This window comes from Streptomyces sclerotialus (genome assembly GCF_040907265.1).
Taxonomy (GTDB): Bacteria; Actinomycetota; Actinomycetes; order Streptomycetales; family Streptomycetaceae; genus Streptomyces; species Streptomyces sclerotialus.
In genome coordinates this window covers 1838685-1954027 of sequence record NZ_JBFOHP010000002.1, presented here as the reverse complement: position 1 = coordinate 1954027, position 115343 = coordinate 1838685, and the positions used below count along the sequence as shown (strand labels likewise).

General features: G+C 72.0%; 98 protein-coding genes, 1 tRNA gene and 3 pseudogenes (2 of these 102 cut by a window edge). 66 read left to right on the top strand and 36 right to left on the bottom strand.

What is annotated here, in order from left to right; translation table 11 throughout:
• Together AAC944_RS08735 and AAC944_RS08730 are read right to left on the bottom strand one after the other, a co-directional pair.
• A protein-coding gene (locus AAC944_RS08735) for an HAD family hydrolase (RefSeq protein ID WP_030622839.1) crosses the window boundary here: on the bottom strand, nt 1-62 show its 5' portion. 643 nt of this gene lie to the left of the window's left edge; only the first 62 of its 705 coding nucleotides appear in the window; the start codon lies at nt 60-62; the stop codon falls past the left edge of the window.
• Nucleotides 63-253: 191 nt separating this feature from the next.
• A tRNA-Leu gene (locus tag AAC944_RS08730) sits at nt 254-338 on the bottom strand.
• 295 nt (nt 339-633) lie between these two features.
• Between AAC944_RS08730 and AAC944_RS08725 the strand changes: the two genes are divergently transcribed.
• The 3 genes from AAC944_RS08725 (at nt 634) to AAC944_RS08715 (ending at nt 3538) form a co-directional block, all read left to right on the top strand.
• A complete protein-coding gene (locus tag AAC944_RS08725) occupies nt 634-1980 on the top strand; it encodes a M20/M25/M40 family metallo-hydrolase (RefSeq protein ID WP_030622838.1) in 1347 nt (448 codons plus the stop codon).
• A 215-nt stretch (nt 1981-2195) separates the two neighbouring features.
• Nucleotides 2196-2429 (top strand): chaplin ChpH, encoded by a 234-nt coding sequence (chpH, locus tag AAC944_RS08720; RefSeq protein ID WP_030622837.1) that lies wholly within the window; start codon nt 2196-2198, stop codon nt 2427-2429.
• A gap of 170 nt (nt 2430-2599) precedes the next feature.
• The gene (locus tag AAC944_RS08715; protein ID WP_030622836.1) at nt 2600-3538 is read left to right on the top strand and encodes a chaplin family protein; all 939 of its coding nucleotides are present in this window, start codon (nt 2600-2602) and stop codon (nt 3536-3538) included.
• A 334-nt stretch (nt 3539-3872) separates the two neighbouring features.
• Here AAC944_RS08715 and AAC944_RS08710 read toward each other — a convergent pair whose 3' ends face one another.
• Nucleotides 3873-4061 (bottom strand): DUF5703 family protein, encoded by a 189-nt coding sequence (locus tag AAC944_RS08710; RefSeq protein ID WP_030252120.1) that lies wholly within the window; start codon nt 4059-4061, stop codon nt 3873-3875.
• A 47-nt stretch (nt 4062-4108) separates the two neighbouring features.
• On the opposite strand from AAC944_RS08710, the gene AAC944_RS08705 reads away from it, so the two are divergent.
• Nucleotides 4109-5029 (top strand): hypothetical protein, encoded by a 921-nt coding sequence (locus tag AAC944_RS08705; protein ID WP_368397034.1) that lies wholly within the window; start codon nt 4109-4111, stop codon nt 5027-5029.
• Between the two features lie 133 nt (nt 5030-5162).
• Here AAC944_RS08705 and AAC944_RS08700 read toward each other — a convergent pair whose 3' ends face one another.
• Together AAC944_RS08700 and AAC944_RS08695 are read right to left on the bottom strand one after the other, a co-directional pair.
• The gene (locus AAC944_RS08700) at nt 5163-7496 is read right to left on the bottom strand and encodes a helix-hairpin-helix domain-containing protein (protein ID WP_368397032.1); all 2334 of its coding nucleotides are present in this window, start codon (nt 7494-7496) and stop codon (nt 5163-5165) included.
• 764 nt (nt 7497-8260) lie between these two features.
• A complete protein-coding gene (locus AAC944_RS08695; RefSeq protein ID WP_030622833.1) occupies nt 8261-9244 on the bottom strand; it encodes an aldo/keto reductase in 984 nt (327 codons plus the stop codon).
• A 256-nt stretch (nt 9245-9500) separates the two neighbouring features.
• On the opposite strand from AAC944_RS08695, the gene AAC944_RS08690 reads away from it, so the two are divergent.
• Complete coding sequence (locus AAC944_RS08690; RefSeq protein WP_030622832.1) at nt 9501-10556, top strand: LLM class F420-dependent oxidoreductase; 1056 nt, start codon at nt 9501-9503, stop codon at nt 10554-10556.
• A 275-nt stretch (nt 10557-10831) separates the two neighbouring features.
• On the top strand, nt 10832-11620 hold the full coding sequence (locus AAC944_RS08685; protein ID WP_030622831.1) for a hypothetical protein: 789 nt from the start codon (nt 10832-10834) through the stop codon (nt 11618-11620).
• A gap of 13 nt (nt 11621-11633) precedes the next feature.
• On the opposite strand, the gene corA is transcribed toward AAC944_RS08685, so the two are convergent.
• Nucleotides 11634-12644, bottom strand: a complete 1011-nt coding sequence (gene corA / locus AAC944_RS08680) for a magnesium/cobalt transporter CorA (protein ID WP_030622830.1) — start codon at nt 12642-12644, stop codon at nt 11634-11636.
• Between the two features lie 79 nt (nt 12645-12723).
• On the opposite strand from corA, the gene AAC944_RS08675 reads away from it, so the two are divergent.
• From AAC944_RS08675 to mshC, 4 genes are all read left to right on the top strand, one after another.
• Complete coding sequence (locus AAC944_RS08675; protein WP_030622829.1) at nt 12724-13422, top strand: histidine phosphatase family protein; 699 nt, start codon at nt 12724-12726, stop codon at nt 13420-13422.
• A 104-nt stretch (nt 13423-13526) separates the two neighbouring features.
• A complete protein-coding gene (locus AAC944_RS08670; protein ID WP_078888921.1) occupies nt 13527-14117 on the top strand; it encodes a DUF3090 domain-containing protein in 591 nt (196 codons plus the stop codon).
• Entirely contained in the window at nt 14081-14917 is an 837-nt protein-coding gene (locus tag AAC944_RS08665; protein ID WP_030622827.1) for an SCO1664 family protein, read from the top strand. The genes AAC944_RS08670 and AAC944_RS08665 overlap by 37 nt, the downstream gene beginning before the upstream one ends.
• Before the next feature lie 110 nt (nt 14918-15027).
• Nucleotides 15028-16257: a cysteine--1-D-myo-inosityl 2-amino-2-deoxy-alpha-D-glucopyranoside ligase gene (gene mshC / locus AAC944_RS08660; RefSeq protein ID WP_030622825.1), complete on the top strand. Its 1230-nt coding sequence runs from the start codon at nt 15028-15030 to the stop codon at nt 16255-16257.
• Nucleotides 16258-16372: 115 nt separating this feature from the next.
• Here the strand turns inward: mshC and AAC944_RS08655 are convergent, their stop codons facing one another.
• From AAC944_RS08655 to AAC944_RS08620, 8 genes are all read right to left on the bottom strand, one after another.
• Nucleotides 16373-16942: a hypothetical protein gene (locus AAC944_RS08655; RefSeq protein ID WP_030622822.1), complete on the bottom strand. Its 570-nt coding sequence runs from the start codon at nt 16940-16942 to the stop codon at nt 16373-16375.
• Between the two features lie 53 nt (nt 16943-16995).
• Nucleotides 16996-18741, bottom strand: a complete 1746-nt coding sequence (locus tag AAC944_RS08650; protein ID WP_030622820.1) for a S8 family peptidase — start codon at nt 18739-18741, stop codon at nt 16996-16998.
• Nucleotides 18742-19106: 365 nt separating this feature from the next.
• A complete protein-coding gene (locus AAC944_RS08645; RefSeq protein WP_078888920.1) occupies nt 19107-20288 on the bottom strand; it encodes a PAC2 family protein in 1182 nt (393 codons plus the stop codon).
• A gap of 355 nt (nt 20289-20643) precedes the next feature.
• Nucleotides 20644-21315, bottom strand: coding sequence for a FadR/GntR family transcriptional regulator (locus AAC944_RS08640; RefSeq protein ID WP_030622816.1), 672 nt, complete (start codon nt 21313-21315; stop codon nt 20644-20646).
• A 165-nt stretch (nt 21316-21480) separates the two neighbouring features.
• Nucleotides 21481-23094, bottom strand: coding sequence for a glycerol-3-phosphate dehydrogenase/oxidase (locus AAC944_RS08635; RefSeq protein WP_030622815.1), 1614 nt, complete (start codon nt 23092-23094; stop codon nt 21481-21483).
• 4 nt (nt 23095-23098) lie between these two features.
• Complete coding sequence (gene glpK / locus AAC944_RS08630; RefSeq protein WP_030622813.1) at nt 23099-24625, bottom strand: glycerol kinase GlpK; 1527 nt, start codon at nt 24623-24625, stop codon at nt 23099-23101.
• Nucleotides 24626-24682: 57 nt separating this feature from the next.
• Entirely contained in the window at nt 24683-25471 is a 789-nt protein-coding gene (locus AAC944_RS08625; RefSeq protein WP_030622811.1) for an MIP/aquaporin family protein, read from the bottom strand.
• Nucleotides 25472-25708: 237 nt separating this feature from the next.
• Nucleotides 25709-26473, bottom strand: coding sequence for an IclR family transcriptional regulator (locus AAC944_RS08620; RefSeq protein ID WP_030622809.1), 765 nt, complete (start codon nt 26471-26473; stop codon nt 25709-25711).
• A gap of 296 nt (nt 26474-26769) precedes the next feature.
• Between AAC944_RS08620 and metH the strand changes: the two genes are divergently transcribed.
• The 4 genes from metH to AAC944_RS08600 all read left to right on the top strand — a co-directional run bounded on the left by metH (nt 26770) and on the right by AAC944_RS08600 (nt 34858).
• Nucleotides 26770-30279, top strand: coding sequence for a methionine synthase (metH, locus tag AAC944_RS08615; RefSeq protein WP_368397027.1), 3510 nt, complete (start codon nt 26770-26772; stop codon nt 30277-30279).
• Between the two features lie 177 nt (nt 30280-30456).
• Complete coding sequence (locus AAC944_RS08610; protein ID WP_030616487.1) at nt 30457-31158, top strand: HAD family hydrolase; 702 nt, start codon at nt 30457-30459, stop codon at nt 31156-31158.
• 375 nt (nt 31159-31533) lie between these two features.
• A complete protein-coding gene (locus tag AAC944_RS08605) occupies nt 31534-33141 on the top strand; it encodes an ABC transporter substrate-binding protein (protein WP_030616484.1) in 1608 nt (535 codons plus the stop codon).
• 130 nt (nt 33142-33271) lie between these two features.
• The gene (locus AAC944_RS08600; protein WP_030616482.1) at nt 33272-34858 is read left to right on the top strand and encodes an ABC transporter substrate-binding protein; all 1587 of its coding nucleotides are present in this window, start codon (nt 33272-33274) and stop codon (nt 34856-34858) included.
• 90 nt (nt 34859-34948) lie between these two features.
• Here the strand turns inward: AAC944_RS08600 and AAC944_RS08595 are convergent, their stop codons facing one another.
• The 3 genes from AAC944_RS08595 to AAC944_RS08585 form a co-directional block, all read right to left on the bottom strand.
• Entirely contained in the window at nt 34949-35620 is a 672-nt protein-coding gene (locus AAC944_RS08595; protein ID WP_030616478.1) for a response regulator, read from the bottom strand.
• Nucleotides 35617-36570 carry a RecB family exonuclease gene (locus AAC944_RS08590; protein ID WP_051871876.1) on the bottom strand — a complete coding sequence of 318 codons (954 nt, stop codon included), beginning with the start codon at nt 36568-36570 and terminating at the stop codon, nt 35617-35619. Before AAC944_RS08590 ends, AAC944_RS08595 begins: the two co-directional genes overlap by 4 nt.
• Before the next feature lie 100 nt (nt 36571-36670).
• Nucleotides 36671-37096 (bottom strand): pentapeptide repeat-containing protein, encoded by a 426-nt coding sequence (locus AAC944_RS08585; protein ID WP_368397254.1) that lies wholly within the window; start codon nt 37094-37096, stop codon nt 36671-36673.
• On the opposite strand from AAC944_RS08585, the pseudogene AAC944_RS08580 reads away from it, so the two are divergent.
• The 3 genes and pseudogenes from AAC944_RS08580 to AAC944_RS08570 all read left to right on the top strand — a co-directional run.
• Nucleotides 37083-38231 (top strand): annotated as a pseudogene (locus AAC944_RS08580) (site-2 protease family protein); the annotation flags it as partial. The gene AAC944_RS08585 and the pseudogene AAC944_RS08580 overlap by 14 nt on opposite strands.
• Nucleotides 38232-38402: 171 nt before the next feature.
• On the top strand, nt 38403-39401 hold the full coding sequence (locus AAC944_RS08575; RefSeq protein ID WP_368397026.1) for a tRNA (adenine-N1)-methyltransferase: 999 nt from the start codon (nt 38403-38405) through the stop codon (nt 39399-39401).
• A gap of 242 nt (nt 39402-39643) precedes the next feature.
• The gene (locus AAC944_RS08570) at nt 39644-40249 is read left to right on the top strand and encodes a hypothetical protein (protein ID WP_030616466.1); all 606 of its coding nucleotides are present in this window, start codon (nt 39644-39646) and stop codon (nt 40247-40249) included.
• A 32-nt stretch (nt 40250-40281) separates the two neighbouring features.
• Here AAC944_RS08570 and AAC944_RS08565 read toward each other — a convergent pair whose 3' ends face one another.
• The gene (locus AAC944_RS08565) at nt 40282-40575 is read right to left on the bottom strand and encodes a ferredoxin (protein WP_030616463.1); all 294 of its coding nucleotides are present in this window, start codon (nt 40573-40575) and stop codon (nt 40282-40284) included.
• A gap of 252 nt (nt 40576-40827) precedes the next feature.
• Here AAC944_RS08565 and arc point away from each other — a divergent pair, with 252 nt between their 5' ends.
• The 6 genes from arc to prcA all read left to right on the top strand — a co-directional run bounded on the left by arc (nt 40828) and on the right by prcA (nt 47102).
• On the top strand, nt 40828-42594 hold the full coding sequence (gene arc / locus AAC944_RS08560; RefSeq protein WP_030616460.1) for a proteasome ATPase: 1767 nt from the start codon (nt 40828-40830) through the stop codon (nt 42592-42594).
• 273 nt (nt 42595-42867) lie between these two features.
• Nucleotides 42868-44379, top strand: coding sequence for a depupylase/deamidase Dop (dop, locus tag AAC944_RS08555; RefSeq protein WP_368397025.1), 1512 nt, complete (start codon nt 42868-42870; stop codon nt 44377-44379).
• A 216-nt stretch (nt 44380-44595) separates the two neighbouring features.
• Nucleotides 44596-44814, top strand: coding sequence for a ubiquitin-like protein Pup (locus AAC944_RS08550; protein ID WP_030616454.1), 219 nt, complete (start codon nt 44596-44598; stop codon nt 44812-44814).
• 185 nt (nt 44815-44999) lie between these two features.
• On the top strand, nt 45000-45449 hold the full coding sequence (locus AAC944_RS08545; protein ID WP_368397023.1) for an endonuclease VII domain-containing protein: 450 nt from the start codon (nt 45000-45002) through the stop codon (nt 45447-45449).
• Complete coding sequence (prcB, locus tag AAC944_RS08540) at nt 45401-46246, top strand: proteasome subunit beta (RefSeq protein WP_030616447.1); 846 nt, start codon at nt 45401-45403, stop codon at nt 46244-46246. The genes AAC944_RS08545 and prcB overlap by 49 nt, the downstream gene beginning before the upstream one ends.
• 76 nt (nt 46247-46322) lie before the next feature.
• Nucleotides 46323-47102: a proteasome subunit alpha gene (gene prcA, locus AAC944_RS08535; RefSeq protein ID WP_030616443.1), complete on the top strand. Its 780-nt coding sequence runs from the start codon at nt 46323-46325 to the stop codon at nt 47100-47102.
• Nucleotides 47103-47207: 105 nt separating this feature from the next.
• Here the strand turns inward: prcA and AAC944_RS08530 are convergent, their stop codons facing one another.
• Nucleotides 47208-48203 carry a LacI family DNA-binding transcriptional regulator gene (locus AAC944_RS08530; RefSeq protein ID WP_037772431.1) on the bottom strand — a complete coding sequence of 332 codons (996 nt, stop codon included), beginning with the start codon at nt 48201-48203 and terminating at the stop codon, nt 47208-47210.
• A 348-nt stretch (nt 48204-48551) separates the two neighbouring features.
• On the opposite strand from AAC944_RS08530, the gene AAC944_RS08525 reads away from it, so the two are divergent.
• The 11 genes from AAC944_RS08525 (at nt 48552) to AAC944_RS08475 (ending at nt 60112) form a co-directional block, all read left to right on the top strand.
• Entirely contained in the window at nt 48552-49811 is a 1260-nt protein-coding gene (locus tag AAC944_RS08525; RefSeq protein ID WP_030616436.1) for an MFS transporter, read from the top strand.
• 9 nt (nt 49812-49820) lie between these two features.
• Nucleotides 49821-51182 carry a Pup--protein ligase gene (pafA, locus tag AAC944_RS08520; protein WP_030616433.1) on the top strand — a complete coding sequence of 454 codons (1362 nt, stop codon included), beginning with the start codon at nt 49821-49823 and terminating at the stop codon, nt 51180-51182.
• Nucleotides 51183-51341: 159 nt separating this feature from the next.
• Nucleotides 51342-52310, top strand: a complete 969-nt coding sequence (locus AAC944_RS08515) for an FKBP-type peptidyl-prolyl cis-trans isomerase (protein WP_030616430.1) — start codon at nt 51342-51344, stop codon at nt 52308-52310.
• An 87-nt stretch (nt 52311-52397) separates the two neighbouring features.
• Nucleotides 52398-52772 carry an FKBP-type peptidyl-prolyl cis-trans isomerase gene (locus tag AAC944_RS08510; RefSeq protein ID WP_030616427.1) on the top strand — a complete coding sequence of 125 codons (375 nt, stop codon included), beginning with the start codon at nt 52398-52400 and terminating at the stop codon, nt 52770-52772.
• Nucleotides 52773-52988: 216 nt separating this feature from the next.
• Nucleotides 52989-53987 carry a helix-turn-helix transcriptional regulator gene (locus tag AAC944_RS08505; protein WP_030616424.1) on the top strand — a complete coding sequence of 333 codons (999 nt, stop codon included), beginning with the start codon at nt 52989-52991 and terminating at the stop codon, nt 53985-53987.
• A gap of 17 nt (nt 53988-54004) precedes the next feature.
• A complete protein-coding gene (locus tag AAC944_RS08500; RefSeq protein WP_030616421.1) occupies nt 54005-54955 on the top strand; it encodes a helix-turn-helix transcriptional regulator in 951 nt (316 codons plus the stop codon).
• Between the two features lie 57 nt (nt 54956-55012).
• Complete coding sequence (locus AAC944_RS08495; protein WP_030616419.1) at nt 55013-55255, top strand: hypothetical protein; 243 nt, start codon at nt 55013-55015, stop codon at nt 55253-55255.
• Nucleotides 55256-55408: 153 nt separating this feature from the next.
• Entirely contained in the window at nt 55409-55627 is a 219-nt protein-coding gene (locus AAC944_RS08490; protein WP_030616415.1) for a Sec-independent protein translocase family protein, read from the top strand.
• 197 nt (nt 55628-55824) lie between these two features.
• Nucleotides 55825-56118 (top strand): Sec-independent protein translocase subunit TatA, encoded by a 294-nt coding sequence (gene tatA / locus AAC944_RS08485; protein ID WP_030252003.1) that lies wholly within the window; start codon nt 55825-55827, stop codon nt 56116-56118.
• 62 nt (nt 56119-56180) lie between these two features.
• Complete coding sequence (gene tatC, locus AAC944_RS08480) at nt 56181-57152, top strand: twin-arginine translocase subunit TatC (protein ID WP_030616412.1); 972 nt, start codon at nt 56181-56183, stop codon at nt 57150-57152.
• A 137-nt stretch (nt 57153-57289) separates the two neighbouring features.
• A complete protein-coding gene (locus tag AAC944_RS08475) occupies nt 57290-60112 on the top strand; it encodes a DEAD/DEAH box helicase (protein ID WP_030616409.1) in 2823 nt (940 codons plus the stop codon).
• Between the two features lie 48 nt (nt 60113-60160).
• Here the strand turns inward: AAC944_RS08475 and AAC944_RS08470 are convergent, their stop codons facing one another.
• Nucleotides 60161-60634: an ABA4-like family protein gene (locus AAC944_RS08470; RefSeq protein ID WP_030616406.1), complete on the bottom strand. Its 474-nt coding sequence runs from the start codon at nt 60632-60634 to the stop codon at nt 60161-60163.
• On the bottom strand, nt 60631-61554 hold the full coding sequence (locus AAC944_RS08465) for a hypothetical protein (RefSeq protein WP_030616403.1): 924 nt from the start codon (nt 61552-61554) through the stop codon (nt 60631-60633). The genes AAC944_RS08470 and AAC944_RS08465 overlap by 4 nt, the downstream gene beginning before the upstream one ends.
• 206 nt (nt 61555-61760) lie before the next feature.
• On the opposite strand from AAC944_RS08465, the gene AAC944_RS08460 reads away from it, so the two are divergent.
• Entirely contained in the window at nt 61761-62396 is a 636-nt protein-coding gene (locus AAC944_RS08460; protein WP_030616401.1) for a MerR family transcriptional regulator, read from the top strand.
• A 130-nt stretch (nt 62397-62526) separates the two neighbouring features.
• Here the strand turns inward: AAC944_RS08460 and AAC944_RS08455 are convergent, their stop codons facing one another.
• Both AAC944_RS08455 and AAC944_RS08450 read right to left on the bottom strand, forming a co-directional pair.
• Nucleotides 62527-63402, bottom strand: coding sequence for a siderophore-interacting protein (locus AAC944_RS08455; RefSeq protein ID WP_030616400.1), 876 nt, complete (start codon nt 63400-63402; stop codon nt 62527-62529).
• A gap of 113 nt (nt 63403-63515) precedes the next feature.
• The gene (locus AAC944_RS08450; RefSeq protein ID WP_030616399.1) at nt 63516-64430 is read right to left on the bottom strand and encodes a 5'-3' exonuclease; all 915 of its coding nucleotides are present in this window, start codon (nt 64428-64430) and stop codon (nt 63516-63518) included.
• 344 nt (nt 64431-64774) lie between these two features.
• Between AAC944_RS08450 and AAC944_RS08445 the strand changes: the two are divergent.
• The 3 genes and pseudogenes from AAC944_RS08445 to AAC944_RS08435 all read left to right on the top strand — a co-directional run.
• Nucleotides 64775-65843 (top strand): annotated as a pseudogene (locus AAC944_RS08445) (quaternary amine ABC transporter ATP-binding protein); the annotation flags it as partial.
• A gap of 324 nt (nt 65844-66167) precedes the next feature.
• The gene (locus AAC944_RS08440; RefSeq protein WP_030616393.1) at nt 66168-68771 is read left to right on the top strand and encodes an ABC transporter permease/substrate binding protein; all 2604 of its coding nucleotides are present in this window, start codon (nt 66168-66170) and stop codon (nt 68769-68771) included.
• Nucleotides 68772-68865: 94 nt separating this feature from the next.
• Nucleotides 68866-69609 (top strand): helical backbone metal receptor, encoded by a 744-nt coding sequence (locus tag AAC944_RS08435; protein ID WP_030616390.1) that lies wholly within the window; start codon nt 68866-68868, stop codon nt 69607-69609.
• A gap of 76 nt (nt 69610-69685) precedes the next feature.
• Here AAC944_RS08435 and AAC944_RS08430 read toward each other — a convergent pair whose 3' ends face one another.
• Nucleotides 69686-70924, bottom strand: coding sequence for a TDT family transporter (locus AAC944_RS08430; RefSeq protein WP_078888627.1), 1239 nt, complete (start codon nt 70922-70924; stop codon nt 69686-69688).
• A 70-nt stretch (nt 70925-70994) separates the two neighbouring features.
• On the opposite strand from AAC944_RS08430, the gene AAC944_RS08425 reads away from it, so the two are divergent.
• Nucleotides 70995-71978: a LysR family transcriptional regulator gene (locus AAC944_RS08425; protein WP_078888626.1), complete on the top strand. Its 984-nt coding sequence runs from the start codon at nt 70995-70997 to the stop codon at nt 71976-71978.
• A 165-nt stretch (nt 71979-72143) separates the two neighbouring features.
• Here AAC944_RS08425 and AAC944_RS08420 read toward each other — a convergent pair whose 3' ends face one another.
• From AAC944_RS08420 to AAC944_RS08410, 3 genes are read right to left on the bottom strand one after another with little or no spacing between them, the layout of a single operon-like run.
• A complete protein-coding gene (locus tag AAC944_RS08420; protein ID WP_030616381.1) occupies nt 72144-72776 on the bottom strand; it encodes an HAD family hydrolase in 633 nt (210 codons plus the stop codon).
• Nucleotides 72777-72802: 26 nt separating this feature from the next.
• On the bottom strand, nt 72803-74131 hold the full coding sequence (locus tag AAC944_RS08415) for a uracil-xanthine permease family protein (RefSeq protein WP_368397020.1): 1329 nt from the start codon (nt 74129-74131) through the stop codon (nt 72803-72805).
• A gap of 3 nt (nt 74132-74134) precedes the next feature.
• On the bottom strand, nt 74135-75268 hold the full coding sequence (locus tag AAC944_RS08410; RefSeq protein WP_030616374.1) for an arylsulfotransferase family protein: 1134 nt from the start codon (nt 75266-75268) through the stop codon (nt 74135-74137).
• A gap of 112 nt (nt 75269-75380) precedes the next feature.
• Here AAC944_RS08410 and AAC944_RS08405 point away from each other — a divergent pair, with 112 nt between their 5' ends.
• Complete coding sequence (locus tag AAC944_RS08405; protein ID WP_030616371.1) at nt 75381-75935, top strand: helix-turn-helix domain-containing protein; 555 nt, start codon at nt 75381-75383, stop codon at nt 75933-75935.
• A 32-nt stretch (nt 75936-75967) separates the two neighbouring features.
• On the opposite strand, the gene AAC944_RS08400 is transcribed toward AAC944_RS08405, so the two are convergent.
• The 3 genes from AAC944_RS08400 to AAC944_RS08390 all read right to left on the bottom strand — a co-directional run bounded on the left by AAC944_RS08400 (nt 75968) and on the right by AAC944_RS08390 (nt 79080).
• A complete protein-coding gene (locus AAC944_RS08400; RefSeq protein ID WP_030616369.1) occupies nt 75968-76678 on the bottom strand; it encodes a gamma-glutamyl-gamma-aminobutyrate hydrolase family protein in 711 nt (236 codons plus the stop codon).
• 41 nt (nt 76679-76719) lie between these two features.
• Nucleotides 76720-78192: an ethanolamine permease gene (gene eat / locus AAC944_RS08395; protein WP_030616365.1), complete on the bottom strand. Its 1473-nt coding sequence runs from the start codon at nt 78190-78192 to the stop codon at nt 76720-76722.
• A 150-nt stretch (nt 78193-78342) separates the two neighbouring features.
• Nucleotides 78343-79080: a FadR/GntR family transcriptional regulator gene (locus AAC944_RS08390; RefSeq protein ID WP_030616362.1), complete on the bottom strand. Its 738-nt coding sequence runs from the start codon at nt 79078-79080 to the stop codon at nt 78343-78345.
• Nucleotides 79081-79153: 73 nt separating this feature from the next.
• Between AAC944_RS08390 and AAC944_RS08385 the strand changes: the two genes are divergently transcribed.
• The 5 genes from AAC944_RS08385 (at nt 79154) to AAC944_RS08365 (ending at nt 85118) form a co-directional block, all read left to right on the top strand.
• On the top strand, nt 79154-80521 hold the full coding sequence (locus AAC944_RS08385; RefSeq protein WP_030616359.1) for a glutamine synthetase family protein: 1368 nt from the start codon (nt 79154-79156) through the stop codon (nt 80519-80521).
• 11 nt (nt 80522-80532) lie between these two features.
• The gene (locus tag AAC944_RS08380) at nt 80533-81900 is read left to right on the top strand and encodes an aldehyde dehydrogenase family protein (RefSeq protein ID WP_030616357.1); all 1368 of its coding nucleotides are present in this window, start codon (nt 80533-80535) and stop codon (nt 81898-81900) included.
• Nucleotide 81901: 1 nt separating this feature from the next.
• Entirely contained in the window at nt 81902-82696 is a 795-nt protein-coding gene (locus AAC944_RS08375) for a 3-oxoacyl-ACP reductase (protein ID WP_030616354.1), read from the top strand.
• 108 nt (nt 82697-82804) lie between these two features.
• Entirely contained in the window at nt 82805-84106 is a 1302-nt protein-coding gene (locus tag AAC944_RS08370) for an HAD family hydrolase (protein WP_030616351.1), read from the top strand.
• A gap of 28 nt (nt 84107-84134) precedes the next feature.
• A complete protein-coding gene (locus AAC944_RS08365; RefSeq protein ID WP_030616348.1) occupies nt 84135-85118 on the top strand; it encodes a DUF2510 domain-containing protein in 984 nt (327 codons plus the stop codon).
• A gap of 39 nt (nt 85119-85157) precedes the next feature.
• On the opposite strand, the gene AAC944_RS08360 is transcribed toward AAC944_RS08365, so the two are convergent.
• Nucleotides 85158-86372 carry an amino acid deaminase/aldolase gene (locus tag AAC944_RS08360; protein ID WP_030616345.1) on the bottom strand — a complete coding sequence of 405 codons (1215 nt, stop codon included), beginning with the start codon at nt 86370-86372 and terminating at the stop codon, nt 85158-85160.
• Between the two features lie 228 nt (nt 86373-86600).
• Here AAC944_RS08360 and AAC944_RS08355 point away from each other — a divergent pair, with 228 nt between their 5' ends.
• The 4 genes from AAC944_RS08355 to AAC944_RS08340 all read left to right on the top strand — a co-directional run bounded on the left by AAC944_RS08355 (nt 86601) and on the right by AAC944_RS08340 (nt 90824).
• Nucleotides 86601-87776 (top strand): hypothetical protein, encoded by a 1176-nt coding sequence (locus AAC944_RS08355; RefSeq protein WP_196943042.1) that lies wholly within the window; start codon nt 86601-86603, stop codon nt 87774-87776.
• Nucleotides 87773-88918 carry a type VII secretion-associated serine protease mycosin gene (gene mycP, locus AAC944_RS08350; protein ID WP_030616338.1) on the top strand — a complete coding sequence of 382 codons (1146 nt, stop codon included), beginning with the start codon at nt 87773-87775 and terminating at the stop codon, nt 88916-88918. Before AAC944_RS08355 ends, mycP begins: the two co-directional genes overlap by 4 nt.
• A gap of 179 nt (nt 88919-89097) precedes the next feature.
• Complete coding sequence (locus AAC944_RS08345; RefSeq protein ID WP_030616335.1) at nt 89098-89832, top strand: SseB family protein; 735 nt, start codon at nt 89098-89100, stop codon at nt 89830-89832.
• A gap of 245 nt (nt 89833-90077) precedes the next feature.
• On the top strand, nt 90078-90824 hold the full coding sequence (locus AAC944_RS08340; RefSeq protein WP_030616333.1) for an MIP family channel protein: 747 nt from the start codon (nt 90078-90080) through the stop codon (nt 90822-90824).
• A 141-nt stretch (nt 90825-90965) separates the two neighbouring features.
• Here the strand turns inward: AAC944_RS08340 and AAC944_RS08335 are convergent, their stop codons facing one another.
• Entirely contained in the window at nt 90966-91355 is a 390-nt protein-coding gene (locus AAC944_RS08335; RefSeq protein ID WP_030616329.1) for a DUF1844 domain-containing protein, read from the bottom strand.
• Nucleotides 91356-91783: 428 nt separating this feature from the next.
• Here AAC944_RS08335 and infC point away from each other — a divergent pair.
• The 11 genes and pseudogenes from infC to AAC944_RS08280 all read left to right on the top strand — a co-directional run bounded on the left by infC (nt 91784) and on the right by AAC944_RS08280 (nt 105501).
• Nucleotides 91784-92423 (top strand): annotated as a pseudogene (gene infC, locus AAC944_RS08330) (translation initiation factor IF-3).
• Between the two features lie 124 nt (nt 92424-92547).
• Nucleotides 92548-92742, top strand: a complete 195-nt coding sequence (gene rpmI / locus AAC944_RS08325) for a 50S ribosomal protein L35 (protein WP_030616321.1) — start codon at nt 92548-92550, stop codon at nt 92740-92742.
• Nucleotides 92743-92843: 101 nt separating this feature from the next.
• On the top strand, nt 92844-93227 hold the full coding sequence (rplT, locus tag AAC944_RS08320) for a 50S ribosomal protein L20 (RefSeq protein ID WP_030616318.1): 384 nt from the start codon (nt 92844-92846) through the stop codon (nt 93225-93227).
• 127 nt (nt 93228-93354) lie between these two features.
• Nucleotides 93355-94209 (top strand): TrmH family RNA methyltransferase, encoded by an 855-nt coding sequence (locus tag AAC944_RS08315; protein ID WP_030616315.1) that lies wholly within the window; start codon nt 93355-93357, stop codon nt 94207-94209.
• A 45-nt stretch (nt 94210-94254) separates the two neighbouring features.
• Nucleotides 94255-95415, top strand: coding sequence for a sensor histidine kinase (locus AAC944_RS08310; protein ID WP_030616313.1), 1161 nt, complete (start codon nt 94255-94257; stop codon nt 95413-95415).
• A gap of 140 nt (nt 95416-95555) precedes the next feature.
• Complete coding sequence (pheS, locus tag AAC944_RS08305) at nt 95556-96680, top strand: phenylalanine--tRNA ligase subunit alpha (protein WP_030616310.1); 1125 nt, start codon at nt 95556-95558, stop codon at nt 96678-96680.
• The gene (gene pheT, locus AAC944_RS08300; protein WP_030616305.1) at nt 96680-99187 is read left to right on the top strand and encodes a phenylalanine--tRNA ligase subunit beta; all 2508 of its coding nucleotides are present in this window, start codon (nt 96680-96682) and stop codon (nt 99185-99187) included. The genes pheS and pheT overlap by 1 nt, the downstream gene beginning before the upstream one ends.
• 205 nt (nt 99188-99392) lie before the next feature.
• A complete protein-coding gene (locus AAC944_RS08295; protein WP_078888624.1) occupies nt 99393-100664 on the top strand; it encodes a PP2C family protein-serine/threonine phosphatase in 1272 nt (423 codons plus the stop codon).
• Between the two features lie 12 nt (nt 100665-100676).
• Nucleotides 100677-103454, top strand: a complete 2778-nt coding sequence (locus tag AAC944_RS08290; protein ID WP_196943040.1) for a type 1 periplasmic-binding domain-containing protein — start codon at nt 100677-100679, stop codon at nt 103452-103454.
• 128 nt (nt 103455-103582) lie between these two features.
• The gene (locus AAC944_RS08285) at nt 103583-104920 is read left to right on the top strand and encodes an NsdA family TPR-like regulatory protein (RefSeq protein ID WP_030616298.1); all 1338 of its coding nucleotides are present in this window, start codon (nt 103583-103585) and stop codon (nt 104918-104920) included.
• A gap of 50 nt (nt 104921-104970) precedes the next feature.
• On the top strand, nt 104971-105501 hold the full coding sequence (locus AAC944_RS08280; RefSeq protein WP_030616295.1) for an NUDIX hydrolase: 531 nt from the start codon (nt 104971-104973) through the stop codon (nt 105499-105501).
• Between the two features lie 114 nt (nt 105502-105615).
• On the opposite strand, the gene AAC944_RS08275 is transcribed toward AAC944_RS08280, so the two are convergent.
• Together AAC944_RS08275 and AAC944_RS08270 are read right to left on the bottom strand one after the other, a co-directional pair.
• Complete coding sequence (locus AAC944_RS08275; RefSeq protein ID WP_030616292.1) at nt 105616-105873, bottom strand: hypothetical protein; 258 nt, start codon at nt 105871-105873, stop codon at nt 105616-105618.
• A gap of 457 nt (nt 105874-106330) precedes the next feature.
• On the bottom strand, nt 106331-107188 hold the full coding sequence (locus AAC944_RS08270) for a 3-hydroxybutyryl-CoA dehydrogenase (protein WP_030616289.1): 858 nt from the start codon (nt 107186-107188) through the stop codon (nt 106331-106333).
• A 205-nt stretch (nt 107189-107393) separates the two neighbouring features.
• Here AAC944_RS08270 and AAC944_RS08265 point away from each other — a divergent pair, with 205 nt between their 5' ends.
• The 4 genes from AAC944_RS08265 (at nt 107394) to AAC944_RS08250 (ending at nt 110237) form a co-directional block, all read left to right on the top strand.
• Entirely contained in the window at nt 107394-108647 is a 1254-nt protein-coding gene (locus AAC944_RS08265; protein ID WP_490368282.1) for a glycoside hydrolase family 10-like protein, read from the top strand.
• A 182-nt stretch (nt 108648-108829) separates the two neighbouring features.
• Nucleotides 108830-109027 (top strand): DUF1918 domain-containing protein, encoded by a 198-nt coding sequence (locus AAC944_RS08260; RefSeq protein ID WP_030616285.1) that lies wholly within the window; start codon nt 108830-108832, stop codon nt 109025-109027.
• A 72-nt stretch (nt 109028-109099) separates the two neighbouring features.
• Nucleotides 109100-109615: a GNAT family N-acetyltransferase gene (locus tag AAC944_RS08255; RefSeq protein WP_051871870.1), complete on the top strand. Its 516-nt coding sequence runs from the start codon at nt 109100-109102 to the stop codon at nt 109613-109615.
• 52 nt (nt 109616-109667) lie between these two features.
• Nucleotides 109668-110237: a histidine phosphatase family protein gene (locus tag AAC944_RS08250; RefSeq protein ID WP_030616278.1), complete on the top strand. Its 570-nt coding sequence runs from the start codon at nt 109668-109670 to the stop codon at nt 110235-110237.
• A 170-nt stretch (nt 110238-110407) separates the two neighbouring features.
• Here the strand turns inward: AAC944_RS08250 and AAC944_RS08245 are convergent, their stop codons facing one another.
• Nucleotides 110408-111367, bottom strand: coding sequence for a D-2-hydroxyacid dehydrogenase family protein (locus AAC944_RS08245; RefSeq protein ID WP_030616275.1), 960 nt, complete (start codon nt 111365-111367; stop codon nt 110408-110410).
• A gap of 258 nt (nt 111368-111625) precedes the next feature.
• On the opposite strand from AAC944_RS08245, the gene AAC944_RS08240 reads away from it, so the two are divergent.
• Together AAC944_RS08240 and AAC944_RS08235 are read left to right on the top strand one after the other, a co-directional pair.
• A complete protein-coding gene (locus AAC944_RS08240; protein WP_030616272.1) occupies nt 111626-112849 on the top strand; it encodes a beta-ketoacyl-[acyl-carrier-protein] synthase family protein in 1224 nt (407 codons plus the stop codon).
• A gap of 246 nt (nt 112850-113095) precedes the next feature.
• The gene (locus AAC944_RS08235; protein WP_030616270.1) at nt 113096-114379 is read left to right on the top strand and encodes a GNAT family N-acetyltransferase; all 1284 of its coding nucleotides are present in this window, start codon (nt 113096-113098) and stop codon (nt 114377-114379) included.
• Nucleotides 114380-114436: 57 nt separating this feature from the next.
• Here the strand turns inward: AAC944_RS08235 and AAC944_RS08230 are convergent, their stop codons facing one another.
• A protein-coding gene (locus tag AAC944_RS08230) for a TIGR03564 family F420-dependent LLM class oxidoreductase (protein ID WP_030616268.1) crosses the window boundary here: on the bottom strand, nt 114437-115343 show its 3' portion. The gene runs 17 nt beyond the window's last position; 907 of the gene's 924 nt are visible here — the last part of the coding sequence; its start codon lies off the right edge, out of view; the stop codon is at nt 114437-114439.

Sequence of the window (115343 nt, the reverse complement as noted above, 5' to 3'; positions counted from 1 at the left end):
ACGTTGTTCTCCCAGAGCGTGTCATCCGCGTCGAAGATCAGAACGTTTTCCGTGCCGCTCAAGGCAGTGCCTCCCGTGCCGTACGCGTCCGCCGCTCGTCCGCCCGCGCAGGGTAGTGAGTGGTCCGGGGCGGACGCACGCGGATATCAGCGGACCGCCGGCCGGGCGAGGGGCGCACACGACCGAGGGCCGGGTGAAGAGCACACATGACCGAGGGCCGGTCGGGATTCCCGACCGGCCCTCAGCTCCGCTGTGTCCGAGGGGGGACTTGAACCCCCACGCCCGATAAAGGGCACTAGCACCTCAAGCTAGCGCGTCTGCCATTCCGCCACCCGGACAAGGTGTCTGTCGGGCGGGCCGTCTGCGCCCTTCCGACGTGGAAAACCATAGCAAACATTTGGGGGTGGTCGATCACGCGCTCGGCCGGACCGCCCCCGGCGGGCGGCGCGGCCGGGTTCCGGACCGGTGCGCGGCCACCGCCGGGCCGGTACTCCGGCGCACGGCTGTGACCAGCGTGTGTCGGGAGTATGGCGGCCTTGGGCGCGGGCCGGGGGAGAGGGAGGATGGACCGGACCCCGCCGCGGTGACCGCACGCACCGATGCGAGCCGCGGCCGTGCACATGAGGAGGCAGCGTGAGCGAGTCGAAGCCCGCAGCGGGCAGGGCGGAGCCGGTACCGGCAGTCACCGGCGAGGACGAGGTCGTCGACCTGTGCCGCGACCTGATCCGGATCGACACGAGCAACTACGGCGACCACTCGGGCCCGGGGGAACGGGCCGCCGCCGAGTACGTCGCCGAGAAGCTGGCCGAGGTCGGCCTGGAGCCACAGATCCTCGAATCCCACAAGGGACGGGCCTCCACGGTCGCCAGGATCGCGGGCGAGGACCCCTCGCGCCCCGCGCTGCTGATCCACGGCCACACCGACGTCGTACCGGCCAACGCCGCCGACTGGACGCACCACCCCTTCTCCGGCGAGATCGCCGACGGGTGCGTCTGGGGCCGCGGCGCCGTCGACATGAAGGACATGGACGCGATGACGCTGGCGGTCGTCCGCGACCGGCTGCGTTCCGGACGCAAGCCGCCGCGCGACATCGTGCTGGCGTTCCTGGCGGACGAGGAGGCGGGCGGCGTGTACGGGGCGCGCTACCTCGTCGACAAGCACCCGCACCTCTTCGAGGGCGTGACCGAGGCCATCGGTGAGGTCGGCGGCTTCTCCTTCACCGTGAACGAGAACCTGCGGCTCTACCTCGTCGAGACGGCCCAGAAGGGCATGCACTGGATGCGGCTGACCGTGGACGGCACGGCCGGGCACGGCTCCATGACCAACAACGACAACGCGATCACCGAGCTGTGCGAGGCGGTCGGACGGCTGGGCCGGCACAAGTTCCCGGTACGGGTGACCAAGACCGTACGGTCCTTCCTCGACGAGCTGTCGGACGCTCTGGGGACCGAGCTGGACCCCGAGAACATGGACGAGACGCTCGCCAAGCTCGGCGGCATCGCGAAGATCATCGGCGCGACGCTGCAGAACACCGCGGCGCCGACCCAGCTGGGCGCCGGCTACAAGGTCAACGTCATCCCCGGCCAGGCCACGGCGCACGTCGACGGCCGCTTCCTGCCCGGCCTGGAGGAGGAGTTCCTGGCGGACCTGGACCGGATCCTCGGGCCGCGGGTCAAGCGCGAGGACGTGCACGCGGACAAGGCGGTGGAGACCGACTTCGACGGCGCGCTGGTGGACGCCATGCAGTCCGCGCTGAAGGCCGAGGACCCGATCGCGCGCGCCGTGCCGTACATGCTCTCCGGCGGTACGGACGCCAAGTCCTTCGACGACCTGGGCATCCGCTGCTTCGGCTTCGCGCCGCTGAAGCTGCCGCCGGAGCTGGACTTCGCGGGCATGTTCCACGGCGTGGACGAGCGCGTCCCCGTGGACGGTCTCAAGTTCGGCACGCGGGTCCTGGACCGGTTCATCGAGCAGAGCTGAGGAACCGAGCGGAGGTGAGGACCGAGCAGAGCTGAGGAGGTGGGTGTACGGGGGCTGACGCCGGGTCCACCACAAGCGTCAAGCGGGGTCAGTCTTTCGTGAGCACTTAACTGAAAAGAGTGAATGCAACCATAGGCTCGTAGCTTCAATACTCCACCCTCGTTACAAGGAATGCGGCCCGAAGTTTGCGGCCGCATTGCCTACGAGGAGGAACAATGATCAAGAAGGTCGTCGCTGCTGCGGCTGCTGCTGGTGGTCTCGTGCTCGCCGGTGCGGGTCTGGCCGTTGCCGACTCGGGCGCGCAGGGTGCTGCCGTCCACTCGCCGGGTGTCCTCTCCGGCAACGTCGTTCAGGTGCCGGTGCACGTTCCGGTGAACGCCTGCGGCAACACGATCTCCGTGATCGGGCTGCTGAACCCCGCTTTCGGCAACAACTGCGTCAACAAGTGACGTTGAGCATCACCCCCAGGGGGAGTGATCCCGGTCGGCTCCGCAGCGCGTGCCATGCGCTCCGGGGCCGACCGGCGTTCGGCGGACGGACACCCACGACCGTCCGCCGCGGGGGACGGGAACCCACGCTCCGCCCCCCTTCGGAAAGCGAAAAGGGGAAGGGACGACCTATGCGTAAGGTCGCGAGAAAAAGCCTGATCACCGTCGTGGCCGCGGGCGGCGCACTCGCCGTTTCAGGGGGTTACGCGCACGCGGATTCGGGCACGAGCGGCGCGGCCGCTCATTCACCGGGGGTGCTGTCGGGAAATGCGGTCCAGGTTCCGGTGGACGTTCCGGTCAACGTCTGCGGCAACACCGTGAACGTCGCCGGCCTCCTCAACCCGGCGGCGGGAAACAGCTGCGGGAACGGCTCCGGCGGCGGACAGCACGGCGGCCACGGCTCGGGCCCCGCCGCCGAGGCCGAGGGGGGCACGCACGACTCCCCGGGCGTCGGCTCGGGCAACAGCGTCCAGGTGTCCGTGAACGTACCGGTCAACATCTGCGGCAACAGCGTGACCGTCATCGGCGGGCTCAACCCCGTCACGGGCAACGACTGCGGCAACGACGCACCCACGAAGCCGCCGTCCGGCCCGGAGAAGCCGGAACATCCGGAACAGCCGGAACAGCCGGAACAGCCGGGGCCGTCCCAGCCGCCGGACGATGGCACCCAGCCGCCGGGTGACGACCACCAGCCGCCCGGTGACGACACACCGCCCCCGCCGCAGGAGCCGGACCATCCCGGGCAGCCGGAGAACCCTGACCAGCCGGAGAACCCTGACCAGCCGGGGAATCCTGACCAGCCGGGGGACCCTGGGCAACCGGGGGAGCCCGGAGAGCCGGCGTACCCGGGCGGTGGCGAAGGCCGGGACACCCACCCGCAGACGCCGCCGCGCTCACACCAGGAGATCGTCACCACGCCCGCCACCCACCCCCGGCCCGCCGGACGCCGGCAGCTGGCGGAGACGGGCCAGGGCCCGGCCGGCGCACTGCTCCCCACCGGCGCGGCGCTGCTCGGCGCGGGCGTGATCCTGTACCGCAAGGCCCGGACGACGGGCGGAGTGCGGGGCTAGGAGAGGGGCGAGGCCGGGAAGGGGAGCGGCGCTTCCGTGCCGCGTGTGCCGTAAGGCCACGAGGCTGGCGAGGACCGTCATCCGTGCTGCCGCCGCGGGCCCGCAAGGGGCGCTTACGGCGATTATCAGCCGCCGCGCGTGCGGAACTGGCCTTTTTCGGCGGGACGGCAGACGGATCGTTCGCTCGCTGCTCAACCCCTCGGAGTGGAGCGAATCGGGAGGAACTCCCACACCGTCGGGTGATGCCCCGCCGCCGGAGAATCGGGGGCGGGGCAGATTCCGGCGCCCGCCCGGCACGGCGGCGGGGCGTCACACGAGCCGGTACGGGCCCATGTCACCAGGTCGCGCGAATCTGGCGGATGATCCGGCGGCGCAGCCGCACCTTGCGGCTGCCGTCGGGATTGAGGCGGAGGCGGTCCAACTCCCAGTGTCCGTACTCGGCGTGGTCGGTCAGCAGGCGTGTGGCGGCCTTACGGGAGACTCCCCGCGGCACATACACATCGCAGAATTCATATTCCGGCATCGCATCTATTGTGCGGGACCGGCCCGGGTACGGATAGCGTCTGCACTATGTCTGATGCTGCGCAGCCCTCCGCTGCCGAGGTACGTGCCGCCGCCGAGGCGGTCAAAGCCGCGCTGGACCGTCACCTCGACGCGGTCGAACGCCGCTCGGGTGAGGACGATGCCGCCGTCTACGCCGCGTTCGATGAACTGGCCGCGGCGGCCGAGGCGTACGACGAGCTGCTCTACGACACCTACGACGAGGTCACGCCCTTCGAGATCCCCGGCAGCGACGGGCTGCCCGCGTACGCGGGGCCCGAGGAGCCGAGCGCGCTCAGCGTGCTGATCCGCCGGGACTACACCGTCGTGGAACCGCAGCGGCTGCTGTCGCAGGCGCAGCGCATCGCCGACCTCGACCCCGGCTCGGCCACGGAGCCGGGTGCCGCGCAGAGCCCGTCGAGGCCGGGCGGGAACACGGCGTCCGCCGTCGTCGGCAGCAGCGTGCACGCGGCGCTCGGTGTGCTCTTCGGGGAGTACGAGCCGGACGAGATCGCCTCCCGGCACAAGGAGTTCGGCCTGGAGGAGGGCGATTCCACGCTGTGGGTCGCGGCGGCGGAGGAACCCCCGGAGCCGGGCGAGTGGCTCGCGGCCCCCTTCGAACAGGCCGACCCGCAGCGCGTCGTCTGCCGCTTCGACGTCAGCTCGGTCTTCGACGAGGAACTGGGCTTCGAGGACGACGACTCCGACGAGGACATTCCCGACGGGGACGAACCTGATGAGGGCGAACTCGACGCGGACGAACCCGATGGGGGCGAACTCGACGCGGACGAACCCGATGGGGGCGAACTCGACGCGGACGAACCCGACGCGGACGTCTCCGGCACCGGAGCGGCAGCCGGTGGTGGCCGCGGCGGAGACGGCGGAGGCCGCCCGGCCAACGGCTACCGAGGCGGCGATTCCGCACTGAGGCCGGTGGACCGGGAACGCTGAACCGGGCTTTCGGACGGGGCGCTGAGGCCGGGCAGCCGGAGCGATCGGGAGCGCCGGCCCCTGGCACCGCCGGGGTCGTGTGCCGGGCTGGTGGTGGGCCGCCTGCCGGACGGCAGGCGACCCACCACCGTGGTCACGCCGGGGCCGTCTCCCACTGGGTGTGCTGGAGCTGGAGCAGGGTGCGCAGCCGGGTGGTGCGTTCCTTGGCGGGGATCTCGGCCACCGCGCGGGGGAGTGCCTGGTCCGCGCCCTGGACCACGGACAGGTGCCGCTCGCCGCGCCCGAAGGCGGTGTAGACCCAGGAGCGGGTCAGCCCGGGCGCCGCGTCACCCGGCACCACCACCACGGCCGCAGGCCAGCGCATGCCCGCTGCCTGGTGCGCGGTGAGCGCCCAGCCGTGGCGCAGCGCCCCGCCCGCCACCTGGTCGCGGGGTACGACCACGGGAGCGCCGCCGCAGTCCAGCCGCAGGCCCTCCGCGTCCGCGCCGGTGACCTGGCCAGGAACCGTACGGCCGGGGGCGGGGCTGTACGCCACGCGGTCACCGGGATCGAAGCCGCCGAACCGGCCGGGGCCGGGGTTGAGGCGCTCCTTGAGCGCCGCGTTGAGCGCCCGGGTGCCCGCGGCGCCGCCGTGTCCCACCGTGATGACCTGGGTCTCCGCCGTCGGCACGCCGATCGCGCGCGGTACGGAGTCGGCGACCAGCTGGACCGTACGGTGCACCGCCTCGCCGGCGTCCCGCACCGGGACGATCACGACCTCCTTCTCCGGCGCCTCGACCTGGGTCAGCTCACCGATGCCGATGCCGGAGACCAGCTCGCCGATGGGCCCGAAGTCGGGCGTACGGGAGGCGACCTGCGGGCAGCAGCGGGCGGCGAGCAGGTCCGCGAAGAGGCGGCCCGGGCCGGCGGACCACAGCACACCGGGGTCGCCGCTCAGGACGAGACGGGTGCCGTCGGCCAGCGACTCGATGAGCAGGGCCGCGGTCTCCAGGTCGAGCTGCGGCGCGTCCAGGACGACGAGCAGGTCCAGGGCGAGCGAGCCGTCCGCGTCCCGGCCGGGACCCTCGCGGCCGGCGAGCAGCCCGCCGAGCGTGACGGCGGCGGGGCCGGGCCGGGCGTCGGCCGCTGTGGAGGCGGTCGCGGACGCGGGGACGCCGGAGGCCGCGTAGTGGGCCGTGGCTTCCGTGACGAGGTCGGCGAGCCGGCGGCGGCCGTCCGCGGTGTGGGTGGCGCCGACGGCCCGCAGGCCCAGCGCGCGGGCCGCGGCGATCAGTGCGGCGGGCTCGGCGCGGGCGGCTTCGCCGCCGGTGTGCGCGACCAGGCCGCTGTGCGTGGCGGCCCGGATGAGGGCCCCGGCGGACGACGACGGCGCGACGGCCGCGGCGGCCTCCCAGCGGGCGGCCGACACCCGTACGGGGCGCGGCGCGACGTCCTCGGCGGACACCGCGTCCGCGGGCGAGCCGTGGAAGGTGCCCGCGGTCGCGGGGGAGTCCGCACCCGGCCCCGGCTCCGCCGACGCGTCGGGCTCCTCCGATGCGTCCGGCTCCGCCGACGCACCTGCTGGGGCGTCAGCACCGGTGGACTCCTCGGTACCGGCTGATTCGGCGTCGGCTGACTCCTCGGTACCGGCGGGCCCGTCGGCGTCGGCTGACTCGTCGGCGTCGGGTGCCGTGCCGGTACCGACCTCTGAGGCCGCGTCGGCGGACGTGTCCGCACCGGCCCCGGCGCCCGCGCCGGCTCCCGTGTCCGTACCGGTCTCCGCATCCGTACCGGCACCCGTGTCCCCGCCGGTCGGTGCGTCCGGGGCGGGGCGCTGGGGCTGTGGGGCCGCTTCCGCGGGGGCTTCGGCCGATGCGTCGGCCGTCGCGTCCTCGTCCGTCTCCGGGACCGGTTCGAAGGTGTTGAGCAGGCGGGAGAGGCCGTCCGCGACGCTCTCCTCGGCCATGGCGAAGCGGTCGAGGCCGAAGAGCAGCCGGACGGGCTGCTCCTCGTCGTCCTCGGCGCCCGCCGGGCGCGGCGGCGCCGACGGGTCGTCCAGGGCGTCCTGGAAGACCAGCACCTCGCCCTCGGCGATCGCCGTCTGCAGGGCCTCGTCCGGGTCCGGGACGGCCCGCGCGGCCAGCGCGGAGCGCAGGGCGCCCGCCTCCAGGGCGGAGTGCCCCGCCAGCGCGGCCTGCTCCAGGAGCCAGCCGATCAGGGCCTGGGCGCGGCGTTCGTCGCCGGGGCCGCACTCGGGGCCGAGCAGGGCGCGGGCGAAGGTGTCGGCCTGCTCGGGCTTCACGCCCGCCACGGCCAGGAGCCGCCACGGGTCCTCGCGGAGCGTCGCGCCGGCCTGCTCGCCGAGCGCTCGTACGGCCTTCTCGGCCAGCGCCTCAGGGGCGCCGCCCGCGGCGAGCACCTGGCGTACGCCATCGGTACCGGGCGCGATCGGCCCACTCGGCGCCTGCCGCGCCGGGCCCCCTGGCACACCGGCCCCCTGCGGCCCGCCACCGGGCCCGTGCGCGCTGGCGCCACCGGGCCCGTGCGCGCCACCGGGGCCGCCCGGTCCTGCCGGCCCACCGCCCGGACCCGCTGTTCCCGGGCCTCCCGGGCCTCCCGGACCACCGGGGCCGCTCACTCCAGGCCCGCCCGCTCCCGGACCGGCGTCCGGCCCAGCGGCGTATCCGGAGGGCGCCGGCCCGCCGTGCGTACCGAAACCGCCTCCTGGCGCGGCACCGGGCGCCCCCGCCCGGCCTCCGCCGGAACCCTGGCCACCTTGGTCACCCGGGCCACCCCCGGCCCCTTGGCCACCGGGGTCGTACCCACCGTGACCGCCCGAGCCACCAGGACCACCCGCGCCCGCCGGGCCCCCGGCCGCCGGAGAGCCGGAACCAGAGCCGGAACCCGGGCCCCCCGGAGCCGGCCTCCGCTGCCCGCCCGGGCCCGCCTGCGAGCCCGGCCCCGTCGGCGACGCCGGGCCCGGACCGCGCTGGGGCTCGTTGAAGAACGAGGCCGCGGAGCGTTCGCCGCTCTCGACGGCCCGCACCGCGGCGGCCAGCGCGGCTGCCGTCGCCTTGCCGCCGCCCGCACCCGAGCCCGCGGCGCCGGTCACCGCGCCGCTCGCCGTGCCGCCGTCCGCCGCGCCACCGGCGGCCCCGCCGCCGGTGTCCGGGCGCGGGGCGTCGTCGCCCGCCGGAGCCGGAGGCTCCTGGGCCTCGGCAGGGGCGGGGACGCCGGTGGGCTGGTCGGTGTTCACAGGGTGCTCCAGTCGTGGTCGGGATAGCGGTGCACGGGCGCGGAGACGTCGTCCAGTGCACGCCGGATCTCGTCAGGAAGACTAAGGGTCTCCACTGACAATGCCGCCCTGAGCTGCTGCGCAGTACGCGCGCCGACGAGCGGCGCGGTCACGCCCGGACGGTCGCGGAGCCAGCACAGGGCGACCTGGAGCGGGGTCACGGCGAGGCCGTCCGCCGCCGTGGCGACCGCGTCGACGATCCGGCCGGCCGCGTCGTCGAGATACGGCGCGACGAAGGGCGCCAAGTGCTCGGACGCGCCGCGTGAGTCGGGCGGCGTGGCGTGCCGGTACTTGCCCGTGAGGACGCCGCGGCCGAGCGGGGAGGAGGGCAGCAGGCCCAGGCCGAGGTCGAGCGCGGCGGGCAGCACCTCGCGCTCGACGCCGCGCTGGAGGAGGGAGTACTCCAGCTGCGCGCTCGCCAGCCGGGTGCGCACGGCCGGCGCCGCCAGCTGCCAGGTCGCGGCCTTGGCGAGCTGCCAGCCGGAGAAGTTCGCGACGCCGACGTAGCGGGCCCGGCCGCTGCTGACGGCGGTGTCCAGGGCCTGGAGGGTCTCCTCCAGCGGGGTGTGCGGGTCGAAGGCGTGGACCTGCCAGAGGTCGACGTAGTCGGTGCCGAGGCGCTGCAGGGAGTCGTCGAGCGCGGCGAGGAGATGGCGGCGGGAGCCGTCGACCCTGCGGTCCGGCTCCAGGACGCTGCCGGCCTTGGTCGCGATGACCAGGTCACGGCGGGGCACCATGCCCTCCACGATCCGGCCCAGGAGGTATTCGGCGCCGCCGTCGGCGTAGACGTCGGCGGTGTCCACGAGGGTGCCGCCCGCCTCCCAGAACGTCTTGAGCTGGTCGGCGGCGTCACGGTCGTCCGTATCGCGCGCCCAGGTCAGCGTGCCCAGACCGAGACGGGACACGCGCAGGCCGGTGCGGCCGAGGTGCCTTTGCTCCATGGGCCCTGAGGTTACTGGCCCGTCCCGGAGTTGCGGGGACCTGTGGACAACCCACCGCGCGGTGGCGGCCGGTGCATGTCTTACGCCTGGTGGGGGCCGCGCGTTACAGTCCCCGGGCAGCACCATTACTGATGAGTAATGGATGGGCGATGCGATGAGCGGCGCGATGCGTCGTGCCATGGATCCGACGCTCTTGTAGCGCGGACGGCGAACATCGAACATGACGTGATCGTCAACGATGAGTGAGGGGAGCCGCATGAAGCTCGGGATCAACCTCGGTTACTGGGGTGCCGGCATGGACGGGGACAACCTCGCCGTCGCGCAGGAGGCCGACCGCCTCGGGTACGCGGTCTGCTGGGCGGCGGAGGCGTACGGTTCCGACGGGCCGACCGTGCTGTCCTGGGTGGCCGCGCAGACGCAGCGGATCGACGTCGGCTCCGCGATCTTCCAGATCCCGGCCCGTACGCCCGCCATGACGGCGATGACCGCCGCCACTCTGGACTCCCTGTCCGACGGCCGGTTCCGGCTGGGGCTGGGCGTCTCGGGGCCGCAGGTCTCCGAGGGCTGGTACGGCGTGAAGTTCGACAAGCCGCTGGCGCGGACCCGGGAGTACGTCGAGATCGTACGGAAGGCGATGTCGCGCGAGCGGCTGACCTACGAGGGCGAGCACTGGACGCTGCCGCTGCCCGACGGCCCGGGCAAGCCGATCAAGCTCACGGTGCACCCCAAGCGCGAGCGCATCCCGCTCTACATCGCCGCGATCGGGCCGAAGAACCTGGAACAGACGGGTGAGATCGCCGACGGCGCCCTGCTGATCTTCCCCGCCGCCGAGCACCTCCAGGACACGGCGATCTCGCACCTGCGCGCGGGCCGGGAGAAGGCCGGGCTGACGATGGAGGGCTTCGACGTCTGCCCGACGCTGCCGATCGCCGTCGGCGAGGACAAGGACGTGCCCGCGCTCGCCGACGCCTTCCGCCCGTACACCGCGCTCTACGTGGGCGGCATGGGCAGCCGCAAGCAGAACTTCTACAACCAGCTCGCGCGGCGGATGGGCTACGAGCAGGCGGCGGCCGAGATCCAGGAGAAGTACCTGGCGAAGGAGAAGGACGCGGCGGCCGCCGCCGTCCCGCACGAGCTCATCGACTCCACCGCCCTGCTCGGCTCGGTGGAGCGGATCGCGGACCGCATGCAGGCCTATGCCGCGGCCGGTGTGACGACGCTGACGCTGTCGCCCGCCGGCTTCACGCTGGAGGAGCGGATCGCCGCGCTGCGGGCGGGCACCGAGGCGCTGGAGCGGGCCGGGCTGGCCTGAGAGAGCGGCCCGACACAGGAGAGGACGGCCCTGGGACGGGGGGACGGCCCCAGGGCCGGACGACTGCGGCCGTGGTGGGGGCTCGGGGGTCTTCCCCGCCACGGCCGTCACACAGCACAACGCGCCGACGGCCGGGGTGGTTACGCCCCGCATATGTGCCCACGGTCCATCGTTCGGAGGAGTTCGCCGGGCTCCGTGTTGCCGTGGACACCACACCGCACTTGACTTTTCCTTTGCGGGTGTCCTGTTCGAGGTGGAGTCATGGAGGTCCGTCGATGCTCACGGCGAAGAGTCTCTTCCAAGAAATCCTGGACCACGACGAGTCCTTCCGGCTGTTCTGTTCCATCGCCGCGAGCGGCGAGACCCAGGGCGGCTGGGAGAACGGGCGGATCGCCGCGCTGGTCCCCGAGAGCCAGCGGGCCATGGCCCGCAAGATCGCACGGCACGGCGCGGACGAGGAGAAGCACGGCCGGATCTTCAACGCCCTGCTGCGGCGGCGCGGGCTCCAGGCCGTCGCGGTTCCCGCGGCCGCCGACTACACCATGCTCCTGGAGCGGCGCGGCATCGGGCTCGCGCACGAGAAACTCCAGCGTGACGAGCCGCTGACGGAGACGGACATCGTCACGTACCTGGCGCACAGCCGGATCACCGAGGAACGGGCCGCCGCGCAGATGGCGCTGCTCGTGAAGCACTTCGGCGACCATCCGGAGGTCGGCAAGGCGGTCCGGATGATCGCCAGGGACGAGGACAACCACCTCGCGTACTGCCACGAGGAACTGCTGCGGCTGGCCGGCGACGGGCACGCCGAGGAGATCCGGCGGATCCTGCGGGAGAGCGTGCAGGCCGAGATCGCCGTCTACCGTGACGTCAGCCTCGCGGTGATGGAGCGGATGGGCCACATCCTGCGCTGGCCCCGCGCGAAGCGCGCCGCGCTCGAGGCCGGCATCCACGCCGTGTACGCCTACGAGCGGGCGTACGGCCGGCGGCGCATGATCACTCTGCGGATGCCCGAGCGGCGGGACGCGCTGAGCGGCCCGGCCGCGGCGTCACCGGAGTTCGCCTGACGGGCCCGGGGCCCTACAGCCAGCCCCGTCGCTTGAAGAGCCGGTAGAGCCACAGTTCGAGCACCGCCATGACCAGCAGGCACGCCGGGTAGCCGAAGGTCCACTCCAGCTCGGGCATGTGCGCGAAGTTCATGCCGTAGATGCCCGCGATCATGGTCGGTACGGCGGCCAGCGCGGCCCACGCGGAGATCTTGCGCATGTCGTCGTTCTGCCGCACGCCCATCTGCGCCAGGTGGGCCGAGAGGATGTCCGACAGCAGCCGGTCCATGCCCTCCACGGACTCGTTGGCCCGCGTGAGGTGGTCGTCGACGTCACGGAAGAACGGCCGCGCCTCGTCGTGCACAAACGGTACGCCCGGGTTCTGCAGCCGCGCCATCGGCTCGGTCAGCGGCCCCGTGGCGCGCCGGAACTCCAGCACCTCGCGCTTGAAGGCGTAGATCGTCTGCGCGGTGTTCCGGCTGCTCCGGCCGCCCCTGCCGTCCGAGCCCACCGGAGCGAAGACGTCGGCCTCCAACTCCTCCAGGTCCAGCTGGAGTTCCGCGGCCACGTCGATGTAGTGGTCGACCACCGCGTCGCTGACCGCGTACAGGACCGCCGTCGGGCCCTTCTCCAGGACGTCGGGCTCGTGTTCCAGGCGCTGCCGGACGGCCGCCAGGGGGCTGCCCTCGCCGTGCCGCACCGTGACGACGAAGGAGTCGCCTATGAAGAGCATCAGCTCGCCCGTGCTGACGCTGCCCTCCTCGTCGTCGTACACGATCGGTTTCAGGACCATGAACAGAGAGTCGTCGTACACCTCCAGCTTCGGCCGCTGATGGGCCTTGAGCGCGTCCTCCACGGCCAGCGGATGGAGCCCGAACTCCTCGCTGACCTGCTCGAACTCCTCCTCGGTCGGCTCGTGCATGCCGAGCCACAGAAAGGAGTGCCCCTCCGCGCGGGCTTCGTCGAGCGCGGTGGAGTATCCCGCCGGCTTCTCGATCCGCCGGCCGTTCCGGTAGATGGCACAATCCACGATCACAAGGGGCATTCTCACTGCTGGAGCCGGTGTCTAAACGTCGGCGGGGCAGCCCGTCCTCCGCTTGCGGGGAGAACGTAGGCTGGCTGCCATGCCCACGCTGATCCTCGTACGGCACGGCCGCTCCACGGCCAACAACTCCGGCGTCCTCGCGGGCCGCACGCCCGGCGTCGCGCTGGACGAGCGCGGCGTCGCGCAGGCCGCTGCGCTGCCCGGCCGGCTCGCCGGCGTGCCGCTCGCCGCCGCGGTGTCCAGCCCCCTCCAGCGCTGCCGGGAGACGCTGGCCCCGCTGCTGGCGGCCCGCCCGGAACTGCCGCTGCACACCGAGGACGGCATCAACGAGTGCGACTACGGCGACTGGTCGGGGCGCAAGCTCGCCGAGCTGACCGACGAGCCGCTGATGTCCACCGTCCAGCAGCATCCCTCCGCCGCCGGTTTTCCCGGCGGCGAGACCATGCGCACCATGCAGAACCGCGCCGTCGACGCGGTCCGCGCCTGGAACGCGCGCATCGAGGAGGCGCACGGCCCCGAGGCGGTGTACCTGATGTGTTCGCACGGGGACATCATCAAGTCCCTCGTCGCGGACGCTCTCGGCATGCATCTGGACCTCTTCCAGCGGGTGTCCGTCGAGCCGTGCTCGGTGACGGCCGTGCGCTACACCCCGCACCGCCCGTACCTGATCCGGCTCGGCGACACCGGGGACCTCGGCTCGCTGGCCCCCAAGGAGGACGGCTCGGACACCGCCGCGGAGCGCGACGCGGCGATCGGCGGTGGCGCGGGAGCATCGTGATCAGCGGGCGCAGTAGGGTGGTGCGACGGCGCTGCCCGCCACGCCACCTGTGATCCCCTTTCCGTGACCACAGATCCCCGCAGTCGAGCAATCGGAGCAGGACCTTGTCCCGTCAGGTGTTCTTCTACGACGCGCCGGACCGCTTCGTGGCCGGTACGGTCGGGCTGCCTGGCCGCCGCAGCTTCTTCCTCCAGGCCACAGCGGCCGGCCGCACCACCAGCGTCGCCCTGGAGAAGACCCAGGTCGCCGCACTCGCCGAGCGTATGGACGAGTTGCTGGACGAGGTGGTGCGCCGCAGCGGCGGCAACGCCCCGGTGCCGGCCGTCGCCCCGTCGGAGATCTCCGACACGGCGCCGCTGGAGAGCCCGGTGGAGGAGGAGTTCCGCGTCGGCACCATGGCGCTGGCCTGGGACGGCGACGAGGAACGCATGATCGTCGAGGCCCAGGCGCTGGTCGAGCTGGACGCCGACGACGAGGAGGACCTCGCCGAGGCCGAGGAGCGGCTGCTCCAGGACGACGAGAACGGCCCCCCGATGCTCCGCGTCCGGCTCACCGGCACCATGGCCCGCGCCTTCGCCAAGCGCGCCCTGGAAGTCGTCAACGCGGGCCGGCCGCCGTGCCCGCTGTGCAGCCTGCCGCTCGACCCGGAGGGACACGTATGTCCGCGCCAGAACGGATACCGGCGGGACGCCTGACGCCCGCCGAGCTCGAGAAGCACCTCGAGCACGGCGAGCTCACGGTCCTCGGCCGGGTCCGCGAGGCGTCCAACGCCGTCCTGTACTGCTCGATCACGTACCAGGACCGGACCGGCCACTGCGTGTACAAGCCGATCGCGGGGGAGCGCCCGCTGTGGGACTTCCCCGACGGCACGCTCGCCCAGCGCGAGGTCGCCGCGTACGAGATCTCCCGCGCCACGGGCTGGGACCTCATCCCGCCCACGGTGCTGCGTGACGGCCCGTACGGGCGCGGCATGGTCCAGGAGTGGATCGAGGCGTCCGGCGAGGGCGACAGCCCCGAGCTGCTGGCCCTGGTCGACGACGAGGAACCGGGGCCCGGCTGGAAGGCGGTCGGCCTCGCGCAGGTCGACGAGGAGCGGACGGCGCTCCTCGTGCACGCCGACGACCCGCGGCTGCGCCGGCTCGCCGTCCTGGACGCGGTGATCAACAACGGTGACCGCAAGGGTGGTCACCTGCTGCCCACCGCCGACGGCCGCTGCTACGCGATCGACCACGGTGTGACCTTCCACGTGGCGGACCGGCTGCGCACCCTCCTGTGGGGGTGGGCGGGCGAGCCGCTGACCGAGGAGGCCGTCGCGGTGCTGGAGCGGCTGGCCGCGGAGACCGCGGACGGGGAGCCGCTCGCCGCCCGACTGGCCGAATGCCTCACCGGGGACGAGATCGCGGCGCTGCGGGAGCGGATCGCCGGAATGCTGCGCGCGGGCGTGCATCCGCAGCCCAGCGGCGAATGGCCGCCCATTCCCTGGCCGCCGCTGTGACCTGTGCGGCCCGGCCATGCACGGCCGGGCCGAAGACGCAAGAGTGCCTATCAGGCCAAGACCCACACTCCGGTTCGTATCCGGAACCTGCGTCCGGTTACGCTCGTGGCATGCATGCATGGCCCGCTTCTGAGGTCCCCGCCCTGCCCGGCCAGGGCCGCGACCTGAGGATCCACGACACCGCGACCGGCGGACGGGTGACCCTCGCCCCCGGTCCCGTCGCCCGTATCTACGTCTGCGGCATCACGCCGTACGACGCGACCCACATGGGGCACGCGGCGACCTACAACGCGTTCGACCTCGTTCAGCGCGTGTGGCTCGACACGAAGCGGCAGGTCCACTACGTGCAGAACGTCACCGATGTCGACGACCCGCTGCTGGAGCGGGCCGTGGCCACCGGCGACGACTGGACCGCGCTCGCCGAGCGTGAGACCGCCCTCTTCCGCGAGGACATGACCGCCCTGCGGATGCTCCCCCCGAAGGACTACGTCGGCGCCGTCGAGGCCATACCGCGCATCGTGCCGATGGTGGAGCGGCTCCGTGACGCCGGTGCCGCGTACGAGCTCGACGGTGACGTCTACTTCTCCGTCGAGGCCGACCCGCACTTCGGCGAGGTCTCGAACCTCGACGCCGAGGCGATGCGGCTGCTCTCCGCCGAGCGCGGCGGCGACCCGGAGCGCCAGGGCAAGAAGAACCCCCTGGACCCGATGCTGTGGATGGCGGCCCGCGACGGCGAGCCCAGCTGGGACGGTGCCTCGCTCGGCCGGGGCCGCCCCGGCTGGCACATCGAGTGCGTGGCCATCGCCCTGGAGCACCTGGGCATGGGCTTCGACGTCCAGGGCGGCGGGTCCGACCTGGCCTTCCCGCACCACGAGATGGGCGCCTCGCACGCCCAGGCGCTGACCGGCGAGCACCCGTTCGCCAAGGCGTACGTGCACGCCGGGATGGTCGCCCTGGACGGCGAGAAGATGTCCAAGTCCAAGGGCAACCTCGTCTTCGTCTCCAAGGTGCGGCAGGCCGGCACCGACCCGGCCGCGATCCGGCTCGCGCTGCTGGCCCACCACTACCGCGCCGACTGGGAGTGGACCGACCAGGTGCTGCAGGACGCCGTCGACCGGCTCGCCCGCTGGCGCGCCGCGGTCTCCCGGCCCGACGGCCCGCCCGCCGAGGCGCTCCTGGAGGAGCTGCGCGAGGCGCTCGCCGACGACCTGGACTCGCCGGCCGCGCTCGCCGCCGTCGACCGCTGGGCCGAGCGGCAGCAGGCCGCGGGCGGCACCGACGAGGGCGCGCCCGGCCTGGTGTCCCGGGCCGTGGACGCGCTGCTCGGCGTGGCGCTGTGATCCGCTGACCGGACATACGTAACGGGGCGCTTCCTCCGAGGAGGAAGCGCCCCGCTAGTTTCTGGAGCCTGGGTCACCGGTCAGCCGGTGACCCGGTGTGCGCCCGGTCCGCCGGTCAGAACTTGCGGATCTGGATGCTGCGCAGGATGTGCGGGCTCTGCTGCTCCCAGACACCGATGACCTGGAAGCCGCTGCGGAACGCCTCGGAGACCTGGTCGAAGGTGGTGTCGTTGGGGTTGTTGAGCACGCGGATCTGGTTCTCGATGCGCAGGAAGATCGCGCGGGGGTGACCCGGGATCGGCTGCGGAACGGCGACGAAGCCGTTCGCCTGGCCGGCCCGCAGCTGCTGCTGCTGGACCTGCTGCACGACCTGCTGCACCGCCTGCTGCGTGACCTGCTGCAGGTGCTGCAGGACCTGGTGCTCCTGCTGTTCCTGCTGGCCCAGCTGGCCGCCCTGCTGCCCGAACTGCTGCAGCAGCTGCTGGAAGGGCTGCTGCTGGCCGAGCTGCTGGAGCTGCTCGAACATGCCGCCCTGCTGCTGCGGCTGCATCTGCCCGAACGGCTGCTGGCCGTACTGCTGCTGGCCGTAGGGCTGCTGGCCGTACTGCTGACCCATGCCCTGCTGGCCGAACGGGGAGGTGCTGGGCTGGCCGAGCTGGGTGAGGGGCTGCATCTGAGTGGTCATTGCTACCTTTCCCTGACTTGTTGGTGTGCTTCAGCCGGTGACGACCAGCTCGTTCAGCCTGTGATGACCAGGCCGACGACCTCGTCGTCGGAGTACCACACACGTACGTCGGGCCGTCCCCCCGCGAAGGCGGAGTGCACCGCCTGGCGCACTTCGGGCGCCGGCCGGTTCAGGTTCCGCCACGCGCCGGCCACGAAGAGCCGGAGCCGCGGGGGGAGTTCTCGGGGGTACGGAAGCAACTCGTCCCAGTACCGCTCGGCCTGGCCGGAGCCGACCGAGGTGGGCACCAGGTGCGTCACTGCCGCCCTGATGTCGGGCCGGTTGCCGATCCGCTGGGAGGCCGGCCGGCCCGGTGCGTCCTGCTGCGGTGACCCGGTGTTCCGCAGCACGTCACGTGCCTGCTCGGGACCCATCGGCTCCAGACCCGCGGCCTTGAGCATGCCCTGCAGCGACGCCAGCGCGCCGACCACGACAGGGGACGCCGATGAGGTGCCCGAGAAGCTGTCCGTGTACCAGGCGATCTCCTCGGTACCGCCCTGCAGGTCGCCGGGCCGGTCCCAGAAACCGCCGGTCGTGGTGACCTCGCGGCCCCAGCCCTGGGCGTCCAGCCGGGTGCCGTAGTTGGAGAACCCCAGCCGCGAGCGGTCCGGGCCGTGGTCACGGCCGTGGGTACCGGGCGGCGGGGCGCCCGCGCCGACGAGGATCGCGCCGGACGCCTGGTTGGAGGGGTTGAAGGGGTTGCGCCACCACTGCGGGAAGCGGTCGGGGCGGCGCTCGTACAGCGCGTCGTCCAGGCTCTCCGCGCCGTTGCCGGCCGCCTCCACCACGACGACGCCCTTCGCGGTCGCCCAGCGGATCGCGGCGAAGTCGTCCGGCCACCACTCCAGCGCGATGTAGCCGCGCTGGTCGTCACGGTGCTCGTAGTCGAACCGCGGGCCCGGCCGGTGGAGTTCGATCAGCAGGATGTCACCGCGCGACAGCCGCTCGGCCGCCGCGAGGATCGCCGCCGCCGAACCGATGCCCTGGATGGAGGCCGCGGCGGTCACCGCGCCGGGTGCGATGCCCACCACGCCCTTGTCGTTGCGGTCGCCCCCGATGACACCGAGGACGGCCGTGCCGTGGTTGCGCCAGGCCAGGTCCTGGAACGGTGTGCCGACCACGATGCCGGCGAGCCGCTCCGCCAGGTCCTCGTGGCCCAGCTGCCAGGCGCCCTCGACGTCGATGATGGTGACGCCCTCGCCGTCGCCGCCCTGCCGCTGCCAGGCCCATACGGCGTTCACGCCCTCGGGTGCGGCACCGAGATGGCCCTGACGGCCCGTGAAGTCGGGCGTCGCCGGCGCGCCTTCCTTGCGGCCCTGGTCCTCCTCGGGGCCGCGGGCGGCCGACGAGGCGGGCACGGCACCCGGCTTGAGGTACGCCGTCTCGATCTCCGGGAGGGCGGAGAGCCGGGCGGTCAGCTCCACGGCCCGCTGGTCGCCGCCCCGTACCCGGTAGAAGAGCGTGAGGTCCGGGAGGGTGCCGGTGCCCGCAGTGGGCTCCTGCGGCATGGCCGCCCGTATCCGGTCCTCGTTGCCGAACAGCGGCTCCAGGGTGAGCTGCTGGTCACTGAGGAACATCTCCAGGGCGGAGATGTCGGCTCCTGAGGCCGACCGTACGCCGTCCGCGCCGGCGCGGAGCCTGGGCTCGGCCCGCGCGACGACGATCAGCTCCGGTTCGGCTCCTTGGTAGGTGAATCCCGCTCCGTCGGGTCCGGGGCCCGCCATGCCGGGGCCCGTACCGGGAGGTGCCTGGTCGGTCATCGCTGGGACCGCTCCCTTCGGGTGCTGCTCCGTGCCCTGCGCTCCGTGCCTGTGCTCCGGGCGCACCGCGGCTGCAACAGCGGTGTGTACCGGATGTTGCGGCGCGGTGTCGCCGGGGCTCCGGGGCGTCACCCTGCTACCTCCGCCCGCCCCCGTCCAGCCCGGGGACCCCCCCCTACGTTTGGGATCCGGCCGAAGTGGGAACCGTGGGCAAATCGGCCAGAAAGCGATGACACCCCGTCAAGCGGTCAAACACTACCGAGACGTACGCGGGGTGCTGGGGCGGAAGTGCCCGCGGACCGCCCGCAAGGCGACAGGAACGGCGAAGCGGGGCGGTGCAAACGCACCGCCCCGCTCCGTTTCGGTCAGTCCTCCGAGGAATCGGTGTCCGGGGAGTCCGGCGGGTCCGCCGGTGCCGCCGGATCCGCGTCCCCGGACGCCTTCGGAGACGGGTCCCCGGACGCCTTGGAGGCCTCCGTCCCGCCGGCCGTCCCGCCCGCGCCGCCGTCCGGCGCATCCCCCTGCTCGCGTTCCTGCCTGTCCTGCTTCGCGGGGCCGTCCTCCGCGCCACGGGCCGGCTTCTGACCGCCCCCGTCCGTCTTCGGCGGCTTGGGCGGGCGGGTCCGCCCGCCGGCGGAGTCGCGCAGGTAGGAGCCGTCGCGGCCGTCGGCGAGCCCGCCGTCGGTCGCCACACCAGGACCGGCCTGCGGGTCCCGCCGCCGCAGATAGCGCTCGAACTCCCGCGCGATCGCCTCGCCCGACGCCTCCGGCAGCTCGGCGGTGTCCCGGGCCTCCTCCAGCGACTGGACGTACTCGGCGACCTCGCTGTCCTCGGCCGCCAGCTGGTCCACGCCCAGCTGCCACGCCCGGGCGTCCTCGCCCAGCTCGCCCAGCGGGATCCGCAGGTCCAGCAGGTCCTCCAGGCGGTTGAGCAGCGCCAGCGTCGCCTTGGGGTTGGGCGGCTGCGAGACGTAGTGCGGCACGGCCGCCCACAGGCTCACCGCGGGCACCCCGGCATGCGTGCAGGCCTCCTGGAGGATGCCGACGATGCCCGTCGGGCCCTCGTACTTGCTCTCCTCCAGGTCCATCGTGCGCGCCAGGTCGGGGTCGGAGGTGACGCCGCTGACGGGGACCGGGCGGGTGTGCGGGGTGTCGCCGAGCAGCGCGCCCAGGACGACCAGCATCTCCACGCCCAGTTCGTGGGCGAAGCCCAGGATCTCGTTGCAGAAGGACCGCCAGCGCATGCTGGGCTCGATGCCGCGCACCAGCACCAGATCGCGCGGTTTCTCGCCGCCCACCCGGACCACGGAGAGCCGGGTCGTCGGCCACGTGATCTTGCGTACGCCGTCCTCCAGGAAGACGGTGGGGCGGTTGACCTGGAAGTCGTAGTAGTCCTCGGCGTCCAGCGCGGCGAAGACCTCGCCCTTCCACTCCCGGTCCAGGTGCGCGACCGCGGCGGAGGCGGCGTCGCCGGCGTCGTTCCAGCCTTCGAACGCGGCCACCATGACCGGATCGATCAGCTCGGGCACCCCCTCCAGCTCGATCACCCGACGCCTCCTTCCGGCCGGTCGGCCCCTCGTCGGCGGCCGCCGGTTGCTGTTCCCGTTCCGTGCGCCCCCAGCCTACGGCGTCCGTGGTACCCGAACGCAGCCCCTCTGCACTAACGAGTGCTCATTCATCCGATCTGTCCCTGTCAACTGCCGGGCGCTTCGCAGGCGATGACGTGGTGGCCACGTCATACATCGGAGCGCGGTACAGATCGGATGTCCCTCCGTGCCACCGCCGCTGCCGGACCCCGGCAAGGGCCCGGTGAGGGCGGCCGGCCGCCTGGCACGACGGCCGGTTTCCACGGCTCACGGGCCGGCGCCGGAACGGCCCGCCCGCCCCACCGGGTCACGGCCGTCACAGCGATGCCCGCAGCCACTGCTCCACGCTGGCGATGTGCACGGTGGCCCAGGCGCGGGCGGCCTCGGCGTCACGGGCCCGCAGCGCGCCGAGGATGGCGCGGTGTTCGGTGAGGGTGCGGCTCACCGCGTCCTTCTGGGTGAGCCCGCGCCAGATGCGGGCGCGGGTGGTCGGCCCGGAGAGGCCGTCCAGCAGCGAGCAGAGCACCGAGTTGCCGGACGCGGCCACGATGCTCCGGTGGAATTCGAGGTCGCAGGCGACCAGGTCCTCCACCGAAGGGGCGGGGCCGAGCGTGTCCAGCTGCGCGTCCAGCGCGTCCAGCCGTTCGGGGGAGATCCGGGACGTGGCCATCGCGGTGGCCGCCGGCTCCAGGATGCGGCGGACGGCCAGGAACTCCAGGACGGTGTCGTCGCGGTGGAAGTCCACCACGAAGCTCATCGCCTCCAGCAGCAGCTGCGGGTCCAGGCTCGTGACGTACGTGCCGTCGCCCTGGCGTACGTCCAGGATGCGGATCAGTGCCAGGGCGCGGACGGCCTCGCGCAGGGAGTTGCGGGACAGGCCCAGTTCGGCGGCGAGTTCGCTCTCCTTGGGCAGCCGGTCGCCGGGGCGCAGCGCGCCGGAGACGATCATTCCCTTGATCTTCTCGATGGCCTCGTCCGTGACCGCCATGGCCGTCCTCCCCGCTCGGAACGCCTGAATAGCCGGAATGCTCCGTCAGACATCGGATGTCTGATGGGAGGCCATTATGGCGCGCGCACGCGGCGGGGCGGGACTCCGGTGCCCCGGAATCCCGCCCCTTCAGCAGCCGGCAGGTCCCGCCCGCCGGGCCCTGCCTCAGCTCTTACGCGCCGACAGCACGTCCTCGACCTTCGCGCGGACGTCGTCCGTGGCCAGGCCCCGGATCGTCAGCGTCGTACGGCGGCGCAGCACGTCGTCCGCGGTCTCGGCCCACTCGTGGTCCCGCGCGTACACCACCTGGGCCCAGATCTCGGGCGCGTCGGGGTGGATGCGCTCGGCCAGCGCCGGGTCCTCGTTCGCCAGGCGCGCGATGTCGAAGGACAGCGAGCCGTAGTGGGTGGCGAGGTGCCGGGCGGTGTCGGCGGACATGTGCGGGCCGGGGTTGCCGCCGTCGACCAGCAGCCGGTGCGCGACCGCCTGCGGGTTGGCGATGCCCGGCAGCGGCAGCTTCTTCGGCAGCTCCGAGATCGGCTCCATGTCCTCGCCGAGCGGGTGCCCGGGCAGCGCGGCGAGCTTGTTCATGACCGTACGTCCGATGTGCCGGAACGTCGTCCACTTGCCGCCGGCCACCGACAGCATGCCGCCGGCGCCCTCGGTGACGACCGTCTCGCGCTTGGCCTTGGAGGTGTCGCCGGGGCCGCCCGGCAGCACCCGCAGACCCGCGAAGGAGTAGGTGATCAGGTCGCGGGAGAGCTGCTGGTCCCGGACGGAGAACGCGGCCTCGTCCAGGATCTGCGCGATGTCCTTCTCGTTGACCGCGACGTCCGCCGGGTCGCCCTCGTACTCCTCGTCGGTGGTGCCCAGCAGCAGCTGGTCCTCCCACGGCAGCGCGAAGGTGATGCGGTACTTGTCGATCGGGGTCGCCAGCGCCGCGTTCCAGGGGGAGGTGCGCTTGAGGACCAGGTGCGCGCCCTTGGAGAGGCGGATGGAGGGGGCCGCGTTCGGGTTCTCCATCTTGCGCAGGTGGTCCACCCACGGGCCGGTGGCGTTCAGCACCAAGCGGGCGTTGACGCCGAACTCGGTGCCGTCGGTGCGGTCCTTCAGGTCCGCGCCAGTGACCCGGCCCTGGGTGAAGCGCAGCCCGGTGACCTCGGCGTGGTTCAGTACGGTCGCGCCCGCCTCGACGGCCGCGCGGACCGTCATCAGGGCCATCCGGGAGTCGTTCATCTGGTCGTCGCCGTAGACGGCGACGGCCTTGAGGTTCTCCGTGCGCAGCTCCGGCACGTCGCGCTGGGCCTTGGCCGGGCTGATGACGTGGCCGACGCCGTCGCCGAACGCGGAGAGCGCGGAGTAGGCGAAGACGCCCGCGCCGAGCTTGGCCGCGCCGTGCGGGCCGCCCTTGTAGACCGGCAGGTAGAAGGTCAGCGGGTTCGACAGGTGCGGGGCGACCTGGCGGGAGACGGCGCGGCGCTCGAAGTGGTTCTCCGCCACCAGCTTCACCGCGCCGGTCTGCAGGTAACGCAGACCGCCGTGGAGTAGCTTGGAGGAGGCGGAGGAGGTGGCGCCGGCGAAGTCGCCGGCGTCCACCAGGGCCACCCGCAGTCCCGACTGCGCGGCGTGCCAGGCGGTGGAGATGCCCAGGATGCCGCCGCCGATCACCAGGAGGTCGTACGTCGCCTTGTCGAGCCGCTCCCGGGTCTCGGCGCGGCTCGGGAGCGAACCGTCGGCCGGGTGCGTCCCGAGTGCCGGGACGCTCTGCAGGGTGCTCATGTGATTACTCCTCGTCCTCGATCCAGCCCATGGTCCGCTCGACGGCCTTGAGCCAGCTCTTGTACTCGCGGTCACGGGTGGCCGCGTCCATGCGGGGGGTCCATTCGGCGGCCCGCCGCCAGTTGGCGCGCAGCTCGTCGGTGCCGGACCAGAAGCCCACGGCCAGGCCGGCCGCGTAGGCAGCGCCGAGGCAGGTGGTCTCGGCGACCATCGGGCGCACCACGGGTGCGTCCAGGAAGTCCGAGATCGTCTGCATCAGCAGGTTGTTGGAGGTCATGCCGCCGTCGACCTTCAGTGCGGTCAGCTCGACGCCGGAGTCCTTGGTCATGGCGTCGGTGATCTCGCGGGTCTGCCAGGCGGTGGCCTCGAGGACGGCGCGTGCGATGTGCGCCTTGGTGACGTACCGGGTCAGGCCCGCGATCACGCCGCGCGCGTCGGAGCGCCAGTACGGGGCGAACAGGCCGGAGAAGGCCGGTACGAAGTAGGCGCCGCCGTTGTCCTCGACCGTGGAGGCCAGGGTCTCGATCTCGGCGGCGGAGTTGATGAGGCCCATCTGGTCGCGCATCCACTGCACCAGCGAGCCGGTGACGGCGATGGAGCCCTCCAGCGCGTAGACCGGGGTCTCGTCGCCGATGCGGTAGCCGACGGTGGTCAGCAGACCGTTGTAGGAGTTGACGGGCTCCTCACCGGTGTTCATCAGCATGAAGGTGCCGGTGCCGTACGTGGACTTCGCCTCGCCCTTGTCGAAGCAGGTCTGGCCGAAGAGGGCGGCCTGCTGGTCGCCGAGCGCGGAGGCGACCGGGACGCCGGCCAGCACGCCGGAGGCGGTCTCGCCGTAGATCTCGGCGGAGGACTTGATCTCCGGCAGCACCGCGGCGGGGATGCCCATCGAGCTGAGGATCTTGGGGTCCCACTCCAGCTTGCGCAGGTTCATCAGCATGGTGCGGGAGGCGTTGGTGACGTCGGTGACGTGCTTGCCGCCGTCCACGCCGCCGGTGAGGTTCCAGATGACCCAGGAGTCCATGGTGCCGAAGAGGATGTCGCCGGCCTCGGCGCGCTCGCGCAGGCCCTCGACGTTGTCCAGCAGCCAGCGGATCTTCGGCCCGGCGAAGTAGGACGCCAGCGGCAGGCCCGTCTCGCGGCGGAAGCGGTCCTGGCCGACGTTGCGGCCGAGCTCCTTGCAGAGCGCGTCGGTGCGGGTGTCCTGCCAGACGATGGCGTTGGCGACCGGCTCACCGGTGTTCTTGTCCCACAGCAGCGTGGTCTCGCGCTGATTGGTGATGCCGATGGCCTTCACGTCGGCGGCGGTGATCCCGGCCTTCTCGACGGCGCCCGCCACGACCTGCTGGACGTTCTGCCAGATCTCGGTGGCGTCGTGTTCGACCCAGCCCGGCTTGGGAAAGATCTGCTCGTGTTCCTTCTGGTCGACCGAGACGATGCGGCCGTCGCGGTCGAAGACGATGCAGCGGCTGGAGGTCGTGCCCTGGTCGATGGCCGCGATGAACGGGCCGGTGGTGTGGGTGTCGCTCATGGTGTGTGCTCCAGGAGGTGCGGTGGCTTGCGGCTCTGTTACGGCTCTGGCTCGGTCTCAGGCGAAGGCGACGTTGTAGATGCCGCCGGCGATGGCCCCGCCGATCAGCGGGCCGGCGACCGGGATCCAGGCGTACCCCCAGTCCGAGCCGCCCTTGTTGGGCAGCGGCAGCAGCGCGTGCACGATGCGCGGACCGAGGTCACGGACCGGGTTGATGGCGTACCCGGTCGGGCCGCCCAGCGAGAGGCCGATGCCGACGACGACCAGGGCCGTCAGCAGCGCGCCGATCGGGCCGACGCCCTTGCCGTCGTCGCTCAGGCCCTGCGTCAGGATCGCCAGGAGGAGCACGGTGGTGGCGAGGATCTCGGTGACGAGGTTCTGCCACGCGTTGCGGATCTCCGGGCCGGTGGAGAAGACCCCGAGCACCGGGCCGGCCTTCGGGGCCTGGGCCTGGTCGACCAGGCCCTCGTCACCCTTCGGGGGGCTGATGACCTCGGGGTCGGTGAGGTGCGCCTGGAACTGGCCGTAGTAGACGAGCCACACGCAGACCGCGCCGATCATGGAGCCGAGCAGTTCGCCGGCGAAGTACACCGGGACCTGGCTCCACTCGATGCCGCCCTGGACGGCCAGGCCGACCGTGACGGCGGGGTTCAGGTGCGCGCCGGACTTCGCGGCGATGTACGCGCCGGTGAGAACGGCGAATCCCCAGCCGAAGGCGATGGCCACCCAGCCGGCCTCGTACGCCTTCGAGCGCTTGAAAGTGACGGCGGCGCACACGCCACCGCCCAGCAGGATCAGTACAGCGGTACCGATGGTCTCGCTGATGAAGATGTCGGAGCTGGACACCCGCGACTCCTTTGTCCTTCGTCCAGATGGACACCGAGATGCGCCGTACCCCGGGTCCCTCCGGTGGTCCGAGCCCTCGGTGAGGGCGTTGGTCGGCGATCCGGCACCGCCCACCATACGACAATCGTCGTAAGGTGTTCGACAATGCCGACCGACGAACGGCAGTTTTGTTTACGGCCAGTAGCCCGTCAAGGGTTCTGTGAAGGAAAACCTAAGCCGAAATTCCGGGCAAAACGGTTAGAAGCGCTGCGCGCCGAGATCCCTGGACACCGCGCGTGCGCAGTCCCTCACGGCGGCGATGATCTCGGGCCGCAGCTCGCCGTCCCGCTGCACCCGCTCCACGGCGCCGGTGATGCCCACCGCGCCCACCGGCATCCGCCGCCGGTCGTGGATCGGCGCGGCCACCGACGCCACGCCCTCCCAGGTCTCCTCCACGTCCGCCGCCCAGCCCCGGGCGCGGGTGAGATCCAGCACGCCCTCGAAGTCCTCCAGGCCGGTGAGCGTGTGCGCCGTGAACGCCTCCCGCGACGCCTCCACGGCCTCGCTGTGCGCCACCGGGTCGTACGCGGAGAGGACCTTGCCCAGCGCGGTGCTGTGCAGCGGCTGCATGGCCCCCACTTCCAGCACCTGCCGGCTGTCGTCGGGCCGGAAGACGTGGTGGACGATCAGCACGCCCTGCTGGTGCAGCACGCCCAGATAGACGCTCTCGCCACTGGAGCGCGCCAGGTCGTCGGTCCATACGAGGGCGCGCGCCCGCAGCTCGTGCACGTCGAGGTAGCTGTTGCCCAGCCGCAGCAGCTCGGCGCCCAGCTGGTACCGGCCGGACGCGGCGTCCTGCTCCACGAAGCCCTCCTGCTGGAGGGTGCGCAGGATGCCGTGGGCCGTGCCCTTGGCCAGGTCCAGCGCGGAGGCGATGTCGGAGAGCCCGAGGCGCCGTTCGCCGCCGGCCAGCAACCGCAGCATGGCCGCGGCGCGCTCCAGCGACTGAATGGTCCGTGCCATGGAGCAACCTCCGGGAAGAGCGGTTCGACAATGCCAAACGATATCGGTCGATGCCGACCCAGGGGGAGAGGGCCGCGCATCGGACCATGATCACGCTCTGGCGGGCTCCGTGCCCACCGCCCCGTCCACCGGCCGGCCCCGGCCACGCCGTGACCACCCGGTCCGTACGAGTGCCCCGCCGTCCCACGCCGTGGGACGGCCGTCACCGAAAGGTGCCCGCCAGCTACCCTGGCCCGGTGCGCCCTCGTACCGGAAGGCGCAAAGCCGACAGCCGTCGCAACCACGGGAGCAGCTCCATGGCCTCGCACACGCCTACGACCACACCCTCAGCCCGGATCGACGCGTTCCGTGAGGCCCTCGCCTCACGCGTCGTGGTCGCCGACGGAGCCATGGGCACCATGCTCCAGGCCCAGGACCCCAGCCTGGATGACTTCCAGCAGCTGGAGGGCTGCAACGAGATCCTGAACCTCACCCGCCCGGACATCGTGCGCTCGGTGCACGAGGAGTACTTCGCGGTCGGTGTGGACTGCGTGGAGACCAACACCTTCGGCGCCAACCATGCGGCGCTGGGGGAGTACGACATCCCCGAGCGGGTGTACGAGCTGTCGGAGGCCGGGGCGCGGATCGCCCGCGAGGTCGCCGACGAGTTCACCGAGAAGACCGGGCAGCAGCGGTGGGTGCTGGGCTCGATGGGCCCGGGCACCAAGCTGCCCACGCTCGGCCACGCCCCCTACACCACCCTGCGCGACGCCTACCAGCAGAACGCCGAGGGCATGATCGCCGGGGGCGCTGACGCGCTGCTGGTGGAGACCACCCAGGACCTGCTGCAGACCAAGGCGGCGGTGCTGGGGGCCCGCCGCGCCCTGGAGGCCACCGGCACGAACCTGCCCATCATCTGCTCGGTGACGGTGGAGACGACCGGCACGATGCTGCTGGGTTCGGAGATCGGTGCGGCGCTGACCGCGCTGGAGCCGCTGGGCATCGACATGATCGGCCTGAACTGTGCCACCGGCCCGGCCGAGATGAGCGAGCACCTGCGCTATCTGGCCCGCCACTCCCGCGTCCCGATCTCCTGCATGCCCAACGCGGGCCTGCCGGTGCTGGGCAAGGACGGTGCCCACTACCCGCTCACCGCGACCGAGCTGGCCGATGCGCAGGAGACCTTCGTCGCCGAGTACGGGCTGTCCCTGGTGGGCGGCTGCTGCGGCACCACCCCTGAGCACCTGCGCCAGGTCGTCGAGCGGGTCCGAGGGCTGGCTCCCACCGAGCGCCGGCCGCGTCCGGAGCCGGGCGCGGCCTCCCTGTACCAGACCGTGCCCTTCCGCCAGGACACCTCCTACCTGGCGATCGGGGAGCGCACCAATGCCAACGGCTCCAAGAAGTTCCGCACCGCGATGCTGGAGGGGCGGTGGGATGACTGTGTGGAGATGGCCCGGGACCAGATCCGCGAGGGCGCGCACATGCTGGATCTGTGCGTGGACTATGTGGGCCGGGACGGCGTGGCGGACATGACCGAGCTGGCGGGGCGGTTCGCCACCGCCTCCACGCTTCCCATCGTGCTGGACTCCACCGAGGTGCCCGTCATCCAGGCGGGGCTGGAGAAGCTGGGCGGGCGTGCGGTCATCAACTCCGTGAACTACGAGGACGGCGACGGGCCCGACTCGCGTTTTGCGAAGGTCACCGCGCTGGCCAAGGAGCACGGTGCGGCGCTGATCGCGCTGACCATCGATGAGGAGGGCCAGGCCCGTACCCCCGAGCACAAGGTGGCCGTGGCCGAGCGGATCATCGCCGATCTGACCGGCAACTGGGGCATCCGCGAGTCCGACATCCTCATCGACACCCTGACCTTCACCATCTGCACCGGTCAGGAGGAGTCCCGTAAGGACGGGGTCGCCACCATCGAGGCGATCCGGGAGCTGAAGCGGCGCCATCCGGAGGTGCAGACCACGCTGGGTCTGTCGAACATCTCCTTCGGGCTGAACCCGGCCGCGCGCATCGTGCTGAACTCCGTCTTCCTGGACGAGTGCGTCAAGGCCGGGCTGGATTCGGCGATCGTGCACGCGTCGAAGATTTTGCCGATCGCGCGGCTGGAGGAGGAGCAGGTCCAGGTCGCCCTGGATCTGATCTACGACCGGCGGTCCGAGGGGTATGACCCGCTGCAGAAGCTGATGGCCCTCTTCGAGGGGGCGACGGCGAAGTCGCTGAAGGCCGGGGCGGCCGAGGAGCTGGCGGCGCTGCCGCTGGAGGAGCGGCTGCAGCGGCGCATCATCGACGGTGAGAAGAACGGCCTGGAGGCCGACCTGGATGCGGCGCTGGCCGAGCGTCCGGCGCTGGACATCGTCAATGACACGCTGCTGGCGGGCATGAAGGTGGTCGGGGACCTGTTCGGCTCCGGTCAGATGCAGCTGCCGTTCGTGCTGCAGTCCGCCGAGGTGATGAAGAGTGCGGTGGCCTATCTGGAGCCGCACATGGAGAAGGTGGAGGGCGATGAGGGCAAGGGCACCATCGTGCTGGCCACCGTCCGCGGCGACGTCCATGACATCGGCAAGAACCTTGTGGACATCATCCTGTCCAACAACGGCTACAACGTGGTCAACCTCGGTATCAAGCAGCCGGTCTCGGCGATCCTGGAGGCCGCCGAGGAGCACAAGGCCGACGTGATCGGGATGTCGGGGCTGCTGGTGAAGTCCACGGTGATCATGAAGGAGAACCTGGAGGAGCTCAACCAGCGCAAGCTGGCGGCCGACTTCCCCGTCATCCTCGGCGGCGCCGCGCTGACCCGCGCGTATGTCGAGCAGGACCTGCACGAGATCTACGAGGGTGAGGTCCGCTACGCCCGCGACGCCTTCGAGGGCCTGCGCCTGATGGACGCCCTGATCGCGGTCAAGCGGGGCGTGCCCGGGGCGAGCCTGCCGGAGCTGAAGCAGCGCCGGGTGCCCAAGCGGGACATCCAGATCGACGAGCCGGAGCCGGAGGGCTCGGTCCGCTCGGATGTGGCCACCGACAACCCGGTCCCGACCCCGCCGTTCTGGGGCACCCGCGTGGTCAAGGGCATCCAGCTCGCCGACTACGCCTCCTGGCTGGACGAAGGCGCGCTCTTCAAGGGCCAGTGGGGCCTGAAGCAGGCCCGTACGGGTGACGGCCCGACGTACGAGGAGCTGGTGGAGACCGAGGGCCGGCCGCGGCTGCGCGGCTGGCTGGACAGGCTGCAGACCGGAAACCTCCTCGAAGCGGCCGTGGTCCACGGGTACTTCCCCTGCTACTCCAAGGGCGACGACCTCATCCTGCTGAACGAGGACGGCACCGAGCGCACCCGCTTCACCTTCCCCCGGCAGCGCCGCGGCCGCCGCCTGTGCCTCGCGGACTTCTTCCGCCCGGAGGAGTCCGGCGAGACCGATGTGGTCGGCCTTCAGGTCGTCACCGTCGGCTCGAAGATCGGCGAGGAGACCGCGAAGCTCTTCGCGGCCGACTCCTACCGTGACTACCTGGAGCTGCACGGCCTGTCCGTCCAGCTCGCCGAGGCCCTCGCCGAGTACTGGCACGCCCGCGTCCGCGCCGAGCTGGGCTTCCAGGGCGAGGACCCCACCGAGATGGAGGACATGTTCGCGCTGAAGTACCGCGGTGCGCGCTTCTCCCTCGGGTACGGCGCCTGCCCGGACCTGGAGGACCGCGCGAAGATCGCGGACCTGCTCCAGCCGGAGCGGATCGGCGTCCAGCTCTCCGAGGAGTTCCAGCTCCACCCCGAGCAGTCCACGGACGCCATCGTCATCCACCACCCGGAGGCGAAGTACTTCAACGCGCGGTAGCACGGTGAACCGCTGACCGGAGGCCCGGCCCGAAGCCGGGCCTCCGGTCGGGCACCGAAGCGTACGGACCGGCACAGTCGTACACTTATCGGTCCGGTAGCGGCCGGTCGTCCTTCCCCAGGGAATGGCGGCCGGCCCTTTTGTCCCTCCGGGGACCCCTGCAACGGAGGTGTACGGATGACCAGCAGCATCCCCGCCGTCGGCACCCGAACGGCCGAAGGCTCCACCCTCCAGGCCGTCTTCCTCGATCTGGACGGCACCCTCGTCGACACCGAGAACTTCTGGTGGGAGGCGGAGGCCGAGGTCTTCGCCGACCTCGGGTACGTACTGGACGAGGCGCACCGCCAAGTGGTGGTCGGCGGGCCGATGAGCCGCAGTGCCTCGTACCTGATCCAGGCCACCGGTGCCACGATCGCGCTCGCCGAGCTGACCGTGCTGCTCAACGCCCGGTTCGCCGACCGGATCGCGCGCGGCGTGCCGCTCATGCCGGGGGCCCGCCGGCTGCTGGCCGAGCTGGCGGCCCACCAGGTGCCGACCGCGCTGGTCTCCGCCTCGCACCGCGACATCATCGACCGCATGCTCGATTCGCTGGGCGCGGAGCACTTCCACCTCACCCTCGCCGGTGACGACCTCGCCCGCACGAAGCCGCACCCGGACCCGTACCTCACCGCCGCTGCCCGGCTCGGCGTGGACCCGGCACGCTGCGCGGTGGTGGAGGACACCGTGACCGGCGTGACGGCGGCCGAGGCGGCGGGCTGCCGGGTGGTCGCGGTGCCGTCGCTGCTGCCGATCGAGCCGACCCCCACGCGGACCGTCGTAGGGTCCCTGGAAGAGGTCGATCTGCCATTTCTGCGGTCGCTCATCACGGAAAAGCGATGACCGGGCACTGAGCGTCGTCACGGGAAAGGGGGAAGGGACGCTGAGGAGTGGACCGCTCATTTTCCGTGACTAATGCAGTCATTGAATTACCATGCCGCCGGTTGCATTTGGATCCGTGACGTTCCTCACCCGCCACCCCCTCGACAGAAGGGGCGAAGTCTGATCCAAGGGGGTGTGATGGGGGGGTCCGGCGGGGGTAAGTGTCCGGATTGGTCAACCGGCGTACGAATCGTTCCGGTGTCCGGATATCGGTCACCCCGGGAGCGTTATCCCGGCGTGATATGCGCTCAACTCTGCTGTGTCACGGACCCGCTGACCGTTCCTACTAATGTCGACGCGAGCAACACCTCTGCGCTGATAAGGAACCTGCCGACGATGAATCGCAAGACCTTGGTGCTGCCGGTCCTGGCCGGTCTGCTCGCCCCTGTGCTCGCCGCCTGCGGCAGCGACGACAGCGCAGGTGGGGACGGTAAGGCGATCGTCGTCGGCACCACGGACACCATCGAGGCGTCGAAGGCGGCCCCGGCCCCCTTCGATCCCGTCCAGACGTACGACGTCGGCGCCTGGAACGTACTCCGCGGCACCTTCCAGACCCTGATGCGGCTGCCCCGTACCGGCACCGAGCCGGTCCCCGAGGCGGCCCGCTCCTGCGGCTTCCGTGACACCCGGAACGAGCAGTACCGCTGCACCCTCCGCGACGGCCTGACGTTCTCCAACGGCGACCCGCTCACCGCCGCCGACGTGAAGTTCTCCGTCGACCGGATGCTGCGGATCGACAACGCCAACGGTCCGGTGTCGCTGATGGACAACATCGACACCGTCGAGACCTCCGGCAGGCACGAGGTGGTCTTCCACCTCAAGAAGCCCGACGCCACCTTCCCGCAGAAGCTCGCCACCCCCGCCGCCGCGATCGTCGACCACAAGGTCTACCCGCGCAACGCCCTCTACAAGGGCTTCGACCTGGTCGGCTCCGGCCCGTACCAGCTCAAGGCCGAGCACAGCGGCAACCGCGTCACCAAGGCCGTCTTCACCCGCAACCCCGAGTACAAGGGTGGCATCGAGCCGCAGAACGACAAGGTCGAGATGCGGTTCTTCGACGACGCGGACGCCATGGAGAAGGCGCTGCGCAAGGGCGACATCGACCTGATGAACCGCACCCTGTCGCCGCATCAGGTCGAGGGCCTGGAGAACGCCCGGGACTCCCACGTCGTGCTCCAGGAGATGCCCGGCCAGGAGATCCGGTACCTCGCCTTCAACACCGACGCGCCCGCCGTACGCAACAAGGCCGTACGCCAGGCCATGGCCCAGATGGTCGACCGCTCGGCGCTCGTCCGCGACGTGTACGCGCACACCGGCGACCCGCTGTACTCTCTGGTGCCGACCGGCCTCACCGGCCACGTCAACTCCTTCTTCAGCAAGTACGGCAATCCCGACCCGGCCGAGGCCAAGCGCATCCTGCGGAGCGCCGGCATCAACACGCCGGTGAAGATCACCCTCGCGTACACCGAGAACCACTACGGCTCGATCACCGAGGACGAGTTCAAGGAACTGCGGCAGCAGCTGAACAAGGACGGGGTCTTCGACGTGACGCTCAAGGGCGTGGACAGCTGGCAGACGTTCCGCGAGGACTCCGCCAAGGGCAAGTACCCGGTCTGGGGGATGGGCTGGTACGCCGACATCCCGGACGCCGACAACTACCTCGCGCCCTTCATCGGCAAGGGGAACTTCCTCGGCTCCCCGTACCGCAACCGCGAGATCGAGGACCAGCTGATCCCGGCCACCCGCCAGCAGGCCGACCGTAACGCCGCCGCCGGCAGCTTCAAGCGGGCACAGGACATCGTGGCCGACGACGTGCCCGTCCTGCCGCTGTGGCAGGGCAAGCAGTACGTCGCCGCGCGAGACGACATCACCGGCGTGGAGTGGGCGCTGAACTCCTCCTCCGCGCTGCAGATCTGGGAACTGGGCCGCGGCGTCGCCGACTGACGCCGGAGCAACGGCCGGCCGGCGCCCGCCCGGGCACCGGCCGGTCCGCCCGCAGAGCGAACCCCTCGCTCTCATCGGCCGACGGCCTCGTCGGCAGGCAACCGCGACACCAACTGTGAGGAAAGCGCACGTGAGGAAACGTGACCAGCTGCTCGCCGCCCCCTTGTGTGCGGGGCTGGCCGCAGCCCTGCTGGCCGGCTGTGGGGCGGGCGACGACGAGGGTGCCGGGGTCGGCGAACCTGTGGTCATGGGCATGACCGACAAGATCCAGTCGATCGACCCGGCGGCCGGCTACGACCCCGTGTCCTGGCTGCTGTTCAACAACGTCTTCCAGTCCCTGATCAGCTTCCCCAAGGGCAGCACCACCCCCCAGCCGGAAGCCGCCAAGAGCTGCACCTTCACCGACAACAGCAGCAAGGTCTACCGCTGCACCCTCAAGGACGGGCTGAAGTTCAGCAACGGGGACGCCCTCACGTCCAAGGACGTGAAGTACTCCTTCGACCGCACCCTGCGGATCAACGACGAGAAGGGCCCGGCCGTCATGTTCGCCGGCCTGGACGAGATCCGGACGCCGGACGACAAGACCGTCGTCTTCCACCTCAAGACGCCCGACGCGACCTTCCCCATGAAGATCGCCTCCGGCGCCGGCTCCATCGTCGACCACAACGAATACCCGGCCGACAAGCTCCGCACCGACGGCCAGGCCGTCGGCTCCGGCGTCTACCAGCTCGACAGCTACGGCAGCAAGCAGGCCACCTTCTCGGTCAACCCCTCCTACAAGGGGCCCGCCAAGGTCAAGAACTCCGGCGTGACCATGAAGTTCTTCGACTCCCAGACGACGCTGAAGCACGCCGTGCAGGGCGGCAAGATCGACGTCGCCTACCGCGGCCTCGCCACCAAGGACATCGCCGACCTCGACCAGGCCGTCGACAGCGGCCGCACCCAGGTCGTCGAGGGCGACAGCGCCGAGGTCATGCACCTGGTCCTCAACACCAAGGACCCGGTCGCCGGCAAGCTCGGCGTCCGCAAGGCCATGGCGTACACCATCGACCGCGCCTCCCTGGTCCGCGACGTCTACCAGCGCACCGTCGAGCCGCTCTTCTCCATCGTCCCGGCCGGCATCACCGGCCACAGCACGGCCTTCTTCGACACCTACGGGTCCCGTCCGCAGCGCGACAAGGCCGAGGCGGCGCTCCGCTCCGCCGGCATCCAGGGCAAGGCCGAGCTCACCCTCTGGTCCACCCCGACCCGCTACGGCCCCGACACCGACGCGGCGCTCCAGGAGATCGCGCAGCAGCTCAACGCCAGCGGCCTCTTCGACGCCAAGGTCAAGAGCGTGCCGTTCGAGGAGTACGAGAAGGGCGTCGCCGCCGGCAAGTACCCCGTGTACGTCAAGGGCTGGGTCCCCGACTACCCGGACCCCGACAACTTCACCCAGCCCTTCTTCGGCAAGGGCAACGTCCTGAACAACGGCTACGACTCGGCACGGATCACCCGAGGCCTGCTGCCCGGGACCGCCGCCGAGCCCGACCGTGGCGCCACCAAGAAGGACTACCGCGAGGTGCAGCAGATCGTCGCCGACGAGCTGCCGGTCATCCCGCTGTGGCAGGGCAAGCAGTACGCCGTGGCCCGGGACACCGTCTCCGGCCTGGAGTGGACCCTGGACTCCTCGACGGTCTTCCGCTTCTGGGAGATCAGCAAGAGCTCGGAGGAGTGAGCGGACCGCACGCACCCGCATAGCGGAAGGCCCGGCGCGGACGAACCGCGCCGGGCCTTCCTGCCGCGTACCGCCGCCGCAGGCCGTCGGTCACTGCGCGCCGGGACGCACCAGCCCGCTCTCGTACGCGTACACCGCCGCCTGCACCCGGTCCCGCAGGCCCAGCTTCGTCAGCACATGGCCCACATGCGTCTTCACCGTCGTCTCGCTCACGAACAGGTCCGCCGCGATCTCCGCGTTCGACAAGCCGCGCGCCACCAGCTTCAGCACCTCCACCTCGCGCTCGGTGAGCGTGCCGAGCGTGTCCGGCACCGGCTCCTCGCCCGACGGCAGGTGATTGGCGTACTTGTCCAGCAGCCGGCGCGTGATGCTCGGCGCGAGCATCGCCTCCCCGGCGGCCACCACCCGGATCGCCTGCACCAGCTCGTTCGCCGGGGCGTCCTTCAGCAGGAAGCCGCTCGCGCCCGCCCGCAGCGCCTCCACGACGTACTCGTCCAGGTCGAACGTGGTCAGCACCAGGACCTTCGCCGGACCGTCCTTCGCCGGACCGGTGATCCGGCGGGTCGCCTCCACCCCGTCCATCCGCGGCATACGGATGTCCATCAGCACCACGTCGGGCTGGAGCGCCCGCACCTGGTCCAGCGCCTGCGTGCCGTCACCGGCCTCGCCGACGACCGCGATGTCCTGCTCCGCCTCCAGGATCATCCGGAAGCCGGTACGCAGCAGCGGCTGGTCGTCGACCAGCAGGACGCGGATAGTCACGAACTCTCCTTCGATTGGCCTGCTGCCCCATTCTGCCCTGCCGCGCCCGGTCCGGACGGCGGTGCCGGGATCACCGGCAGCGCCCGCTCCGCGGCCTCCGCACCCGGCGCCAGCGGATACGGCGGGGGAGTGCCGCCGAACTCCGGACACACCGCCTGGTGATCGCACCAGTTGCACAGCTTCGTCGGCCGCGGCCGCCAGTCACCCGTCTCCGTCGCCCGCTGGATCGCGTCCCACAGCGCCAGCAGCTTGCGCTCCACGCCCCGCAGGTCCGCCTCGGTCGGGTCGTACGTCAGCACGCCACCGCTTCCCCCCAGGTACACCAACTGCAGCCGCCGTGGCAGCACGCCCTTCAGCCGCCACAGCACCAGCGCGTAGAACTTCATCTGGAACAGCGGACCGTCGCTGTACTCCGGGCGCGGGGCCTTGCCCGTCTTGTAGTCCACCAGGCGCACCTCGCCCGTCGGCGCCACGTCCACCCGGTCGATGAAGCCGCGCAGCCGCAGCCCGGACTCCAGCACCGTCTCCACGTACAGCTCGCGGTCGGCCGGCTCCAGGCGCGTCGGGTCCTCCAGCGTGAACCACCGCTCCACCAGCGTCTCGGCTTCCGCCAGCCAGCGGGCCAGCCGCTCACCCTCCGGATCGTCGGCGAACAGCTCCGCCAGCTCCGGACGCTTCTCCAGCAGCTTCTTCCACTCGCCCGGCACCATGGACCGCGCGCTCGGAGCCGTACGCTCCGCAGCGGGCGCGTCGAAGAGCCGCTCCAGGACCGCGTGCACCACCGTCCCGCGGGTGGCCGCCTCGCTGGGCTTCTCCGGCAGCTTGTCGATCACACGGAAGCGGTACAGCAGCGGGCACTGCATGAAATCGCTCGCGCGGGAGGGCGACAGCGCCACCGGCCGCGCCGGGGCAGGCGCGGCCGGTACGGCCTTCTCGGTGCTCGTGTCCATGGCTCTAGACCCTACGGCCCGCCACCGACAGCACTCCGCATACCATCGACGGCGGACCCCTTCGCCCTGCATGATCGTGGTATCGCACCGGACAGGCCGGTCAGGGGGCGAAGGCCGTACATCGACGAGGGGACGCCGTGGACGAGAGCGGGAAGCCGCAGGGCCCGCAGGACGCCCAGGAGTCCGCCGCCGTACCGGAAACCGCCCGGGAAGCGGGGCCGGAGGCCGGGAAGGACGTACCCGCGGAGGACGTCCGCGAGACGGACGCACCCGAGAAGGACGTACGGGAGAACGCCGCGCCCCGGAAGGACGTACCAGAGAAGGACGTACCAGAGAAGGACGTACTCCGGAAGGACGCTTCCCAGGGAGCGGCGGACGAGGCGGCGGACGCGTCCGGCACGCCTTCTTCGCAGGCCGGCGGCGCGCAGGCCGCCCCGCGAGACCTCTCCAAGGGCGGCAGCCAGGCCGCCACGCCCGGGTCCGTCGACGGCGCCGCCAACGGACGCCGGGGCACCGGCGGCGGCATCCTCATGGGCAAGCCCTTCGGCGTGCCCGTGTACGTCGCCCCCAGCTGGTTCCTCGTCGCCGCCCTCATCACCTGGGTCTTCGGCGGCCAGCTGGAGCGCGTGCTGCCCGAGCTCGGCGGCGCCCGCTACCTCGTCTCCCTCTTCTTCGCCGTCGCCTTCTACGCCTCCGTACTGGTGCATGAGCTGGCGCACACCGTCGCCGCGCTCCGCTTCAAGCTCCCCGTGCGCCGTATCCAGCTCCAGTTCTTCGGCGGCGTCTCGGAGATCGAGAAGGAGTCCGAGACCCCCGCCCGCGAGTTCGTCCTCGCCTTCGTCGGCCCGCTGCTCTCCCTCGTGCTCGCCGGCGTCTTCTACGGCGCGATGTACCTCGTCGAGCCCGGCACGGTCCCCGGCGTCCTGCTCGCCGGGCTGATGATCTCCAACCTCATAGTGGCGGTCTTCAACCTGCTCCCCGGCCTCCCGCTCGACGGCGGCCGGATGCTCCGCGCCGTCGTCTGGGCCATCAGCGGCAAGCCCATGACCGGCACCGTCGCCGCCGCCTGGGTCGGCCGCGCGCTCGCCGTCGCCGTCCTCGTCGGACTGCCGCTGCTCACCCACACCGGGGCGCTGGGCAACGAACGTCCCGACATCGGCGGCGTCGACTCCCTCACCGACGCCCTGCTCGCCGCGATCCTCGCCGCCATCATCTGGACCGGCGCGGGCAACAGCCTGCGCATGGCCCGGCTCCGCGAGCGCCTGCCCGACCTGCGCGCCCGTACGCTCACCCGGCGCGCCGTCCCCGTGGAGCCGAGCCTGCCGCTCTCCGAGGCGCTGCGCCGGGCCAACGAAGCGGGCGCCCGCGCCCTGGTCGTCGTCGACGGGCACGGCGTGCCCACCGCCGTCGTCCGGGAGGCGTCGATCGTCGCCGTTCCCGAGCACCGCCGCCCCTGGGTCGCGGTCAGCGGCCTCGCGCAGGAGCTGAAGGAGGGCATGCGGGTCCCGGCCGAGCTGGCCGGCGAGGAACTGCTGGACCACCTCCGCGCCACCCCCGCCACCGAGTACCTCGTCGTGGAGTACACCGGCGAGATCTACGGCGTCCTCTCCACCGCCGACGTCGAGAAGGCCTTCGTGGCGGCGATGGCCCGGCCGTCCTGAGGAGCGGTGACGGACGGGGCGCGGGGGAGCGGAGTGTGATTTCCGCCCGCCCACCCGGGGTAACCCCCCCCGCTGGGGGGACGGGGGTGTTCGACCCGCCCAGTAGGCGCCGCGCCCGGTCGGCGCGCGGCCCTGGTACGGAGCGCTCCCCACGCCCGGTAGGCTGGTCACATGTCCGAACCGACCGGTGCCGCCCGCCGTCGCGGGCCCTTCAAGGTCGGGGACCAGGTCCAGCTCACCGATCCCAAGGGTCGCCACTACACGTTCACGCTCGAAGCGGGCAAGAGCTTCCACACCCACAAGGGAGCCTTCCCCCACGACGAGCTGATCGGCGCTCCCGAGGGCAGTGTTGTCCGTACCACCGGGAACGTCGCCTACCTCGCGCTGCGCCCCCTGCTCCCCGACTACGTCCTGTCCATGCCCCGCGGTGCCGCCGTGGTCTACCCCAAGGACGCGGGGCAGATCCTGGCGATGGCCGACATCTTCCCCGGCGCCCGCGTCGTCGAGGCGGGAGTGGGATCCGGGTCGCTCAGCAGCTTCCTGCTGCGCGCCATCGGCGACCAGGGCATGCTGCACAGCTACGAGCGGCGCGCCGACTTCGCCGAGATCGCCACCCAGAACGTCGAGCGGTACTTCGGCGGCCCGCACCCCGCCTGGACGCTCACCGTCGGTGACCTCCAGGACAACCTCTCCGACACGGACGTCGACCGGGTCATCCTGGACATGCTCGCCCCGTGGGAGTGCCTGGACGCCGTCTCCAAGGCGCTCGTCCCCGGCGGCATCCTGTGCGCGTACGTCGCCACCACGACGCAGCTGGCCCGCACCGTCGAGGCCATCCGCGACCACGGCACCTTCAACGAGCCGTCGGCCTGGGAGACCATGGTCCGCACCTGGCACGTCGAGGGCCTGGCCGTCCGCCCCGACCACCGCATGATCGGCCACACCGGCTTCCTGCTCACCGCCCGCCGCCTCGCGGACGGCGTGGAGCCGCCGCTGCGCCGCCGCCGGCCCGCCAAGGGCGCGTACGGCGAGGACTACACCGGCCCCGGTGGCCAGTCCGCGCCCGCCGAGGAGCAGCAGGTGCACAAGACCCCGGCCCAGAAGCTCCGCGAGAAGAAGGAACGCGAGCAGCGGGAGCAGCAGGCAGGCCAGGACGCCGCCGGGAGCTGACACGCTCGCAGCCGTACCGAACCGCACGGCGCCGCCGGTGAGTTCCCCCACGGGAACCCGGCGGCGTCGCCGTTTTTCCGGACATGTGGGAACCACCGGTGCGGCCCCCGCGTTCCCAGGGCAAGGGCCGAGTTCTTCAAGTTTTCCTCTTGGTCCGGACTTGTTGGTTCCGTGGCGGGGCGTCGTGTGGAACGATGCCGGGCAACCCCCACCGCCACAGCTCTTCCCAGGAGTTATTCCGCGTGCAGTCCTTGGCAGGCCCGGACCTTCCGCACACCAGCACGACCGTCATGCAGTGGCTCGCCACCGCGACCGCCGTCGCGGGCGTGGTCGCCCTGGCCTCCTTGGTGCAGCCCGCCGCCGCGGTCCCGACCGCCTCCGCCGCGACCTCCTCGGGCGACCGTCCAGCGCCCGCGGCCACCGCCCCCGACGCCCGCGCGGCGCACTACCCCCTCGACTGCGGACCCAACCCCGTCCAGGTGACCGACAAGGTATCGGGTGATCTCGACGGCGACGGCGGCCCGGAGACCGTCGCCGTCGTGCGCTGCAAGGCCGAGATGGGCACCCCGCCCAGCGGTGTGTACGTCCTCGCCGCGCCGTCCGTCGAAGGGGCGGCGCCGCGCGTCGTGGCGACCCTCGTCGCTCCCGAGGACAAGCTCAGCGTGCAGGACCTCGCGCTGCGCGGCCGTGCCGTGACCGCCACGCTCCTGGGGTACTCCAGCACCGACGTACCGCGCTGCTGCCCCGACATTCACAAGGGCACCAAGTGGCGGTGGCAGAACGGGAAGTTCGTCCGGAGCGAACTTTCCGCCGCCGGAAGCGAACTCCCCGCTTCACAAGGTGTCTGACGCGCCGCCCGTAGCGGTCGGCGAGCTTCCGGTCACTCGGCGTCCGGGCCGTACACCTCGGTCTTGTCCGACACGCGGCGCACATGGATGCAGTCACCGGGACACTCCTTCGCGGAGTCCCGTACGTCGTTGAGCAGCGGAAGCGGGACCGGCGTCGTGGCGCCCTTCTCCTGCAGCAGCTCGTCGTCGGCGCTCTTCACGTACGCCAGCCCGTCGATGTCGAGCTCGAAGACCTCCGGCGCGTACTGCGCACAGATGCCGTCGCCGGTGCACAGGTCCTGGTCGATCCAGACCTCGAGCTCGGTGGCTTCTTCCTGGGCGCTCATCTCGCCTGCCGTTCCTGCGTACGTTTAACCGATGTTGACTAAGTAGTGCCAGCACTGACGGGTGTTGACCGTGTCGACGATACAACCGGTCGCTTTCGGATGTTGTCGGGTGGGTATCACCCCAGGGTGAGGACGTGCGCAAGGGTGAAGATCGGACACACCCCGACAGTCTTTTCGATCTAGGGGTTTCAACCTGCACCGGCCCAGGTAGGGTCAGGAAGCGTCCAGCTCCCCTTGGAGGAGGTGAGGACCGTGGCAGCCCACGACGACGACATCAACCGCGGCATCCGGCCGGGGCGGGGGTCTGACGACCCTGCCGGCCAGGTTGCCTATCTCGAGCAGGAGATCGCCGTCCTGCGACGCAAGCTCGCCGACTCTCCGCGTCACACGAGGATTCTCGAAGAGCGGATCGTCGAGCTGCAGACAAACCTGGCTGGCGTATCGGCTCAGAACGAGCGACTCGCCAACACTCTCCGTGAGGCCCGCGACCAGATCGTCGCGCTCAAGGAGGAGGTCGACCGGCTCGCTCAGCCGCCGGCCGGCTTCGGTGTCTTCCTGCAGGCGAACGAGGACGGCACGTGTGACATTTTCACCGGAGGCCGAAAGCTCCGGGTCAATGTCAGCCCGAGCGTCGAGCTCGAAGAGCTCAGGCGTGGCCAGGAGGTCATGCTCAACGAAGCGCTCAATGTGGTCGAAGCCATGGCGTTCGAGAGCGCCGGCGACATCGTCACCCTCAAGGAAATCCTGGAGGACGGCGAGCGCGCCCTGGTGATCGGGCACACCGACGAGGAACGGGTGGTGCGGCTCGCCGAGCCGCTGCTGGACACCACCATCCGCCCCGGCGATGCCCTGCTCCTCGAGCCCCGCTCCGGCTACGTCTACGAAGTCATTCCCAAGAGCGAGGTCGAAGAGCTGGTCCTCGAAGAGGTACCGGACATCGACTACACCAAGATCGGCGGTCTGGGCGGCCAGATCGAGCTGATCCGGGACGCCGTCGAGCTCCCGTATCTCTACCCCGATCTGTTCAAGGAGCACGAACTGCGTCCGCCCAAGGGCGTCTTGCTCTACGGCCCGCCCGGCTGCGGCAAGACGCTCATCGCCAAGGCGGTCGCCAACTCCCTCGCCAAGAAGGTCGCCGAGGTGACCGGCAAGCCCGCGGGGAAGAGCTTCTTCCTCAACATCAAGGGCCCCGAGCTCCTCAACAAGTACGTCGGCGAGACCGAGCGGCACATCCGCCTGGTCTTCCAGCGGGCCAGGGAGAAGGCCAGCGAGGGCACGCCCGTCATCGTCTTCTTCGACGAGATGGACTCCCTCTTCCGCACTCGTGGCTCGGGCGTCAGCTCGGACGTGGAGAACACCATCGTCCCGCAGCTGCTCTCCGAGATCGACGGTGTGGAGGGCCTGGAAAATGTGATCGTCATCGGTGCCTCGAACCGCGAGGACATGATCGACCCGGCGATCCTGCGCCCCGGCCGTCTCGACGTGAAGATCAAGATCGAGCGTCCGGACGCCGAGGCCGCCAAGGACATCTTCTCGAAGTACCTCACGGACCGGCTCCCGCTCCACTCCGACGACCTCGCCGAGCACGGCGGATCGCCGAAGGCCGCGGTCAGCGCCATGATCCAGTCGGTCGTCGAGCAGATGTACGCGGAGTCCGAGGAGAACCGCTTCCTGGAGGTCACCTACGCCAACGGTGACAAGGAAGTCCTGTACTTCAAGGACTTCAACTCCGGCGCCATGATCGAGAACATCGTCGGACGCGCCAAGAAGATGGCCATCAAGGCCTTCCTCGAACAGAACCAGAAGGGTCTCCGGGTCGCCCACCTGCTCCAGGCGTGCGTGGACGAATTCAAGGAGAACGAGGACCTCCCCAACACCACCAACCCCGACGACTGGGCCCGCATCTCCGGAAAGAAGGGCGAGCGGATCGTCTACATCCGCACCCTCGTCACCGGCAAACAGGGCGCGGACACCGGCCGCTCCATCGACACGGTGGCGAACACCGGCCAGTACCTGTAACACCGCTCACCGGCTGCGGATGTCCCAGGCGGGGCGTCCGCAGCCGGACGCATTTCCAGGGGTGGGACGCCCCCTGGAGGGGACCCGGCGGAACAGGGAAAACCGGACTGGAGCAATGACTGTAATGATCTCCCCAGCGCCGCATCGGCGTTCTAGGCTCTTCGGTACCGCCGCACCACGCAGTGCGGAAGCGGGGACCGCATACGGACCGGAAGCGCAGCGGTACTTGAAGGCCGACCCCAGCCGGGGGCGCCGCCGGGCAAGGAGGGCCGCATGACCGTACGGCGAGTAATGGGCATCGAGACGGAGTACGGCATCTCCGTCCCCGGCCACCCCAACGCCAATGCCATGCTCACCTCGTCCCAAGTCGTCAACGCCTACGCGGCGGCGATGCACCGGGCGCGCCGCGCCCGCTGGGACTTCGAGGAGGAGAACCCGCTGCGGGACGCCCGCGGCTTCGACCTCGCGCGTGAGAATGCGGACGCCAGCCAGCTCACCGACGAGGACATCGGCCTGGCCAACGTCATCCTCACCAACGGCGCGCGGCTCTACGTCGACCACGCCCACCCCGAGTACAGCGCCCCCGAGGTCACCAACCCGCGCGACGCCGTCCTGTGGGACAAGGCCGGCGAGCGCATCATGGCCGAGGCCGCCGAGAAGGCCGCCCAGGTCCCCGGCGCCCAGCCGATCCACCTCTACAAGAACAACACCGACAACAAGGGCGCCTCCTACGGCACGCACGAGAACTACCTGATGAAGCGGGAGACCCCCTTCTCGGACATCGTGCGCCACCTCACCCCCTTCTTCGTCTCCCGCCAGGTCGTCTGCGGCGCGGGGCGCGTCGGCATCGGCCAGGACGGGCACGAGCACGGCTTCCAGCTCAGTCAGCGCGCCGACTACTTCGAGGTGGAGGTGGGCCTGGAGACGACGCTCAAGCGGCCCATCATCAACACCCGCGACGAGCCGCACGCCGACGCCGAGAAGTACCGCCGGCTGCATGTGATCATCGGCGACGCGAACCTGTCCGAGATCTCCACGTACCTCAAGCTGGGCACGACGGCCCTGGTCCTCTCCATGATCGAGGACGGCTTCATCAACGTCGACCTCGCCGTCGACCAGCCCGTACGCACCCTCCACCAGGTCTCGCACGACCCGTCCCTGCACCACCTGATCACCCTCCGCAGCGGCCGGACGCTCACCGCCGTACAGCTCCAGATGGAGTACTACGAGCTGGCGCGGAAGTACGTCGAGGAGCGCTTCGGCGCCGACGCGGACGCGCAGACCAAGGACGTGCTCACCCGCTGGGAGGACGTGCTCGGCCGGCTGGAGAACGACCCGATGAGCCTGTCCGGCACGCTGGACTGGGTCGCCAAGCGGGAGCTCATGGAGGGCTACCGGCGCCGCGACAACCTTGACTGGGACGCGGCCCGGCTGCACCTGGTCGACCTCCAGTACGCCGACGTACGGCCCGACAAGGGCCTCTACAACCGGCTGGCGGCACGCGGCAAGATGCAGCGGCTGGTGACCGAGGCGGACGTCGAGAAGGCGGAGATCAAACCGCCGGAGGACACCCGGGCCTACTTCCGGGGCCGCTGCCTGGAGCAGTACGCGGACGACGTCGCCGCGGCCTCCTGGGACTCGGTGATCTTCGATCTGCCGGGCCGTGACTCGCTCCAGCGCGTCCCGACGCTGGAACCGCTCCGCGGCACCCGGAACCACGTCAAGGAGCTCCTGGACCGCTGCCGGACGGCGGAGGACCTGGTGCGGGTACTCAGCGGCAGCTGAGGCGGTAAAGACGCGTACGGACCACTCACGGCCTGATGAGAGGCCCGATCGTGACCGATCCGGTCCCCGCCGGGCGGCTGAAATGTCCGCCCGGCGGGAATCATCGAAGTGAGTCCCGGACGTTGAGGGAAAGTACAGGGCCGATGTCGGACCCAGCTTGTAGGGTCTGATCTTGACAGTCACATCGAGCGGGGCGAACCGAGCGGGGTGAGGGATATGGCGACCAAGGACACCGGCGGCGGACAGCAGAAGGCGTCGCGCACCACCGAAGAGGTCGAGGAGCAGACCCAGGACGCGGAAGCGTCCGAGGACCTCAAGGAGCGCCAGGAGAAGCTGTCGGACGACGTGGACTCCGTCCTGGACGAGATCGACGATGTCCTCGAGGAGAACGCCGAGGATTTCGTTCGGTCCTTCGTTCAGAAGGGTGGGGAGTGATTTCACCTTCGAAATGAAGGTGGGGTGCGGGGGAGGGGTTAGTGCCTGAAGGGTGCAAAGTGAAGCGCTGCTCGCGGTGTTGTGCGGACAAGCCGCGGGCGGCCTTCGCTCGTAACAAGTCCGCGCGGGACGGCTTGCAGGCGTATCGCCGGGAGTGCTGGTCCGCGTACCACCAAGAACGGCAGTTGGCCAAGGGTAGGAACATCCGTCCCAGGGTCGACGCGCCGGACGGGCACAAGTACTGCCGTCGCTGCGAGACGATCAAGCCGCACAGTGAATGGGACCGAAACCGGCGAGCCTCCGATGGCTTGTCGACGCGTTGCAAGGCCTGCCGGGCCATCGAGGGCCGTGCGAGCCATCTCAAGCGCCAGTACGGCATGACCGAAGTCGAGCGGGATGCCCTCCGCGCCGAGACGAAGGGCCTCTGTCCCATCTGTCTCGCGGCCCCGGCCGTGCATGTGGATCACGATCACGAGACGGGTAAAGTCCGTGGCGTGCTGTGCTTCAGCTGTAACGCAGCGCTTGGGCAATTCAAAGATCGGCCGGACGTCCTGAGGCGTGCGGCCGAGTATCTGGAAGGAAAAGTGTGGAAGCCAATACTCGAAGCACCGGGCGTCTACCGTCTGCCTTCCTGACGCCTGGGTCCTCCTCGTTCATGGACTTTCTCAGTGAGCACTCGCCGGAGCTGCTGCCGGGGAACCGGCCGCTGCCGCCCGTGCAGGGGGCGGTCGAGGCGCCGCACGGCACGACGATCGTCGCGGCGACGTTCCCCGGGGGCGTCGTGCTCGCCGGTGACCGCCGGGCGACGATGGGCAACGTCATCGCGCAGCGGGACATCGAGAAGGTCTTCCCGGCGGACGAGTACAGCGCGGTCGGCATCGCCGGTACCGCGGGCCTGGCCGTCGAGATGGTCAAGCTCTTCCAGCTGGAGCTGGAGCATTACGAGAAGGTCGAGGGCGCGCAGCTGTCCCTGGAGGGCAAGGCGAACCGCCTCTCGACGATGATTCGCAGCAATCTGGGCATGGCCATGCAGGGCCTTGCCGTGGTGCCGCTGTTCGCGGGGTACGACATCGACCGCGAGAAGGGCCGTATTTTCTCGTACGACGTGACCGGCGGGCGTTCCGAGGAGCAGGGGTACGCCGCGACGGGCTCCGGCTCGGTCTTCGCGCGCAGTGCGCTGAAGAAGCTGTTCCGGGAGGACTTCTCGGAGGGTGACGCGGCGACCGCGGTCGTGCAGGCGCTGTACGACGCCGCGGACGACGACTCGGCCACCGGCGGTCCGGACCTGGGCCGGCGGATCTATCCGATCGTCACGGTGATCGATGACGAGGGCTTCAAGAAGCTCACCGAGGACGAGGTCTCCGGTATCGCCCGCAGCATCCACGAGCGGCGTATGGAGCAGCCCGACGGCCCGCGGGCCGCGCTGCTCTGACGTGGCGACAGCGGATAACGGATCCGGAGGGGCTTTCACCGTGAGAGAGCCATTGACAGAAAGGGACGGATAGCCGGTGTCGACGCCGTTCTATGTCTCACCCCAGCAGGCCATGGCCGACCGCGCCGAGTACGCCCGCAAGGGCATCGCGCGTGGCCGCAGTGTTGTCGTCCTGCAGTATGCCGACGGCGTCGTTTTCGTCGCCGAGAATCCTTCCCGTGCACTGCACAAGGTCAGCGAGATCTATGACCGGATCGCCTTCGCGGCGGTCGGTAAATACAACGAGTTCGAGAACCTCAGGATCGGTGGTGTGCGCTACGCCGATCTGCGGGGGTACACTTACGACCGTGAGGACGTGACGGCGCGCGGGCTGGCGAACACCTACGCCCAGACGCTCGGTGCGATCTTCTCCAGCGCGGGGGAGAAGCCGTACGAGGTGGAGTTGCTGGTCGCCGAGGTGGGGGCGACCCCGGAGGACGACCAGATCTACCGGCTGCCGCATGACGGCTCGATCGTGGATGAGCACGGTTCGGTCGCGGTGGGTGGTAATGCCGATCAGATCAGCAGTTACCTCGATCAGCACCACCGGGACGGTATGACGCTGGGCGAGGCGCTGAAGCTCGCCGTGGAGTCGCTGTCGCGGGACAACAACGGCGGTGAGCGGACGCTGACCGCCGAGCAGCTGGAGGTCGCGGTCCTGGACCGCAAGCGGCCGCAGCAGCGGAAGTTCAAGCGGGTGCTGGGCCGTCAGCTGGCGCGGCTGCTGGAGTCGGACGGTGCGGCCGCGTCGTCGGCCGCGGACGCCGGCAGCGAGGCGGGCAGTGACACGGAGGAGAGCTCCGAGTCCGAGGAGTGAGGGCCGGCTCCGGTACGTTCCGTGCCGGTACGTTCCGCGCCGCCCCGGTGGGTCCCAGCCCGCCGGGGCGGCGCGGCGTTTCCGGGGCGGTGTCTCTGAGGGGTTTCAGGACCGCGGCTCGTCGGACGGGGGCGGTGCGGTCGAGCCGCGCGTGATGAGCTCGACGGGGAGGGGCGTGGGCGCGGCGGCCGGCCGGCCGTCCAGGATGTCGATCAGGGTGCGCATGCCGGCGGCGCCGAACTCCTCGGCGGGGAGCCGTACGGTCGTCAGCTCGGGTTCGACGGCGGTGGCCAGTGCGAGGTCGTCGAAGCCGGTGACGGAGACGTCCTCGGGGACGCGGAGTCCGAGGCGGCGGGCGGCTTTGCAGGCGCCGGCGGCGAGGAGGTCGTCGTCGCAGACCAGGGCGGTCGGGCGGGGACCGGGGGCGGTCAGTGCGGCGTGCGCTGCGTGCAGTCCGGCGTCGACGCTGAGCGGTGCGGTCCGTACCTCCAGGGACGCGCCGGGGGCGGCGGCCACGGCGCCGGCGAGGGCTTCGGCCCGGAGGTGGAAGGTCCAGGAGTCGACGGCGGCGGCGAGGTGGGTGAGCCGGCGGTGGCCGAGGCCGAGCAGGTGGTGGGCGGCCTGGCGGATGCCGTCGGCGATGTCGAGGTTGACGGTGGCGGCGGCGGGGGTGTCGTCGGGGTCGTTGTCCAGCATGACCAGGGGGAGGCCCTCGCCGTAGAGGGCGGTCAGCGCGTCGGTGGCCATGGAGGAGGCGATGACGCCGTCGAGGGTGGCGCGGGCGGAATCGAAGGGGTCGCGGGCGGGGCCGATGCCTTCGGGGGAGGGGTAGAGCACGAGGCCGAAGCCGCTGTCGGCGGCGATGCGGGCGGCGCCGGTGTAGACGCGGGCGAAGAATTCGGTGGTGAGGACGGGGACGACGAGCAGGGCTGTGCGGGTGCGGCCGAGGCGGAGGCTGCGGGCCGCGAGGTTGGGGCGGTAGCCGAGTTCGCGTGCCGCGGTGCGGACGGCGTCGGCCTTGGCCAGGGAGACCCGGCCGCGCCATTTGTCGCCGAGGACGAGGGAGACGGCGGCCTGTGAGACGCCGGCGGCCCGTGCCACGTCCTTGCTGGTGACGCGGGGTGTGTCGGCCGTCGTGTGTGCTCCGCCGCCGCGCTTCCGGCCGTCCTGCGCCCCGGCGTCCCGTGCCGCCGCCCCCTCTTCGGTCACTGGTGTGGCTGCCCTTCGTGCGGCGGTGCTGTTGTGGTGCCCGCGGTGGATCCGCGGTGCTGTTGTGACGTCCGCGGTGGGTCCGCGGTGCTGTTGTGGTGTCCCGCGGTGGTTCCGCGGTGTTGTCGTGGTGCGCGCGGTGGACCCGCGGTCAGCGGCCATGGTACGTATGACGGCACACGTTATACGTAAAACTTGTCGGTGACTCCCGGCCTTGGTGGCCGGCGGAGAGGGGCGGGTATGGCCGCGGGTTACGCGGAGCTGCTCAGGACGCGCCATGCGGCGCGGCTGCTGGTCGGCACCCTGGTCGGACGGCTGCCGAACGCCACCGCGGCGCTGGCGGTGGTGCTCTTCACCCGTGCCGAGGGCGGCAGCTACGCCCTGGCGGGGGTGCTCTCGGCCGTGTACGGCCTCTGCAACGCCGTAGGACAGCCGCTGCTGGGCCGCGCGGTGGACCTGTGGGGACAACCCAGGGTCATGCTGCCCTCGGCCGTCCTGTCGGCGCTGGGCATGGTCCTGCTGGCCGCCGTCGGCATCGAGCCGCTGTGGGTGGCGTACGCGGCGATGGCGGTCGCGGGATTCTTCACGCCGCCGCTGGAGGGCGGGCTGCGGGCGCTGTGGCCCGGGGTGCTGAGGCGTCCGGAGCGGGTGCACGCGGCGTACGCGCTGGACGCGGTGGCGCAGGAGGTGATGTTCGCGGTCGGCCCGCTGCTGGTGACGCTGAGCGTCGCGGCGTGGTCCGAGCGGGTCGCACTGCTCGTCATCAACGTGCTCGGGGTGCTGGGCGCGCTGTCGGTGGTGGTCTCCCCGCCGTCCCGGAAGTGGCGCAGCGCGCCGCGCGAGGCGCACTGGCTGGGGGCGCTGCGCTCGCGCGGGATGCTGGTCCTGATCGGGTCGTTCTTCTTCGTGGGGCTCGCGCTCGGGTCGATCGCGGTGGCGGCGGTGGCGTACGCCGACACGCACGGCGGCGGGATGGTTTCCAGCTATCTGCTCTCCGCGCTGGGTGCGGGCGCGCTGGTCGGCGGTGTGGTGTACGGGGCGCGGGAGTGGCCGGGGGCGCCGGAGCTGCGGCTGCGGGTGCTGATCGGGCTGCTGGCGCTGGGGTATCTGCCGTTGCCGCTGGTCCCGGGGGTGGCGGGGATGACGGCGCTGACGGGGCTCGCGGGGGTGTTCCTGGCGCCGGCGCTGGCGTGCGCGTTCATCGTGGTGGACCGGCACGCGCCGCAGGGAACGGTGACGGAGGCGTTCTCGTGGCTGGTCACGACGTTCGGAGTGGGGGCCGCGGTGGGTACATCGGTCGTGGGCCCCGCGGTGGAGCTGGGCGGCGCGGCGGCGGGTTTCGCGGTCGCGGGCGGCGGTGGTGTCGCCGCGCTGGCAGTGATGGTGGCCGCGCGGCGTTTTCTGCTGCCGTCCGGGATTCGGACGGTTGGTGGTGTCCAGGCGGAAAATGATCGGAACGGTGCTGTCGAACCCGGTTTCAGAGCTGGCCATCAGGCGTAATGTTCAGTCATGGACCGCCGCATTTTCGGGCTGGAGAACGAGTACGGCGTCACGTGTACGTTCAGGGGACAGCGCCGCCTGTCTCCTGACGAAGTGGCGCGGTACCTCTTCCGCCGTGTCGTGTCATGGGGCCGCAGCAGCAATGTCTTCCTGCGGAACGGTGCCCGCCTGTACTTGGACGTGGGATCGCACCCGGAATACGCAACTCCCGAGTGCGACAACGTGACCGAGCTGGTCACGCACGACAAGGCCGGCGAGCGCATTCTCGAAGGCCTGCTCGTCGACGCCGAACGCCGCCTGCACGAGGAGGGAATCGCCGGAGACGTCTATCTCTTCAAGAACAACACCGATTCGGCGGGAAACTCCTACGGGTGCCACGAGAACTACCTCGTGGCGCGGCACGGGGAGTTCTCCAGGCTCGCGGACATCCTCATTCCGTTCCTGGTGACCCGTCAGCTGCTGTGCGGCGCCGGAAAGGTGCTGCAGACACCGCGCGGAGCCGTGTACTGCGTCAGCCAGCGCGCCGAACACATCTGGGAAGGGGTGTCGTCGGCGACGACCCGCTCCCGGCCGATCATCAACACCCGTGACGAGCCGCACGCGGACGCCGAGCGGTACCGCCGCCTGCACGTCATCGTGGGTGACTCCAACATGTCCGAGACGACCATGCTGCTGAAGGTCGGCGCCACCGACCTCGTGCTGCGCATGATCGAGGCGGGCACGGTGATGCGGGACCTGACCCTGGAGAACCCCATCCGGGCGATCCGCGAGGTCAGCCATGACATCACCGGTCAGCGAAAGGTGCGGCTGGCGAGCGGCCGGGAGGCCTCGGCGCTGGAAGTCCAGCAGGAGTACTACGAGAAGGCGGTGGACTTCTGCGACCGCCGCGGCATCCGCACGGGCACCGTCGAGCGGGTCCTGGAACTGTGGGGCCGCACCCTGGAGGCGATCCGGGACGAGCAGCTGGACCGGGTCGCGACGGAGATCGACTGGGTGATGAAGTACCAGCTGATCGACCGTTACCGCAGCAAGAACAACATCACGATGTCGCATCCGAGGGTGGCGCAGATAGACCTCGCGTACCACGACATCCACCGCCGTCGCGGGCTGTACTACCTCCTGGAGAAGAAGGGCCAGGCGGCGCGGGTGTGCAACGATCTGAAGATCTTCGAGGGCAAGTCGGTGCCGCCGCAGACGACGCGGGCCAGGCTGCGGGGCGATTTCATCCGCCGGGCCCAGGAGCAGCGCCGGGACTTCACGGTCGACTGGGTGCATCTCAAGCTCAATGACCAGGCGCAGCGCACGGTGCTGTGCAAGGACCCGTTCCGGTCGGTGGACGACCGGGTGGAGAAGCTGATCGCGGGAATGTGACCGGTTCCGCGGCACGGCGGTGTGTCAACGGCCTTTGCGCCGGTGCACACCGCCGTGTTGTCTCTGGAAAAGCGGAGGTGTTCGGCTCGTGGCGGGGCGGGGTTCAGGTCGTAGAGTGGCGGGCATTGCCCACCCACCCCTCTAGCCCGAGTTGGACTGATGAAGCTCACGAAGAACACCCGCCGTGCCGCGGCCGCGGCGATCGCCGTGCCCGTCCTGCTGTTCACCGCCGCGTGCGGGTCCGATGACGACTCCGCCGCTTCGGGTGTCGTGAAGGTGGACGGCAAGGCCGGCGAGCAGCCCAGGATCAGCGTGCCCAAGGACGCCAAGCCGTCGGACAAGACGGTCGTGAAGACCCTCCACGAGGGCAAGGGCGCAACCGTGCAGAAGGGCGACTTCGTCCGGCTGGACTTCATCGGGCAGACGATGAAGGGCCAGTCGCTGGGCAGCACCTGGGCCAAGCAGCCGGGGGCCAAGGAGCGGGCGCAGGTCATCGGTGAGGTCGGCCAGGCCTCCCAGATGCTGCCGTCCCAGGTGATGGAAGAGGTGGCGGGCAAGAAGGTCGGTACCCGCTTCGAGATCGAGGGCACCGCCAAGGCGATCATCGGTGACCAGCTGAATCCGCAGGCGGGCGTGAAGGCGGGCGACGGCCTGGTCTGGGTCGTCGACGTCGTCAACGCGAAGAAGGTCGACAAGAAGGACGCGGCCAAGGGGGAGCAGGCGGCGCCGGAGGCCGGCATGCCCGAGGTGAAGGACAACGGCCGGAAGGCCGCCACGATCACCGTCCCCAAGGGCGAGAAGGCCCCGAAGGAGACCAAGGACCAGGTCCTCATCAAGGGCGACGGCCCGAAGGTGAAGGCAGGCCAGGGCCTGATCGCGCAGTACACCGGCGTGAAGTGGGAGGACGGCAAGAAGTTCGACTCCTCCTGGGACCACGGTGGCGCCACCGCCTTCCAGATCGGCACCGGCCAGGTCGTGAAGGGCTGGGACAAGGCGCTGGTCGGCAAGAACGTCGGGGACCGCGTCGAGATCGTCGTCCCGCCGAAGGACGGCTACGGCGCCAGCCCGCAGTCCGAGCTGGCGAAGAACACGCTGGTCTTCTCGGTGGACATCATCGGCACGGTCTGAGGCCGGCCGCGGGCCGCGGTGATCATGCGGCCGCCGTCTGCGAGACTGTTCCGCGTTGTAGAACGATTCGTTCGTAGGAGCACATACGTGAGCATCGACAAGCCCGAGATCGACTTCCCGGAGGGCCCCGCGCCCACCGATCTGGAGATCGTGGACCTGTGGGAGGGTGACGGGCCGGTCGCCAAGGCGGGGGACACCGTCTCCGTCCACTACGTCGGCGTCTCCTTCAGCAGCGGTGAAGAGTTCGACGCGAGCTGGAACCGCGGCAAGCCGCTGCAGTTCCAGCTGGGCGCCGGCCAGGTCATCGCGGGCTGGGACCAGGGCGTGCAGGGCATGAAGGTCGGCGGCCGCCGCCGGCTGACCATCCCCGCGCACCTGGCGTACGGCGACCGCGGCGCCGGCGGCGGCCGCATCGCGCCGGGCGAGACGCTGATCTTCGTCTGCGACCTGGTGTCGGTCTGAGAACCGGCGTCGGCGGCCGGGCCGTAGCGGTCCGGAGCTGATCCTCACCCACGCGGACACCGTGTCCGGACGCCGTCACGTCCTTTTGCGGCGCCGGCACGGCGCGTGGCGCGAGCCTTCAGGGCCCATGCCCCCCAGGGGGTATGGGCCCTCGGCTTTTGAAGCGGCTCGCGGTAGCGGTACGGTCATCGGTCGGGAGCTAGAGAAAGGGCGTCGATGGCCATTGCCAAGGCCGAGCGGCTGATGAATCTGGCGCTGTGCCTGCTGGGTACGCGGCGTCCGCTCACCAAGCGGGAGTTGCGGGGCTCCATCGAGGCGTACGTCGAGGCGTTCGGCCCGGGGGACGGTCCGGCGGGCGCGAGCGACGACGCGTTCAACCGCATGTTCGAGCGGGACAAGGATGACCTGCGGGAGCTCGGCATGGTCATCGAGACCGTCGAGGGCCTGGAGGGGGACACCGGATACCTCGCCCGCCGCGACTCCAACCGCCTCCCGCCGATCACCCTGGACGCCGAGGAGGCCGCCGCGCTCGGCCTGGCCGCGAAGATCTGGCAGCAGGCCCGGCTCGCGGGCGCGGCCAGCGGCGCGCTCCAGAAGCTGCGCGCCGCCGGAATGCCGCTGGCGGCGGAGGACGAGGGCCCGTACGACCCCGCCCAGCCGCACAGCGCCCTGGAGCCGCGCATCCCCGCCCACGAGGCGGCGTTCGAGCCGCTGATGCTGGCCTGCCGGGACCGCCGCCCGGTCGTCTTCGACTACCGCAAGGGCAACGCGGCCCGGCCCGAGCAGCGCCAGGTGGAGCCCTGGATCCTGGAGTGCTGGCGCGGCCACTGGTACCTCGCCGGCTGGGACCGCGACCGGCAGGCCGAGCGGGTCTTCCGGCTCTCCCGCATTACAGGCAAGGTCCGCTCCCGCGCGGGAAAGTTCACCGCCGAGGTGCCCGACCACGTGACCGTACGCGAAACGGTGGAGAGCTGGGCCGGCGAGACCGCCACCGGCACCGCCCGTATCAAGCTGCGCGCCGACCACGGCTACCCGCTGCGCGCCCGTGCGCTGTCCGTCCGCGAGGCGGGCGAGGGCTGGGACGAGCTGGAGATCCCGTACGGGCACGGGCTGGACGCCTGGCTCGTGGAGCTGGGCCCGGACGTCGTCGTACTGGAACCGGCCGAGCTGCGGGCCGACGTCGTGGACCGGCTGCGCGCCGTGGCCAAGGGCTGAGGGGGAGCGACCACACCATGGCGACGAACGCCATCGACCAGACCCGCCGGATGCTGTCCCTGGTGACGTACCTGCGCGAGCGCCCCGGCGCCCGCGTCAGCGACGTGGCCCGGGCCTTCGGCATCAGCGAGGACGAGCTGATCGCGGACCTGGACGTGCTGCCCATGTGCGGTACGAGCTTCCGCGGCGGCGACCTGCTGGACATCGACACCGACGGCGACCGCATCTGGTGGCACAACCCCGACGACGTGGCCGAGCCGCTGCGGCTGGCCGCCGACGAGGCGACCGCGCTGCTGGTCGCGGCGCGCGCGGTGGCCACCCTGCCGGGGCTGCGCGAAGGCGACCGGCAGGCGCTGCTGCGGGCCACGGCCAAGCTGGAGGCGGCGGCGGGCGAGGCGGCCGGAGCCAGCTCCCGGCTCGCCGTCACCTTCGAGTCCGAGGGCGGCGTCTTCGCCGACGTCGACCGGGCCATCGCCGAACGCCGCCGGCTGTGGCTCAAGTACTACTCACCGGCCCGCGACGAGCTCACCGAACGTGAGGTGGATCCCATCCGCCTCTTCACCATCGGCCACACCTACGTCGAGGCCTGGTGCCGGCTGTCCGAGGCGCGCCGTACCTTCCGGCTGGACCGGGTCGCCGAGATCAAGCTGCTGGACGCGCCCTCCGACCCGCCGCCGATCGAGCTGCGGGACCTGTCCGAGGGGCTGGTGCAGCCGGCCGCCGAGGACCCGGAGGTCGTGATCGAGGTGGGGCCCGGCGGCCGCTGGGTCGCGGAGTACTACCCGCACGACACCGCGGAGGAGCTGCCCGAGGGGGGCCTGCGCATCACCCTCCGTACGCCGGACCCCGCGTCGCTGCGGCGGCTGGCACTGCGGCTGGGCCGGGACGGGCGGATCGTCGCCCCGCAGGAGCTGGCGGACAGCGCGCGGGACGCGGCGGCGCGGGCGCTCGCCGCGTACGGCGGCTGAGCGGGCGGCCCGGAGCAGGCAGGACAGTCGAGGAACAGCAGGGGAGCTGTGAGTGCGATGACGACGGGGACGACGCCCGCCGCGCCTGTGGTCTTCAAGGCGGCCTGCCCGGACTGCCGGGGCCGCTTCGAGCTGGCCTCGGACGCGCTGCGGCTGGCCATAGGCGGCAGCCGCCGCACCACCTTCTACTCCTTCACCTGCCCCGACTGCGGGTCCGCCGTACGCAAGCCGGCCGGCGAGCGGATCGTGGAGCTGCTGACCGGCGGCGGGGTACGGACGCTGCGGCTGCATACGGGGTGAGGGTGACGGGGGGGCCGGGGACGGTCACGGGAGCGCTTCCGCAGGGCGGGAAGCGGTTCCGCGAGCGGTTCCCGCGCGGTTGCTCCGGGTAATCCCCCGGTGGGGGCACGGTCTCGTTCGATTCGCCCCCGTAGGCGCCGGTAGGCTCGCCCCATGCTCTGGCCCATGATCGCCATCGCCCTCGGCTTCCTCGGTCTCGCCGTGCTCGGCGTACTGGCCGTCCGCGTCTTCGCCGAGGTACGCAGGCTCGCCCGGCAGGTGGACCGGACCACCCGGCAGATCCAGCAGGCCGCGCAGGACCTGGAGCGGGCCGCAGCGCCGCTCGCCGGGGATGCGGGAACGATGGCCGGAACCCGGCGGGAGAGGGTCTGAAAATCGCCCGCCCACGGGCGGTACGCTGCTGGGTGCGGGTCGACGAGCGAGGCGCGGCCCGCAATCGGGAGTATGCACAGGGATTGCCGCCGGTTAACCCCCGCGCGTTACGATCGCTGGCAGCACGGCGAAACGGACGCTTGTCCGATCAGTCGGGCAGCCCCACCCCAGCCGCCTCGGTGAGAAGGTAAACACTTATGTTCACTGGAAAGATCGGCGCTCCCGAGATCATCCTCATCCTCGTCGTCGTCATCCTTCTGTTCGGTGCCAAGAAGCTCCCCGAGATGGCCCGGTCCCTCGGCAAGTCGGCGCGCATCCTCAAGAGCGAAGCGAAGGCGATGAAGTCCGAGGGCTCGCAGTCGCAGTCCGCGCCCTCCGACCCGCCGAACGACGCGCAGGCCGAGACCCCCAAGACGATCCAGGCCTCGCCCGGTGACGTGAACAGCTCCCGTCCGGTCGCCGAGCCGACCGACAGCACGACCAAGCGCTGATCCAGGGTTGACTGGGGCGGCGGACCGGTACCGCTGCCCGCCGCACGAGATGAGGACGTGGGTTGCTCAAGTCTGCCCCCAGCAAGGAAAAGAAGAACAAGGACCCCGAAGGGCGGATGCCCCTCGCGGAACACCTGCGTGAGCTGCGCAACCGGCTCGCGAAGGCCGTGCTGGCGATCGTGGTGGCGAGCGTCGTCTCGGCGTTCTTCTACCAGGACATCATCAACGTCATCACCAAGCCGGTGCTGCAGACGGTGGGGTGCGACCTGTCCTTCTCGGAGCTGGCGCAGAAACAGGGTGGGGAGACCTGCGCCCGCATCGTGATGATGGACCTGCTCGGACCCTTCACCTTCGCGCTGAAGGTGTCCCTCATGGCAGGCATGATCCTCTCCTCGCCGGTCTGGCTCTACCAGCTCTGGGCGTTCCTCGCGCCCGGTCTGCACCGCAGTGAGAAGAAGTACGCGCTGAGCTTCGTCGGTGCCGGCTTCCCGCTCTTCCTGGCCGGTGGCTACTTCGCGTACCAGATCCTGCCGACCACGGCCAAGGTGCTCATCGAGTTCACCCCGCCGGGCGTCGACAACCTCGTGACGCTGGAGAAGCTGCTCGATCTCGTCACTCGGATGATCGTCGTCTTCGGCCTCTCCTTCGAGCTGCCGCTGCTCCTCATCCTGCTGAACATGGGCGGTGTGCTCACCGGCAAGCGCATGCTCGGCTGGTGGCGCGGAATGATCATGGGCATCACGGTCTTCGCGGCGGTCGCCACGCCCAGCGTCGACCCGGTGTCGATGATCCTGCTGGCGGCCCCCATCGCCGTCCTGTACTTCGCCGCCGTCGGCATCTCGCTCGTGAACGACCGCCGCAGGGACCGCCTGGTGGCCGCGGGGCCCGCCGACGACGAGGCGTCCGACCTGGACCTCACCCCCGAGGACATCGGCTCCATCGAGTCGGTCGACGCCCCGCGCGCGCTGCCGGGGCAGTCCGTGAACGGCCATGAGGTGGAGCGCCGCCGTCAGGACATGGACGACATCACGTGACGTGCCGACCGTGACACGAGGAGTGCGAGGGCCGGTTCCCGGGAGGGGCCGGCCCTTCGCCGTGTTCCGGGGTACAGGCAGCGCCTGCCGTAAAGATCGCGTGACTGTCAGAGGTGGCCGGTAGTCTCGTAGACACGATGACCGAGGACATGTCCCCTGCTGAGCGCTATGCCGCCGCGCGTGTTCGCGCGGCCGAGCAGGCCACCGCACTCTTCCCTTTCAAGGAGATGTACGACTTCGCACTGGACGCGTTCCAGATCGAGGCGTGCGAGGCCCTTGAGGCCGGCAAGGGTGTGCTGGTCGCCGCTCCCACCGGATCCGGCAAGACGATCGTCGGCGAGTTCGCCGTCCACCTGGCCCTGAGACAGGGCCGCAAGTGTTTCTACACCACGCCCATCAAGGCCCTCTCGAACCAGAAGTACCAGGACCTGGTCAAGCGGTACGGCGCGGACCAGGTCGGCCTGCTGACCGGCGACAACAGCGTCAACGGCGACGCCCCGGTGATCGTGATGACCACCGAGGTGCTGCGCAACATGCTGTACGCCGGTTCGCAGACGCTGGACGGCCTGGGCTATGTGGTCATGGACGAGGTGCACTACCTCTCCGACCGCTTCCGCGGCGCCGTCTGGGAAGAGGTGATCATCCATCTGCCCGAGTCCGTGACGCTGGTGTCGCTGTCCGCCACGGTCTCCAACGCCGAGGAGTTCGGCGCCTGGCTGGACACCGTGCGCGGGGACACCGAGGTGATCGTTTCCGAGCACCGCCCCGTGCCGCTGTGGCAGCACGTCCTCGCCGGCCGCCGGATGTACGACCTCTTCGAGGAGAAGGACGGCGAGAACGGCCAGGGCAAGCGCGAGGTCAACCCCGACCTGGTGCGGCTCGCCCGGATGGAGAACAGCCGCCCCACCTTCGGCCGCGACAAGCGCCGCGGGCGGAACGGCATGCGGGAGGCCGACCGCGAGCGCGAGCGGCGGCAGCGCAGCCGGATCTGGACGCCCAGCCGCGCCGAGGTGATCGACCGGCTGGACAACGAGGGCCTGCTCCCCGCCATCACGTTCATCTTCAGCAGGGCCGGCTGCGAGTCGGCGGTGCAGCAGTGCCTGTACTCGGGCCTGCGGCTGAACGACCAGGCGGCGCGGGAGAAGGTCCGCAAGATCGTCGAGGCGCGTACGGCCGGCATCCCCGACGAGGACCTGCACGTCCTCGGCTACTTCGAGTGGCTGGAGGGCCTGGAGCGCGGCATCGCGGCGCACCACGCCGGCATGCTGCCCACCTTCAAGGAGGTGGTCGAGGAGCTGTTCGTGAAGGGCCTGGTCAAGGCGGTCTTCGCGACCGAGACCCTGGCCCTGGGCATCAACATGCCGGCCCGCTCCGTGGTCCTGGAGAAGCTCGTCAAGTGGAACGGCGAGCAGCACGCCGACATCACCCCCGGCGAGTACACCCAGCTCACCGGCCGCGCCGGACGCCGCGGCATCGACGTCGAGGGCCATGCGGTGGTGCTGTGGCAGCGCGGCACGGACCCGGCCGCGGTCGCGGGCCTCGCGGGCACCCGTACGTATCCGCTGCGCTCGTCCTTCAAGCCGTCGTACAACATGGCGGTCAACCTCGTCTCGCAGTTCGGCCGGCACCGCTCGCGCGAGCTGCTGGAGATGTCCTTCGCGCAGTTCCAGGCCGACAAGTCGGTCGTCGGTATCTCGCGGCAGGTGCAGAAGAACGAGGAGGGCCTGGAGGGCTATCGCGAGGCGATGACCTGCCACCTCGGGGACTTCGAGGAGTACTCGCGGCTCCGCCGGGACCTGAAGGACCGGGAGACGGAGCTGGCGAAGCAGGGCGCGGCGCAGCGCCGGGCGGCCGCCGCCGCTGCGCTGGAGAAGCTCAAGCCGGGCGATGTGATCCACGTGCCGACGGGGAAGTTCGCGGGGCTGGCGCTGGTGCTGGATCCGGGGATGCCGTCGGGGCGGACCAACGGGCACCGCGGTTTCTCCTCCGAGGACGGGCCGCGGCCGCTGGTGCTCACCGCGGAGCGGCAGGTCAAGCGGCTGGCGTCGATCGACTTCCCGGTGCCGGTGCAGCCGCTGGACCGGATGCGCATTCCGAAGTCCTTCAACGCGCGCAATCCGCAGTCGCGCCGTGACCTGGCGTCCGCGCTGCGGACCAAGGCCGGGCACATCCCGCCGGAGCGGCACCGCAAGAAGCGGTCGCAGGCCGCCGACGACAAGGAGATCGGGCGGCTGCGTGCCGCGCTCCGCGCGCATCCGTGCCACGGCTGCGACGAGCGCGAGGACCATGCGCGGTGGGCGGAGCGGTACCACCGGCTGCGGCGGGACACCCGTCAGCTGGAGCGCCGTATCGAGGGCCGTACGAACACCATCGCGCGCACCTTCGACCGGATCTGCTCGCTCCTGACCGAGCTGGACTATCTGCAGGGCGACACGGTCACGGACGAGGGCCGGCGGCTGGCGCGGCTGTACGGCGAGCTGGACCTGCTGGCCAGCGAGTGCCTGCGCGAGGGCGTCTGGGAAGGCCTGTCCGCCCAGGAGCTGGCGGCGTGCGCGTCGGCGCTGGTCTTCGAGGCGCGGCAGGCGGACGACGCGGTCGCGCCGAAACTGCCGTCGGGCAAGGCGCGGGCCGCGCTGGGCGAGATGGTGCGGATCTGGGGGCGGCTGGACGCCCTGGAGGAGGACCACCGGATCAACCAGGCGGAGGGCGTCGGCCAGCGTGAGCCGGACCTCGGCTTCGCGTGGGCGGCGTACCAGTGGGCGTCCGGGGTCGGCCTCGACGAGGTGCTCCGCGAGGCGGAGATGCCGGCCGGCGACTTCGTCCGCTGGTGCAAGCAGCTGATCGACGTCCTCGGCCAGATCGCGGCCGCCGCGCCGGAGGGCAGCACGGTGACCCGGGCCGCCCGCAAGGCGGTGGACGGGGTGCTGCGAGGCGTGGTGGCGTACTCGTCCGTCGGCTGACGGGCGGTCGGCGGCCGGGGCGTGTGACTGCCCCGGCCGCCTGCGTCCCTACGCGCTGACCGCGCTCGGCCCGGCGGCGGCACTCTCCGTGGCGCGCTCCTGCGAGGTACGGCTGCGCAGTGCGCGCAGTCCGAGGAACAGCAGGACGCCGACCGGGGACAGGAGCACGGTCAGGAGCAGCAGCGGTCCCATCACCAGCGGGTGGACACCGAGGCGGCGGGCCTCGCGGTACATCCACTGGCCGAGGAAGAGGTCCCACGCGATGACCTGTGCCCAGATGGCCGCCGCGGCGCCGTCGAGGGTCATCAGATCCTGGAAACCGCCGAGTTCGGGGCGGGACACGGTGGCCCACAGCTGGGGGAGGACCGGTACGGCCAGCGCCAGGTAGACGGCGAGGACCGGGACCAGCGGCAGCGGGGAGGCGGCGATCCGGTCGGTCCAGCGCCGGCCGGGCGCGAGGATGAGCAGCGCCCAGAAGGGCGCGGCGAGCCAGAACGCGAGGTCGAAGAGGATGTCCGTCATGCGGTGAGCTCCTGTGCGGGGGCGGTGGTTCCCGTGCTGTCGTACGGGCGGAAGGGGGCGCGCAGCGCGGCGTACGTGCCGAGGGCGGCCGCCGCCAGCAGGCCCGCCAGCGCGCCGAGCGTCAGCGCGTCCGGCCGGAGGAGCGGCTGCCCGCGCAGCGCCTGCCAGGTCACCAGGGCCAGCAGCCCCGTGTAGGCACCGGCGGCGACCAGGACGAGGCGGAGCCGTACCCGTTCGGCGTTCAGCCGCGGTACGCGGCGGCCGAGGAGGCCGAGGGCGAGCGGGAAGAGGGGCAGGAGCTGCAGTGCGTGCATGCCGACGAAGTGCGGTATGCGCAGGTCGCCGCCGGTGGTGCTCCAGCCGGTGAGCGGCATGGCGGGGCCGCCGTCCGGTACTCCGACGCTGTGCGCGCCGACGGCGTCCCGCAGGCCCTGTGCGGCGGCGGCCCGCTGGTCGGGGGTGGGGAGGAGCATGAGTCCGCCGAGCGCCAGGCCGGCCACCGCGATCAGCGCGCCGAGCCGGACGGCCCAGGTGGCGGCGCGGTCGGCCCCCGGACCGCCGCGGAACTGGAGCGCGGCGATGACCAGGGTGGCGAGCCAGAGGACGACGATGGTCGCGCCCATGATCTGGAAGAGCGCCTGGTCGAGCGGGGTGGCGAAGTTGAAGTGGCTGCGCCGGCCGCGGACGGTCTGGCCGACGATGACGGCCATCTCGACGGTGCCGGTCACGGCGACGGCGGTGCCGGCCCACCAGCCGGTACGGCTCCGTGCCGGGCGCCGTCCGAGCAGCCAGGCGAGCGTCAGCCCGTAGAGGGCGAAGGAGAGCGAGAACTTCAGCGGTTTGAGCCAGATCGGCGAGCCGACGAGTACCCGGTCGTCGGCCAGGAGGCCGGCTGCCGAGACGACCGCCAGGCCGGCCATGGCGACCGAGAACCAGGTCAGCGGCGGATGCGCCGCCGCCGGGCGGAGGGCTGCCGGACGCAGGGCAGGCAGGAGTGGAGCGGGCATGAGTGACCCCCGTCATCGTCATGTCGCGAGAATGGATAGTGGCACTTACCGCTATCCGATAGTGCGACTATCTATGATGGGAGGCGAACTGGCAAGCCTTGAAGGGAAGTGAACGGCGAGTGCGCATCGGCGAGTTGAGCCGGCGGTCCGGGGTGGCGGTACCGACGATCAAGTACTACGTCCGCGAGGGACTCCTCCCGGCAGGCCGTCTGACCAGCCCGAACCAGGCGGATTACGACGAGGCGCACGAGCGGCGGCTGCGGCTGGTGCGCGGCCTGCTGGAGGTCGGCGGCCTGTCCGTCTCGGCGGTGCGCGAGGTGCTGGCGGCGGTGGAGGACACCGGCCGGCCGGTGCACGACGTGCTCGGTTCGGCGCACAAGAGCCTGACGCCGCCGCAGGGGGCCGAGCCCGAGGAGCTGGCAAGCGCACGCGAGGCCGTCGCCGCGCTGGTCGAACGGCGGGGGTGGCGGCCGGAGTCGGCGGACCACCCGGCGGGCGAGGCGCTGGCCCGCGCGCTGGCCACGTTGCGGGGCCTGGGGCACGGCGGATTCGAGGAGGTGCTCGACGTCTACGCCGACGCGTGCGAGCGGATAGCGGCCGCGGACATGGCGTACGTCGCGGGTGCCGCGGACATGGAACGGCTGGTCGAGGGGGTGGTCGTGGGCACCGTCATCGGCGATGCCGTGCTCTCGGCCATGCGGCGGATGGCGCACACGGACGCGTCGGCCCGTACCTACGGCGAGGCGTCCTCCTGAGGCGGCCCGGCGGCCGCACCGCACGGCGGCGGGAGGCGCTGACACGCCCGAGGAGCGCGTACGGCAACGGCGCCCGCCGGCCGGCGGGCGCCTTGGGGCTGAGGGGGGCGGGCTGTCCGTCCCCCTGGAGTCAGGAGGCGTCCGGCGCGGCCGCCGGCTGCTCCTGTTCGGCCTCCACCGCGGCGTTCCACTCCTGCTTGGAGGCCTGCCAGCCGTCCTCGTCGTGGCCGCGGCGCCAGTAGCCGGAGATGGACAGGTCGGCGCGCGGCACCTCGCGCTCGACGCGCAGCAGTTTGCGCAGCTCCTTCACGAAGCCCGCCTCGCCGTGCACGAACGCCTGGACGCGCCCGGGGAGGAAGTCCAGCGCGCGCACGGCCTCGACCAGCCGCGCACCGACCGGCTCGCCGTTACGGTGCAGCCAGACGATCTCGGCGCCGGCCGGTGCCGACAGCTTCTGCTCCTCGCGGGCGTCCGCCACCTCGATGAAGGCGCGCACCACCGCGTCCTCCGGCATCCGGGCGAGCGAAGCGGCGATCGCCGGCAGCGCGCTCTCGTCGCCGGCCAGCAGGTGCCAGTCGGCCGCGGCCTCGGGGAGGTACGCGCCGCCGGGGCCGAGGAAGCGGATCTCGTCGCCCGCCTCGGCCTGCTGCGCCCAAGGCCCGGCCAGGCCCTCGTCGCCGTGGACCACGAAGTCGATCGTCAGCTCCAGGCTCTGCGGGTCCCAGGCGCGCACCGTGTACGTACGGGTCCGCGGCCACTGGTCGCGCGGGAAGTCCGCCCGGATCTGCGCCATGTCGAACGGCTCCGGGTAGGTCACGCCCGGCACCGGGAAGAGCAGCTTGACGTAGTGGTCCGAGTACTCGCCCGCAGGGAAATCCGCCAGGCCGACGCCGCCCAGCACGACCCGCATCATGTGCGGACTGAGGCGCTCGGTGTGCACCACGCGGGCGCGGTAAGTGACGGCCTTCCTACGGGCGGGACGTTCGGCGGGACGGTCTGCTGCCACGGTGGGCCCCCTGAAGCCTGCGGGATCGAAATATGGTCAGTTTAAGTTAGGCTCACCTAACTTAACAGTTCCGCCCAACCTAGCAGCTCCTTCCGGCCCCGCCGGCCACCGGATCAGGCCGGCAGCGCGGCGAGTACCCGCTGGAGCGAACCGCCCAGACCCCAGCGGGTGGCCAGCTCCTCCAGCGTGGCGGGGTCGGCCGGCTCCTTCGGCACCGCCGGGTCGAAGGCGGGCAGCGTGACGTCCCTGGCGACGCGCACCACCTTGGGCGCCGCGTCGAGGTACGGACGCGCCTCGGACAGCCGCTTGCGCTGCGTGGGCGTCAGCTTCGCCGCCGGGTCGTCGACCGCGGCCATGATCCCGGCCAGGTCGCCGAAGGACGCCAGCAGCTTCGCCGCGGTCTTCTCGCCGACGCCGGGCACGCCCGGCAGGCCGTCGCTCGGGTCGCCGCGCAGCAGCGCGAGGTCGGCGTAGCCCGCGCCGTCCACGCCGTACTTCTCGCGGAGCCAGGCCTCGTCGGTGGTCTGGAGCGTCCCGACGCCCTTGAGGGGGTACAGCACGCGGACGCCGCGCCGGTCGTCCACGAGCTGGTACAGATCACGGTCGCCCGTGACGATGTCGACCGGCCCGGCGGCACGGGTGGCCAGCGTGCCGATGATGTCGTCCGCCTCGAACCCCGCCGCGCCCACGCGGGCGATGCCCAGCGCGTCGAGCACGTCCTCGATCACCGGGACCTGCGGCGAGAGCGTGTCGGGAATCTCCTCGACATCTGCCTCGGCGGAGCCCTCGGGCGCCTCCTCGGCGACCCGGTGCGCCTTGTACGTCGGGATGAGGTCCACCCGCCACTGGGGGCGCCAGTCCGCGTCCATGCAGGCCACGAGGTCGTCCGGGTGGTGGTCCTGGAGCAGGCGGGCGATGAAGTCCAGCAGGCCGCGGACGGCGTTGACGGGCGTGCCGTCCGGGGCGCGGACCGAGTCCGGCACGCCGAAGTAGGCGCGGAAGTACAGCGAAGCGGTGTCGAGGAGCATCAGGCGTCGAGTCACACGCCGATGATGCCGCACACCGCTGACAACGCCCGCGGCGCGCCGCCCCGCACCGTGCGTCGCGTCTGGGTCGCGAGCGGGCGTGCCCGGGTCGCGTCTGACCCTCCGTCAAATGCGTGACTTCTGTGAGGCGTGTCACTGTTGTGTTTGGTGTGAATAAAGGGGGGCAGGCGCGCGTCCGGAGCGGAACCGGTAAGGCTTTCAACTTTCTCTTTCCCGGCGCAGGCGGCCCGAAGCCGTGCCGCTCCACGGCCCCTCCCCAGCCTTTCGGCCTGGGGATCACCCATGGCTGGGACGGGCCGTTCCTCGGCTCGACCAGAGAGGTGTATGTGTCCAGGCTGCAAGCCGAGCACCTGTACAAAGTGTTCGGCAGACGACCCGATGACGCCGTGCGGAAACTCGAAGGCGGGGCAACCCGTGACGAGCTGCGCGCCGAGGGTACGACGGCAGCGGTGATCGACGCGTCGTTCACCGTGGACGAAGGCCAGATCTTCGTCGTCATGGGTCTGTCGGGTTCCGGCAAGTCCACGCTGCTGCGCATGCTGAACGGGCTGCTGGAGCCGACCGCGGGCGCGATGCGCTTCGACGGCCAGGACCTGACCACGCTCAGCCCGAAGGAGCTGCGCCGGGTCCGCTCGCAGAAGATCTCCATGGTCTTCCAGCACTTCGCGCTCTTCCCGCACCGCAGCGTGCTGGAGAACGCCGCGTACGGCCTGGAGGTCCAGGGCGTACCGAAGGCCGAGCGCCGCAAGCGCGCCCTGGAGGCGCTGGAGCTGGCCGGGCTGAAGGGCTGGGAGAAGTCCTGGCCCGACGAGCTGTCCGGCGGTATGCAGCAGCGTGTGGGCCTGGCCCGCGCGCTGGCCACCGACGCGGACCTGCTGCTGATGGACGAGTCCTTCAGCGCGCTGGACCCGCTGATCCGCCGTGACATGCAGGACCAGCTGCTGGAGCTGCAGAAGACGCTGAAGAAGACCATCGTCTTCATCACCCACGACCTGAACGAGGCCATGCGGCTCGGCGACCGGATCGCCGTCATGCGCGACGGCCGGATCGTCCAGATCGGCTCGGCCGAGGACATCCTCGTACGGCCCTCCAACGACTACGTCGCCTCGTTCATCCAGGACGTCGACCGCACCCGGGTGCTGACCGCCGGCGCGGTCATGACGGACGTGGCGTCGGTGCTCGGTACCAAGGACGACGGCGGCGAGGAGATATCCACCGCCGAGCGGTTCCGTGCCGCGGCGCCCGCCACGGTCACCGAGGACACCCCGCTCGTGGACCTGTTCACGCCCTGCTCGGCCAGCACCGTCCCGGTGGCCGTGGCCGACGCGGCCGGTGAGCTCGTCGGCGCGGTACCGGCGAAGGTGCTGCTGGCCGCGCTCGGCGAGGCCGAGGCGGACGCCGCCCCGGCCGCCGGAGTGCCGGCCCAGCCCGCCCCCGCGGACGCGCCGGAGGACGCGAAGCCCGCGGACGCGCCGGAGGACGCGAAGCCCGCGGACGCGCCGGAGGACGCGAAGCCCGCGGACGCGAAGCCCGCGGACGCGAAGCTTTCGGACGCCCCCGCCGACGAGGAGTCCGCGGACGAGAAGCCCGCCGACGAGAAGCCCGCCGACGGGAAGTCCGCCGACGAGAAGCCCGCCGACGGGAAGTCCCCCGACGAGAAGCCCGCGGACGAGGAGTCCGCGGACGGCAAGCCGACCGACGAGAGCAAGGTGATCGCCGGTGCCTAGGATCGAGATCGGCACCTGGGCCGACGCCGCCGTCGACTGGCTGCGGTCGCACGTCGCCTGGCTCTTCGACTTCATCACCAGCGTGCTCAACGCGGTCTACGGCTTCTTCCACATGGTGCTGGCCGCCCCCGAGCCGCTGTTCCTCGCGGGCATCCTCGCGGTGCTCGCCTGGTGGCTGCGCGGCTTCCTCGCCGCCGTACTGACCTTCCTCGGCTTCGCACTGATCGACTCGATCGAACAGTGGGGCGCCACCATGGAGAGCCTCTCCCTGGTCCTGGTGGCCTGCCTGGTCATCGTGGTCATCTCGGTGCCGCTGGGCATCTGGGCCGCCCGCAACCGCGCGGTCAGCGGCGCGGTGCGCCCGGTCCTGGACCTGATGCAGACGATGCCGGCGATGGTCTACCTCATCCCGGGCATCCTCTTCTTCGGCCTCGGCGTGGTCCCCGGCATCGTGGCGACCATCGTCTTCGCCATGCCGCCCGCCGTCCGCATGACCGAGCTGGGCATCCGGCAGGTCGACGCGGAGCTGGTGGAGGCGGCCGACGCGTTCGGCACGCACCCGCGCCGCACGCTCTTCCGCGTACAGATCCCGCTCGCGCTGCCCACGATCATGGCCGGTATCAACCAGGTCATCATGCTGGCGCTGTCCATGGTCGTCATCGCCGGCATGGTCGGCGGCGGCGGTCTGGGCTCCTCCGTCTACGACGCGATCAGCTCCGTCGACGTGGGCCTGGGCACCGAGGCCGGTCTCGCGGTGGTCATCCTCGCGATGTACCTGGACCGGATGACCGGCGCCCTGAACCAGCGGGTCTCGCCGCTCGGCCGGCGCGCGCTGGCCAAGGCGCAGGCCGCGCTCGGCGGCTGGAAGTTCCTGCAGTGGCGCCCGGCGACCTCGGTCGCGATGGTCGGCGTGGTCGTCCTCGCGCTGGCCGCCGGCGGCATGAGCGCCTTCGGTACCAAGGGCTCCGGCGGTGCCGCGAGCGTCGGCAACGGCCGTCCGATCAGCCTGGGCTACGTCAACTGGGACGAGGGCAAGGCCACCACGTACCTGTGGAAGGAGCTGCTGGAGCAGCGCGGCTACAAGCCCAAGGCGCAGGCCTTGGAGGCCGGCGCGCTCTACACGGGCCAGGCGCAGGGCGACATCGACGTGCAGACCAACTCCTGGCTGCCGGTGACGCACGAGTCGTACTGGAAGAAGTACCAGGACAAGCTGGAGGACTACGGCGCCTGGTACGACAAGACCTCGCTGGAGATCGCCGTACCGTCCTACGTCAAGGGCGTGAGGACGCTCGACGACCTCAAGGGCAAGGGCGAGAAGTTCGGCGGCAAGATCGTCGGCATCGAGCCGGGCGCCGGCGAGATGAAGATCGTCAAGGACAAGGTCCTCAAGGACTACGGCCTGGACGGCGAGTACGAGCTCCAGTCGTCCAGCACCTCCTCGATGCTGGCCGAGCTGGACCGCGCCCTGAAGGCGAAGAAGCCGATCGCGGTGACCCTGTGGTCCCCGCACTGGGCGTACAGCAAGTACGACCTGACCAAGCTCAAGGACCCCAAGGGCTCCTTCGGCTCCGGTGACGGCATCCACACGCTCGGCCGCAAGGGCTTCGCGAAGGACGAGCCGCAGGTCGCCTCGTGGATGAAGAACTTCCACCTGGACGAGGAGCAGCTCACCAGCCTGGAGGCGGAGATCCAGGACGCCGGCAAGGGCCACGAGCAGGACGGCGTCAAGGCCTGGCTGAAGAAGAACCCGGGCATGGCCGACAAGCTGGCGCCCGCGCCGGGCGCGTACGCCAAGGGCAAGGACGCGGGCGCCGCGCCGAACATCGGCTACCCGTCCTGGGACGAGGGCATCGCCACCTCGTTCCTGTGGAAGTACGTCCTGGAGCAGCGCGGCTACAAGCCGAAGATGCGCAACCTCGACGTGGGTCCGATGTGGACCGGACTGTCCACCGGCCAGGTCGACGTCGAGATGGACGCCTGGCTGCCGGTCGCGCAGAAGCAGTACTGGGACAAGTACAAGAAGGATCTCGTCGACCTCGGTGCCTGGTACGACAAGACGTCCCTGGAGATCGCGGTGCCTTCCTATGTGAAGGGCGTGAAGACCATGGACGACCTGCGCAAGCACAAGGACGAGTTCAAGGGCAAGATCATCGGTATCGAGCCGGGCACCGGCCAGATGAAGCGCCTGAAGAGCAAGGTCCTGCCCGCGTACGGCCTGCAGGACATGAAGGTCACCGAGGCCGGTACCAGCGCCATGCTCGCCGAGCTGGAGCGGGCGGTCGCCAAGAAGGAGCCGATCGCGGTCGTCCTGTGGTCGCCGCACTGGGCGTACGACAAGTACGACCTGACCAAGCTGAAGGACCCCAAGGGCACCTGGGGCGCCAACAACCAGATCAAGACGATCGCGAACAAGGGCTTCCCCAAGGAGTACGCGGAGTTCAACGGCTGGCTGAAGAACTGGCACATGGAGCCCGAGGAGCTGGCGAGCCTGGAGACGGCCGTCAACGAGGCGGGCACCGGCCATGAGGAGGAAGGCGTCAAGAAGTGGGTCGACGCCCACCCGGGCATCGTCGACGAGATGGCGCCGGTGAAGTGACGCCGTACCGGTACTGACCGGCCGTCACCTATCCAGGAACGGGCCCCGCCACCGCACTCCGGTGGCGGGGCCCGTCCGTGCGTACCGTGGGGAGATGACCTCTCACGCCGTCGTACGCAAGGTGGTCTCCCTCGTCCCGTCCCTGACCGAGGCGGTGGCCGCCACCGCGCCGGAACTGCTGGCCGGGGCCACGGACTGGTGCAGCCACCCGGCCGGCCTGGACGTGCCGCGCATCGGCGGCACCAAGAACCCCGACACCGCACGGATCGCCGCCCTCGCCCCCGACCTCGTGATCGCCAACGAGGAGGAGAACCGCCCGGCCGACCTCGCCGCGCTGCGGGCCGCGGGCCTGGACGTCCTGGTCACCGAGGTCCGCGACCTGCCGCAGGCCTTCCGCGAACTGGACCGTGTCCTCGTGCGTGGCTGCGGACTGGCCCGCCCCGGCTGGCTGGACGCCGCGGAGGCGGCCTGGCGGGAGGTGCCGGCGTACGCCCCGGACCTGGCCGCCGTGGTGCCCATCTGGCGTCGTCCCTGGATGGTGCTCGGCCGGGACACCTTCGCGGGCGACCTGCTGGCGCGGCTGGGCGTGCGGAACCTGTACGCGGACCACGCCGACCGCTACCCGAAGATCCCCCTGGACGAGCTGAACAGCCGCGGCGCGGACTTCGTCGTACTCCCCGACGAGCCGTACCGCTTCACCGCGGACGACGGCCCCGAGGCGTTCCCCGGACTGCCCGCCGCGCTGGTCAGCGGCCGCCACCTCACCTGGTACGGCCCGTCGCTGGCCGAGGCCCCCGGGGTACTGCGCGCGGCGCTGGAGGCGGCGGTACGGCAGTGAGGGCGGTACGCCGGGATGCGCGTGCGGGGGCGCACCGCGTGCGGGGGCGCACCGCCCCGGGGAGCCGGCTTGCGGTTCAGACGGGTGTTGCCTTCGGAGCCGGAGCCGGAGCCGGAGCCGAGGCCGGTGTCGATGCCGGTGCCGGTGCCGGTGCCGGTGTCGATGCCGGGACCGATGCCGATGCCGATGCCGGGGCCGAGGCGGGCGGTGCGAGGAGCGTGCCGCGGAAGAGGCCGCGCGCGGTGCAGACGGAGGCCGTCAGCCAGCCCGCCACCAGGAGCAGGTAGAGCCCGGCGGTGAGCCAGTCGTAGAGGGCCAGCCCGGTGTGCCCGGCCAGCCCGGCGGCGCCTGTCACGCAGGTGCCGACGGGAAAGGTGAAGGCCCACCAGGTCATCGAGAAGCGCATCCCGCTCCGGAAGGCGCGCACCACCAGCGCCGCGGAGAACAGCAGCCACAGCAGCGCGAAACCCATCACCGGCACGCCGTACAGCACGGCGAAGGCGGTCATCGCGTCGCTGTAGGCGGAATTGGCGGCGGGCGCGGCGTGCGCGAGGTTGCTCACCGCGGTCGTCGACTGGCCGAGCGGGCCGAGCACGAGGACCAGCGCGGGCGTCGCGGCGAGCGGCAGCGGCCCGTGGTGGATCAGCCGGGAGAGCACCAGCGGCAGCATGGCCAGCACGGTCAGCAGGGACAGGCCGAACATGCCGTAACAGCCCAGCAGCATCGCGGCCCGCCACTGGCCGGCGGGCAGGTGCGGTATCAGCCCTGGACCGAGGGCGGCGGAGACCATGGGGGCGACGACCGGCAGCAGCCAGGCGGGGGAGGCCGTCCCCACGTCTATCCGGTGCCGGGTCACCATGAGGTACGGGATGGCCGCGGCCGCGACCAGGCCGACCACGGTCCCTGCGCCCCACAGCACACCGTCGACCGCTGCCGCCGCGGAAACACCGATCACGTCCGTGCCGACGGCGAGCGTGCCGCCGCCGACCGCCAGCAGTGCCATCGCAAGACAGCCGTGGAACGGCGCCACCGCCGGGTCGAGCAGATGCGCCCTGGCCTGGTCGGTGTGGCGGACCCAGTGCGCGGCCCGGGCGACGAGCAGCACGGCCAGCAGCACGGCCGACAGCGCCCAGACAACCTCGTAGGCGACGCTCAGTGCGGGAGAGCGCACCGGAAGTGTCGCACCGGCGTTGGCGATGATCGCCGTGCCCATGACGGCGGCGTACCAGTTGGGGCCGAGGTGCCGTACGGAGCCGCGGGTACGGCCGCCGGAGCCGGTCACCGGGCGGGGGCGGGGATGCGCGAGCGTAGCCATGCCTCCAGCGTTCCGCCGCGGGGCCCGCCCCACCAGGGGCCTTGTATCTATGAGGACATAAACTGAACTTATGAGTGAAGCGGAGCAGACGCACGGGGCCGGCGCGGCGGACGGGGGTAGCGGGGCTGCCGGTGCCGGTGCGCACACCGGCCGGCTGGCGCACCGCGTCCCGGAACTGAGCGCACTGGAACTGCTGCTCGCCGTGGCCCGCCTGGGCAGCCTCGGCCGCGCCGCCAAGGAACTGGGCATCACCCAGCCCGCCGCGAGCAGTCGGCTGCGCGCGATGGAGGCGCAGTTGGGTGTCGGCCTCGTCGAACGCTCGCCGCGCGGCTCCCGGCTCACCGACGCGGGCACGCTCGTCACGGACTGGGCGCGGCGCATCGTGGAGGCGGCCGAAGCGTTCGACGCGGGCGCCCAGGCACTGCGAGCCCGCCGCGACTCCCGTCTCCGCGTGACCGCGAGTATGACCATCGCCGAGTACCTGCTCCCCGGCTGGCTCATCGCACTGCGCACCCAGCGCCCGGACACCGCCGTCTCGCTCTCCGCCGGCAACTCCGCGGTGGTCGCGGAACGCGTCCTCTCCGGCGAGGCCGACCTCGGCTTCGTCGAGGGCCTGGACGTACCGTCCGGACTGGACGGCGCCGTCATCGGCCACGACCGCCTGGTGGTGGTGGCCGCCCCCGCCCACCCCTGGTCCCGCCGCCGCACCCCGCTGACCGGCCGCGAGCTGGCGGGGACGCCCCTGATCCTCCGCGAACAGGGCTCCGGCACCCGCCAGGTCCTGGACGCAGCCCTCGCCGCCTGCGGCCCCCTCGCACCCCCACTCCTCGAACTCGCCTCCACCACCGCGGTAAAGGCCGCAGCGGTAAGCGGCGCAGGCCCCTCGGTCCTCAGCGAACTCGCGATCGGCGAAGAACTGGCGGCACGGAGACTGGTGGAGGTCCCGGTACCGGGGATCCGGCTGGGACGCGATCTACGAGCGGTATGGCCGTCGGGCCAACGCCCTACGGGGCCCGCACGGCATTTGCTGGGGTTGACGCGGGGGACGTCCTGATTCCTTCGGGCTTCACACCACTTTCCTGAAACGGGCGTCGAGAGTCCGAATCCCGTGGGGGCGCACTACGAATGGTCAGTTCAGAGGCTTCTTCTTCCCGAACTTCTCCTCTGTCATGATCGCGGCCGCATCACCCGCCGGCGGGCACGCGTCGTCGGGCAGGGGTCAGCGGATGATGGCCAACACGTCGTGCAGGCTGTCGATGTGCCAGTCCGCCGCGGCGGCCTCGGGGGTGTCGGCCCACAGGTGGCCCCAGGGGCCGCGGCGAAGGTGCGCGGTGCGGAGGCCGGCGGCGGCCGGGGCGATGTCGTTCGCCGGGTGATCGCCGACGTACACCGTCTCGTACGGTGCGGTGCCTGCGGCGGCGACGATCCGGCCGAAGAATCCCGGCTGTGGCTTCGCCACGCCCCACTCTCCTGACGTGGCGACCACGTCCGCGGGCAGGTCGAGGGCTCGCAGCAGCCGGCCGGCCTTCGTTGTCTGATTGCCGGCGATGATGACGCGCAGCCCAGCGTCCTGGAGCGCGGCCAGTGCCGGCCGGACGTCGTCGTACAGATCGCTCTCGTCCAGCTGCTCGCCCCGGCCGGCGGCCTCGCGGGCGTGGTACTCAGCGGTGAGGTCGATGCCGGGGCGCAGCAGTCGTACGGCGTCGGCGTTGTCGCGGCCCTGGGCGACGACCGCGCCGACGAGGGCGGACAGCGTGTGCCGGGGGATGTTCAGCCAGTCGGCCCACGCTGTCCAGTAGCGGTCGTCGCGCACCAGCGTCTCGCCGATATCGAATGCCACAGCTCGGATCATGTGGGCACCCTACGGGCGCGAGCTGTCTATCTTCGGTCTCGGGTGAAGAGGGCTGTGAGGAGTACCGCTGTGATTGCGCCCGCCGGGACGCCGCTGCCGAATACGGTGCGGGCCCAGACCGGTAGCGGTTCGTACAGCTCCGGGGTGAGGACGGGGAGGAGGCCGGCCAGGAGGGTCAGGGCGACGATTGTGGTTGTTGGGCCCTCGAAGGATTCCGTGCGGCGGAGCATGCCGATGCCCATGGCGGCGATGACCGCGTAGATGATCAGGCCCGCGCCGCCGACTACCGGTGTGGGGAGGGTGGCCAGGAGGCGGGAGACCGGCGCCAGGAGGCCGATGAGGACGAGGAGCAGGCCGGCGCCGGCGGTGACGAAGCGGCTGCGGACGCGGGTGAGTTGGACGATGCCGATGTTCTCGGCGCTGGTCACCATGATGGAGGTGCCCAGCAGGCCCGCGGCGAGGGAGGTGAGCGCGTCGGCGCGGACCGTGCGGGGGACGTCGCGGGCGGGGTGCGGTTCGCGGCCCACCGCCTCGCTGTTGAGCACCGTCTGGCCGGTGGCCTCGGCGAGCGAGGCGAGGGTGAAGACGATGAGGGGGATGGCGGCGAGGAGATCGAAGTGGGGGGCGCCGTAGGGGAAGGGGTGGGGGAGGGCGAGGAACGGGCCGCCGGCGGGGACGGTCTGCATGCCGGTACTCGATATGAGCGCAGCTGTGGTGCCTGCCGCTATGCCTGCCAGGACGGACATCTGGCGCCAGACGCCGGGCAGTACGAGGTAACACAGGGCCGTGGCGCCGATGGTGACCAGCGCGAGCCAGGTGTCGTGGGCGATCATCGGGGCGGTGACGTTCACCATGTTGATGCCGATGAGCAGGACCGTGGTGCCGAGGACGACCGGGGGGAAGAAGCGGACGATGTGGCGGTAGAGGGGGAGGACCGCGAGGAGGAAGGTTGCGGAGATGAGGACGGCTCCGGATGCCGTGGCCGGGCCGTGTTCGTCGGCGATCTGGAGGAAGATGGCCACCGCCGCGCCGCCCGGCAGCATCATGAAGGGGAGTCGGGCGCCGATCCGCAGGACTCCGAAGGATTGCAGCAGGGCCCCCGCCCCGCACAGTACGAGTGTGGCGCTGAGGAGGGCCGCTGTGCGGTCGGGTGGCAGGCCGAGGCCGGTGGCGATCAGGAACGCGGTGGAGACCGGGGCCGCGAGCATCGCGAGGACGTGCTGCGCGGCCAGGGGGAGGAGCCGGAGCAACGGGAGGCGTTCGTCCACCGGGTGGACCGGCCGGCCGTCGGGGCCGGTCGGTCCGCCGTCAGGGGCGTCGCCTCCGGTACGGGTGGTGCCGGCGGGGGCGGTCACCGGTCACCCCTGTACCGGCAGCCAGGGCAGGTCCTCGGCGCCGTAACGGTACGCGCGGAACAGGGCGTTGTGCTGGGCCGGGAAGATCCGGCCGACCTCGGGCTCGCGGTAGCCGCCGAAGTGCGGGACGACGTACTCCCAGCAGAGGTAGCCGTCGGCGGTGACTTCGAAGATGCGGCCCGCGGGGGAGTCGCAGATGAGTGTGTTGCCGTTGGGGAGGCGCTGGGCGCTGCCCATGAAGGGCGCGAAGAAGGCTTCGCGGGCCGGGTCGTGGTACTCCCAGGCGATCTTCCCGGAGGTGCGGTCGACCTCGATGACGCGGGAGAAGGGGACGTCCCAGTGTGGGCGGAAGACGCCGTTGTCGAAGATGAGGAGGTTGCCGTTGGGGAGTTCGGTGGGGTTGTGCTGCTGGGAGACGAGGCCGGGCTCGGTGCGCCAGAGGATCTCGCCGGTCTCGCGGCTGATGATGACGACCGCGGAGACGCTGCGGAGGCTGGCCAGGATGTTGCCGTCGGCGAGCGGGAGGACGGCGTTGATGAGGGGGTAGTGCTCGCGGGAGTAGTCGGGGTGGAGGGGGTATTCGTCGCGGTCGAGGTGGTCGGACACGCGCCAGGACCACAGTTCGGTGCCGTCCGCGTCGACCTCCTTGAGGGTGTCGGCGTAGACGGTCGGGCCGTCGGCCGTCGTCGGCTCGGAGCCGGGGACCCCGCCGCGTACCGCCGCGGCCCGCTCGCCGGTGAGCGGTTCCAGGGCCGCGTAGAGGATGCGGCCGTCGCCGAGGTGGTGGGCGTCGTGGTGCTGGAGCGGGTCGATGTGCTCGCGGACGACGGTGCCGTCGGGGGTGACCTCCTGCATGACGCCGCCGCGGTACTTGTGCCACATCGGGAACAGCGCTTCCTGGTCCGGGAGTACGCCGTTGTAGGCCAGGTTGCCGTTGGGGAGGATGCGGGCGTGCCGGCCCGGGCGGTAGGGGAGGTTCCACTGGTGGACGACCTCGCCGTGCAGGTCGACGAGGTAGACCTCGCCGGTGCCGGTGAGCGGTGCGTAGAGGGTGTAGCCGGGGTACGCGGCCTCTTCGTCGAGGGCGAGCAGGCCGGTGCCGCGGCGGCGGCGTGTGTTTTGATCGACAGCGGTCATGGCAGGGGTCCCTCTCGTCAAACTTTGTTTGATGACGTCAAACAGGTTCGAGGTTAGGGGTTGTGTGTGGCAATGCTGTGAACGTGGTGATAAAGGGGAGAAGGAGTGCGGGATGCGTGAAGATCAGGAAGCGCCGCAGGTCGGCAGGGCGGTGCGGCGCCGCCGCCGGGCGCTGGACCTCACGCTCGCCGAGCTGGCGGCCCGTACCGGCCTGTCCAAGCCCTTCCTGAGTCAGGTGGAGAACGACCGGGCCCGCCCCAGCATGCGCTCGCTCCAGCGCATCGCCGACGCGCTGGGGACGACGGCGGTGCAGCTGCTCGGCGCTGCGGAGGACCGCCGGTCCGTCGACGTGGTGCGCGCGGAGGCCGGGGCCGCGCTGGAGGACGGCGCCGCGGGTACGGTGCGGCCGCTGGTCCGCGGGCAACAGCAGCTGCACGCGCTGGAGTTCACGGGCGCCCACGAGTGGGGGCGGGAGTTCCGGCACCCGCACGACGAGCTGCTGTACGTCGTCGAGGGGGCCGTGGAGGCGGAGGCCGAGGGGGAGCGGTACGAGCTGGGGCGCGGCGACACGCTCTACTGCACGGGCGGGGTGACGCACCGCTGGCGTGCCCGGGAGGCGGGCACGCGGGTGCTGCTGGTGGGGGTCGCGGACGACATCGGCCTTTGAGGCGGTGCCTCCCGCGTGCCGCTGACGGTACGTCAGCGCGCGGCGGCCGCCACCAGGGCTTCCATCACGCGCAGGTCGTCCCCCGCCTCGGGGTGCCACTGCACGCCCAGCGTGAAGGCCGGCGCGCCGGGCAGTTCGAGCGCCTCCACCGTGCCGTCCTCGGCGTACGCGGAAGCCAGCAGCCCGCGGCCGAGCCGGTCCACGGACTGGTGGTGGTAGGTCGGTACGGACACCGGCTCGGGCAGGGCCGCGGCGAGCAGGGTGTCCGGTACCGGCTTGATCCGGTGGTGGGCGAAGACGCCGGGCGGGCCGCCGTGCCCGTCCAGGTGCTGGTGCAGCGTGCCGCCCAGCGCGACGTTCAGCAGCTGCATGCCGCGGCAGATGCCCAGCAGCGGGGTGCCGGAGTCCAGCGCCGCCCGGATGAGGGCCAGTTCCCAGGCGTCGCGGGCGAGGGCGGGCGGCCCGGTGCGCGGGTCGGTCTCCGCGCCGTACCGCTCCGGCCGTACGTCGGGACCGCCCGCGAGCACCACCCCGTCCAGGCGGGCCACGACGGCCGCGGCCGCCTCCTGGGCCTCGTCCCGGCCGAGGTCCGGCTCGTGCGGCGGCAGCATGGCGGCGAGGCCGCCGGACCGCTGCACCAGCCGGTGGTAGCCGGCCGGGAGCAGTGCGGCCGGGAGCGTCCACACGCCCCAGCGGGCCTCGGCCTCCAGGTACGTGCTGACGCCGATGAGCGGCTTGGACAAGGGAACCTCCGGTCGGTGAGTGCGGTGCCGTGGGCGGACGGTCAGTCGCGTGCGAGTTCGGCCTCCGCCGCGGCCAGGGCGGCGAACTCCTCCTCGGGCGCGGCGGCCACGAGCCGGTGCCGTGAGTAGAACGCGAAGTACGCCAGCGCGACGGCGTACACGACGAGTGCGATGACGGCCGCCTCCTTGTCCACCAGGAAGGTCGCCACCAGCGCCGAGCAGGCGAGGACGAAGGCGACCGAGGAGGTCAGGACGCCGCCGGGGGTGCGGTACGGGCGCGGCAGCTCCGGCTCGCGACGGCGCAGCACGATGTGCGAGAGGGCCATCAGGGCGTAGGAGATGGTGGCGCCGAAGACCGCGACGTTCAGCATGCGGGCGCCGTCGCCGGTGGCCGCGGCGAGAGTGAAGCCCAGCGCGCCGGGGACGAGAAGCCCCAGGTAGGGGGCCTTGCGGCGGCTGGTGAGGGAGAGGAAGCGGGGGAGGTAGCCGGCCCGGGAGAGGGCGAAGAGCTGGCGGGAACCGGCGTAGATGAGGGAGAAGAAGGAGGCGATCAGGCCGGCCAGGCCCGCGTAGTTGACGATGCGGGAGGCGACGGTGGGCTCGCCGTGCGGCTGGAGCGCCTGGACCAGCGGGTCGCCGACGGACTGGAGGGCGGCGGCGCCGCGCGCCCCGGTCGCGGTGAGGAAGGTGACCAGGGCGAGGAGGAGCAGGATGCCGATCGCGGCGGCCATCGCCTTCGGCAGCGTACGGGCCGGGTCCTTGGTCTCCTCGGCGGCCAGCGGTACGCCCTCCACGCCGAGGAAGAACCACATGCCGAAGGGGAAGGCGGCCCAGATGCCGAGGATGCCGAAGGGCAGCCAGGAGGACGCGCCGAAGGCGTCCTTGTCGGCCGGGATGTCGTTCAGGCCGCTCACGTGGAAGTCGGTGACCGCGGCGAGCGCGAAGACGATCAGTGCGGCGACCGCGACGGCGGTGACGACCAGGCTGAAGCGCAGTGCCTCGCCGACGCCCCACAGGTGGATGCCGATGAATATCACGAAGCAGGCGAGGTAGACCGGCCAGCTGGACGTCAGCCCGAAGAGGCCGAGGGACTCGACGTAGTCGCCGATGAAGATGGAGATCGCGGCGGGCGCGAGGACGTACTCGATGAGGATGGCGGTACCGGTGAGGAAGCCGCCCCAGGTGCCGAGCGCTCTGCGCGCGAAGCCGTAGCCGCCGCCCGCCGTGGGCAGCACGGACGCCAGCTCCGCCAGCGCGAAGACCAGGCAGGTGTACATCAGGCCCATCAGCAGGGCGGCCAGCGCCAGGCCGCCGAAGCCGCCCTGGGCCAGGCCGTTGTTCCAGCCGGAGAAGTCGCCGGAGACGACGTACGCCACGCCCAGGCCGGTCAGCAGCAGCGGCCCGGCGCTGCCCCGGCGCAGCGCGCGCTTCTCCAGGTAGGCGTCGTCGGGTGCGGTGGTCCCCGGCGGTGGGGGAGGGGGCGGTGCGGTGCGCGGGTCCGTGCTGTCGGCCATGAGCCGCTCCTGCCTCGGCGGGATAAAGGTTTAGCGCCATACCTTTGTCGCGCGGGCCGCTCCGGCGCAAGACCCGTGCCGTAAAGGAACGGTTACGGGGCGGGTGGCCGGCCGGTGAGGGGCACCGCGCCGCCGGCCGGCCCGTGCGGGTCACCGCGCCGGCGGGACGCCCGTGAGGAAGCCGCGCAACAGGGCCGCGGTACCGCAGCAGTGCTCCCGCATCACCTCGCGCGCCCCGTCCGCGTCCCCCTCCAGTACCGCTTCCACCAGCGCGGTGTGCTGCGCCTGCGAGTGCTCCAGGTTGCGCACCAGCAGCGGGATGCAGTCCAGCAGGTCGTTGACGGTCGCCCGGACGGCCGCGTACTGCGCGGCGAGCGTGGCCGAGCCCGACAGTTCGGCCAGCGTGAGGTGCAGCAGCGTGTCCCGCCGCCGGTAGTCGGCGAGCGGCGCGTCGTGCGTGGCGGCCAGCGCCGCGCGCAGCCGCTCCGCCTCCTCCCCGGCCAGCCCGTACCCGGCGCACAGCCCGGCGGCGCCCACCTCCAGCACCTCGCGGAAGCGCAGCGTGTCCTCGACGTCGACCCGCTCGACACGGCGGCGCAGCTCGTCCTCGCCGGGTGTCTCGGCGCGCTCCCGTACGAACGTGCCGCCGTACCGGCCGCGTCTGCTGACCACCAGGCCCTCGTCCTGCAGCACCTTCAGCACCTCGCGCAGGGTGACCCGGCTGATCTGCAGCCGCTCGGCCAGTTCGCGCTCGGCCGGCAGCCGTTCGCCCTGGGGGACCAGCCCCAGCCGCACGATCTGGAGTATCTGCTCCAGCGCCTCCTCGAACCCGTTGCCCGCCCGCACCGGGCGCAGCACCGGCGCCAGCCGGTCCGCCGCTCCGTCCACCGCAACCCCTTCCCAACCAATGGTTCGTGTGCCTACCTTATGACCTCCGGATGCAGCGACAGGAGGCACCACCGTGGCAGACCGCACGCCCCCGCTCTCGGTCGAGGAGCTGAGAAGGCTCGTCGACGCCGGAGAGATCGACACTGTCGTCCTCGCCTTCACCGATATGCAAGGCAGGCTCCAGGGCAAGCGGTTCGCCGCCCGGTTCTTCCTCGACGACGTCCTGGCCCACGGCTCGGAAGGGTGCAACTACCTCCTCGCCGTCGACGTCGACCTCAACACCGTCGACGGCTACGAGATGTCCTCCTGGGAGCGCGGCTACGGCGACTTCTGCATGCACGGCGACACCGCGACGCTCCGCCGCACCCCCTGGAGCCCCGGCACCGCGCTGCTCACCGCCGACCTCGCCTGGCACGACGGCAGCCCCGTCGCCGCCTCCCCGCGGCAGATCCTCCGCCGCCAGCTGGACCGGCTCGCCGAGCGCGGCTGGCGCGCGTACGCCGGTACCGAGCTGGAGTTCATGGTCTTCAAGGACACCTACGAGGACGCGTGGCGGCGTGGATACCGGGACATGAGCCCGGCGAACCTCTACAACGTCGACTACTCCGTGCTCGGCACCAGCCGGGTCGAGCCGCTGCTGCGCCGCATCCGCAACGAGATGGGCGCCGCCGGGATGACGGTGGAGTCCGCCAAGGGCGAGTGCAACCTCGGCCAGCACGAGATCGCCTTCCGCTACGACGAGGCGCTCACCACCTGCGACCAGCACGCCGTCTACAAGACCGGCGCCAAGGAGATCGCCGCCCAGGAGGGCATGGCGCTCACCTTCATGGCGAAGTACGACGAGCGCGAGGGCAACTCCTGCCACATCCACCTCTCGCTGCGCGACGAGGACGGCACGCCCGTGCTGGCCGACACGGACGGCGAGTACGGCATGTCGCCCCTGATGCGGCACTTCCTCGCCGGACAGATCGCCGCCATGCGCGACTTCACCCTGCTGTACGCGCCGAACATCAACTCCTACAAGCGCTTCCGGCCCGGCTCCTTCGCGCCCACCGCGGTCGCCTGGGGCCCGGACAACCGCACCTGCGCGCTCCGCGTCATCGGCCACGGCCACGCCCACCGCTTCGAGAACCGCCTCCCCGGCGGCGACGTGAACCCCTACCTCGCCGTGGCCGGCATGGTCGCGGCCGGGCTGTACGGCATAGAGCACAAGCTGGAGCTGCCGGACGCCTGTACCGGCAACGCGTACACCGGCGACGCCGAGCACGTGCCCACGACGCTCCGCGAGGCCGCCGACCTGTGGGAGAAGAGCCCGATCGCGCGCGCCGCCTTCGGTGACGAGGTCGTCGCGCACTACCTCCACATGGCCCGGGTGGAGCTCGACGCCTACGACTCCGCCGTGACCGACTGGGAGCGGTTCCGCTCCTTCGAACGCATGTGAGGACCAGTCACTTGCCCTCCGAGCACCAGATCCTGAACCCGGCCACCGAAGAGGTCATCGCGACCGTCCCGGCCACCACCCCCGACCAGGTCGACGCCGCCGTCGCCCGGGCCGCCAAGGCCCAGGCGCAGTGGGCGGCGCTCGCCCCCGGCGACCGCGCCCGGCTGCTGCGCCGCTTCGCCGCCGCCGTCGACACCCACCTCGAAGAGCTCGCCCAGCTGGAGGTACGGGAGGCCGGCCACCCCGTCGGCAACGCGCGCTGGGAGGCCGGCAACGCCCGCGACCTGCTCGAATACGCGGCCGGCGGCATCGAGCGGCTGACCGGCGCGCAGATCCCCGTCGCCGGTGGCCTGAACCTCACGCTCCACGAACCGCTCGGCGTCGTCGCCGTCATCGCGCCGTGGAACTTCCCGATGCCCATCGCCGCCTGGGGCACCGCCCCCGCCCTCGCCGCGGGCAACGCCGTCCTCCTCAAGCCCGCCGAGACCACCCCGCTCACCGCCCTCCGCCTCGCCGAACTGGGCCTCGCAGCGGGCCTGCCCGAGGGCCTGTTCCAGGTACTCCCCGGCGCCGGGCCCGTCGCGGGCAACGCGCTGGTCGAGCACCCCGGCGTCGCCAAGGTCGTCTTCACCGGCTCCACCGGCGTCGGCAAGCAGATCATGGCCAAGTGCGCCGCCGGAGTGAAGCGGGTGACGCTCGAACTCGGCGGCAAGAGCCCCAACATCGTCTTCGCCGACGCCGACATCGAGAAGGCCGCGGCCGCCGCGCCCGGCTCCTTCCTCGACAACACAGGCCAGGACTGCTGCGCCCGCAGCCGCATCCTCGTCCAGCGGTCCGTGTACGACCGGTTCCTGGAACTGCTGGAGCCCGCGGTCAAGGCCGTGACCGTCGGCGACCCGGCCGACCCCGCCACCGGCATGGGCCCGCTGATCTCCGCCGCCCAGCGCGACCGCGTACGGTCCTACGTCCCCGACGGCGCCCCGGTCGCCATCCGCGGCGAGGCGCCCGAGGGCAAGGGCTTCTGGTACCCGGCGACCGTCCTGGAGGGACGGCCCGAGGACCGCGCGGCCACCGAGGAGATCTTCGGCCCGGTCGCCGTCGTGCTGCCCTTCGAGGACGAGGCCGAGGCCGTACGCCTCGCCAACGCCACCGACTACGGCCTCTCCGGCTCGATCTGGACCCGCGACGTGGGCCGGGCGCTGCGCGTCTCCGGCGCGGTCGCCGCCGGCAACCTCTCCGTCAACTCGCACAGCAGCGTCCGCTACTGGACCCCGTTCGGCGGCTACAAGCAGTCCGGGCTCGGCCGGGAGCTGGGCCCCGACGCGCTCGCCGCCTTCACCGAGACCAAGAACGTCTTCATCAGCACCGAGGAGCAGTGACATGACCGACCGGACCGCCGAGACCCCCGTCTGCCGCCGACTGGTCGGCCGTACCGCCGTCATCACCGGTGCCGGCAGCGGCATCGGCCTCGCCACCGCCCGCCGGCTGGCCTCCGAGGGTGCGAACGTCGTCTGCGCCGACATCGACGAGACCGCCGGCAAGGCCGCGGCCGCCGAGGTCGGCGGCCTCTTCGTCCAGGTCGACGTCACCGACGAGGGCCAGGTCGAGGCGCTGTTCAAGACCGCGTACGACACCTACGGCTCGGTCGACGTGGCCTTCAACAACGCCGGCATCTCGCCGCCCGAGGACGACTCCATCCTGACCACCGGGCTGGACGCCTGGAAGCGGGTCCAGGACGTCAACCTCACCTCCGTCTACCTGTGCTGCAAGTACGCCCTCCCGTACATGCAGCGGCAGGGCAAGGGCTCCATCATCAACACCGCCTCCTTCGTCGCCGTCATGGGCGCCGCCACCTCCCAGATCAGCTACACCGCGTCCAAGGGCGGCGTGCTGTCGATGTCCCGCGAGCTGGGCGTCCAGTTCGCCCGCGAGGGCATCCGGGTGAACGCGCTGTGCCCCGGGCCCGTCAACACGCCGCTGCTCAAGGAGCTGTTCGCCAAGGACCCGGAGCGGGCGGCGCGCCGCCTGGTGCACGTGCCGGCGGGCCGGTTCGCCGAGCCCGAGGAGATGGCCGCCGCGGTCGCCTTCCTCGCCAGCGACGACTCCTCGTTCGTCAATGCGGCCGAATTCCTCGTCGACGGCGGCATCGCCGGGGCGTACGTCACGCCGGTGTAAGCAACGTGTAAGGCGCACGGGTATGGTTTCCCGATCATGACCGGGCCGGCGGTGGCGTGCCGCCGGCCCGGCCGGGTCCGCCCCGGCCCGCACCGTCAAGGAGGACGCATGCGCATCCGGCACACCCTCGCGCCGGCCCTGGCCCTGGCCGTCACCGCAGGCCTGGCCGCCGCCGTGCCCGCCACCGCGGCACCGGCAGCCCCCACGGCCCGGCAGGCCGGCTGCCCGCAGCTGTCGAAGAGCCTGAAGTGGTACGGCACCAACCGCGACAAGCTCCAGCGCACCATCGACGAACGCGGCGTCTGCTCCCACCCCGGACTGGCGCACGGCCACGGACAGCGCCCCGTCGCCGCCTTCGACTGGGACAACACCCTCACCAAGAACGACGTCACCGACGCGACGCTCGTCTGGTCCCTGCAGCACGACAAGATCCTCCGCCCGGCCCACTGGCGCGACACCAGCAAGTGGCTCACCCCGGCCGCCGACCGCGCCCTCACCAAGGCCTGCGGCACCGATGTCCCGGTCGGCGCGCCGCTGAACACCTCCACCGACACCGCCTGCGCCGACGAGATCTTCTCCATCCGCGACGAGGCGGAGACGGCGGACGGCGCCGAGGCCTTCGCCGGCACCTGGAACCACCGGCGCACCGTCCCCCAGTACGCCTGGATCCCGCAGCTGTTCGCCGGCCACACCGTCGCCGAGCTGCGCTCCTACGCCGCGGCGGCGCGCAAGCGCGCCCTCGCCGCGCCGATCGGCAGCGAGGACAAGGTCGGCAGCCACACCGTCCCCGGCTACGTGCGCTACTACGACCAGCAGCGCGACCTGGTCCGCACCCTGAAGCGCGCCGGCTTCGACGTCTACATCGTCTCGGCCGGGTCCGAGCCGGTCACCGAGGTCTGGTCGAAGGGCATCGGCATCGACAAGCAGCACACCATCGCCATCCGCAGTGTCCTCGACGAGCACGGCCGCATCACGTACGAGAACGAAGGCTGCGGCGGCATCGGGCGGAACAAGGGCGAGGCCATCCCGTACGTCGACGGCAAGCGCTGCTGGGTCAACCAGGAGATCTTCGGCATCAAGGGCGCCAAGGCCTGGCAGCGGCAGGACTTCGCCCACCGCATCGCGCTGGGCGGCGGTGACGCGGACACCGACGTCACCTTCGTCGGCGACGCCACCGGCGCGCACCTCGTGCTGAACCGCAACAAGAACGAGTTCATGTGCCGGGCCTACGACAACGCCGACGGACGCTGGGTGGTCAACCCCATGTTCATCGAGCCGCTGCCGCGCAAGTCCGGCACGTACCCCTGCTCCACCGCCGCGAACATCGAGCCGGAGGGCGGCTTCGGGCCGGTCCGCCGCGCCGACGGCAGCGTGGTGCCCGACCAGCGGGACAGTGTGTACGGCGGCTGATTCCGGCCATACAGTGTCCGGCGTGAGCATGACGACACCGCCGGGCTGGTACCCGGACCCCGGGCACACGGGCGACGGCCCGGCCCCCGAACGCTGGTGGGACGGCTCGGCGTGGACCGGCCACACCCGCGCGGCACAGGCCGCACCGGCGGCGTACGGCTCTCCGCAGCAACAGGAGACGCCTGGTGCCTACGGGTACCCGCAGCAGCAGCCGGGCTACGGGTACCCGCAGGCCGCGCCGGGCGGGTTCGGCCCCGCACAGCCCGGCGGCCCCGGTCAGGGCGGCGGTGGCGGGAAGCGCGGGCCGATGATCCTCGCGATCACCGGTGCCGTGGCCGCGGTGGCCGCCCTCGGCGTCGTCCTCGCCGTCACCCTCGGCGGCGGCGACCCGCAGGACGATCCGAAGCCCGCTCCGACGGCGAGCAGGAGCACGAGCCCCTCGCCCGAGCCGTCCACGAGCTCGGCGGCGCCCGGGCCGGTGCCCACCGACGACGAGGACACCCTCGTCGACGCCCTGAACAGCATCGCCATCCCGGTGCTCGACGGCTGGCGCAAGGAAGAGTTCGGCAACGACATCGACATGTACATCGGGCCGTACTACTGCAAGGGCGCGCCCAGCAAGCAGTGCATGCGCGGCAAGGTCCTGTCCGAGACGGCGTCCGGCTTCTCCGAGACCACCGCCGAGGGCATCGCCAAGGCCGACATCGAGAAGAACATCGAGGCGACCTACGGCAAGGGCCCGTACGGCGACAAGGACTACTACGGCGGCATCGAGAACCACGAGGAGCTGCGGTCGGAGAAGGTGACCGTCGCGGGCCGGCAGGGCTACCTGGTGCGCTGGAAGGTCACCAACAAGAAGGGCCCGGACGGCATCGCGCAGTCCGTCGCCTTCCCCTCGCCCGGTGGCTCCGGCTCGATGGTCGTGGTGCGCTTCACCTTCGACGTCGGCGGCCAGGCCCCGCCGCTCGCCGACATGGACAGGATCCTCGAAGGGATCAAGCCGACGGCATGACCGGTACGGGGCGGTCCGGTTCCGCCCCGTACCCCCCGCCTACAGGAACGTGTGCCCCTCGCCGCGGTACGTCGGCACGGTCGCCACCACCCGGTCCCCGTCGACCAGCCGCAGCGCGTCGAACCGCTCGCACAGCTCACCGGCCTTGGCGTGCCGGAACCACACCTTGTCGCCCACCCGCAGCCGGTCGGCGGCCGCGCCCAGCAGCGGCGTCTGCACCTCACCCGCCCCCTCCTGCGGGTCGTACGCCAGCCCCGCCGGCAGATACGGTTCCGGCAGCCGGTCGGCGCCCGCCGCACCCGACGCGGGATAACCCCCGCCCAGCACGGTCACCACGCCGGGCCCCGGCCGGCGCACCACCGGCTGCGCGAACAGCGCCGCCGGCCGCCCGCTGAACGAGCGGAAGTTGTCGAACAGCCGCGGCACGTACAGCCCCGACCCGGCCGCGACCTCCGTCACCGCCGCCTCCGCCGCGGTGCCCTGCACGCTGCCCGTGCCGCCGCCGTTGACGAACTCCAGGTCCGGCGCCTCGGCCCGGACGGCCCGCACCGCCTCCCAGCGGCGCCGCGCCAGCTCCTTGCGCGCCGCGGCCTGCATGACGCGCACCGAGCGCGAGAACAGCGGCCGCCCCGCCACCGCGTCGCCCACGCCCGCCACATGGCCCTCGTACGCCATCAGGCCGACGACCTTGAAGCCCGGCCGGCGCGCCACCAGCCGAGCGAATTCAGCCAGTTGTGCGGGCTCCCGCAGCGGCGAACGGCGCGCCCCCACCCGCATCCGCCCGCCCGCGGCACGGAAGGACGTGTCCAGCTCCAGGCACACCCGGATCTCCGCCCGGCCCCCGGCCCGCGCCGCGTCGATCAACTCCAGCTGCGCCACGTCGTCCACCATCACCGTCACCGCGGCGGCCAGCTTCGGATCGTCCGCCAGCTCGGCGAACGCCCCCCGGTCCGCCGAGGGGTAGGCCAGCAGGATGTCGGAGAAGCCGGAGCGGGCCAGCCACAGCGACTCCGCGAGCGTGAAGCTCATGATCCCGGCGAACCCGTCCCGCGCCAGCACGCGTTCCAGCAGGGCCCGGCAGCGGACGGACTTGCTCGCGACCCGTACGGGCTTGCCGTGCGCGCGGCGCACCAGATCCGCGGCATTGGCATCGAACGCCGCGAGGTCGACGATGGCCAGCGGCGCGTCGAGGTGAGCGGTGGCCCGGTCGTAACGGGCGCCGAGTGCGGGGGAATCGGAGGTGAACCGGTTCATGACGGCAGCCTGCCAGACGCCATTACCGCAGGGTAGGGGAGAGATCGCGACAGACCGGACACAGCCCGGCGACCGGTACCGGACACGAGTTGCGGCCGGGGGCGCGACAGCCCGTAAAGTGGCGCAGGCCGCGGCCCGCAGACCCGCGGCACCAGGTCTGATCCATACCGTCCCGCCCGGCATGCCGCCGCCCGGGCACGGGACCGAACTGCGCGAGGGGGAGCGCGGGTGAGCACCGAAGCGAATTACGTCGGCCCGCGCCGCTCGTCCCGGATACCCCCGCCACCCCCGTACCGCCCGGAAGCGGCCCCGTCCGCGCCGGCCACCTCCGACGCCGCCCCGGACGACGCCGCGCAGGGCCGCGGCGCCGCGCCGCCCCGGCCCGCGGTGCCGCCGAAGCCCAGCCGCCCCGCGCCGCCCGGCTACCCGGACACCGCGTCCTTCCACCTCGCCCGCGCGGCGGCCACCTGGCACCGCGCGAAGGGCACCAAGGCACCGGCCACGAAGACCGTGCCGGAGCCCGCGGCCCCGACGGCAGCGGAAACGTCCCCCCAGGAACCGCCCGCCGCGCGCGCACCGCTGCCGCCCGAACGTGGCACCGTCACACCTCCCGGACACCCCGTCCCGCCCGGTGCCACGCCGCCGCGCCGCCCGGCCGTACGCAAGGCCGTCGCCGCCGCCTGCCTCGTCCTCGGCCTCGGCCTCATCGGCGGGGCCGCGGCCGGCAGCTGGCTCGCCGGGGAACCCGGCGACGGCCAGGCGACGGCCGCCACGTTCGCCGGCACCCGCGGCCTGTGGCACAGCGTCCCCGTGAACACCCTCTTCCCGCGCACCCTGCGCGGCACGGCGGCCGGCCCCGGCGGCGCCGACCGCACCTGGCACCGGATCGCGGTCGCGCCCGACAGCGGCTGCGCCAAGGCCTTCGACCCGCTGCTCGCCAAGGCGCTGGCCCCGGCCGGCTGCAAGCGGCTGCTGCGCGCCGACTACGTGGACGCCACCCACAGCAGCGTGATCACCGTCGGAGTGGTCACCACGAGGACCGACCCGGCCGGGATGCGCGCCCTGAACCAGCGGTTCACCACCGAGCGGCTGGCCGGCCGCCGGGACCTGATGCCCCGCCCGTACACCGCGCCCGGCACCCTCGCCGCGGGCTTCGGCCCTGAGCAGCGCGCCAGCTGGAGCATCCAGGTGCTGCCCGACGCGCCGCTCGTCGTCTACGCCGTCTCCGGCTTCGCCGACGGCCGCGAGGTGGCCACCCCGGAACCGGCGAGCGAGGCCACCGAGACCGGCGCCACCTCGGCGCCCGCCCAGTCCGGGCTCGGCCACGACGCCGCCGGGGTCGCCGACCGCATCGAACACACCTTCCGCACCCAGGCGGCCGAGGCCGCGGAGGCAGCCGAATGACCCGCGCCCGCCGCGCCCTCGCGGCCGCCCTCACCGCCACCGCCCTGGCCCTCGCGACCCCGCCCGCGCACGCCGACGGCATACGGACACAGGAATGGGCCCTGAACGCCCTGCACGTCGACGACGCCTGGCGGACCACCAAGGGCGCGGGCATCACCGTCGCCGTCCTCGACACCGGCGTCGACGCCACCCACCCCGACCTGAAGGGACAGGTCCTGCCCGGCAAGGACCTCATCGGCTTCGGCGCCGAACGCGGCGACAAGACCTGGGCGGGCCACGGCACCGCCATGTCCGGCATCATCGCCGGGCACGGCCACGGCCACGACAACGCCGACGGCGTCCTCGGCATCGCCCCCGAAGCGAAGATCCTCCCCGTCCGGGTGATCCTCGAAGACGCCGACCCGCAGCGCAAGAAGGCCCGCACCGAGCGGGCCGACGCCCTCGCCGACGGCATCCGCTGGGCCGCCGACCACGGCGCCGACGTCATCAACCTCTCCCTCGGCGACGACAGCGACTCCGCCCACCCCGAACCGCGCGAGGACGCCGCCGTCCAGTACGCCCTCGCCAAGGGCGTCCCGGTCGTCGCCTCGGCGGGCAACGGCGGGGAAAAGGGCGACCACGTCTCCTACCCGGCCGCCTACCCGGGCGTGATCGCGGTGACCGCGGTGGACAAGTACGGCTCCCGGGCCCCCTTCTCCACCCGCCGCTGGTACGCCACGGTCAGCGCACCCGGCGTGAACGTCGTCATCGCCAACCCGGACCGCAAGTACTACGAGGGCTGGGGCACCAGCGCCGCAGCCGCGTACGTCTCCGGCGCCGTGGCACTGGTCCGCGCGGCGCACCCCGACCTGAAGCCCGCCCAGATCAAGCAGCTCCTCACCGAGACAGCCCAGGACAGCCCCGAGGAGGGCCGCAACGACGACCTGGGCGCCGGCCTGGTGAACCCCGCAGCAGCCATCGAGAAGGGCGCCCCCACAAAACCGGCCTCCGACACCCGCACGACATACACCGAGCACTACTTCGGCCCGGGCCCGACCGCGTCCGCCGGAGCCACCGGCGGCTCCTGGCTCCCCTGGACAGCAACCATCGCCGGCACAGCCCTGGTGACAACAGCACTCCTCCTCTGGCGCCGCCGCACCTGACCACCCAGCTCGGCCCCCACCCACCTGTTTCCCACCCACCCGCGGAGGGCCGGCACCGCACCCGATCACACCCAGCCCGTCCGGCGCTTGAGGACAACCGTCGACGGGGCGCTCCCGACGAAACCGCACCGCCGGGCACCGCCCGAAACCAAGCCTCACCCTGCCGATAGGCTCGACCCGTGGACCTGAAGAACATCCCCAACCCCGGCTTCTCCGACGACACCGGCACAGCCGACCCCGAACTGGCCGCGGCCCTCGCCGCCTGGTCGGAGGACCGTTCCACCGAGCCCCGCCTCCTCGCCGCCCTCCGCGGCGCACGGCTGCTCGTACCGGTGGTGGCCCTGCTGGGCGAGGTGGAGACCGGCCCGGACGGGCTGAAGCGCGAGAAGACCAGCGACATGGCCGTGCCGACCCTCCAGGCCCCGGACGGCCGCCGCGCGCTGCCCGCCTTCACGTCCATGGAGACCCTGCACCGCTGGCGCCCGGACGCCCGTCCGGTCGCCGTCCCGCTGGAGCAGGCGCTGCTCGCCGCGGCCCACGAGAAGGCCGACACCGTCGTCATCGACCTCGCGGGCCCCGTGACGTACCCGCTCACCGGTGCGGCCCTGCGCGCCCTCGCCGAGGGCCGGGAGACCGCCGACCCGCTCGCCGACCCCGCGGTCACCGAGGCGCTCCGGGCCGTGCTCGCCGCGGAGCCGGGCGTCCGGGTCGCCCATCTGGCGCCGTCCGCCGACACCGATGCCACGCTGGCCCTCGGCCTCGTCCCCGACGCCCCGGCCGGCGAGGTCGCGCAGCGCGTGGCCACCGCGCTGGCCTCGGACGACGTCCTGCGCGAGCGCCTCGTACGCGGCCTCGACCTGGCCCTCCTGCCGCCGGACGCGGCCCCTGAGGGCGAAGCCCTCTTCGCCCGCTGACCCCGGCCCGCAAGGGCCACCGGGCCACCGGGCCACCGAGCCACCGGACCACCGGACCACCGAGCCACCGGCCGTCACCGAACCCCGGCCCGTACAGGGCCGCAGCCTCCCCGATCCGCACCCGCCGCCCGCTGCCCGCCCAGGGCTCCGCCCGAGGGCCCGGTCGGCCCCCGCCGAGAGGCGAGCCTCTCGCGGGCACCGCACAATCGCAGCAGGTGCAAGATCCCTTCGAGGAAGGCCCCTACATGGACACCCCGGAGACCCGCTCGGTCGTATCCGAGTTCCTCGGCACGCTGCTCCTGGTGTTCTTCGCGGTCGGCGCTGCCGTGCTGGCCGGGGAGTACATCGGGACCTTCGGCATCGCCCTGTCCTTCGGCTTCACCCTGCTGGCCCTGGCCTACGCGCTCGGCCCCATCTCGGGCTGCCACGTCAACCCCGCGGTGACGCTCGGCATGCTCATCGCCCACCGCATCACCCTCCGCACGGCCGTCGAGTACTGGATCGCCCAGCTGCTGGGCGGCATCGTCGGTGCCGCGATCCTCTTCCTGGTGGCCAAGCAGGTGCCGGGCCTGAAGACCGACGGCGCCTTCGGCAGCAACGGCTTCGGTGACCGCTCGGCGGTGCACATCAACCTCGGCGGTGCGTTCGTCGCCGAGATCGTGCTCACCTTCCTGCTGGTCTTCGTGGTCCTCGCGGTCACCCACAAGGTGGCCCTGGTCGGCTTCGACGGCCTGGCCATCGGTATCGCGCTGGCCACCGTCCACCTCATCGGCATCCCGCTCACGGGTACGTCCGTGAACCCGGCCCGCAGCTTCGGCCCGGCGCTCTTCGCGGGCGGCGGCGCGCTCTCGCAGCTGTGGCTGTTCATCGTCGCGCCGCTGATCGGCGGCGTGCTGGCGGCACTGGCGCACCGGCTCACGCACACCCCGTACAGCCCGCTGCGGCCCCCGGCCGACCAGGAGCCTCCGGCGGACGAACGCGCGGCGCTCTGACCACCGAGGCGCCCCGCTGCAGGCGCCCCGCTACAGGCGCCCCGCTGCAGGCGCCCCGCGACAACAGTGGCCCCCTGATCCACGTGGATCAGGGGGCCACCGGCGTCTCCCGAGGGCGGCGCGCCGCCCATGGCGGACCGCTCAGCCGAACACCGGCCCGGTGAACTTCTCGCCGGGCCCCTGGCCCGGCTCGTCCGGCACCACCGACGCCTCGCGGAACGCCAGCTGCAGCGACTTCAGCCCGTCCCGGAGCGGCGCGGCGTGGTACGAGCCGATCTCGGTGGCGCTGGCGGTGACCAGCCCGGCCAGCGCGTGGATGAGCTTGCGTGCCTCGTCCAGGTCCTTGTGCTGCTCGCCTTCCTCGGCGAGGCCGAGGTTGACCGCGGCCGAGCTCATCAGGTGCACCGCGACCGTGGTGATCACCTCGACGGCGGGCACGTCGGCGATGTCGCGGGTCATCGCGTCGAAGTCCGCGGGCTGCGCGTCCGGGGCGGCTGCGGGGTCGGAGGAGGGAGGGGTGGCGTCGCTCATGGCTCTCTATCTGTCCGTACGATCGGTGCGCCCGCTCCGTGCGGCCGGTGCGCTGCCCTCAGACTAGGCCCCGGCGCCCCCGCGCCCGCGTGAGGGGCACTCGGTACCGGTGCCGGATGCATTCGGCGTACACGCAGGGGCCGTGCCCGCGTACGCCCGGTACAGGCCCCGCCCGGGTCATGTACTATTGACTACGACCGGCCGGTCACGTACGTGTCCGGCCCACAAGTGGAGGCTCCGATCTCCCACCCGATTCCAGCCCTCAGGGCAGGCGGGTCAGCGGTCAGGCTGCGCCCCGCGGTGACTTCGCGGCGGTGCTCCCCGATCTTTTGAGGAGCCCCGCCTGTGTCCCGTCCGGGGCGTTTTTCGTGCTTTCGGCGAGGGTGGTCACACCGAACAGACGTTACGCGGCTGTCCGCCAGGCGGTCGTGTGGTGCTTACCGAGGAGGATCCATCAGCGCCGAGCCCCGCATCAACGACCGGATTCGCGTCCCCGAGGTGCGACTCGTCGGTCCCAGTGGCGAGCAGGTCGGCATTGTGCCGCTTGCCAAGGCCCTGGAGCTTGCGCAGGAGTACGACCTCGACCTGGTCGAGGTGGCGGCGAACGCCCGTCCGCCGGTCTGCAAGCTCATGGACTACGGAAAGTTCAAGTACGAGTCGGCCATGAAGGCCCGTGAAGCGCGCAAGAACCAGGCGCACACGGTCATCAAGGAGATGAAGCTCCGGCCGAAGATCGACCCGCACGACTACGACACCAAGAAGGGTCACGTCGTCCGGTTCCTCAAGCAGGGTGACAAGGTCAAGATCACGATCATGTTCCGTGGTCGCGAGCAGTCCCGGCCGGAGCTCGGCTACCGGCTGCTGCAGCGGCTCGCGGAGGACGTCCAGGACCTCGGTTTCGTCGAGTCGAACCCGAAGCAGGACGGCCGGAACATGATCATGGTCCTCGGTCCGCACAAGAAGAAGACCGAGGCGATGGCCGAGGCCCGTGAGGCGCAGGCCGCCCGCAAGGCGGAGCGCCAGGGTGCTGCTTCCGAGCAGGCCGCCGAGGAGCCCGCCGAGGCGTGATTCCAGGGTGCTGCCCCGGATCAGCGCCGGGGACACCGCCCCGGACACCAATCGATACATCTGACGCTCCCATATGCCGGCCCACCGGTCGGCGGGAGCGCCACTGACGAGGAGAGAACGGCGCATGCCGAAGAACAAGACGCACAGCGGCTCCAGCAAGCGCTTCAAGGTCACCGGCTCCGGCAAGGTGCTGCGCGAGCGCGCCGGCAAGCGCCACCTGCTTGAGCACAAGTCGTCCAAGCTGACGCGTCGCCTCACCGGCAACGCCGAGATGGCCCCGGGCGACGCCAAGAAGATCAAGAAGCTTCTCGGCAAGTGAGTCGCCGCGCCCCTGAGAAGGCGGCGCGCGACCTCGACCGGGACCTGAATCGATTCGGGCCGTGTGAAGACCACCACGGCCCCGCTACAAGGAGTTAACAAGTGGCACGCGTCAAGCGGGCAGTCAACGCCCACAAGAAGCGCCGGGCGATCCTCGAGCAGGCCAGCGGCTACCGCGGCCAGCGGTCGCGTCTGTACCGCAAGGCGAAGGAGCAGGTCACCCACTCCCTCGTCTACAACTACAACGACCGCAAGAAGCGCAAGGGCGACTTCCGTCAGCTGTGGATCCAGCGCATCAACGCCGCTGCCCGCGCCAACGGCATGACCTACAACCGCTTCATCCAGGGTCTGAAGGCCGCCAACATCGAGGTGGACCGCAAGATCCTGGCCGACCTCGCGGTCAACGACCAGAACGCGTTCGCCGCGCTGGTCGAGGTGGCGCAGAAGGCGCTGCCGAGCGACGTGAACGCTCCCAAGGCTGCCTGAACCACAGCCTGAGGCAGTTGTCGCGCGGACCCGCAGGCCCCGGCCTGCGGGTCCGCCGCCGTTTCCACCCCCGGTATCCCCCGGTACCCCCTCCGTACGCACGTTCCGCAGAAGTGAGCCGCCGCCCATGGGCACCCCCGAGCTGATCTCCCCGCGTTCCGCACGCGTCGCCGCAGCGCGGCGGCTGGCCCGCCGCAACTTCCGCGGCAAGGAGCGCCGGTTCATCGCCGAGGGCCCGCAGGCGGTCAGAGAGGCCGTACGGCACAGCGGCGACGGCGAGCCGACCCTGATCGAGGTCTTCGCCACGCCCGAGGCCGCCGAGCGGCACGCGGGCATCGTGGCGGCGGCCCGCGCGGCCGGGGTGCGGGTCCTGTTCGCCGACGACGACACCATCGCCGACCTCTCGCAGACGGTCACCCCGCAGGGCCTGGTCGGCGTCTGCCGCTTCCTGGACTCGCCCTTCGAGGAGATCCTGGCCGCCCGGCCCAAGCTCGTCGCGGTGCTCGCCAACGTCCGCGACCCCGGTAACGCCGGTACGGTGCTGCGCTGCGCGGACGCCGCGGGCGCCGACGCGGTGGTGCTCACCGACGCCTCCGTCGACCTCTACAACCCCAAGTCGGTGCGGGCCTCGGTCGGCTCGATCTTCCATCTGCCGGTGGCCGTCGGCGTGCCGGTCGAGCGGGTCGTGGCGGGGCTCAAGGGCGTGGGCGTACGCATCCTGGCCGCGGACGGCGCCGGCGCCGACGACCTGGACGCCGAGCTGGACGCGGGCACCATGGGCGGACCGTCGGCCTGGGTCTTCGGCAACGAGGCCTGGGGCCTGCCGGAGGAGACCCGGGCGCTGGCCGACGCGGTGGTGCGGGTGCCCATCCACGGCAAGGCCGAGAGCCTCAACCTCGCGACCGCCGCCGCGGTGTGCCTCTACGCCTCCGCGCGCGCCCAGCGCACGGCCGGAGGGTGCCGCTCCGGCGCCGCGGGCTAGTAGGGTTGCGGGCCCAGGACCCGGGAGGGGGCAGGGGGTAGCGGGATGAATGTGAGGACTTCCGGCGCACGCGCATCCGTCGTGGACATCTGTCTCTCGGGTGATCCCGGTGAGAACCCTCCGCTCCCGTACGACCCGGCAGCCACGGCCGCCGGGCTGGATCCGGACGACCTCCCCGACGGCCTCGTGGTGGCCGACGAGACGGGCCGGGTGGTCTGCTTCAACGCCGCCGCGGCGCGGCTGACCGCCGTGGACCCCGCGGACGCGCTCGGGGTGCCGCTGGAGAGTGCCCTGCCGTTGCAGGACATGGAGGGCCGCCGCTGGTGGCAGCTGACCGATCCGTACGGCGGGCTGGCCATCCGTACCGGCCAGCCGGAGCGCAATCTGCTGCTCGGCGGGCGTGAGCTGCTGGTCTCCGCGCGGTACGTGCGCCCGCGGCCGCTGGAGCCGGTACGGCGGCTGGTCATCACGCTGCGCGGCACCGAGGCGCGCCGCCGTACGGAGCTGAGTCACGCCGAGCTGATCGCGACCGTCGCGCACGAGCTGCGGTCGCCGCTGACGTCGGTGAAGGGCTTCACCGCGACGCTGCTGCAGAAGTGGGAGCGGTTCACCGACGACCAGAAGCGGCTGATGCTGGAGACCGTCGACGCCGACGCCAACCGGGTGACGCGGCTGATCGCGGAGCTGCTGGACATCTCACGGATCGACTCCGGGCGCCTGGAGGTCCGGCGGCAGCGGGTCGACATGATCTCGGCGGTACGCCGGCACGTGCAGGCGCAGACGACGGCGGGCCAGCGGCCCGACCGCTTCCTGATCCGGATGCGGGAACCGCTGCCGGAGCTGTGGGCCGATCCGGACAAGATCGACCAGGTACTGGGCAACCTGCTGGAAAACGCGGTGCGGCACGGCGAGGGAACGGTGACAATCGAGGTAGCGCCTTCGTTCTCCGCCCCGCCCGAGCGGGAACGCACCGGGACGACCGTCACGGTGAGCGACGAGGGCCCCGGCATCCCGGAGGATTCGATGAACCGCGTCTTCACCCGCTTCTGGCGGGGCAGCAAGCGCGGTGGCACCGGCCTGGGGCTCTACATCGTCAAGGGCATCGTCGAGGCCCACGGCGGCACGATCACGGTCGGCCGGGCCCCGGCCGGCGGCGCGCAGTTCCGATTTACCCTGCCCGTCGGTGCCCCGGCCTTCATGGGCTGACCGGGTCCGACGGGCGCTGTCCTCCCTGGGGCGCCGGTGAGGCGTGGCCGCGGTGCCCCTTAGACTTGACCTTTGGCACCTTTGGCACTCAAGCGTCGGGGGCAAGCCGCGCGCCAAGACCATCGGAAGCACGGGAAGAGATGTCCGCACCCAATAAGTCGTACGACCCTGTCGAGGTCGAGGCACTGAAACCGGAACAGATCGAACGCATGCGGGACGAGGCGCTCGCCGCGTTCGCCGCCGCCGGTGACCTCGACGCACTCGCCCAGGCGAAGACCGCGCACACCGGCGGGACCTCGCCGCTCGCGCTCGCCAACCGGGAGATCGGCGCCCTGCCCCCGCACGCCAAGGCGGAGGCCGGCAAGCGCGTCGGCCAGGCCCGCGGCCAGGTGAACCAGGCCCTCAAGGCCCGCCAGGAGGAGCTGGAGGCCGAGCGGGACGCCCGCGTGCTGGTCGAGGAGGCGGTGGACGTCACGCTGCCGTACGACCGCGTACAGGCCGGGGCCCGGCACCCGCTCACCACCCTCTCGGAGCGCATCGAGGACGTCTTCGTGGCGATGGGCTACTCCGTCGCCGAGGGCCCCGAGGTGGAGTCGGAGTGGCTGAACTTCGACGCGCTGAACATCGCCCCGGACCACCCGGCCCGCACGATGCAGGACACCTTCTTCGTCGAGTCGGCCGCCGACGGCGAGAAGGAGACCGGTGTGGTGCTGCGTACGCACACCTCGCCGGTGCAGATCCGCTCGATGCTGGACCGTGAGCCGCCGCTGTACGTGATCTGCCCGGGCCGCGTCTACCGCACCGACGAGCTGGACGCCACCCACACCCCGGTCTTCACCCAGGTCGAGCTGCTCGCCATCGACGAGGGCCTGACCATGGCCGACCTCAAGGGCACGCTGGACCACATGGTTCAGGCGCTGTTCGGCGAGGGCATGCAGACCCGGCTGCGGCCGAACTACTTCCCGTTCACCGAGCCGTCCGCCGAGATGGACATGGTGTGCTACGTGTGCCGTGGCGCGTCCGTGGGCAATCCGGACGCGCCCTGCCGCACCTGCTCCAGCGAGGGCTGGATCGAGCTGGGCGGCTGCGGCATGGTCAACCCGCGGGTGCTGACGGCCTGCGGCGTCGACCCGGAGAAGTACAGCGGATTCGCCTTCGGGTTCGGCATCGAGCGGATGCTGATGTTCCGCCACAACGTCGAGGACATGCGAGACATGGTCGAGGGTGACGTGCGCTTCACCCGGCCTTTCGGGATGGAGATCTGATGCGGGTCCCGCTTTCTTGGCTGCGGGAGTACGTCGACCTGCCGGCCGGTGAGACCGGTCGTGACGTGCAGGCCAAGCTGATTGCCTCCGGTCTGGAGGTGGAGACCGTCGAGCAGCTGGGCGCCGGGCTCGAAGGTCCGCTGGTCGTCGGCCAGGTGCTGACGATCGAGGAGCTGGAGGGCTTCAAGAAGCCGATCCGGTTCTGCACGGTCGACGTCGGCCAGGCCAACGGCACGGGCGAGCCGCAGGAGATCGTCTGCGGCGCCCGTAACTTCGCCGTCGGCGACAAGGTCGTCGTGGTCCTCCCGGGCGCCACGCTGCCCGGCGACTTCAAGATCTCCGCGCGCAAGACGTACGGCAAGGTCTCGCACGGCATGATCTGCTCCGGTGACGAGCTGGGCATGGGCGACGACGGCTCCGGCGGCATCATCGTGCTGCCGCCGGAGTACGAGGTCGGCACCGACGCGATCGAGCTGCTGCAGCTCGTCGACGAGGTGCTGGACATCGCCGTCACCCCGGACCGCGGCTACTGCCTGTCCATGCGCGGCGTGGCCCGCGAGACGGCGACCGCGTACGGCCTGCCGCTGCGCGACCCGGCGCTGCTGGACGTGCCGCCGCCGAACTCCTACGGCTACCCGGTCAAGATCTCCGACCCGTTCGGCTGCGACCGCTTCACGGCCCGTACGGTCGTCGGTCTCCAGCCGGAGGCGCGCTCGCCGATCTGGCTCAAGCGCCGCCTGCAGAAGGCCGGCATGCGGCCGATCTCGCTGGCCGTCGACGTCACGAACTACGTGATGCTGGAGCTGGGCCAGCCGCTGCACGCGTACGACCGGTCCCTCGTCGAGGGCACGATCGGCGTGCGCCGCGCCGAGCCCGGCGAGCAGATCGTCACGCTCGACGGCACGAAGCGCGTCCTGGACGCCGAGGACCTGGTCATCACCGACAACCGCGGGCCGATCGGCCTGGCGGGCGTCATGGGCGGCGCCAACACCGAGATCGCCGACCACGTGGAGGGCCAGGGCACGACCGAGGTCGTCATCGAGGCCGCGCACTTCAACCCGCTGTCGATCGCGCGCACGGCCCGCCGTCACAAGCTGTCCTCCGAGGCGTCCCGGCGCTTCGAGCGCGGCGTCGACCCCGAGGCCGCGTCCGCCGCCGCGCAGCGGACCGTCGACCTGCTCGTGCTGCTCGCGGGCGGCACCGCCGAGGCCGGCGTGACCGAGATCGTGGCGCCCAGCGCGCCCCGCTCGATCACCATCCCGGCGAACCACCCCGACAAGGTCGCGGGCGTGACGTACGGCCGGGAGACCGTCGTGCGCCGCCTCCAGCAGGTCGGCTGTGATGTGTACGGCCAGGACGAGCTGGTCGTGACGGTGCCGTCCTGGCGCCCTGACCTGACCGACCCGAACGACCTCGCCGAGGAGGTCATCCGGCTGGAGGGCTACGAGAACCTGCCCTCCACGCTGCCGACGCCGCCCGCGGGCCGTGGCCTGACCGAGCGGCAGCGGCTGCACCGCCGGGCCGGCCGCGCGCTGGCCGGTGCCGGGTACGTCGAGGCGCTGAACTACCCCTTCATCGGCGAGACGGTCCTGGACCAGCTCGGCATCGAGGCGGACGATCCGCGTCGCCGCACGGTGAAGCTGGCCAACCCGCTCTCCGACGAGGAGCCCTCGCTCCGTACGACGCTGCTGCCGGGCCTGCTGTCCGCGCTGCGGCGCAACGACGGCCGCGGCTCGCACGACCTGGCGCTCTTCGAGACGGGCCTGGTCTTCCGGCCGACCGGTGACGAGAAGCCGGCCGCCCGGCTGCCCGTCGACCGCCGTCCGACCGACGCGGAGATCGCCGCGCTGAACGGTGCGCTGCCCGAGCAGCCGCGCCGCGCCGCCGTGGTCCTCGCGGGCGCCCGCGAGCAGGCCGGCTGGTGGGGCAAGGGCCGCCCGGCGACCTGGGCCGACGCCGTCGAGGCCGGCCGCCTGGTGGCGCGTGAGGCGGGCGTCGAGCTGATCGTCCGCCAGGACCAGCACGCGCCCTGGCACCCGGGCCGGTGCGCCGCGCTGCTCGCCGTCGTGGACGGCGAGGAGGTGCTCGTCGGCAACGCCGGTGAGCTGCACCCGCGTGTCGTCAAGGCGCTCGGCCTGCCGGAGCGCACCTGCGCGATGGAGATCGACCTGGACCGCCTGGAGCGGGCCGGCGGCGGCACGGTCCCCGCGCCGCGGATCTCCACCTTCCCGGTCGCCACCCAGGACGTCGCGCTGATCGTCGACTCCGCGGTCCCGGCCGCCGACGTCGAGTCCGCGCTGCGGGCCGGGGCCGGTGACCTGCTGGAGGACCTGCGGCTGTTCGACGTCTTCACCGGCGAGCAGCTCGGCGAGGGCAAGAAGTCGCTGGCGTACGCGCTGCGCTTCCGCGCCCCGGACCGCACCCTGAAGGCCGACGAGGCCTCCGCGGCCCGTGACGCCGCGGTGGCGGCGGCCGTCGAGCGGACGGGCGCGAGCCTGCGCGCGTAAGAAGCACCCGAAGCGGGTGGCGGTACCGGTCTCGGCCGGGCCGCCACCCGCTTTTCCGTGCCCTGCTCCGGCCGGACGGCGTCAACACCGCTCATCACACGATCGGGTGAGAGGGAAGCGGGGCGTGGCCGGGCCGCCACCGGGCGTCGCCAGAATCGATCACGCACGCGGACAGGCGACGGCACGGCCGAGGGGGAGCATCCGGATGATCCGCACCTCGGCGCGGCAGTGCGGCCGGGTCCGCCGCCGGCTTCCGGTGCGGCACCCCCTGCCGCCGGTGGCGGGCGAGACGCATGCCGGCTTCGCGCTCCGGCTCTTCGTCCTCGTGCTCCCCGGCCTCTGGGTGGCCGGAGTCCTCGCCTGGGAGCTGGCCGGCTCCGGCCACGGTCAGCTGCTCCAGCTCCTCGCCGCGGCCCCCGCCATCGCCTGCGCCGGCACCGGCCGCCGGGTGTGCGTGATGCTCAGTGGGGTGTGCGCCCTGCTGGCGCTGGTCCCCTTCGGCCCGGGGAGCGGGACCGTGCCGCCCGCCACCCGCGCGGGCACCTGCGCCGCCGTCCTCGCCGTGATCGTGGCCGGCTGTCTGACGGCGGGCCGCCGGGCGCGGCTGCTCCGTGAGCTCGACCGCACCCGCGACATCGCGGAGGCGGCCCAGCGGCTCGTGCTGCGCCCGCTGCCGGACCGGCTCGGCGGCGTCCGGGTCGGCGCCGGCCACCTGTCGGCCGGCGAGGGCGCGCTGATCGGCGGGGACCTGTACGACGCGGTGCCGACGCGGTACGGCCTGCGGGTGATCATCGGCGACGTACGCGGCCACGGCCTGGCGGCGATCGGCACGGTCTCGGTCATGCTCGGCTGCTTCCGCGAGGCCGCCCACGACGAGCCGGGGCTGGCGGGCGTGCTGCGGCGCCTGGACCGCACGCTGGCCCGGCACCTGGCGGAGCGGGCCCGCGCCGAACACCCGGCGGCGGGCGGCCCCGCGCCGGGCAGCCCGGCGGCGGAGGAGTTCGTCACGGTCCTCCTGCTCCAGCTCGCACCCGGAGGCGAGTACACGGCGCTGAACTGCGGCCATCCGTGGCCGTATCGGTTCGGCGGACGCACGGCCGAGCCGGCCGCCGACACCGAACCGCTGCCCCCGCTGGGCCTGTTCCCGCTCCCGGACCGGCTCCCGCCGCTGTCCGGGCGGCTGGCCGGCGGCGAGGGGCTGCTGCTCTACACGGACGGCGCCGAGGACGCCCGCGACGCGCACGGGACGTTCTTCCCGTTCCGCGCCGAGCTGCTGGCGTGCCTGGCCGACACGGTGCCGGGCCCGCCCGCCCCCGGCGCCCTCGTCACCTCCGTACGCGACCGGATCGTCCGGCACGCGGGCGGCCGGCTCACCGACGACGTCGCCCTGCTGGCCCTCGCCCCCGGCTGCCCCCGCTCCGCCCGAGGTTTGACGGGGCGTCGGCCGGGTCAAGGGGAGCGTAGTCGTCTGATGTGACGGGGGAGTCGCATGACAGGTATGACGCACGAGGACGGCAGCACCGCAAGCCGTGGGGGTGTGCCCGCGTTACCGGGTGTGGACAGCTTCGTGAAGGCCTTCGACCGGCTGGTGCTCCAGGAGCGGCGCGACCGCGGCAGGGTCCCGGTGGTCCTGCTCCTCGAACCGGGGACGGGGACGGCGGGGCGGCGCATCGTCGCCGGGCTGGGCTCCCGGCTCCGCGGCCAGGACCGGGTCCTCACCTCGCACGCCCACGTCGAGGCCGGCGCGCCCGCGGGCGTCCCGCTGGCCCTCTTCGACGACATCGTCAACCAGCTCACCGTCACGATGCCGCCCGGCACGGGCAAGCTGCGGCTGCCCCGTTACCGGCTGATGCGCGCGGTCGTCTCCGCCCCGCCCTTCGAGGGCGACCCCGCCCACCGTGAGTCCCGGCTCCGCAGGTACTGCTACAACGAGCACCGTCAGGGGTCGCGTCTCGCGGCCGGCCTGTGGTTCCTGGGCGGCCGCGGCGACCAGGGCGGCAGCGCTTTCTCGATGATCTGGAACTTCTTCGCCGGGCCGCTCTTCCAGGGGCTGCCCCGCCTGCTGTACGGGCGGCGGGCCGCCCGGCTGATGCTCGGCAGACCGCGCCGGCCCCGCTGGCACGCACAGTGGTACCGCGCCCAGCACGGCAGCTGGCCCACCGACTTCTTCCACTCCGCCACGGGCCTGGCAGGCGGCGGCCGGTACCGCGACGAGGTCACCCTCGACCGGGTCCTGCTGCACGCGCTGCTCGCCGATCTGGACGCCGCCTGCCGCTCCCGCCCGCTGCACCCCTGGCTGCGCCGCCGCCGTACCCGCTTCGTACTGCTCTTCGCCGAGTCCGGTTCCCAGGACTCGCGCGAGCAGCGCTTCCTGCGCGAGCTGCGCTCCGCCGCCGAGCACCTGCGCTGCACCTCGGTCCTGGTGGTGGCGGCGGGCGTGCGCTCCGTCGCCGGGCGCATTCCCGATATCGAGGCGGCCGGGCTCGCGGAGGCCGGACTGCGGCTCGCGGAGATCGCCGAGGCGGACCGCGAGTCGGGCGAGCCCACCGGGGTCGTCGTGCCCGTCACGGAGACCCCCGAGGACGACGAGCGGGCACGGTACTGGCTCGACCAGAACCCGGCCCTGCTGCCGCCCGTGCCCGGCTTCGGTCCCCGTACCGAAGTGGCGGCCTGTGCCGGGGCGTTGCTGCTGGCCTGCGCGGTGGTGCTCACCGCGGTGAGCGGCGTGCCGTTCACGCGGGACCCGGAGGACCGCTGCCGGGACCAGATGTTCCTGGGTGCGGACGGTACGTGCGTGGGAGTGGACACCGGCGCGAAGGGGCTCGGCAACGGGCCGTCGGAGCAGGCGCTCAAGGCGGTGCTGCGGCAGATCGAGCGGCAGAACGGGGCGGTGGAGAAGGCGGCGGAGGAGGGCGGTCCGGCCGGCCCGGCGCCCGTGCCCCGCTACCGTACCGTCGTCTACTTCGGTGCGCTCAGCGGGGGTAAGGGCGCCGAGGACGCGGTGCGTGGCGGCACCCTCCCGGCCCTGCGCGGCATCGCCCTCGCCCAGCGGGACGTCAACGCGGAGGCGGACAGCGGTGAGGACGTCCCGCTGCGGGTGATCGCCGCCGACGCGGGCGACCGGTACAAGGACGCCGAGGCGGTGGCCCGCCGGATCGCGGACCTGGCGCAGCACGGCGATCCGTCGATCGTCGGCGTCGTCGGTTTCGTGCAGAGCCGGCACAGCACCTTCAAGGCGGTGGAGATCCTCGACCGGGCGGGCATCCCGATGGTGGGCACCTCGGGGACCGCCGACGCCCTGGTGGCCCAGGGCAGGCACTACTACCAGCTCGCCCCCGTGGACGACCGGGGCGCGCGGGCCATGGCCGGGTTCGCCGCCGAGGCGGACTTCGTGCGCACCGCTTCGGGCGTCCGTACCGCGAAGCGCGCGGTGCTGGTGTACGACGAGGCGGACCCCTACAGCGCGGGGCTCGGCACCTCCTTCCGCACGTATTACGGCAGCGGGCGCACGGACGTCCTCACGTACACGCCGCGTGATGCGCCCGAGCCCACCACGGGTGCCGCGGCGGCGGGTGCCCGGCGCCAGGACAGCCTGCACGCCCTGGCCGGCCAGGTCTGCGACGCGGTGCGGGAGGAGCCGCGGACGGCGCTGGTGTGGACGGCGCGGGGCGCCCAGTTCACCCAGTTCCTGCGGGCCTTCGACGAGCAGGCCACGAGCTGCCCCCGGCTCAGCGTGCTCGGCGGTGACGACGTGACCAACGCGCTGATACAGCAGGACCATCCGTGGCAGCTCTTCCCGGGCCTGGACCTGTACTACCTCAGCAGCGCCAGCGCACCGCTGCTGAAGGAGAACGCGGAGGCCCGGACGTTCACCGCCGCGTACGTCCGGGAGTACCGGCACGACACCGCCGCCCTGAACAAGGCGCTGGTGCACGACGGGCACGCGGCCGTGGCCTGGGACGCGCTGCACTACCTGGCCAAGGGCGTGGACGCGGCGTGGCAGGCCACCGGTGAGCAGCGGGACGGCGCGCTCGGCCGGTCCGCCGTGCAGACCGCCCTCTTCCAGGGCGTCGGCGGCTACGACGGCGCCACGGGCCGTGTCGACGCCATCGGCCGGCACGGCCGGCTCACCCCGGACAAGCTGGTGTTCGTCCTCCGCGGTCACCCGGGCGGCAGTCCGACGCCGGAGCTGGTGTGCGGCACCGTCAACGCCCATGAGCAGCGCCGGCACTGGGGCCCGGGCGGCGCCCACCGCTGCCCGGACTGAGGTGAAGCGCGCCCCGGGCGCCGGGCGGGGGCGGTGCGCTTCACACCCCGTGTGAACTTCCCCTGTCTACGCTGAGGACGAGGCGAAACGCGCCCGCCGCTGACGTCGGCGCGGACCGGGAGGGGGCCATGGAGCCCAACACCCTGCTCGATGCGATCCTGGACGAGGCGGGCATCTCGCACGCCGGGCTCGCCGTGCACATCAACCAGCTCGGCCGCCGCCGCGGCCTGTCCCTGCGGTACGAACACACCGCCGTGGCCCGCTGGCTGAAGGGACAGCGGCCGCGCGGCCAGGTGCCGGACCTGATCTGCGAGATCCTCAGCGAGCGGCTGCACCGCCCGGTCAGCCTGGACGACATCGGGCTGAGCCGGCCCGGTACCCGCCGTGCCCCGGAGACCCCGCTCTCCGGCTTCGTCGAACGGGCCACGGCCCTGTGGCGCTCCGACGAGCAGCAGCGTCCGCACGTCCTCAGCGCGCCCGCGCTCACCGGCACCTCCGCCGTCATGCCCGTATGGGAGTGGGAGAACCCACCGGAGGACTCCGACGTCTCGCGCAGCGGCCTGACCCGGGTGTCCATGGCCGACATCGAGATGCTGCGGTCGGCGCGTACGCACTACGAGCAGATGTACCGCAAGGCCGGCGGGGTGGCGACCAGGGCACGCATCGTCGGCTTCCTCAACACCGAGGCGGCGCCGCTGCTGAGGGGCAGCTACACCGACGCCACCGGCCGCCAGCTGCACCGGGCCACCGGCGGACTGGTGGCCGTGGCCGGCATCTGTGCGTACGACTCGGACGCCTTCGGGCTCGCGCAGCGCTACTTCCACCAGGCGCTGCGGCTGGCCAAGGCGAGCGGCGACCGGGGGCTCGGCGCGTACATCATCGCCCTGCTGGTGAACCAGTCGCTGTTCACCCGGGAGTACCGCCAGGCGGTCGCCTTCGCCGAGGCGGCGCTGCGCGCGGCGGGTCCGCACATCACCCCGGCGCTGGCCGCCGACCTGTACGCGATGCAGGCGAAGGCGTACGCACGGCTGGGCGACGGGACGGGCGCGCTCTCCTGCATCCGCCGGGCCGAGGCCGCGGCGGAGCGGATCCGCCCGGGCCAGGAGCCGGACGAGACGGGGTACGTCCAGCCGGGCCTGGTCAACGTACAGGTGGCGGAGGCACTGCTCAGCCTGGGTGACCTCCGGGCCGCACGGGAGCAGGCGACCGCCGCCGTCGACACCCCCGCGCACGACCGCGGACGGGTGCACCGGCTGGCCATGCTCGCGCACATCGAGTTGAGACAGGGAGAGACAGAGCGCGCCGTGGCCAGTGCGACGCAGATGGCCGAACAGGCACGGGGCATGGAGTCGCAGCGGTTACGGGACCGTCTTCGGGCGGTACGCGAACTCCTTGCCGAAACCGGAAGCAGCGCCACCGACGCCGCGGCCGACTTGATCGACGAGGCGTTGCGCGTTCCGCTCTGACGGATGGCTCGTGTCCACGTGCCATCTCTACGGCGGAAGGTGGCAGACACGTGCGATGGAAGAACCTCAAGGAGCAGACCGTGTACGAGAACCGCTGGTTCCGGGTCAATCTCGCCGATGTGGAACTCCCGGACGGGCGGCACCTGGACCACTACCTGATCCGCATGCGGGCGGTCGCGGTGGCCACGGTGGTCAACGAGGCCAACGAGGTGCTGCTGCTCTGGCGGCACCGTTTCATCACCGACACCTGGGGCTGGGAGCTGGCCGCCGGGGTGGTCGAGGACGGCGAGGACGTCGCCGTCGCGGCCGCCCGTGAGATGGAGGAGGAGACCGGCTGGCGGCCGGGCCCCCTCCAGCACCTGATGACCGTGGAGCCGTCCAACGGCCTCACGGACGCCCGGCACCACGTCTACTGGACCGACCAGGCGGAGTACGTCGGCCACCCCGAGGACGACTTCGAGTCCGACCGGCGGGAGTGGATCCCGCTCAAGCTGGTGCCGGACATGGTGGCGCGGGGTGAGGTACCGGCCGCCAACATGGCGGCGGCGCTGCTGATGCTGCACCACCTCCGCCTGGGCTGAGCGAACACCCGGGGCGCGCGGCCCTGGGCTGACCGGCGCCCGGCCCGGCGACGCCCGTCAGGGCCGTTGCGGACGCCGCCCGGCGCCGGTCAGGTCAAGGTGAACCGGCCTCGGTCAGGTCGTCAGGACCTGCCACACGGCGACCGCCAGGGCCGCGATCCCGGTGAGCGCGGCGACGGACGGCAGTGGCCACCGTCCGTGTTCGATGCGGGTCAGCCGGCTGTGCAGCTCGTCCGCGTCGCGCTCGTACTGCTCGGTGCGCTGCGCGAGCAGCGCGAGCTGGCCGTCGACGCGCGCTGTGCGCACGTCACAGCAGCGTCTGAGCTCCGCCACGTCGCTGGCCACCTGGTCGGTTTCTGGGTGGGCGGTCACGGTCCGCTCCTCATTCCTCTCGGAAACTCGGCGTTTTTTCGTACTACGGACAGTGAACAGGCTTGTGGGGAAAGGCGGGAGAGTGTGCGGCAGGAATATGCGTGTCAACGTCGCACACCCCGTGTGAATACGGTGCCGTGGACGGCACGGCCGGGGGTGTGCGGGCTTCGCACGGGGTGTGAACCGCGCACTCCAACCGGGGCCCTTCACACGGTCCCGGCCGTGGCGGGCGTGCAGTTGACTCAGGAGGGCCACGGGGGCAGCAGCCGGCGGACCGGGCGCCCCGCCGGCGGTGTCCGACCGCCGTCTTTCCCCCGAGCGGCGGCGGACGGCCGGACGGCCCACGCCTTCTGACGCCGTCCGGCGCCCCCGTGGAACGGCGACGGCCCGTGCCGCTCCGGAAGGAAGGGAGCGGCACGGGCCGGTGCGCGCGTGGCAGCCGGGCCGCGCGGGGACCTCAGTACGGGTAGAAGCCCGAGCCGGTCTTGCGGCCCAGCCGGCCCGCGTCGACCATCCGCTGCAGCAGCGGGGGAGCGGCGTACAGCGGCTCCTTGAACTCCTCGTACATCGAGTCGGCGACCGAGGCGACGGTGTCCAGGCCGATCAGGTCGGACAGCTTCAGCGGGCCCATCGGGTGGGCGCAGCCGAGCTCCATGCCGTTGTCGATGTCCTCGCGGCTGGCGATGCCGGACTCGAACATCCGGATCGCGGAGAGCAGGTACGGGATCAGGAGCGCGTTCACGACGAAGCCGGAGCGGTCCTGGGCGCGGATGGCGTGCTTGCCCAGGTGGTTCTCGACCAGCGCCTCGGCGCGCTTGATGGTCTCCTCGCCGGTGGTGAGCGCCGGGATGATCTCGACCAGCTTCTGCACCGGGGCGGGGTTGAAGAAGTGGATGCCGATGACCTGGTCGGGGCGGGAGGTCGCGACGGCCAGCTTCACCAGCGGAATGGAGGAGGTGTTGGAGGCGAGGATGGCGTCCGGACGCGTCACCACTTGGTCGAGGACCTGGAAGATCTCGGTCTTGACCTGCTCGTTCTCCACGACCGCCTCGACGACCAGGTCACGGTCGGCGAATTCGCCCAGGTCGGTCGTGAAGCTGAGCCGGTCGAGCGTCGCGTCCCGCTCGGCATTGGTGATCTTGCCGCGTTCGGCGGCCTTGCCGAGGGAGTTGGTGAGGCGGGTGCGGCCGATCTCAAGGGCCTCGCCGGTGGTCTCGGCGACCATGACCTCCAGGCCGGCCCGGGCACATACCTCCGCGATACCAGCGCCCATTTGGCCGCAGCCGACCACTCCGACGCGTTCGATGTCGGTCACATCGTGCCTTTCGCTGATCTTCGGGACCGGCGGGAGCCGTAAGGGTCCGACGCCCGCCTCGGCCCCGACGTTACTCCGCGCGCTGGTGCGCAGGGGCGGGCGGGGCGGGCATTCTGAGCGTGGAGAGCTCACGTACCGGACGGATTGGGGTGGTGGCATGCGACGAATAGGAAATATCACCCGAAGAGGATTCGCTGTGGCCGCGCTGGGGGTGGCGTCCTCGGCACTGTGGACACCGGGCGCCGCGGCGAGCCCCCGGGGCGGGGGCGGTGCCGCCGAGGGAACCGCAGCAGCCGCCGGCCGCCGGGGGCCGGGCGGCGGGAACACCCACCGGCCGGAGTTCCGGGGCATGTGGCTGGCGACCGTGGCCAACCGCGACTGGCCCTCCAAGCCGGGCCTGACCGCCGCGCAGCAGCAGGCCGAGCTGCTGGCCTACTTCGACGAGGCGGCAGCGGCACGTCTGAACGCGGTCCTCTTCCAGGTACGTCCCACGGCCGACGCGCTGTGGCCCTCGCCCCACGAGCCGTGGTCGCAGTACCTCACCGGAGTCCAGGGCCGCGACCCCGGCTGGAACCCGCTGGAATTCGCCGTCCGCGAGGCGCACGAGCGCGGCCTGGAACTGCACGCCTGGTTCAACCCGTACCGGATCGCCAACCATGCCGACCCGGGCAAGCTGATCCCCACCCATCCCGCCAGGGTCCACCCCGACTGGGTGCTGTCCTACGGCGGCAAGCTCTACTACAACCCCGGCCTGCCGGAGGTCCGGGCCTTCGTCCTCGACGCGATCATGGACGCGGTACGCCGCTACCCCGTGGACGGTGTCCACTTCGACGACTACTTCTACCCCTATCCGGTCGCGGGCCAGACGCTCAACGACGACGCGGCCTACGCGGAACACGGCGGCGGCTTCCCGGACCGGGCGAGCTGGCGCCGGGACAACGTCGACCGGCTGGTGCGCGAGCTGGGGGAGCGGGTGCACGCGACCCGGCGCACCGCCCGCTTCGGCGTCAGCCCGTTCGCCGTCTGGCGCAACAAGGGCACCGATCCGACGGGCTCCGACACCCAAGCGGGCGTACAGACGTACGACGATCTGTACGCCGACACCCGTAAGTGGGTCCGCGAGGGGTGGCTCGACTACATCGTCCCGCAGGTCTACTGGAACATCGGCTTCGCCGCCGCCGACTACGCCAAGCTCGTGCCCTGGTGGGCCCGGACCGTGGACGGCACCAAGGTGCACCTCTACATCGGCGAGGCGCTCTACAAGGCGGGCGACCCCGCCCAGCCCGCCGCCTGGCAGAACCCGAAGGAGCTCTCCCGCCACCTCACCTTCGACGAGCGCTACAAGCAGGTGCGCGGCAACGTCTACTTCTCGGCCAAGGAAGTGGCCACGGACCGTACCGGCGCGATGGCCCGCGTGGTGGCCGATCACTATCCGACCCGGGTGCGGCCGCCGCGCTGACGGCCCGCAGGCCCGGCGGCCGGCACGCCGATGGCCGGTCGTGACCGGCGCCCGGAACGGCTGCCGGGCCTAGACTGACCGTACGGGCGCGGCCCCTCAGCGGTACCGGCAGCGCGCCCCCTGACGGCTGCGGCCGGCGTGTCCGGGCGCACCCGACCATCCGGATGTGGAGGTCACCTCTGATGCACGCTGAAAAGGGCGACCGTTTGCTCATGCACGGCAGGGTCGTCGGGCAGCGGGACCGGGTCGCCGAGGTCGTCGAAGTGCTCGGCGAGAGCGGGACCCCGCCGTACCGCGTCCGCTTCGAGGACGGCCACGAAACGATCATGTCGCCCGGCCCCGACACCGTCGTACGGCACCCGGACCAGGCGACCGGCTGACAGTGGCCGGCGCCGGGGGCGGCGGACGGAAAACCGTTCGACGTCCCCGGGCCGGTCTGCCAGGCTCCGGCCATGATCGCCACACCCGGTCCGGAGCTGCCGGCCCCCGACGGCTACGAGATCTCCACCGACCCCGCCCGCCTGGACCGCGCCCTGGTCCACCACTGGCTGTCCACGGATGCGTACTGGGCGCTGGGCCGCCCCCGTGAACGCCAGGACCGGGCGATCGACGGGTCCCTCAACTTCGGGGTGTACGAGATGGCGTCGGGCCGCCAGGCCGGGTACGCACGGGTGGTCACCGACCACGCCACCTTCGCGTGGCTCTGCGACGTCTACATCGACCGCGCCGCGCGCGGCAGGGGGCTGGGCGGGGCGCTCGCCACCGCCGTCCGCGACCATCTGGCACCGTGCGGGCTGCGCCGGATCATGCTCGCCACGGAGGACGCGCACGGCGTGTACGAACGCGTCGGCTTCCGCCGCATCACGGACCCCGAGAAGTGGATGGCGCTCGCCCTCGCCGGGGTCGCCGGACCCGCCCCCGGGGCGGAACATCACGCTCCGGGCGTCGAAACCGAACATGCCCCGTAAATATGTGAGTTGAGGGGGTTCACAGGGAGACCGGCGCTCTTACCATCACCGAATGACTGTTCGCCTCACGCTGGTCGCTGCCGGGCGCAGCTCCTCGTTGCTCGAAGCCCGCTTCGACGACGACCGGCCGCTGGACGCGATGGGGTGGCACGAGGTCGAGCGGGCCGCACCGGCCATGAACCCGCTGGCCGCCGCCGAGCTGCGCTACTGCTCGCCCTCGGCCCGCAGCCGGGAGACCGGCGAGCTGCTCGGCTTCACCCCACTGGTCCAGCCCGCGCTACGGGACTGCGACATGGGCCGGTGGCGCGGGCGCACGCTGCGGGACGTGGCGGCCACCGAACCGCAGGCCGTCGACGCCTGGCTGGCCGACCCCCGCGCGGCCCCGCACGGCGGCGAGTCGCTGCTGGCGTTCATCACCCGCGTCGGCCGCTGGCTGGACACCCGCCCGGTCGGCGACGGCGGCAGCGCCCTGGCCGTCGCCGATCCCGGCGTCATCCGCGCGGCCCTCATCTACGCCCTCCGCGTCCCGCCGCACGCCTACTGGCATCTGGACGTCCTCCCCCTCTCCGTCACCGCCCTGCACGGCCACCCCGGCGCCTGGACCCTCGTCCTGTCCGCCTAGGGCGCCCCTTCCGCGGTGGCCGGGCTCAGAGGGTGACGTCGACCGTGCGGTCTTCCAGCCCGTCGAGGACGGGCCGCCCGGGATCGCCGCGCGGGCGCTGAGGGGGCGTCATGCGGGCCCATGCCGGCCGCGCCCCCGGGCCCGCCGCCCGGCATTTCCCTCCCGTGCGCTCAGCCCAGCTGCCGCACCGGAGCCCCCGCGACGAACGCCGCGATGTCCTCCACCGCCTGCCGGAAGTACCCCTCGTAGTTGCGCCGCGTCACATAGCCCAGATGCGGAGTGGCCAGCAGATTCGGCAGCGACCTGTACGGATGGTCCGCCGGCAGCGGCTCCTGGTCGAACACGTCCACTCCCGCGCCCGCGATCCGGCCCTCGCGCAGCGCCGTCGCGAGCGCGTCCTGATCGACGATGGCGGCTCGCGAGGTGTTGACGAGGTACGCCGTCGGCCGCATCCGCTTCAGCTCGGCGGCACCGACGAGACCCCGCGTACGCTCCCCGAGCACCAGGTGCACGGAGACGAAGTCGCTGCTCTCCAGCAGCTCTTCGAGGGAGGACGCGCGGCGCACGCCCGCCGCTTCCGTACGCTCGTCCGTGAGGTTCTCGCTCCAGGCCGCCACGTCCATCCCGAAGGCCTGCCCGACCGCGGCGACCCGTGTGCCGGTCTTCCCCAGGCCCAGCAGCCCGAGCCGCTTCCCGTACAGGTCGGCACCTACCGTCTGCTGCCACGGCCCGCCTTCCCGCAGCGCACCGTTCTCCCGGACGACGTTGCGGGCGAGGCCCAGCAGCAGCGCCCAGGTCAGCTCGACCGGCGGCTCGCTGTTGCCGGCCGTGCCGCACACGGTCACGCCGTGGCGGGCCGCTGCCGCCAGGTCGATGGCGGCGTTGCGCATGCCCGAGGTGATCAGCAGCCGCAGCCGGGGCAGCCGTGCGAACAGCTCGGCGGGGAACGGCGTCCGTTCCCGCATGGCGACGAGGATCTCGCAGTCCCCGACGGTCTCGGCCAGCCGCTCCTGGTCCCCGATGTACTCCCGTACCACCCGTACGTCGACGTCCCCGTACACCGCGCCCCAGTCCGCCATGGACAGCGCGACGCCCTGGTAGTCGTCGAGCACCGCACACCGCAGCGTCATCTTCCGCCCCTCCTGTCAGCCGGCCGCAACCGGGCCAGTCTCTCCCACGGGCGCCCGGCGACCCGGCGGATCACCTGTCTGTCTTGTTCCCGCGCATGGCGAGACCTTACAAACCCTGGCGACCGGACTCAGTTGATCACCGCACCTGTTTCCCTGCAAATCCCTTGGCACAGTGGTCGACGACCCGACGGCTCGGCGTGCAGTCGAGGGCTTCGGCCGCGCGAAGAGTTGTCTCTCTCCTATAAAGGGGGCTCGCCCATGAGTGTGGACACCGACAACGTTCTGGTCACCGGCCTGGGAGCCACGACACCGCTCGGCGGGGACGCCGAGTCGACCTGGAACGCGATGCTGGCCGGCCGGTCGGGCATCGGCCCGATCGAGGAGGAATGGGCGGACCAGCTGCCCGGCCGGATCGCGGGCCGGCTCGCGGTGGAACCGTCCGCGGTGCTGGACCGGGTGCAGGCCCGCCGGATGGACCGCTGTGAGCAGGTCGCACTGGTCGCCGCGCGCGAGGCCTGGGCCGACGCGGGCACGCCGGACGTCGACCCGGAGCGGCTGGCCGTGGTGATCGGCACGGGCACCGGCGGCGCGCTCACCATGCTGGGCCAGGACGACGTGCTGGAGGCCTCCGGCGTACGCCGGGTGTCGCCGCACACCGTGCCGATGCTGATGGCGAACGGCCCCGCCGCCTGGGTCAGCATCGAACTCGGCGCCCGCGGCGGCGCCCACACCCCGGTCAGCGCCTGCGCTTCCGGGGCCGAGGCGATCGCCATGGGGCTGGACCTGATCCGGCTCGGCCGCGCCGACGTGGTCGTCGCGGGCGGCGCCGAGGCGTGCATCTGCCCGCTGACCATGGCGGGGTTCGCGCAGGCCAAGGCGCACTCGACGCGCAACGACGCGCCGCAGCGGGCGTCCCGCCCCTTCGACGTGTACCGCGACGGCTTCGTGATCGGCGAGGGCGCCGCCGTGGTCGTGCTCGAACGCGCCGGATTCGCGGCCGCCCGCTCCGCCCGCGCACACGCCACCCTCGCCGGGGCCGGCGTCACCTCGGACGCCTTCCACATCACGGCCGCCCACCCCGAGGGACAGGTCCGCGCCATGCGCCGGGCGCTGTCCGAGGCCGGGCTCGCGCCGCAGGACATCGGACTGGTCCACGCGCACGCGACGTCCACGCCCAAGGGCGACCTCGCCGAGGCACAGTCGGTCACCGAGGCGGTGGGCAGCCACCCGGCCGTCACCGCGACCAAGTCGATGACCGGTCACCTCTTCGGAGCCGCGGGCTCGCTCGGCGCGCTCGCGACGATCCTCGCGGTACGGGACGGCGTCGTGCCCGCGACCGTGAACGTCGACACCCTCGACCCGGAGGTGAAGCTCGACGTCGTCACCGGCACCGCGCGCCGCACCCCCGTACGGGCCGCCCTGACCAACTCCTTCGGCTTCGGCGGCCACAACGCGTCGCTGGCCTTCACCCCGGCCCCCTGACGGGCGGTCCGCACGCCCTGGTGCCTCAGCCGGGACCCGGCCGGGGTGCCAGGGTGCGTGCTACTGTCGCTGCGGAGAGACCGAGCGGTGACGGAGGTGAGTCGATGACTGCCGTGGCGAACGCCGCTGTGCGCGGCGCCCGGGCCATCCTCACTTCCCGGGTCCCGGCCTGACCCGTGTCACCCGCCCGGTGACGCCGGGCACGCCTCCGTGCGTACCGGGACCCTGATCACAGGGGTTTCCACGTTGTCTTCTACTTCCTCACCTTTCTCCGACGCCCTCCACGAGGCGTTCTTCGCGCTGCACCACGGGCTGCCCAGGCAGGGACCCGGGTCGGACGCCACCACCCGGCGGCTGCTCCGGTCGGCGAGACCGCTGCCGCAGCACCCGCGCGTACTGGACCTGGGCTGCGGCCCCGGCCGCTCCGCGCTGCTGCTGGCAGCCGAGGCCGGTGCCCAGGTCACCTGCGTCGACCTGCACCAGCCCTTCCTCGACGAGCTGACCGCCGCCGCTGCCCGGCGCGGCCTGGGCTCGCGGATCACCACGGTCAACTGCTCCATGGACCGCCTGCCCTTCCCCGACCATGCCTTCGACCTGGTCTGGGCGGAGGGCTCGGCGTACGTCGTCGGCTTCGAGGCCGCACTGCGCGGCTGGCGCCGGCTCCTGGCGCCGGACGGTGCCCTGGTCGTCACCGAGCCCGAGTGGTCCGTCCCCGCCCCGTCCCCGCGGGCACGGGCCTTCTGGGACGCCGCGTACCCACTGCGTACCGCCGCGGAGAACACCGCGCTCGCCGAGGCGGCCGGATACCGGGTCGACGCCCGTCTGCCCCAGCCGGACAGCGACTGGTGGGCGGAGTACTACGACCCGCTCGCCGAGCGGATCGCGGCGGCCGACCCGGAGCGGCCCGGCATGGCACAGGCGCTGGCCGGGGCCCGGGAGGAGATCGCCCTCCGCCGGGAGCACGGCGGCGAGTACGACTACGCGGGCTACGTCCTGCGCCCCCACCCGGCCCCCGGGACCGCCGCCGGATGGCTCACCCGTCCCGAAGCACCGGGTGACGCCGCCGCCGTCCGCGCGGTCGACCTCGCCGCCTTCCCCACCCCGGAGGAGGCCGGCATCGTCGACGCGCTGCGCGCCGATCCCGGTGCGTGGCTCGACGGCCTGTCCCTGGTGGTCCAGGCGCCCGACGGCACGCTCGCCGGGCACGCGCTGCTCACCCGCTGCCATGTCGGCGGTCACCCCGCGCTCGCGCTCGCGCCCGTCGCGGTGCTCCCCGCCCACCAGCGGCGGGGCGCCGGCTCGGCCGTGATCCGCGCCGCGCTGGAGGCCGCCCGCGCGGCCGGGGAGCACCTGGTGCTGGTCCTGGGGCACCCGGAGTACTACCCCAGGTTCGGCTTCGCGCCCGCCTCCCGCTGGGGCATCAGGGCGCCGTTCGAGGTGCCGGACGAGGCGATGATGGCCCTTCCGCTCGATGCGGCCCGGCCGGTCCCCGGCGGGGTGATCCGGTACCCGGCCGCCCTCGGGGGCTGACCCGCCGGTGACACGGCCCCGTGGCCGGCAGCCCGCCGGCCACGGGGCCCGGCCGGCTCAGCCCGCCAGCTGTCCCAGGAGCTGCCAGGTCCGGCGCCGGTCGGCGGCACCGGCGATCTCCGTGCCGGTGAGGACCACCTCCGTCGCCCCGGCGTCGCGGTAGCGGCGCACCTCGTCGGCGACCGTCCGCTCGTCGCCGATCACCGCGACGTCGGCGGCGCGCTTGCCGCCCGACAGCTCGATGACCCGGGCGTAGGAGGGGACCTGCTCGTAGAAGGCGAGCTGCTCGGTGACCGTCTCGCGCACGGCGTCGGCGTCGTCGGTGACCACGCCGGGCACGAGCGCCACGATGCGGGGCGCGGGGCGCCCGGCGGCCTCCGCCGCCGCGGTGACGGCCGGGACGATGTGCTCGGCGAGCGCGCGCGGCCCCGCGAGGTACGGCAGGATCCCGTCCGCCAGTTCCCCGCTGGCCCGCAGCGCCTGCGGGCCCATCGCGGCGACGAGCAGCGGTACGCCGGCGTCGGCGCCCGGTACGCGGGCCGGGATCGGGGTGGCCGCGGTGAGCAGCTCGCCGTGGAAGTCGGCGGTGCCGGTCGTGGTCAGCTGCCGCAGCGCGGTGAGGAATTCCCGGAGCCGGGCGACGGGGCGTTCGAAGGGGAGGCCGAAGCCCGTCTCGGTCAGGAGCTTGGTGCCGAGGGCGATGCCGAGGTGGTAACGGCCGTGCGTGGCCGCCTGGGCGGTCAGGGCCTGGCTCGCGACGGTCAGGGGGTGCCGTCCGAAGACGGGGATCGCGGACGTGCCCACCTCGAGGCCGGGGGCCGCCCGCCCGGCGAGCGCCGCGAGCTGTGGTGAGTCGGCGCCGAAGGTCTGGCCGAACCAGGCGGACCGCAGGCCCGCGGCCGCCGCCTCTTCGGCCAACTGCACGGTGGCGTCGATCTGGTTGCCGGACCTTGTCGCGTCGATT

Excerpts from the sequence above, each read along its gene's own strand:
- chpH (WP_030622837.1), top strand. The coding sequence starts at position 2,196 with ATGATCAAGAAGGTCGTCGCTGCTGCGGCTGCTGCTGGTGGTCTCGTG.
- AAC944_RS08715 (WP_030622836.1), top strand. The coding sequence starts at position 2,600 with ATGCGTAAGGTCGCGAGAAAAAGCCTGATCACCGTCGTGGCCGCGGGC.
- AAC944_RS08710 (WP_030252120.1), bottom strand. The coding sequence starts at position 4,061 with ATGCCGGAATATGAATTCTGCGATGTGTATGTGCCGCGGGGAGTCTCC.
- AAC944_RS08705 (WP_368397034.1), top strand. The coding sequence starts at position 4,109 with ATGTCTGATGCTGCGCAGCCCTCCGCTGCCGAGGTACGTGCCGCCGCC.
- AAC944_RS08695 (WP_030622833.1), bottom strand. The coding sequence starts at position 9,244 with ATGGAGCAAAGGCACCTCGGCCGCACCGGCCTGCGCGTGTCCCGTCTC.
- AAC944_RS08690 (WP_030622832.1), top strand. The coding sequence starts at position 9,501 with ATGAAGCTCGGGATCAACCTCGGTTACTGGGGTGCCGGCATGGACGGG.
- AAC944_RS08685 (WP_030622831.1), top strand. The coding sequence starts at position 10,832 with ATGCTCACGGCGAAGAGTCTCTTCCAAGAAATCCTGGACCACGACGAG.
- corA (WP_030622830.1), bottom strand. The coding sequence starts at position 12,644 with ATGCCCCTTGTGATCGTGGATTGTGCCATCTACCGGAACGGCCGGCGG.
- AAC944_RS08675 (WP_030622829.1), top strand. The coding sequence starts at position 12,724 with ATGCCCACGCTGATCCTCGTACGGCACGGCCGCTCCACGGCCAACAAC.
- AAC944_RS08665 (WP_030622827.1), top strand. The coding sequence starts at position 14,081 with ATGTCCGCGCCAGAACGGATACCGGCGGGACGCCTGACGCCCGCCGAG.
- mshC (WP_030622825.1), top strand. The coding sequence starts at position 15,028 with ATGCATGCATGGCCCGCTTCTGAGGTCCCCGCCCTGCCCGGCCAGGGC.
- AAC944_RS08655 (WP_030622822.1), bottom strand. The coding sequence starts at position 16,942 with ATGACCACTCAGATGCAGCCCCTCACCCAGCTCGGCCAGCCCAGCACC.
- AAC944_RS08650 (WP_030622820.1), bottom strand. The coding sequence starts at position 18,741 with ATGACCGACCAGGCACCTCCCGGTACGGGCCCCGGCATGGCGGGCCCC.
- AAC944_RS08640 (WP_030622816.1), bottom strand. The coding sequence starts at position 21,315 with ATGGCGGTCACGGACGAGGCCATCGAGAAGATCAAGGGAATGATCGTC.
- AAC944_RS08635 (WP_030622815.1), bottom strand. The coding sequence starts at position 23,094 with ATGAGCACCCTGCAGAGCGTCCCGGCACTCGGGACGCACCCGGCCGAC.
- glpK (WP_030622813.1), bottom strand. The coding sequence starts at position 24,625 with ATGAGCGACACCCACACCACCGGCCCGTTCATCGCGGCCATCGACCAG.
- AAC944_RS08620 (WP_030622809.1), bottom strand. The coding sequence starts at position 26,473 with ATGGCACGGACCATTCAGTCGCTGGAGCGCGCCGCGGCCATGCTGCGG.
- metH (WP_368397027.1), top strand. The coding sequence starts at position 26,770 with ATGGCCTCGCACACGCCTACGACCACACCCTCAGCCCGGATCGACGCG.
- AAC944_RS08610 (WP_030616487.1), top strand. The coding sequence starts at position 30,457 with ATGACCAGCAGCATCCCCGCCGTCGGCACCCGAACGGCCGAAGGCTCC.
- AAC944_RS08605 (WP_030616484.1), top strand. The coding sequence starts at position 31,534 with ATGAATCGCAAGACCTTGGTGCTGCCGGTCCTGGCCGGTCTGCTCGCC.
- AAC944_RS08590 (WP_051871876.1), bottom strand. The coding sequence starts at position 36,570 with ATGGACACGAGCACCGAGAAGGCCGTACCGGCCGCGCCTGCCCCGGCG.
- AAC944_RS08585 (WP_368397254.1), bottom strand. The coding sequence starts at position 37,096 with ATGCCGCCGCCGGTGCCCCGGCGTCCGTTGGCGGCGCCGTCGACGGAC.
- AAC944_RS08575 (WP_368397026.1), top strand. The coding sequence starts at position 38,403 with ATGTCCGAACCGACCGGTGCCGCCCGCCGTCGCGGGCCCTTCAAGGTC.
- AAC944_RS08565 (WP_030616463.1), bottom strand. The coding sequence starts at position 40,575 with ATGAGCGCCCAGGAAGAAGCCACCGAGCTCGAGGTCTGGATCGACCAG.
- dop (WP_368397025.1), top strand. The coding sequence starts at position 42,868 with ATGACCGTACGGCGAGTAATGGGCATCGAGACGGAGTACGGCATCTCC.
- AAC944_RS08550 (WP_030616454.1), top strand. The coding sequence starts at position 44,596 with ATGGCGACCAAGGACACCGGCGGCGGACAGCAGAAGGCGTCGCGCACC.
- AAC944_RS08525 (WP_030616436.1), top strand. The coding sequence starts at position 48,552 with ATGGCCGCGGGTTACGCGGAGCTGCTCAGGACGCGCCATGCGGCGCGG.
- pafA (WP_030616433.1), top strand. The coding sequence starts at position 49,821 with ATGGACCGCCGCATTTTCGGGCTGGAGAACGAGTACGGCGTCACGTGT.
- AAC944_RS08515 (WP_030616430.1), top strand. The coding sequence starts at position 51,342 with ATGAAGCTCACGAAGAACACCCGCCGTGCCGCGGCCGCGGCGATCGCC.
- AAC944_RS08505 (WP_030616424.1), top strand. The coding sequence starts at position 52,989 with ATGGCCATTGCCAAGGCCGAGCGGCTGATGAATCTGGCGCTGTGCCTG.
- AAC944_RS08500 (WP_030616421.1), top strand. The coding sequence starts at position 54,005 with ATGGCGACGAACGCCATCGACCAGACCCGCCGGATGCTGTCCCTGGTG.
- AAC944_RS08495 (WP_030616419.1), top strand. The coding sequence starts at position 55,013 with ATGACGACGGGGACGACGCCCGCCGCGCCTGTGGTCTTCAAGGCGGCC.
- AAC944_RS08490 (WP_030616415.1), top strand. The coding sequence starts at position 55,409 with ATGCTCTGGCCCATGATCGCCATCGCCCTCGGCTTCCTCGGTCTCGCC.
- tatA (WP_030252003.1), top strand. The coding sequence starts at position 55,825 with ATGTTCACTGGAAAGATCGGCGCTCCCGAGATCATCCTCATCCTCGTC.
- AAC944_RS08475 (WP_030616409.1), top strand. The coding sequence starts at position 57,290 with ATGACCGAGGACATGTCCCCTGCTGAGCGCTATGCCGCCGCGCGTGTT.
- AAC944_RS08470 (WP_030616406.1), bottom strand. The coding sequence starts at position 60,634 with ATGACGGACATCCTCTTCGACCTCGCGTTCTGGCTCGCCGCGCCCTTC.
- AAC944_RS08465 (WP_030616403.1), bottom strand. The coding sequence starts at position 61,554 with ATGGCCGGCCTGGCGGTCGTCTCGGCAGCCGGCCTCCTGGCCGACGAC.
- AAC944_RS08450 (WP_030616399.1), bottom strand. The coding sequence starts at position 64,430 with ATGCTCCTCGACACCGCTTCGCTGTACTTCCGCGCCTACTTCGGCGTG.
- AAC944_RS08435 (WP_030616390.1), top strand. The coding sequence starts at position 68,866 with ATGACCTCTCACGCCGTCGTACGCAAGGTGGTCTCCCTCGTCCCGTCC.
- AAC944_RS08430 (WP_078888627.1), bottom strand. The coding sequence starts at position 70,924 with ATGGCTACGCTCGCGCATCCCCGCCCCCGCCCGGTGACCGGCTCCGGC.
- AAC944_RS08425 (WP_078888626.1), top strand. The coding sequence starts at position 70,995 with ATGAGTGAAGCGGAGCAGACGCACGGGGCCGGCGCGGCGGACGGGGGT.
- AAC944_RS08420 (WP_030616381.1), bottom strand. The coding sequence starts at position 72,776 with ATGATCCGAGCTGTGGCATTCGATATCGGCGAGACGCTGGTGCGCGAC.
- AAC944_RS08410 (WP_030616374.1), bottom strand. The coding sequence starts at position 75,268 with ATGACCGCTGTCGATCAAAACACACGCCGCCGCCGCGGCACCGGCCTG.
- AAC944_RS08405 (WP_030616371.1), top strand. The coding sequence starts at position 75,381 with ATGCGTGAAGATCAGGAAGCGCCGCAGGTCGGCAGGGCGGTGCGGCGC.
- eat (WP_030616365.1), bottom strand. The coding sequence starts at position 78,192 with ATGGCCGACAGCACGGACCCGCGCACCGCACCGCCCCCTCCCCCACCG.
- AAC944_RS08375 (WP_030616354.1), top strand. The coding sequence starts at position 81,902 with ATGACCGACCGGACCGCCGAGACCCCCGTCTGCCGCCGACTGGTCGGC.
- AAC944_RS08370 (WP_030616351.1), top strand. The coding sequence starts at position 82,805 with ATGCGCATCCGGCACACCCTCGCGCCGGCCCTGGCCCTGGCCGTCACC.
- AAC944_RS08365 (WP_030616348.1), top strand. The coding sequence starts at position 84,135 with ATGACGACACCGCCGGGCTGGTACCCGGACCCCGGGCACACGGGCGAC.
- AAC944_RS08360 (WP_030616345.1), bottom strand. The coding sequence starts at position 86,372 with ATGAACCGGTTCACCTCCGATTCCCCCGCACTCGGCGCCCGTTACGAC.
- mycP (WP_030616338.1), top strand. The coding sequence starts at position 87,773 with ATGACCCGCGCCCGCCGCGCCCTCGCGGCCGCCCTCACCGCCACCGCC.
- AAC944_RS08340 (WP_030616333.1), top strand. The coding sequence starts at position 90,078 with ATGGACACCCCGGAGACCCGCTCGGTCGTATCCGAGTTCCTCGGCACG.
- AAC944_RS08335 (WP_030616329.1), bottom strand. The coding sequence starts at position 91,355 with ATGAGCGACGCCACCCCTCCCTCCTCCGACCCCGCAGCCGCCCCGGAC.
- rpmI (WP_030616321.1), top strand. The coding sequence starts at position 92,548 with ATGCCGAAGAACAAGACGCACAGCGGCTCCAGCAAGCGCTTCAAGGTC.
- AAC944_RS08315 (WP_030616315.1), top strand. The coding sequence starts at position 93,355 with ATGGGCACCCCCGAGCTGATCTCCCCGCGTTCCGCACGCGTCGCCGCA.
- AAC944_RS08310 (WP_030616313.1), top strand. The coding sequence starts at position 94,255 with ATGAATGTGAGGACTTCCGGCGCACGCGCATCCGTCGTGGACATCTGT.
- pheS (WP_030616310.1), top strand. The coding sequence starts at position 95,556 with ATGTCCGCACCCAATAAGTCGTACGACCCTGTCGAGGTCGAGGCACTG.
- pheT (WP_030616305.1), top strand. The coding sequence starts at position 96,680 with ATGCGGGTCCCGCTTTCTTGGCTGCGGGAGTACGTCGACCTGCCGGCC.
- AAC944_RS08295 (WP_078888624.1), top strand. The coding sequence starts at position 99,393 with ATGATCCGCACCTCGGCGCGGCAGTGCGGCCGGGTCCGCCGCCGGCTT.
- AAC944_RS08290 (WP_196943040.1), top strand. The coding sequence starts at position 100,677 with ATGACAGGTATGACGCACGAGGACGGCAGCACCGCAAGCCGTGGGGGT.
- AAC944_RS08285 (WP_030616298.1), top strand. The coding sequence starts at position 103,583 with ATGGAGCCCAACACCCTGCTCGATGCGATCCTGGACGAGGCGGGCATC.
- AAC944_RS08260 (WP_030616285.1), top strand. The coding sequence starts at position 108,830 with ATGCACGCTGAAAAGGGCGACCGTTTGCTCATGCACGGCAGGGTCGTC.
- AAC944_RS08255 (WP_051871870.1), top strand. The coding sequence starts at position 109,100 with ATGATCGCCACACCCGGTCCGGAGCTGCCGGCCCCCGACGGCTACGAG.
- AAC944_RS08250 (WP_030616278.1), top strand. The coding sequence starts at position 109,668 with ATGACTGTTCGCCTCACGCTGGTCGCTGCCGGGCGCAGCTCCTCGTTG.
- AAC944_RS08245 (WP_030616275.1), bottom strand. The coding sequence starts at position 111,367 with ATGACGCTGCGGTGTGCGGTGCTCGACGACTACCAGGGCGTCGCGCTG.
- AAC944_RS08240 (WP_030616272.1), top strand. The coding sequence starts at position 111,626 with ATGAGTGTGGACACCGACAACGTTCTGGTCACCGGCCTGGGAGCCACG.